Genomic DNA, 115,343 nt, shown 5'->3' on the forward strand with positions numbered 1-115,343 from the left:
ATTCCTGGAACCTCCTCGGAGGTTCGTGACCCCCCATGCAGAACACGTGGTCGATAGGCCGGACGTGGAAGCCGTGCGAGCGGTGGAGCCGACCGGTACTAACGGGGGAAAACGACACAACCAACTCCCAACCAGTTTGGGAGGGCATCAACCGACTGCGAATACACTCAAGTGACTCGGTGCAACCTCGACGGTCATCCGATCACAAAACAGAATCAACAAGCCAAGCGTCCACCATCCGGTCCCCGAACCACCAGCCACGGGGATCATCCCCGATAACAGAAGATTTGCGGCGACCATAGCCAAGGTGAGACGCCCGGTCCCATTCCGAACCCGGAAGCTAAGGCCTTGCACGGCGATGGTACTGCACCCGACAGGGCGTGGGAGAGTAGCACGTCGCCGCACCACACGATCAGGACCCCCGGTCGAGCACGAAGCTCCCGGGGGTCCTTCGCATACCACAGGCCCCGCCACGACTCCAGCGCTCCCGCATCATCACGACACAGGAACCAGGAACGGCCCCGGATCAACGCTCCAAGCGGAAGCCCTGCGCGGCGGCCTTGGGCAGCAGTTCCTTGCCGGCGACGCTCTGTACGCCGACCTTGGCGATCTGGTCGCTGAACGCGTCCACCGGACGATCCGTGTTACGCAGGTCGTAATACTCGTGCACGGTGGCGTCGAACGCCTCAAGCCCCTCAAGCGCGGCATCCGCATCGGACGGATACGTGTTCTCGAAGAACTGCATCGCACGCGGCATACGCGGCTTCAACGCCGGTTCCTGGTCCGGCTTGCCGATGGCGATGGCCAACACAGGGTACGTGTACTCAGGCAGATGGCAGACCTCGATCAGACCGGGGATGTCGTTGAGCACCGAGCCGAGGATCACGCAGCCCAGCCCCAGCGAGTAGGCGGCGGTTTCCATCGCGTGCAGGGCGAGCACGGCGTCGTTCTGCGCCTGCGTGAAACGGTAGCTGGATGTGAGGTTCCACGAGTCCGCGTGCGTGTCCACGCCCCTGCGTTCGGCGATGCGGGCATTACGCTGCTCGTCGATGATGAACAGGTAGAGCAGCGGCGCCTGCGCGATGTACGGCTGATGCCCGAACTCGGCGAACTTCGCCTTGATCGCCGGATCGGAGATGCGGATCGCCGACCAGTCGTTGAGATACTGACTGGAGGCGGCGTGCTGCGCGACGGTTTCGAGCGTCGCACGGGTGTCGTCGTCGATCGCCTCGTCCTTGAAGGCGCGGATCGAACGACGGTTCAACAGGGTTTCGATAGTGCTGTTAGTGACCATGCGATCATTGTCGCACCGGGAAACCATGTCGGGGAAACACGGGATATCACGTTCAGACGTGGGCGAACATGTCCAGCGGTCATGGACGAAGCGGCGTCGCGCCCCGACCATGTCGCCCACGACCGGTCGTCAGGGCCTACCGGCCGTCACGACGGCGGTGCCGACGGTCGACGATCGCCTTGGAGCCGCGGTCGGACAGCTGCGAGACGAGCGCGCCAAACGCGGCGGACAGCACCGAGAACGCGACGGACGCCAGCACGCCCTGCGGGGCGTCGGCGGCGAGTCCGCGTCGCACGTTGCGGCGTGACATGCCGTGGTTCCACACCAGCTGGAACAGTTTGCCGCCGATGAGGCCGGCCAGGGACGGGACGGCCCACTTGAGCAGCTTGTCGCCCAACGATTCGGGATCGTTCATCCGTTGCTCGCGCAATGCGTCGACCTTCTCGTCGACGCGGTGAAGCGCCTCGACGGCCCTGTCCGCGGAGGATACGGAGGCGGCGGCAGCGTGCTTGCGGTGCGTTTCGTCACTCATGCGGACCAGTCTAGTCGTCCGACGGGCGGGAAACAGCCACGTGCAACGGCAAGTCGGTGGAGTTGGGAGCGTTCACGGGCTACAGTGGGGCATATGAGCAATCATGATGAACACGGCACCGTGGCCGTTGACGCGTCCCGTGGCGGCACCGGATACCTGGTGCTCCTGCGTCACGGGCAGACCGCGTGGAGCCAATCGGGACAGCACACCGGACGTACGGACATCCCGCTGACCGAGGTCGGCCGGCAGCAGGCCAAGGACGCCGGCAAGCGTCTGAGGGCCGCATTCCCCGGAGGATTCGACGAGGGCTGCGTGTTCTCCAGCCCGCTGGTGCGCGCCCATGAGACGGCCGTGCTGGCCGGGTTCGAACATCCCGGCACGTTGGACGGCATCGCCGAATGGGATTACGGCTGCGCCGAAGGACGCACCCGCCAGCAGATCAGCGACATGGCCGGATTCCAGTGGGACGTGTGGCGTGACGGCCCGCGTTCGCTGCCGGAATCGATGCAGGGCGATTGGACGGAGACCCTGCCCGACGGCCGCCAGGTGCCGGTGCACGAAGGGCCGGGCGAAACCGTGGAGGAGGCGGCCGCGCGTGCGCGCGGCGCCATCGAGGCGGTGCTGCCGCTGCTGGAATCGGGGCATAACGTGCTGTTCGTCGCGCACGCGCACATCCTGCGCATTCTCACGTCCCAGTGGCTGGGGGTCGAGCCGCGGTTCGCGCGTCTGCTGCGCCTCGACACGGCGCACTACTGCGTGCTCAGCAAGTACAAGGGCGACAACGTCATCGAACGATGGAACTGCTAGCGCCGTCCACTGCTGGAACGGACCACCAGCTGCGCGGACAGCGTGCGGAACGGCCGTTCCAGCGGTTTGCGGTTGATGAGGCCGAGCGTCATGCGGGCGGCGATGCGCGCCGTTTCCACCGGATCCTGGCGGATCGTCGTCAGGCCGATGTCGTCGGCGTAGAAGCTGTCGTCGTAGCCGATGACGGACACGTCGCGGGGCACCGAGAATCCGTTGCGTTCCAGCTGGAACATCAATGGCAGGGCGATGCCGTCCTCCTGGCAGGCGATGGCGGTGGGCATCACGTCGAGACTCATCAGCTGCGTGACCACGTCGCCGATCTGGTAGTGGCCGGCGTCGTCGACCTTGCATTCGACGACCTGCGGTTCGATGCCCTCCTTGCGGCAGCAGTCCATGAACATGTCGAACCGGCCGCGCACGGAGAAGCTCAGCGACACGTCGCGGTTCGTGGTGATGTACGCGATGTCGCGGTGGCCGAGCGTGATGAGGTGGCGTGCGGCGAGCGTCGACCCCTGCGCGTCGTCGATGGTGACGGCGGCCGCGAACCCGTGTTGTTCGGAATCGGCGCAGTTGATGCCGATGATCGGCACGTCCATCGAGGCGAGCTGCGCGGTCTCGGCGGCGTCGATGTCGAAGGAGACGACGATGACGGCGTCGGCGTTGCGGCGCACCGGCAGCATCTCGAAGAACTCGCGGCGCTCCTCGATGCTGGAGATCTGGAAGATCGAGATGTCATAGCCTTCCGCGTGGAGCACCTCGTTGAGGCCTTCGATGACGGAGGCGGTGAACCACAGCCGGATGTGGCCGCTCATGAGCACGGCGATGCGCAACGAGCGGCCGGATTTGAGCGCGGCGGCCGAGCGTGACAGCGAGAAGTTGAGCTGGTCGGCTATCGCCAGCACTCGTTCCCTTGTCTTCGCGGACACCAGATCCGGTCGGGTGAACGATCTGGATACCGTCGAAATGGACACGCCGGCCGCCTTGGCCACATCCTGGATGCTGCTGCTCATGCGGACAACCTTACCGCAGCACCCATGCGCTGACGTCCTGCGGGAGCCTGCCGTCGTCGGTCAGTGCGGCGGAGGCGAGCACGACCTCGCCTTCCGGCAGCGCGACCGGTTCGGCGCCGAAGTTGGTGACGGAGGTGAGCGTGCGCCCGTCACCGCCATCGGCCGGGGTGGCCGGTCGGCGGTACGCGATCACGTCGGCGCCCATGTCCACCCAGTCGAAGGTGGACGTGTCGCCGGTGGCGGTGAGCAGCTCGGCGCGCAGCGCGAGGACCGTGCGGTACAGGGCGAGCATCGACGTGTCGTCATGCTCCTCCTTGTCCGCGGCGAAATCGCGGAACCACAGCGGCTGCGGCAGGTGCGGGGCCTCGGCGGGCGTGCCGTCGGCCTTGGCGCGCGGCGAGAAGCCGAACGACGTGCCGGCGGCGAAACGGTCGCTCCACTCGGCGTGCCCGACGGGCGCGTCCTCGCCGGATTCGTCCGCGACCCACGGCAGCGGCACGCGGCAGCCGTCGCGGCCCTTGTCGGTGGCGGCGCGGCGCGTGTTGAACGCGGTCGGATCCTCGAGACGGTCCCATGGGATGTCCGCGACCTCGAACAGGCCGAGTTCCTCGCCCTGGTAGACGTAGATGCCGCCGGGCAGCCCGAATTCCATGAGCGCGGCCGCGCGGGCGCGCTTCGTGCCGAGCGCGCGGTCCTCGACGTACGTGGATCCGTCGCGCACCAGCCAGTCGTGCGCGAGCTGGTGGTAGGGGGCGTGCGGCACCTGCGGCAGACCGTAGCGGGTGGGGCTGCGCGGCACGTCATGGTTGTTCATCACCCAGGTGGTGGTCGACCCATGCGTGGCCGCGGCCGCGCCCAGACCGCCCTCGATGGCGGTGCGGAACTCGTCGGGCAGCCAGGCGGCCTTCGCGAAATCGAAGTTGAAGCACTGGCCGAGCTCGTCGGTGGAGGCGTACAGGTGCTGGTGCTCGGGCACGACCCACGCCTCGGCGACGGCGAAGCGCGGCGGATCGTAGCGGTCGAACACCTCGCGGCGCCATTCGCGGTAGATCTCGTGCACTTCGTGACGGTCCCACAGCGGGCTGGTGAAGTCGTGGCACAGCTGGTTCTGCACGTCGTTCGCGGCCATGTCCTCCAGAGGCGTGGAGTCGAGGTCCTTGGCGAGGCCGTGGGCCACGTCGATGCGGAAGCCGTCGGTGCCGTGGTCGGCCCAGAAGCGCAGGGTCTTCAAAAATTCGGCGTGGATGTCCGGGTTGTTCCAGTTGACGTCCGGCTGCTGCTTGGCGAACAGGTGGAGGTACCACTGTCCGTCGGGCACGCGGGTCCACGCGGGGCCGCCGAACATGGACTGCCAGTCGTTCGGCGGCAGTTCGCCGTGTTCGCCGCGGCCTTCGCGGAAGATGTAGCGGTCGCGTGCGGGGGAGCCGGGTTCGGCGGCGAGGGCCTCTTGGAAGAAGACGTGCTTGTCGGCCGTGTGGTTCGGGACGATGTCGACCATCACCTTGATGCCGGCCTTGTGGGCGGCGGCGACCATCGCGTCGAAGTCGTCCATCGTGCCCAGGCGCGGGTCGACGTTGCGGTAGTCGATGACGTCGTAGCCGCCGTCGGCGAGGTCGGACGGGTAGAACGGGCTCAGCCAGATCGCGTCCACGCCGAGTTTCTCGAGATATCCCATCTTCTCGGTGACGCCGGCGATGTCGCCGAGGCCGTCGCCGTTCACGTCCTTGAAGCTGCGGGGATAGACCTGGTAGACGACTGCCTGCTTCCACCAGTCGTCGTGCATGTTGTTCGCGGTCATGTGGGTATGCCCTCCTTTGGGTGCTGTGTATGGGCGTGCCGCGGATGCCGGTGCCGTATGGCTGCACCCGCCTCGCGGACCCGTGCGTATATGCCGTGCATGGCGTCGGCCGTGGGCCGCCGCCGCGTGTATTCCCTCGCGCGGCCTACCGTCCGCCGCGTTGATGACAACGATAGCATCGTTGCCGCGGTGGGGATGGCAGGGTGTCGCACGGGCCGCGTTGCGATGGCCGTTGCAGCCGGCAAGAGCTATCCCCGGCCCCTGTTCGTCGACCGGCTCCCTCACCGGGAAAGCCGGTCGCGAAGCGGTGAAGCGCCGCTCAGCGCAGGATCGCGAACGACTGCGGCGGGAGGATGAGCGCGCCGGCGTCGAGCGACGGGCCGCCGATCGAGAGGGCGATCGTACGGGCGTCGTCATCGCGGACGCCGCGTGCGGGCACGTCGATCGTCACCGTGTCGCGGCCGGGGTTCATCGCGACGACCACGTCGCCGGCGGTCGCGCCGGGACGCGCGCCGGCTCCGTGCGCCATGCCGCCGTCGCGCGCGACGCGGCGAAAGGCGAACGCGCGTCCGCCGTCACGACCCGCGACCACCTCGAACCCGGCGGTTGCGGCGAGGGCGGGCGTCGCGTGGCGGAACGCGAGAACCTCACGGATCCAATGCCACAACGATTCCGGATCCGTCTGCGCGGCCGCGACGGTCGGCGCGTCCGGCGCGGGGTCGACGGGCAGATACGGATCGGCGACACCGGCGGCGGTATCGGCCGCGGCGCCGGAGAACCCGAGATTCGGCGCGTCCGGCGACCACTGCATCGGCGTGCGGCTGCCGGTGCGCACGTAGCCGCCCTCCTTCGTGGGCAACGGGCGGTAGCGCATACCGATTTCGTCGCCGTAGTAGACGAACGGGCAGCCGGGCATCGTCAGCAGCATGCCGTACGCGACCTTCAGTTCGCGTGCGGTCAAGCGTTGGCCGACGCGGATCGTGTCGTGGTTGCAGGTGATGAGGTCGAACAGGCCGCCCGCGCGCTCGCAGTCGGCGAGCTGCGGCAGGTACTGGTCGAGGAAGGGCTTGATCGCCGCGCCGGAATCGGCGTTGAAATAGCTGGCGTCGCCGTCGCGGGTCAATGGGGTGTCGGTGTTGCGCAGCAGCATGTTGTAGCCGTTCGGCCAGCCGCCCCACCGCCAATCGAGGTAGAAGTCCATGTCGAAGCCCGCCTGCATCGACTCGTACGGGCGGCCCCATTCGGCGACGAACGCGGCCTCGGGGAACTCGGGGCGGATTTGCGCGAACATGTGTCGCCACGTGCGGATCGTGAACGGTTTGCCGTCCTCGTCGTGCTTGACGAGGCTGTCGGACATGTCGACGCGGAAGCCGTCCGCGCCGCGGGAGAGCCAGAAGCGCATCACGTCGAGCATCGCGTCGCAGGTGGCGAGGGCGTCCGGGCCGAGCGCCGGCTTCTGCCACGGCTGGTTCGGGTGGGCGAACCCGTAGTTGAGCGCCGGCTGGCATTTGAAGAAGTTCAGGATGTACGTGCCGTCGCGTTCGGCCTCGCCGCCGACGAACGGCAGCCCGTCGCCGCCCGAGATCCAGCAGTCGGTCCAGATATAGCGTTCGGACACGTCGACGGGGGTTGCGGGGCTCGCGGTGGCGGGGACGGTACGGTCGGCGTGGTCGGCGCGTGCGCTGGCCCGGAACCAGGCGTGCTCCTCGCTGGTGTGGCCGGGCACGAGATCGAGCAGGACGTGCATGCCGCGCCTGTGGGCCTCTTCGAACAGTGCGACGAGGTCCCCGTTCGTGCCGTAGCGCGGCGCGACCTTCGTGTAGTCGCGCACGTCGTATCCGGCGTCCTTGAACGGCGAATCGTAGCAGGGGTTGATCCACAGGGCGTTGCAGCCGAGGTCCCGGATGTAGTCGAGTTTCGCGGTGATGCCCGGGATGTCGCCGATGCCGTCGCCGTTCGTGTCGTGGAACGACTGCGGGTAGACCTCGTAGAAGACCGCGTCGGCCAGCCATGAAGGGCGTCGGGCGGGGGCGCCGGGCTCGCCGGCGGGCGTCGCGAGCGTGGCGTGGCGCGTCTCGCCGGCGGTTGCCGATGGTTCTGCGTGTCGTGTTATTTCCACCATGAGGAACTCCGATGTTCAGGCGGTTTCCCGTTATTGACTAACGATTGCAATTTTAGCAGGAAAACGCGGAATGCGAACGTATTCAACAATAGTGCTACACTGTGGGGCAACGATGTTCCGCAGCGTTGCAAATACAAGACATCCCAGCGCCCCAAAGCCGCGGTGTTAACGTATTCACCGATAGTGTCAATAAGGCATTGCAAATGTGGTCATCGTGAAGTTGAAGAGCCGACTGAACAGGAAAGGAACGATCGAAGATGATCAGTTGGAAGAAGAAGCTTGTCGGACTCGTCGCCGCGACCGCCATGCTGGTGCCGCTCGCCGCATGCGGTTCCGATTCGGGGGATTCCGCGCAGAGCGCCGACGGCGGTGCCGTGACGCTGAGCGTCTGGGCCCCGCAGGAGGACCAGGACGGCGATAACTCGTGGCTGAGCCAGGTCGAGAAGGGCTTCGAAAAGGCCCACCCCGAATACCAGATCACGTGGAAGAACGACGTCGTCTCCGAAGGCGACGCCTCCAAGCAGGTGCAGACCGACCCGTCCGCCGCGGCCGACGTCTACATGTTCGCCTCCGACCAGCTCGGCACGCTCATCAAGCTGGGCGCGATCGGCGAGCTCGGCACCGACACCGCCAAGCAGATCAAGGAGCAGGACGGCAGCCTCGAAGTCGATTCCGTCACCGGCTCCGACGGCAAGTACTACGGCGTGCCGTACACCGACAACACGTGGTTCATGTACTACAACAAGGCGAAGTTCTCCGACGACGACGTCAAGAGCCTCGACACGATGCTCTCCAAGGGCGTCGTCTCCTTCCCGCTGGCCGACTCCTGGTACCTCGGCGGCTTCTACGACGGACTGACCCTCTTCGGCGAGAAGGGCAACGACGAGAAGGCCGGCATGGTCTTCCCGAAGGACTCCGCCGACATCACCACGTACTTGGTGAACATGGCCGCCAATCCGAACTTCCACAACAGCGCCGACAACTCCGGCCTGTCCGAGATCCAGGCCGGCACCGCCGACGCGTTCTTCTCCGGCTCCTGGTCCGCCGCCGACATCAAGAAGGCCCTCGGCGACGACATGGGCGTCGCCCAGCTGCCTACCTTCACCGTCAACGGCGAGACCAAGCAGATGAAGTCCTTCGCCGCCACCAAGGCCGCCGCCTACAACCCGAACGCCAAGAACCCGAAGGCCGCCGCGCAGTTCGCCGCCTACCTCGGCTCCACCGAGGCCCAGAAGCTGCACTACACGACCCGCGGCATCATCCCGACCGACAAGTCCCTCGCCTCCCTGACCACCGATGACGCGGTCGCCAAGCCCAGTCCGACACGATGGCCAACACCGCCATCCTGCAGTCCGGTCTGACCGGCATGAACGACTGGTGGACCCCGGCCGAGACCTTCGGCAAGGCCATCGTCAACAAGGAGGTCACGGCCGACAACGCCGCGGCCAAGACCGACGCCTGGGTCAAGTCCGTCGGCACCTACGCCGAGTGATCCGCACGGGGCCGGGCCCTCCCTCCTTCGGGGCCCGGCCCCGTTCCCTCGTCGGCCGACGACAATCGTCGAACAGTCGACCATCGATCATCGATTCACACGTATCAATTCCACACGTAACAACCATGTTGAGAGGCGGTAGGGTGCAATGACATCGGCAACCCTTTCCCCGCGCGAGATGAAACGCCGTCGCAGGCTGGGCGCGGACTACGTGGCGCCGTCGCCGTACTCGGTGCGCAACGCGCTGACCCGCGGCGACGTGTTCACCAGGCTGTCCGCCCTGGTCTTCGGCCTGGGCAACTTCGCGCGCCGGCAATTCGTCAAGGGCGCGGTCCTCCTCGCCCTGGAGATCGCGTTCATCGTGTTCATGGCCGTCAGCGGCGTCGACTACCTGTCGAAGCTGCCCGGTCTGGGCGACCAGAAGCAGGGCAAGACGCTCGTCGACGGCTTCTGGGTGTACACCAAGGGCGACAATTCGGTGGTCATCCTCCTGTACGGCGTGTGCACCGTCGTGCTCATCGCCGCGTTCGCCGTCCTGTGGGCGGTATCCGTGCGCAGCGCCTACCGGGCCGAATGCGAGGCCCGCGAGCACGGCCATGCGCCGACCTTCCGCGAGGACCTGCACGAGCTGACCGACGGGCGGGCGCACCAGCTGCTCATGTTCCTGCCGACGCTCGGCATCCTCGTGTTCACCGTCCTGCCGCTCATCTTCATGATCTCGATGGCGTTCACCAGCTACGACCACGACCATCTCGTCCTGTTCGACTGGGTGGGCTTCGAGAACTTCGGCAAGGTGTTCTCCAACAGCGGCGGCACCGTCAACGCGGGCCTGTTCGTGTCCGTGCTGGTCTGGACGCTCGTGTGGGCGTTCTTCGCCACGTTCCTCAACTTCTTCCTCGGCCTGTTCTTCGCGATGGTCATCAACCGCAGGACCACCCGGTTCAAGGGGTTCTGGCGCGCCTGCTTCTCGATGTCCATCGCCGTGCCGCAGTTCGTCTCGCTGCTCGTGATGCGCACGATGCTCCAGCCGACCGGCGCCGTCAACCGCCTGCTCATGGAATGGGGGTGGATCGACTCCGCGCTGCCGTTCTTCACGAACGCCACGTGGGCGCGCGTCACCGTCATCATCATCAACCTGTGGGTCGGCATCCCGTACACGATCATGCAGATCACCGGCATCCTGCAGAACATCCCCGCCGACCTGTACGAGGCGGCGAGGCTCGACGGCGCGAACTGGTGGCAGATCTTCACGCAGATCACGATGCCGTACATCATCTTCGTGCTCACCCCGTACCTCATCACCACGTTCACCGGCAACGTGAACAACTTCAACGTGATCTACCTGCTGTCCGGCGGCGACCCGACGCCGATCGGCTCGTCCGCAGGTAAGACCGACCTGCTCATCACGTGGCTGTACAAGCTGACCGTCGACAAGGGCGACTACAACCTCGGCGCGGTCATCGGCATCATGACGTTCATCGTCCTCGCGGTGGTGTCGCTCGTCACCTACCGCAATTCGGGTTCCTACAAGAACGAGGAGGCGTTCCGATGAGCAAGCACAGCGAAACCGCCGTCATGGAGGATGCGACCGGCGGCATGGTGAAGGCCGAATCCCACGGCCTCATGCACGATTCGCGCAAGCGCCGCATCCTCGGCGACGTGCTCGCGCACCTGTTCCTCGCCGTCATGGCGGTGATCTGGCTCGTGCCGATCGTGTGGGTGTTCGCGGAAAGCTTCAACAAGAACACCGCGCCGTACACGAAGACGTTCTTCCCGACCGAGTTCTCGCTGGACAACTACATCGCGCTGTTCACCGACAAATCGGTGCTCGATTTCCCGAAGATGTTCGCGAACACGTTCATCGTCGCGTGCTTCACGTGCGTGATCTCGATCGCGTTCGTGCTGTCCGTCGCGTACTGCATGAGCCGTCTGCGCTTCCGCACGCGCCGCACGTTCATGAACGTGGTGCTCATCCTCGGCATGTTCCCCGGCATCATGGCCGTCTCCGCGATCTACTTCATCCTCAAGGCGATGGGCCTGACCGGCGACGGCATGACGATCCTCGCGCTGATCCTCGTGTACTCGGCCGGCACCGGCGCGGGTTTCTACGTGATGAAGGGCTACATGGACACGATCCCCACCTCGCTCGACGAGGCGGCGCTGCTCGACGGCTGCACCCGCCTGCAGGTGTTCACGAAGATCATCGTCCCGATCTGCAAGCCGATGATCGTCTACCAGGCCATCATCGGGTTCCTCACCCCGTGGCTCGACTTCGTCATGGCGAAGGTGATCTGCCGCACGCAGTCGAACTACACGGTGGCGCTCGGACTGTGGCTCATGCTGCAGAAGGAGTACATTCAGAACTGGTACGCCCGCTTCGCCGCGGCCGCCGTCCTGATCTCCATCCCCATCGCCATCCTCTTCATCGTCATGCAGCGCTTCTACCAGGAGTCCATGGCGGGATCGGTGAAGGGCTGAGCCGTAAAGCGGACAGCCCAGTGGGCTGTCCGTAGGCTCAGCCTGAGTGAGGCGAAAGCCGAACGAAGGCAGAATTGAGTCCGGCCGCAGGCCGGTCCGTAATTGCAGGGCCGGAGGCGAGCCGTGAAGCGGTCCGAGTGTGAAAGGAACCACATGGCACAGTACGCAGGCACGCCCGCCGAACCGGCCCCGCCGTGCCCCGATCTGCCGGTGTACGCCGGCGACGATCTGGGCGCGCGCCCGGACCCCGCCGGCACCACGTTCCGCGTGTGGGCGCCGACCGCGTCCGGCGTGACGCTGCGGCTGTTCCGCTACGGTTCGGACGCGGAAGCCGCCGCCGAGGAGCCCGAGGCATCCGTCGACAACGACACGACGTCCGCAGGCGACCGTCCCGGCCCGTTCGCCTCGCACGAGCTCACGCCCGGCCCGGCCGGCACGTGGATGGCGCGCTGCGACGGCGTCGGCCACGGCGTCTACTACGACTATCTTGTGCGCTTCCCCGACGGCACGGCGCACCGCACCGCCGACCCGTGGGCGCGCGCGGCCGGCGTGAACGGCCGGCGCAGCATGGTCGTCGACCTCGCGCGCACCGACCCGGACGGCTGGGAGTCCGACCGCCGCCCGCACGTCGCCAGCCATGACCTCGTCATCTGGGAGACGCACGTCGGCGACTTCAGCGACGACATGCACAGCGGCGTCCCGTTCGAGCACCGCGGCACGTATCTCGCGTTCACCTACGATGACACGAGCGTCGACGGCGAAGGCGCGTTCCCCACCTGCGTCGCGTACCTCAAGCACCTTGGTGTGACCGCCGTCCAACTCATGCCGTTCTACGACTACGGCTCCATCGACGAATCCCTCGCGCGCGACGACCCGCGCCACGGCTTCAACTGGGGCTACGACCCGCTCAACGTCAACGTGCCCGAAGGCTCGTACTCGACCGACCCGTTCCACGGCGAAGTGCGCATCCGCGAATGCAAGCGCATGATCCAGGCGCTGCACGCCGCCGGCATCAAGGTGATCATGGACGTGGTCTACAACCACATGTTCTCCGCCGACAACTGGCTCGAGCGCATGGTCCCCGGCTACGCGCTGCGCCGCCGCGTCGACGGCGCGCTCGCCGACGGCTCCGGCTGCGGCAACGACGTCGCCACCGAACATCCGATGATGCGCCGGTACATCGTCGATTCCGTCGTCTACTGGGCGAGCGAATACCATATCGACGGATTCCGCTTCGACCTGATGGGCCTCATCGACGTGGACACGATGAACGCGATCCGTACCGCGCTCGACGAGCTGCCGGGCGGCGCGACGGTCCTCATGCACGGCGAACCGTGGGCGGCGCGCGAGACCGCGCTCGACCCGGCCGCCGGCGTCGTCCTCGCCGACAAACGCGGCCTGCCGTATCTGAGCCCGCGCATCGGCGCGTTCTGCGACACGACGCGCGACGCGGTGCGCGGCCACATCTTCTTCCACAAGGAACCCGGGTACCTGTCCGGCGCGGCCGCCGACTACGCGGACGACATCCGCCATGCGGCCGACGCTTGGCGCGGCACGCCGCACGAGACCGCGTCCGTCGCGCAGGTCATCCAATACGTCTCCGCCCACGACGACCTCACGTTGTGGGACAAGCTGTGCGCCGCGATGCGCCGCCTGCCTGCCGAGGCCGATTACGCGGCGGACGACGTTGACGCCGGCGGCCGGTGCGCGGACCTCATGGCCGCGAACCGTCTGGCCGCCGGCATCGTGTTCACCGCCGCCGGCGTGCCGTTCCTGCTGTCCGGCGAGGAGTTCGCCCGCACCAAGCACGGCGATTCCGATTCGTACCGCAGCCCCGCCTCGCTCAACCGGCTCGACTGGCGTCGCGCCCGTCGCCTCCACGCGTTGGTGGCCCATTACGCGGCGCTCATCCGGTTGCGTCGCGGCAACCCCGCGTACTTCGGCGGCGCGCGCACGATCGTGCCGCGCGATGACGAGACGGTGGTGTTCCGCGTCGGCGACGACTGTGTGGCCGTGAACCCGGTGGGGGAGACGCGCCTGCAGTCCACGGTGGCCCTGGAGACGCCCGCCCCGTACGACGAGGTCGCGAAGATCGCGCCCGACGACTGGCGGTGCCTCTATTGCGCCGCCGACGGATTCGCGTCCGGTCCGGCCGCCGCATCCGGTTGGGGCGTGCCGTCCGATGGCGCGTCCGGTTCCGATGCGTCGCCCGACGGCGACGCGGCCGCCCTGCCTCTGCCGTCCGTGGAGGATCGTGCGATGCCGTTGCCCCCGTACAGCATCACCGTATGGAGGAGAGGCCGTCATGGTTGAGTACGTCCCGGAACGCCGCTATGACACGGTGTTCTTCGACCTGTACGGCACGTTGGTGGACATCCGCACCGACGAGGAGTCGCCGGCCGCGTGGGAGGCGTTGCGCGAGGTGTTGGAGGACCATTCCGGCGTGACGTTCCGTGACGCGGCCGCGCTCAAGGTCCGGTTTGACGCGCTCGCCGCGCCGGTGCTGGCCCGGGCGTCCGGCGTGCGCGGCGGGAACGCCGAGCCCGACCTGCTGCCCGTCTATGCGGCGTTGGCGGCGGAGGATACCGTCGTCGACCCTGCCTCCAGGGATCCGCAGGCGATCGCGATGGCCGACGTGGGCGACCTGACCAACCTCGGGCCGATGGTGCTGCCCTGGGCCCTTCAGCTGGCCTGGACGTTCCGTCGCGCCAGCACCAGCCTGCTGCGTCTCTACCCGGGCGCCGAGGCCATGCTCACACGGCTGCGCGAAGCGGGCCTCACGGTGGTGCTCGTCAGCAACGCGCAATCGGGCTACACGCGGCCGGAACTGCGCGGGCTGGAACTGGAGTCGCTGTTCGACGGCATCGTCATCTCCAGTGAAGTGGGCGTGCGCAAGCCGTCGCCGCGCATCTACCGCATCGCGCTGGATGGGGTCCTGGCCGATCCGGGCCGCACGGTGATGGTCGGCAACGACGAGCGGGCGGACATCCTCGGCGCGAAGGTCGCAGGCATCGACGGCGTCTACCTGCGCACCGCGATCTCCCCGCAGGACGATCCGCGGTCGAGCGCGCACGCCGTCCTCTCCCTGGACGGGCCCGACTACGCCGGTCTCATGAAGTACCTGGGCGTCTGAGCGCCCGTGGGATGTGCGGCCGGGCGGGAATCCCGAACGCAACGGAGGAATGATGAACGACATCGAAATGGAACGACAGCGCAAGCAGGCCGTGGGCGGCAGACGTCGCAAGGGTCTGTCCGTATTCCGGCTCAAGACGATCGCCGCGGTGTTCATGGCGCTGTCCGTCGCCTCCACCACGGTCATGCCGCTGCTGTTCGGCGCGCCCACGGCGGACAACATGACCGCTCTGACGGCCGCGGTCGTCTGCGAGGCCGCATCCTGGTGCGCGGTGCCGATCTACGCGTGGCTGCTGTTCGACGGATGGCGGCACACGCATGACGTGAGACGGTACGCGCTGCGTCTGTGTGCGGTCGCGGCGCTCGCCGAACCCGCCTACGACCGGTTGACGACCGGGCGATGGCTCGACCTGCGCGTGCAGAATCCCGTGTGGGGGCTGCTGGTCGCGCTCATCGTGCTGGTCGTGCTCGACCGGCTCCGCGCGGGATGCGCGGGTGCGATGTGGCGGGCCGCGGCCGCGGCGGTGGTCGTGGCCGGTGTGCTGTGGGATCTGCTGCTGCACGTCGGGGTGCGGCAGAGGGTCATGCCCGTGGGCGTGCTCACGCTCATGTTCGTGCTGGTGTTCCGTTTCCTGTCGCCGCGCGAGAACACGATGATGTTCACCGCGGGCCTGCTGGGCGCGGTCATGTGCATCACGCCGGCCGTGGGCGTCGCCATCCTCCACTACCGCAACGGCGAACTCGGCTACCGCGGGCGCGATGGACGTGCGTGGGCGAAATGGGTGTTCGCCGCGCTATACCCGCTGATGCTGTGGGCGGGGTGTCTGCTGTAGGTGCGCCTGCTGTAGGCGCGGACCGGCGGGCGGCTGTGGCGGTTCGGTTCAGCCGTGATACGGGGCGTCGGTGCCGCGCAAGACGAGCTGCGCCTCGACCGTCTCATGCGGGGTCTCGAGCGTCTTCCCCTGCATGAGATCGAGCGCCTTGAGCGCCGCCTTGCGGCCCATCGCGTACGGGTCCTGCCGCATCGTGGTGAGATTGAGTGTGTCCGCGTACGGGCTGTCGTCGAAGCCGATGATCGAATAGTCGCGCGGCGTGCGGTGCCCGTAGCGTTCCAGCTTGACCATGAGCGGAATCGCCATCATGTCCATCTGGCAGCAGATCGCGTCCGGGAACTCGTCGAGCGCGAGCAGGGCCGCCAGCGCGGAATCCACGAATTCCGGCCCGCGCGGCACGGTGAGCACCCGCCAGTCGATGTCGTGCCGGTCTTCCGCCTCCTCGCATGCGCGGACGAACCCGCGCGTGCGGGCGTCGATCGAGGCGTCCAGGTTCTTCACCGCCTCGGAGCACGGGTAGACGATGCGGTGATGACCGAGTCCGATGAGATGCTGCGTCGCCTTGCGCATGCCCTCCTCGTCGTCGATGCTGACCGACGCGTCGAACCCCTCGTCGGATGGGATGTTGATACCGACGATCGGCACGTGGATGCGCCGGAGCTGCTCCACCTCGTGCGGGTCGATGGCGAACGAGGCGACGACCACCGCGTCCACGTTGCGCCGGATCGGCAGGTTGGTGAAGAAGTCCCGCCGGTTCTCCGCCGTGTCGATGTGCTGGAACAGGGAGATGTCGTAGCCGGCCGGGTGCATCGCCGATTCGAGACCCGCGAACACCTGCGTGTTGAACCAGCTGGTGATGCTTTCGTTCATCAGCAGCGCCACGCGGTTCGTGCGGCCGGACTTGAGCGCGGTGGCGGAACGGGAGATGTTGAAGTCGAGCTGGTCGGCCACGGCGAGCACCTTGGCGCGGGTCTTCGCGGAGACGAGCTCGGGGCGCGTGAACGCGCGCGAGACGGTGGAGATGGAGACGCCGGCCGCCTTGGCCACGTCGTGGATATCGGCCTTGCCCATGGTGTCCTCCTCCTCCTCGTTCGTGCGTTGCCGTGTGGCGTTCCATCTTACTGCGAACGTTGTCGTCGCGGCATCGGTGCCGGTGCCGCCGTGGATGCCGGCTCCGTTCGCGTTTTTGAACTTGAGTGCGACTCGCTCAAGATTCTGTGGCGAATGTGGGAATAAAACTTGCGGAGTGGAAGTTGAGTGGTGTAGGCTCAAGTTTTGGAACGGCAAAGGGCCGGGCGATCGGGCCGCACCGATCGCATCCGGAACCTGAGCGAAGAACGTAAGAACGAACAAGACAAAAGGAGCACACATTATGGCACGTGCAGTTGGTATCGATCTGGGCACCACGAATTCCTGCATCGCCACCCTCGAGGGCGGCGAACCCACCGTCATCGTCAACGCCGAAGGCGCGCGCACCACGCCGTCCGTGGTCGCGTTCTCCAAGTCCGGCGAGATCCTCGTCGGCGAGGTCGCCAAGCGTCAGGCCGTGACCAACGTCGACCGCACCATCTCCTCCGTCAAGCGTCACATGGGCACCGACTGGACCGTCGAGATCGACGGCAAGAAGTGGACCCCGCAGGAGATCTCCGCGCAGATCCTGATGAAGCTGAAGAGGGACGCCGAGGCCTACCTCGGCGAGCCGGTCACCGACGCCGTCATCACCTGCCCGGCGTACTTCAACGACGCCCAGCGTCAGGCCACCAAGGACGCCGGCAAGATCGCCGGCCTGAACGTCCTGCGCATCATCAACGAACCGACCGCGGCCGCGCTGGCCTACGGCCTCGAGAAGGGCAAGGAGGACGAGCGCATCCTGGTCTTCGACCTCGGCGGCGGCACCTTCGATGTCTCCCTGCTGGAGATCGGCAAGGACGAGGACGGCTTCTCCACCATCCAGGTGCAGGCCACCAACGGCGACAACCACCTCGGCGGCGACGATTGGGATCAGAAGATCATCGACTGGCTCGTCACCGAAGTCAAGAACAAGTACGGCATCGACCTGAGCAAGGACAAGATCGCCCTGCAGCGTCTGAAGGAAGCCGCGGAGCAGGCCAAGAAGGAACTCTCCTCCTCGACCTCCACCTCCATCTCCATGCAGTACCTGGCCATGACGCCCGACGGCACCCCGGTGCACCTGGACGAGACCCTGACCCGTGCGCACTTCGAGGAAATGACCTCCGACCTGCTCGGCCGCTGCCGCACGCCGTTCAACAACGTGCTGCGCGACGCGAACATCTCCGTGGGCGACATCGACCACGTGGTGCTCGTCGGCGGCTCCACCCGTATGCCGGCCGTCAAGGAGCTCGTCAAGGAGCTCACCGGCGGCAAGGAAGCGAACCAGTCCGTCAACCCGGATGAGGTCGTCGCCGTCGGCGCCGCCGTGCAGTCCGGCGTCATCAAGGGCGACCGCAAGGACGTCCTGCTCATCGACGTGACCCCGCTCTCCCTCGGCATCGAGACCAAGGGCGGCATCATGACCAAGCTCATCGACCGCAACACCGCCATCCCGACCAAGCGTTCCGAGGTGTTCTCCACCGCCGAGGACAACCAGCCGTCCGTGCTGATCCAGGTCTACCAGGGCGAGCGCGAGTTCGCGCGCGACAACAAGCCGCTGGGCACCTTCGAGCTGACCGGCATCGCTCCGGCCCCGCGTGGCGTCCCGCAGATCGAGGTCACCTTCGACATCGACGCCAACGGCATCGTGCACGTGTCCGCCAAGGACAAGGGCACCGGCAAGGAGCAGTCGATGACCATCACCGGCGGTTCCGGCCTGCCGAAGGACGAGATCGACCGCATGGTCAAGGAGGCCGAAGCCCACGAGGCCGAGGACAAGAAGCGCAAGGAGGACGCCGAGACCCGCAACCAGGCCGAGGCCTTCGCCTACCAGACCGAGAAGCTCGTCGCCGACAACAAGGACAAGCTGTCCGATGAGGTCGCCAACGAGGTCACCGAGAAGGTCAACGCCCTCAAGGAAGCCCTCAAGGGCGACGACATCGAGAAGGTCAAGACCGCCCAGACCGAGCTGATGACCTCCGCCCAGAAGATCGGCCAGGTCCTCTACGCCCAGCAGGGCGCGGCGGACGCGGCCGGTGCGGCCGGTGCCGCGGGCGCCGGTTCCGCCTCCAACGGCGGTGACGACGACGTGGTGGACGCCGAGGTCGTGGACGACGATGACAAGGACAACAAGTAAGGTCCCGTCCGATGGCTGAGTTCAACAAGGACGATTACCTGAACGACCTGCCCGACGCCGACGACGCGAAGAACACCGCGTCGTCGGCCCCGGCCGACACCCCGGCCGACGCGGCCGCCGCTTCGCAGAACGCGGCCGCTGGTTCCACCCCCTCCGCCGAGGGGACGGACGCGGCCGGTGCCGCGGACGCCGCGGGCGATGACAAGGCCCCGGAGGGCAAGGCCTCCGACGACAAGGCCGACTCCGACACCCTGACCCCTCTGGGCCAGGCCAAGAAGGAGGCCGCCGACTACCTCGAGGCGCTGCAGCGCGAGCGCGCGGAGTTCATCAACTTCCGCAACCGCGCGAAGAAGGAGCAGGAGCGCTTCCGCGAGCACGGCATCATCGACGTGCTCACCGCGCTGCTGCCCGCGCTCGACGATATCGACCGCATCCGCGCCAACAGCGAGATGGACGATTCGTTCAAGGCCGTCGCCGCGAAGATCGACAAGGCGTTCGAGAAGTTCGGCGTCGAGAAGTTCGGCGAGGCCGGCGAGGAGTTCGACCCGACCAAGCACGACGCGATCCTGCACAAGCCGGACGATACGGCCGAGAAGGAGACCGTCGACACGGTCGTGGAGGCCGGCTACCGCATCGGCGACCGCGTGATCCGCGCCGCCCGCGTCGTCGTCGCCTCCCCGCACAACTGATATTCCCGGCTCCCCTCCGATCGAGGGGAGCCGCTTGCTCACTATCACCAAGACTTACGAAAGGAGACATGAATGGCTGAGAACGAATGGCTGAGCAAAGACTTCTACAAGGTCCTTGGTGTCTCCAAGGACGCCTCCGACTCCGACATCACCAAGGCCTACCGCAAGCTGGCCCGCAAGTACCATCCCGACCTCAACAAGACGAAGGAGGCCGAGGAGAAGTTCAAGGACATCTCCGAGGCCTACGACGTGCTGAGCAACAAGGACTCGCGCCAGAAGTACGATGCGATCCGCCAGTTCGGCATGGGCGGCGCCCGCTTCGCCGGCGGCTCCGGCCAGGGCGGCTTCGACGCCTCCGGATTCTCCGACATCTTCGGTTCGATGTTCGGCGGCGCGTCCGGCATGGGCGGCAACGGCTCCCGCATCCGCTTCTCCACGTCCGGCGGCGGCAACCCGAACCTCAACGACATCTTCTCCATGTTCGGCGGCGCGGCCGGCGCCGGCGCGCAGGGCGGCTCGCCCTACGGTGCGTACGGCAACGCCGGTGCGTACGGCGGCTCCCCCTACGAGGAGGCCCCGCAGCCCAAGCGGGGCAAGGACCGCAACTCGAAGATCAGCCTGACGCTGCGCCAGGCCGCCAAGGGCGCGACCGTGTCGCTGTCCGTGGACGGCTCCAAGTTCAAGACGCACATCCCGGCCGGCGTGAAGGACGGGCAGAAGATCCGCCTGTCCGGCAAGGGCCACGCGGGCGTCAACGGCGGCAAGCACGGCGACCTGTACCTGCAGGTCAACGTGAAGCCCGACGCCACGTTCACGATGCGCGGCCACGACCTCGTCATGGACCTGCCCGTGAGCGTCGCCGAGGCCGTCGCCGGGGCGAAGGTCGAGGCTAAGGACATCGACGGCGAGACCGTCACGTTCAAGGTGCCCGCCGGCTCGTCCAGCGGCGCCGAGGTGCGGATTTCCGGCAAGGGCGTCCAGACGGGCAATGCGCCCGGCGACCTCGTCGGCCGTGTGATGATCCAGGTGCCGGCCAAGCCGGGTCTGGGCGTCAAGCACGCCGCCAAGGAGTTCGACAAGGCGGCCGGCGACTACGTCGAGCGGTGACCCGCCCAGCGTCGCCGGTCCGCCGCGGTCCATCGGGGCCGCGATCAGTGGTTTTCAGGAGGTGAATGATGGCGAGGATCGCACGTGAGGTGCGCCAGCTGTATGCGATGTGCGCGACGGCGATCGTGCTCGGACGCGCCGACCTCGACGGTGCCGACGACGCCGGCTTCGACCTCGAACTGCCGGTGTTCACCGTCGGCCAGGCGGCCGAAGTCGCCAACATCCACCCCCAGACCCTGCGCCAATACGACCGGGTCGGCCTCGTCACGCCGCAGCGCACGGAGGGCGGTGCCCGCCGGTACTGCCTGCGTGACATCGACCGTCTCGTGCAGGCGCAACGGCTGAGCCAATCCGAGGGCATCAATCTGGCGGGCGTGACCCGCATCCTCACCTTGCAGGAGGAGAACCGCCAGCTGCGCCGTCAGGTGCGCAGGCTGCAATCGGCCGGCGAGGAGAGCGTGTTCGCCGCCGGGCGCGATGGCGATATCATCGAGATGCAACGCTCCAACAGCGCGCGCATGTGGCGCCGCGCGATCCGCACGCAGACGCGTGAACTGCCCGGCCGTCCGCACAGGCATGCGGAGTCCGACCCGGACGCCAAATCCGTGGTGCTGTACGGGTTCGGCGCGTAGGCGTCCGGTAAGGGCTTGCAAAGGGCGTAAACGTCCAGGGCGGGGCGGTTCCGACGCGACGTGACCGTGACGGGATGGGCCCTGCTCATCCGTCGTTTCCCCGTCTTTTTCTTTACCGACCGCACAGCGGGATGCTGAATCCCGATGTGCGGTTTTGTTATTATCGCGCACGATTGTGTGATGATTCGTGTCGTGTCTGTCGGGTTGCTTTGGTGAGATTGATACGGAAAACGCAGGCCGGGTGTGTGGACCGTCCCGGCCGCTGATGACGGACGGAGGAATCATGCTGCTCAAAGCCGTGTTCTGGGATCTCGATGGCACGCTCATCGACTCGGAGCCGCTGTGGCACGACGGCGAGATCGAGCTCGCCGAGGCCAACGGAGGCCATTGGACGGAGGACCTCGGCTGGGAGTGCTCCGGCACCCCCGTGCCCGACGTGGCCCGCAAGATGATCGAACACGGGTGCACGCTGTCCGTGGAGGAGATCGACGTGCAGCTCAAGGCCTACGTGTTCGAACATGAGAAGATGCACATGCCGTGGATCGACGGCGTGCTCGACACGCTGCGTTCGCTCAAGGAGGCCGGCGTACCGACCATGCTGGTGAGCACCTCGCCGCGCCCGATCGTCGAGAACGTGCTCGCCGCCGCCCCCGGACTGTTCTCCGGGTACGTGTGCGGCGACGACGACGCCAAGCACAAGCCGTCCCCCGAACCGTACCTGCTGGCCGCCTCGAAGCTGGGCATCGCGCCCGAGGACATGGCCAGGTGCGCGGTGTTCGAGGACACCCCCGTCGGCCTCGCCGCCGGAGCCGCGTCCGGGGCAACCGTCATCGCGCAGACGTGCACGATCCGCACCGACACGTCGAACGGCCCGCAGTTCACCTCCATCGACGGCTATGAGGGCGTCGACGCGGCGGCGATCGACGCGATCGTGCGTCGCCGCCTCGAGGCGTAGTCCGCTTGCCGTCGCGGCGCTCTCGGTCCTGCGCGGTGGCGGGGCGCCGCCGTTTCTGAGTGATTTCTTATAGGGGCTGCTGGTATGGTGATTGACGGTTGATTCGCGGCCGTCAGTCCGACTGCCGGCGGCCCCTTTATGTCTGCAAGAGAACACATAGGAAACACGGAAATACATGGGTTTTGTACATTTCATCATCGAGCTGCTGAAGGATCCGCGCGCGGCCATCGCCGGGTGGATTGCCATGGGCGTCGCGCCCACCCTGGGCTTCATCTTCCTCATCGTCTTCATCGAGACCGGCGTCGTCTTCTTCCCGTTCCTGCCCGGTGACTCCCTGCTGTTCGCGGCCGGCGTGTTCGCCGCGCCCGACGCCGCCACCGGCAAGGTCGCGCTGCCGCTGCACTACCTGCTGCCCGTCGTGTGGTGCGCGCCGATCATCGGCGACCAGTGCAACTACTTCATCGGCCACTTCTTCGGCCGCCGCATCATCGCCTCCGGCAAGGTCAAGGCCATGACGCCGGAGCGCATCGCCAAGACCGAGGCGATGATCGAGAAGTGGGGTCCGCTCGCCGTGTTCCTCGGCCGCTTCTTCCCGTTCATCCGTACGTTCATGCCGTTCATCTCCGGCATCTCCGGCATGCGCTGGCGCCGCTTCACGCCGTTCTCCGTGCTCGGCGGCTTCATCTGGTCGTCCCTGTTCACGCTGCTCGGCTACTTCTTCGGTAACATCCCCGCCGTGCAGAAGCACTTCGAGCTCGTGATCGTGCTCATCCTCGCCGTCTCCCTGATCCCGACGATCGTCGGCTTGGTCAAAGCGAAGTTCGGCAAGAAGAAGGAGCCCGCCGCACATCACGCGGCCGCCGAGCGCGCCGAGGACTGAATTGCCGAGAACGCAAGCGACGGCTTCGGTTCCAATGGCCCCGAATCGGGCCCTGAATCCGGCGTCGAAGGCCTGAAACTTCGGTAACGGTTTGAATGGATGCCGAGCGGAGCCCGGCCCCACATGGGGCCGGGCTCCGTCGTATGCGGCCATGGTTGTGCTCGAGGCGGCCATGGGTGCGGCGTGTCGGGTTGCGAATTCGTGAACGGCGACTAAAGTAGGCTGAGTTGTCCTGCGAAGCAAGACAACAAACCACGGGGCTGTAGCTCAGTTGGTAGAGCGCTTCGTTCGCATCGAAGAGGTCGTGGTTTCGATTACCATCAGCTCCACAAACCCTCCGGATTCCACCCCGGAGGGTTTTTTTATTTTCCGCATCGCCGCGCTGCACGGGGCTATATCTGCGGAGTTTTGGATGTGCGTGTGGAGTTACGGACTGTACGTGCGGAGTGGGGTCTGGTAGACCGGCGGGTCTCGCTGATTGGCCTGTGTGCGGAATGGCGGAATTCCGCCATTCGCAGTCATTGCACGTGTCCGGATTCGTTGGCTCTTCAGAACCTCACTGCGCATGTACATGGCCCAACTGCACACGTTATCCAAAAACCGCGCACATAACCCACAAAACCGCGCGCGTATAAGCGGGGCAGTGGATTTCGGCACTTTGATGGGAAAGAGTGTCGGTGTATGCCGGGAAGAAACGTGGCCTCCGAGGGAAAGGAGGTTCATGTGTTTGAGCTGCATCTTGATCGTTGGATTAGATCGGCCGATTTGCTCATCGGCGGGGCGACATTTATGTCGTCCCGCCAGCGTTGTGATTATGCGGGCCGTGAGCGGGTGACGAACCGAGCAACTCGGCTCGTCACCCGATAGTGGTCATTGGGAGATCTGCATGATTTTCGCAATCACACTGGGAATGGTGATATTCCCGCCCATGGTGGATTGATATGTGATTGTTCCGGTGGAAGTGCCCCACAATTCGACGATGTCGTCTTTAAGAAGGCGGTTGTCATTGCCGGAACGTGAGTATACGACGTAGATCACCTTGTCGGAATCCCAAATGCCGTAATCGCCTTGTTGGACGCTTACGCGGTATTGCACCGCATTCCCGTCTTCGATCACCTGAATAATCTTGCCGCGGAAATGCACTCGTTTGCCCATATTGGCATCAGGATTACGCGCCAGATCGTCAAACGGAATATCCTGGGCCGAAGCCTTGAACTCATCATCCGTTTCCTCTACCTGGACGGTGAAACTCGCTTCATGCCCCTGGCATTCGACAGTGAATTCATGACTCTTGCCCGACTCCAACGTGCCGGGGTTCTTCACCGTGAATTCGGTAGCGGCCCTGCTGCTGCCGTCGCTATAGTGGACCGTCACGTCGATGCCATCCGCAGTGTCGTTGATTTCCGTGCCGGCGGTTGCGGGACCGGAATACTTGACCGTGATATAGCTGATGGTTTTCATCGCCGGCGTATTGGATTCCTTGGATTTATCCGACTGTGCACCATCGGTTGTCGAAGAAGTCTCCGATTGGGCCGGAGCTGAGGCGCTCTCACCGCTCGTCGCGGCCACTGAAATGATGATGAGGATGATCATTCCCGCCAATATCGCACCGATCGCCCCAACAATAAGTTGCCAAGGCTTGAGCGTTATGGTTTTGCCTTGTTGTGCGGCGCCCTGTTCCATGGGCTGTGTGTAGTAAGGGGCTGCTACTTGTTGTTGCTGATTGTACTCAGGGGGATTGGGGGGGGCGTATTGGCCGTATTCCGGTTGTGGCCGTCCCTCTTGGCTCGGGATCTCCGAGGGCATCTGTGGCGGCGTTCCTTGAGGCTGGTACTGCGGGTCGCCCATGGTCTTCTCCTTTGTGTCATTGGGTGATTTCAGTGTAAACCAGGCATGGCGGCGGGTCGGTCGAACCCGATCCTCGTGTTGGACGCGTGTTGGGTCGGTGGGTGTGTTCGGCTGTGGGGCCGGTGTGTTTCGGTTGTGGTTCATGGACGTTTCCGCATTCGCTTGACGGGGGTTTCGGAAGAAGTCCCCCCCCCACGACCGATGCTGGTTCCTGACCCGACAGTGTCAGTCAAAGGAGAGATTGCAATGGGGATGATCAGGAAGACGGCGGCGCTGGCTGCCGGAGCGTGTCTGCTTATCGGGCTTGCCGCCTGTGGCGGCCAGACGTCGGCCGGCGGTACGGGAAGCGGGCAGGGGACTTCATCGTCGTGCGAGAGCCCCAGCTCGGTGAGTTTCGGAGACGGCATGAGCTTCAAGGAAGCTTGGAAGACCATCGAACTGAAGTGCCTGTCCAACGGATCCGGCCGGCTCGATGACGGAGGCAAGGTGACGGTGACAATCACCGATACGGCCTTCAAGGGCAAGCAGGCCACCGCGGTGAAATTCACGATCAAGAACGATGGTGACAAAGCGTTGTCGGATTCCTCGCCGGAGTATCCGGTGCCCTACATGATGTTCGAAAGCTCCAATGCGAAGAATCTGAAGCAGCTGCAGGCGGCCGCTTTCTACCAGAGCGAATCGGCGGCCAAATCGTTTGCGGAGAATGGGGATTCCTCGGCCAACTCGGAGGGGAGCGGGGATAAGACAATCCCCGCTCACTCCGAAAAGGAGCTGTGGGCGGTGTATTCCAACCACTACATCGATCTGGGCGCCGATTCCGATGAGATCGATCCGGACCAGATCGCGGGCGTCGATATCGTGGTCGTCGGCGGAAGCACGAGCAACGGCGTGTATAGGACGATCAAGTTCTAGGTGTTCGAAGCGTCTTCGTCTTTGCGGTGTCCCTCGGCTTTCGGCGTCGGGGGACACCGCAAACCCGTATTCACACGAGCGGTGCCGTGCCGGAATCCTCGCGGGCGTTTCGCGAAGCCGCATGCGGGAAATCGCGCGGGGAAACCGCGTGCGACGATTTCCGGCGCACAGGCTCCGGCATGCGCCCCTTACATCACCTTGGTGCTTTCGAGGTTGCGGATGATCCAGTCGTTGAGGTGGATCACGGGTTTGCGCAGCACCAGGCCGAGCACGAGCGAGGGCATCAGGAACAGGGCGAGCTTGCCCATCGCCACCCAGTACTCCATGCCGTAGGCGCCGGCCATGGCCGAATGCATCGCGTCCACCGCGTACGGGAACAGCAGCCAGTGCGAGACCGCCTGGAAGAACGGCGGCAGCGTCTCGACGGGGAACGTGCCGCCCGATCCGGCCACCTGCATGACGAGCAGCACCACGGCGATCGCCTTGCCGATGTCGCCGAACGAGACGGTGAGCGTGTACACGATGTTCGAGAACACGAGCGCCGCAAGCCAGCCGACCATCATGAACCGGACCGGGTGCTCGCATTGCACGCCCAGATACAGCAGGTCGCCGAGGCATACGAGGGTGCCTTGCATGAGCGCGAGCGTGCCGAAGATCATGTACCGGCCGAAGTACTCCTGGTGCAGGCGCAGGCCGAACCGGCGCGCGTTGCCCGGCGATTCCGAATGGGGCTTGCGCAGCACGTCGAGCATCGCGCCCGGCCCGGCGGCCCGTCCGATGATCACCGCGTCGCGCAGCCCCACGTCCTCGCCCAGCGGCAGCACGTTGCCGAGTCCCAGGATCTTCGCCTTCTCATGGTCCGAGATCGCGACCTTGAGCATCGCGACGAGGATGATCGCGCCCACCCAGATCGCCAGGATCGTGTAGAACGGCGCCATCGCGGACCCGTAGTTCGCGATCGGGTAGATCGCCTCGCGGTCGACCGATACCGGTGCGGACAGCAGCGTGGCGATGGCGTCCGGGTCGGCGGACGTGATCGCGGACAGGTCGACGCCGCTTCCGGAGCCGTCCGCCCCGGAGCCGGAACCGCCGATGCCGCTCACCGCGGCGGTGAACTTCGCGTTGAGGTCGTCGAGCTTCGTGGCGGATTCGCCCAGCATCCTCGCCGTGTCGTCGAACGTGGAGCGCACGTCGGCCAGGGACGACAAGACGCCGCCGGACAGGCCCCGCACGCTCGCCGTGGTGGCGGTCAGCCCGTCGATGACGGTGCCGGCCTGCGAGACCATGTCGTTCATCGACGCGGTGAGCGCGTCGATCTGCGGGCGCAGCGTGGACCGGTAGGTGGAGGCGGCGTCGTCCAGCGACTTGCGCGCGGCCGCGATCTGCGTTTTGAGCTCCTGACGCGTCGACTCCATATCGGCTGTGCCGTCGGTCACGCGTTTCGCCGCGTCGCCGAGCGAGGCGGCCGCGTCGCTCAGCTGCCGTTGCACGGTCTGCGCCTGGTCGGCGGCGGTGTTGAGCGCGTCGCGCGCCGCCTGCGCGGCCGCCCCGTCGCCCGGCACCGAGCCGGCGAGCGAACGCAGCGCGTCGGCGTATTTGCCGTACGCCTCGGCCTGCGCGCCGACTTTCGACTGCAGGTCGGTGAGCGTGGCCGCGACCTGCCCGGATTGCGTGTTCACGTCGCCGAACGCCGCGTCGATGTGGCGGTCGACCTGGTCGTAGGCGTCGCCGGCCTGGCGCAGCGCCCCGTCGACGCCGTCGGCTGCGCCGGACATCGCCTTGGAGAGGCTTTTCGCCCCCTGCCGCCCCTGTTTCAGCGCCTTGCGCGCGGATGCCGCGCTGTCGCCGGCCGACCCGAGCAGCCGGTCGGTCGAGGCGATGACGCCGTCGGCCGCGCCGAGCAGGTCCGCGTACGCCGACGCCTGCGCCGACGCCCCCTTGAGCTGCGAGGACATCGCCGTGATGTGCTGCGTGGCGTTGTCCATGTACTGCTTCATCTGCAGGCTGTCCGCGTAGGTGGCCACGTTGGAGGCGAGTCCCAGCGCCACCTGCCCCAGCGTCTTGACGAACGTGCGGTCGATGGTGGTGGCGACCGTGCTCGCGCCCTGGTCGGTGATGTGCGGCGCGATCGGGTTGATCTTCTCGTTGAGGTAGTAGTCGAGCTTCGCGTGGCGGATCTTGGGGGAGAAGAGCGTCATCATGTCGGCGCTGAAGCTTTTGGGAATGACGAGCGCCGCGTAGTATGTGCCCGAATGCACGCCGTCGATGGCCTTCTCCTTGTCCACGAACTGCCAGTCGAGCTGGTGGTTGGCGCGCAGCGCGCTCGTCACCGTCTCGCCCACGTTGACCCTGACGGGCATGAGGTCGGACTTGTATCCGGCGTCCGTGTTGGCCACGGCGACCTTGAGCGCCTTGGTGTTGCCGTACGGGTTCCAGCTCGCCGCGATGTTGTACCACGCGTACAGGGCCGGCACGATGACCAGGCCCATCGCCACGATGATCGCGATCACGTTGCGCGTGGCCTGCTGCACGTCGCGTGCGAAGATGCGCCAGATGTTCCTCATCGCGTGCCTCCCTTCGTGCCCTTCGTATCGGCGGGCCGCGTCGCGTCGGAGACGCCGCGCAGCCGTTCGGTCAGGTCTTCGGTGTCCACGCTGTCCGTGGCGTCTTCGGTATCCGCGGTGCCCATACCGTCCGGAACCGGCTCCGGATTCGGTGCCGGAGCGGGTTCCGCAGTGGCGGGCGGGGCCGCGTGGGTGCCCGTGTGGGCGCCCACGTGCCGGCGCCGCCAGATGTAGCCGTTGAGCATCACGTCGCGGAACTGGTCGGCGTTCAGCGCGCTCACGCCGAGTTCTCGCGCGTAGTTCTCGCGCGTGTATTCGACGATGATGAGGAACGCGTCGATGACGATGATCGACGCGATCCACGCGGACAGCATCGCGATCTTCGCCTTCGTGAAGAACAGCAGCAGCAGGAACAGGAACGGCAGCACGGTGAGCAGCACCAGGCCGGAGACGATCATCTTCGGGTAGCGGTCGAAGAACCGGTGCGCGCGGCGCTTGACGAACTCGCGCAGTTCGGCGGAGTTCGCGGCCACGCGGAACGTGGAGGTGAGCCGCACCCGTTCGTTGACCATCGAATTGTGCTCGGTGATCATGAGGTCGGTGTCGCCGAGGCGGCGGTCGAACAGCGCGTTGAGGTTCATCGCGTAGCGGCGCACCACGAGCCCCACGAACAGCGCGACCGGCAGATAGCACAGCAGATGGCCCAGATCCAGCCAGTAGTGGTTCGCGTAGGTGCCGGCGATCGGGCCGCGCATCGCGTTGATGCCGTAGGTGAACGGCAGCCACGGGTGCAGTTCGCGGAAGAAATCGGGCATGAGCTCGATGGGGTAGAGGCCGGATGCGCCCGGGATCTGCACGATGACGAGGATCACGGCCACCGCCTTGCCGATGTGCCGGAACGCGACCGCCAGCGCGTAGATGATGTTCACGTAGACGAACGAGCATATGAGGCCGGCGAGCACGAACAGGACCGGGTGCTCGCACTGGATGCCGAGCACGAGGTCGCCGATCATCACGATGAGCGCCTGCAGCAGGCCGATCGAGACGAGCAGCATCCAGCGCCCCATGTACGCCTGCGTGGCGGTCAGGTGGCGCAGTTCGCCGCGCTCCTCGCGGTCCACTTCGAGCTTGTAGATGGCGATGAGCACGAATCCGCCCACCCACAGGGCGAGGTTCGTGTAGAACGGCGTGACCGCCGAACCGTAGTTGTCGGTCGGGTAGACGGTGCGCGTGTTCAGCGTGACCGGCGAGCCCATGAACTTGCCGAACTCCTTGTCGTCCAGATGCAGGCGGTCCTTGACGGCGCGGTAGGTCGCGGAGCTGTCGAGCGTGGCGATGTCGGTGCGCACGGTGTTCACGTCGCCGATGAGTCGGTCGAGCGAGTCGCGCGTACCCGACACCGTGGTCTTCGTCTGCGCGATGGTGCCGGACAGTTGGTCGAGCAGTCCGTCGGTCTGGTCGATGGTGCCGGACAGCGAGGTGAGGGTGCCGCCGAGCGTGCCGTTGAGCGCGGCGAAGTTGTTGAGCGAGGCGGTGAGGCTCGGCGCGATGGTGCCGGTGAGTGTGCCGCGCGCCGTGTTGAGGCCCGTGATGCCGCCGTTGACGGCCGAGCCGGCCGCGCCGGACAGGTTCGTCGTGGCGTCCTTGCCGGCGGTGATGAACCGCGTGGCGTTCGACTGGAAGTCGTCGACCTGCTTCCGCTGTGCGGCGACCGCGTCGGCCAGCGCGTTCACCTGCGCCCAGATGCGTTGGCCGGCCGGGTCGGTGGTGTTCTCGTCGATGCCGGCCCGCCGCAGCGCGTCCTTGAGGCTTTCGACCGCGGCGGCCGTGTCGTTGAGCGGCGTGGACAACGCGCCGTGGATCTGGTCCACGGATTCCTGTGTGCGATTGAGCGTGTCCGTCACGTTCCCGGCGGCGGTGTTGACCTTCACGCCGATGCCGGACAGGTCGGACGACCCCTGGTCGAGTGCGCCGACCATCGTCGTGGTGAGCTTCTGCGACGAGGCCTGCGCCCGTTCGAGCAGCGTGCCCGATTGCGCGGAAGTGCGCTGCGCGGCGGCGATCGCGGATTTCAGCGAGGCGGTGGTGCGTTTCGCGTCGGCGATGGTGCCGTCGGATCGGTCGAGCGTGGTCTGGACGTCGGCCAGCGCAGCGTTCGCCTTGCGGATGGACGCGGCGACGGCGTCGAGGTCGCCGATCACGTCGTCCTGCGTGCGCGTGGTCGCCTGGTCGAGGTCGTCGCCGGCGTCCGCCACCGCCTTGGCGACGGTGTTGCCGACGGTGGTGACGAACGCCTGGTTGATCTGCTCGTCGATGGCGGTGGCGCCGGTGTCGGTGATCTTCGGCGCGATCGCGTTCTTCTTCTCGTTGACGTAGTAGGTGATCTTCGGGCGTTTCGCCGGGTCGGTGACGGCGTCGACGAGACTGGCGCTGAAGTCCTTCGGCAGGACGATGGCCGCGTAGTAGGAGCCCGACTGCATGCCTTCGAGCGCGTCCGTCTCGTCGACGAAGCGCCAGCCGAGCTGGTGGTTGCGCCTGAGCTGCGTGACGACCTGCCTGCCGGCGTTCAGTCTGCCGACGAGCGGCGAGTCGACGCCGCGGTCGTTGTTCGCCACGGCGACCTGGATGTTGCCGGTGGCCGAATACGGGTCCCAGTTCGCGAGGATGTTGAACCATGCGTACAGCGACGGGATGATCGCCACGCCCAGCGTGACCACGACGGCGACCGGGTTGCGCAGGATGCGCGTCAGGTCGCGGGTGAATACGCGCCATATCGTTCGCACTTCGACGGCCTTCCTTCCTTCGGGCCGTGTCGCACGCGCGTCGCCGTGCGGCGCGGCGTTGCGTTCGCGTGCGTATGGTTCCCATGCGTACTGCGCAGCACAATACTCAGGGGCGCGGCGCGGCGTCCGCCGGCGGACTCCCGCGTCTAGCGATACGGACACGGTATGTCCATCATGTGGTCATCGTTCTGGAAGCGGGTTCGTGCGGAAGGCGGAGGGGGAGGCGTCGCCGCACGTTCGCGACGGCGCGTCCGAGGGGGTGGGGGATACTGGAGGCATGACCAATGCAGCGGATGTGAACGTGAACGACGTGAACGAACCGGCCGGGGCGAAGGCCGGCGCGGCGGCCGTGGGCGGTGGCGCGGCGACGCCCGTCGCCGTCCCGGCCGGCACCGTGGTGCTCGCCGCAACCCCGATCGGCAACGTGGGCGACGCGTCCGCACGACTGCGCGCGCTGCTCGAACGCGCCGACATCGTCGCCGCCGAGGACACGCGCCGCCTCTACGACCTCGCGAACCGTCTCGGCGTGCACGTGAACGGCCGCGTCGTCGCCTACCATGACCACAACGAGCGCGACAAGGCCGACGGCCTGCTCGACAACGTGGAGACCGGCGCGACCGTGCTCGTCGTCTCCGACGCGGGCATGCCCACCATCAACGACCCGGGCCTGGCGATCGTGCGCCGCGCCATCGAACGCGGCCTGCCGGTCACCTGCGCGCCCGGCCCCTCCGCCGTGCTCGACGCGCTCGCCCTGTCCGGACTGCCCACCGACCGCTTCTGCTACGAGGGATTCCTGCCGCGCAAGCATTCCGAACGCGTGCAGCACCTGCGCATGCTGCAGGGGGAGCGACGCACGATGGTGTTCTACGAGACGCTGCACCGCATCGAGGAGTCGATGGAGGACCTGCTCGACGCGTTCGGCCCGAACCGCCGTATGGCGCTGTGCCGCGAACTGACCAAGGACTACGAGCAGATCCGCCGCGGCACGATCGTCGAGATCCGCGACGGCGTGCGCGAGGATCCGCCGCGCGGCGAGATGGTGCTCGTCGTCGCGGGCGCCTCCGACGAGGAGGCCGCCGCTGTGGCGCCGAGCAGCCTGTCCGTCGAGGATCTGGCCGTGCTGGCCATCGACCGCGCGCTCGAGGACGGGCTGCGCATCAAGGAGGCGATCACCCAGGTCGTCGGCGAGCACCCGTTGCCCGACGGTTCGCTCGTCAACCGCAAGCAGGTCTACCAGGCCGTGCTCGCCATCAAGCAGTAGGCGTGCGGCCGCGCCGGCGCGCCTGCCGGGAATCCAACGAGTCCAGCAGCACGGTGAGCGCGCGCTTCACGCCCGGCCCGCCGGCCTGCGAGACGTATTCGAGCAGCGCCGCGTCCGCATTCGGGTTGGCGACGAGCCACCGCCGCAGTTCGGGCGCGGTGCGCGCGATATGCCACAGCACGTCCATGCCGGTCGCCGGGTCGGCGGCGACGAGCGGCGTGAGCTCCAGCGGGGGAGCGGGCGGCTCCAGCGCCTTGCGTCCGCGTGCGGCCGTGCCGGCGCCCGCCATGCCATGCGCCATGCGGCCGAGCCGACCGGCGCGCGCCAACGCCCGCAGCCGTCGCGTCGCGCGCCGTTGCCGCCTGTGCGTCCTGCGTGATGACCGATGCGCCGACCCCGATGCGCGTCGCCCGTTCCCGGCGCTCATGGGATGTCCTCCTCACGCGGCGTCCGGCCGATCGCCGTCGCCTGCCATACCGCCCCGTGACGGTGCCCGTAGCATCGGCCCACCTGGACGAGGAAGGCCCGCGCCTGCGGCGTCGCCGGCATGTTCGGGTTCTCGTCGAGCAGCGAGATGCAGTCGTCGGGGGAGAACCCATAGGCGTCCATGAGGTCGACGACGGCGCCGTCGAGTCCGCGGAACCCGCGTGCGGGCGCATCGTCGCGGAACAGCGAGGCGATGTCGCATGCGGTGCGCGTGGGGTCGGTGAGGCTGAGCGCGCCGAGGCTGGTCAGATGCCGCATCGTGACCTGCCGCGAGAACACGCGGATGCGGTGGCCGTGCTGGGCCGCGCGGAAGTGCGAGCGCGACAGCACGTCGAGTGTGTCCGGGAAGTCGCCGCCCATCCACACCCACAGCGCGGTGAGCGCGCACGCCGACGAGGCGAACGGGATGATGCGGTGGATGATCGTCGCGCGGCCGTACAGGGTGGCCGCGTGGTCGTGCCAATAGCCGCTGTCCGGGTCGAGCGTGTGCACCGTGCCGTTCGCGGCGAGACGGGAGAGGCTCAGCGGGCCCGGCAGGTCGTGCAGTCGCAGGATCGACGGCACCATCGGTTCGACCCGGAGGGGGCTTGAGCCGGGCGTCGGCGGCGACGTCATCGGCAGATAGGGCGGGTGGTTCGGGGGATGGCTCATGGCGCGCAACGGTACCCGCCCGCGGGGCCGGCCGCGAATCCGCGCGACGGGGCCTGCGGCGTTGTGCGCAATCCGGTGGATGGGCGGGGGTTTGTCCACGGTCGCGGACGCGTTCCGGTGTCCCCGCCGCGCCCGATAATTCGGTCTTATGAGTCATATTCTGGTGAATGTTGCATGGCCGTACGCGAACGGCCCCCGCCACATCGGCCACGTGGCCGGTTTCGGCGTGCCCTCCGACGTGTACGCGCGCTACGAGCGCATGAAGGGCAACGACGTGCTGATGGTCTCCGGTACCGACGAACACGGCACCCCGATCCTCGTCGAGGCGGAGAAGGAGGGGTTGAGCGCGCAGGAGCTCGCCAACCGCTACAACCGCGTGATCGCCAAGGACCTGTGCGACCTGGGCCTGAGCTACGACCTGTTCACGCGCACCACCACCGGCAACCACGAGCACGTGGTGCAGGAGATGTTCACGCAGTGCCTGAAGAACGGCTACATCTACAAGGGCACGCAGCAGGTGGCTATCTCCCCGTCCACCGGCCGCACCCTGCCGGACCGCTACATCGAGGGCGAGTGCCCGATCTGCCATGCCGAAGGCGCGCGCGGCGACCAGTGCGACGCCTGCGGCAACGAGCTCGACCCGGACGAGCTCATCAACCCCGTCTCCAAGATCAACGGCGAGACCCCGCGCTTCGAGGAGACCGAGCACTACTTCCTCGACCTGCCGGCGCTCGCCGAGGCGAACCTCGCCTGGCTGAACACCCGTGAGGGGTGGCGCACCAACGTCATCAACTTCTCCAAGGGCCTGTTCAAGGAGGTCAAGCCGCGCGCCATCACCCGCGACATCGACTGGGGCATCCCGGTGCCGGTGAAGGGCTGGATCGACAACCCGAACAAGAAGCTGTACGTGTGGTTCGACGCCGTGATCGGCTACCTGTCCGCCTCGATCGAATGGGCGCGCCGCCAGGGCGACCCGGAGCTGTGGCGCAAGTGGTGGAACGACCCGAAGTGCCCGGCCTACTACTTCATGGGCAAGGACAACATCACGTTCCACTCCCAGATCTGGCCCTCCGAGATGCTCGCCTACAACGGCCAGGGCTCCAAGGGCGGCGAGACCGGCAAGCTCGGCCCGCTGAACATGCCCGAGCAGGTCGTCGCCTCCGAGTTCATGACGATGGAGGGCAAGAAGTTCTCCTCCTCGCGCGGCATCGTCATCTACGTCAAGGACATCCTCTCCCGCTACCCGGTGGACGCGGTGCGCTACTACATCTCCATCGCCGGTCCGGAGAGCTCCGACTCCGACTTCACGTGGGCCGAGTTCGTGCGCCACAACAACGAGGAGCTCGCCTCCTCCTGGGGCAACCTGGTCAACCGCGTCGCCAACCTCATCGCCAAGAACTTCGGCGAGATCCCGGCGCTCGACGAGGATTCGATGACCGACGCGGACCGCGCCCTGCTCGCCGAGACCCGCGACGCGTTCGCCACGGTCGGCGGATTCATCGAGAACCACCACCAGAAGGCGGGCCTCATCGAGGCGATGCGCGTGGTCGGCGACATCAACAAGTACATCTCCGCCACCGAACCGTGGAAGATCAAGGACGACGAGAAGCGCCTCGGCACCGTGCTGCACGTGGCCGCGCAGGCCGTGGCCGACGCGAACCACCTGCTCGCCCCGTTCCTGCCGCACGCCTCGCAGAAGGTGTGGGAGGCCCTGGGCGGCAAGGGCGTGTTCTCGCCGCTGCCGCGCCTCGAGGAGGTCGAGGACCTCGACAAGCCGGGCTTCGAGTACCCGATCATCACCGGCGACTACAAGCTCGGCGAGACCGTGCACCCGTGGGAGAGCGAGCCGATCGAGGTGGGCGCGCCCGTCGCCAAGCCCACGCCGATCTTCGCGAAGATCCCGAAGGAGGCCGTCGAGGAGGAGCTGGCGCGCTTCGACGAGGCGCTCGCCGCCCGCCGCGCCGCCGAGGCCGAGCGTCTGGCCGCCGAGAAGGCCAAGCTCGCCGCCGAAGGCGCCGGGGCCAAGGCCGAGTGACGCCCGGACGCCGTGTGGTGGTCACAAAACCGTCACACGGCGTCAAGAGGTTTCTCAGGAACGCGCATCGTTCCTCCAAGGGACGGGCGGTTTACTGTTAATCGTCAGCGGTTGAAGTTGCACCGCGGGCGAGGTTCTTCCCGGACCCCATAACTGAACCCTTCTTCTCTCTTCTCTCTCACCCGGCGGTTTCTCCCCGCCGGGTTTCTTTTCTCCGTTTGCTCCGGCGTTCTCCGGCGGTTATCCGGCCGTTTGCTCCGGCCGTGGTTCGGCGGTTCTCCGGTGGCGTCGTGCCGCCTGCATCGCGCCGTCGCAACCCCTATATTCCCCGAAAACCACGATGCGGCGGTCTCGGGCGTGATAGGGGGTCGGTCCCTCCGGCGGTGCCGTGCCTTGCCTGCGGCACGGTTGGCGGATTGTGAACGCTTCGCGGCGATTGTCGGGGGGAGAGCGGAACGGGGGAATGATGCTATCTTGCCGGTGAAGCGAAGAAGTGACCGGTGGACCGGTGCCGCCCACCGGGGGGGGGGTGGATCATCATGGCGCATTCGACGTTCACGAAAGAGGAGGTCGCGTACCTGTATTCACTGCCCGCGGTCAGTCGCGTCATCGACGGGCGCATCACCTACGACAAGGCGTTCAAGCGCGAGTGCGTGCGGCAGTACCTCGCCGGCCGTTCGCCGTCCCGCATCTTCCGCGAGGCCGGGTTGGACCCGGAGCTCGTGGGCTACAAGCGCATCGAACGGTGCATGGCCCGGTGGAAGGAACGCTACGGCGACGAAGTGTCCGGCGCCGCGGGGCGCGACGGCGAGGACCTGGAGCCGTTGCCGGCCGGGCACGGCGCCGCGTACCTCAAGGAGATCGGCCAGCAGATCCACCGCATCGAGGAACTGGAAAACACGGTCTCCAGCATGCGCACGCGCATCATGCGGCTGACGAACCTGCTCCAACGCGACGCGCTGTCTTCCGCGGGCGTCGCCGACGATGTTTCCGTGGGTGACGCCGGGGATGGCGTCGGGGGCGGCGTCGGAACGGCCGGTCCCGAAAACGGCGACGCCGGTTTCCCGGGAGAGGGGCATGCGTCCGAGGCGCCCGTGCGGTCCGGCGCCGCGGCTCCGGCGGGCTCGCGCGGCGCCACCCATGTGGAGGTGTACGTCGTGGAGCGCGACGACTTCGGCAATGTCGTCGACATGCGCATGTTCGTCAACGGCGGCCGGCTGTCGCATGACGTTCCCGCGGACGTCGCCGACGCGCTCGCCGGCGGCGGGAAGTAGGCGCCGGGCCTTCCCGCGCGTTCAGGCCGCGGGGAAGACCTTCTGGCGGATCGAATCGATGACCATCGCCTCGGATTCGTCGAGGTACTGGCTCAGATAGGCGCAGGCCTCGGCGCGCTTGCCGGAGATGATGAGCCCGGCGATGTGCTGGTCGGGCTCCAGCCAGCGTTCCTGCAGTTCGCCCTGGTCGGCGAAGTTCGCGAAGACGAGTCGCGTCTGCGCGAGGATGTTCGCGAAATACTGGTCGAGCAGCGGCGAATCGATGAGTGCGACGATCTCGTGGTGGAACATGAGGCTCGCCGTGCCGTACTGGCGCCAGCGCTGGGCGTCGTGCAGGGAGCGCGAGGCGTCGACGCTGTCGCGCAAGCGGCGCAGCCGTTCCCGCGGGGCGTTGACGCTGGCTTCGATGCCCGCCTTCTCGAGCACGCGCCGCACCCGGTAGATGTCGTGCACCTTGTCCTCGTCCGGCATGGCGACGGTGGCGCTTTTGTTGGAGACGAGGGTGACCAGGCCCATGTACTGCAGCTGGCGCAGGGCGCCGCGCAACGTGTTGCGCGAGACGTCGAAGCGCTGGGCGAGCCGGATCTCCTTGAGGCTGGTGCCGGCGGTGAGCTCGCCGGTGGTGATCTCCTCGCGCAGGCGCATGGCCACGATCTCGGCGGTCGGCTTCGCGGTGTCACGCGGGGCCGGCGCCCCGGCGCCCGTCGCATCGGGGGCCTCCGTGCGTGCATCGGCCGCTTCCGTGCCTTCCCTACGTCGTGCGTCTCCCGTATGCCCCGCATCCACGGCCGACGGTTCCTCCGTCCACTTCGTCATGGAACACCTGCCCTCCGTCTGCGTTCCGGCGAATGCCGGAACCATTTTCGCACATCGGCCCTTGCCTTATCGACAACGTAGCCGAAGCGCTCTTGTTTGTTGAACAATATTATGCCAATGGATGTTTGTTGCGAGCCTGTTTCGCTGGAAACTCGATGTTTACCTGAGGAAAACAGTAGAAATTGTTCAACAATCATATGATGTGGGCATGTTCACTACAGCACACACCACGAAGATCGCCGCGGCGGCACTGGCCGCGGCCACACTGTTCTCCCTCGCGGCCTGCACCAGCGAGGACCCGGCGGCGTCCGAGACCACGTCGTCCAACTCGTCCGCATCCTCCAACGCCGACAGCTCCACCCTGCGCGTGGCGTCCGACCTCACCTACCCGCCGTACGCGTACACGGACAACAACAACCCCGCCGGCTTCGACGTGGACATGTCCAACGCGCTCGCCGAGAAGATGGGCAAGAAGGCCCAGTTCATCGACACCCGCTTCGAGCAGCTCATCCCGAGCATCAACTCCGGCCGCGCCGACATCATCGCCTCCGCGCTGTACATCACCAAGGAGCGCGCCAAGCAGGTCGACTACATCCCCTACTTCATGACCGGCAACTCCATCGTCGTCAAGGAGGGCGGCCCCGACCTCAAGACCGTCACCGACCTGTGCGGCCTCAAGGTCGGCGCCATCAAGGGCGGCGACATCGTCGACCAGCTGCGCAACGACGGCTCCGACCAGTGCAAGGCCGCCGGCAAGGACGCCATCGACGTCCAGGAGTTCCCGACCGACCCCGAGGCCACGCAGGCCCTCGTCTCCGGCCAGGTCGACGCCCAGGTCAACGACGCGGCCGTGGCCACCACGCTCGGCAAGAACGGCAGCGTCAAGATCAAGATCACCAGCGACGAACTGCTCTACCCGATCCCCGTGGGGCTCGCGGTGAAGAAGGGCAACACCGCGCTCGAGAAGAAGGTCGTCAAGGCGCTCGACGACATGAAGTCCGACGGCTCCTACGACAAGCTCCTCAAGCAGTACAACCTCAAGGAGCCGGACGACGCGGCCGTCAAGAAGGCGCTCGGCGAGTAGTCCGCCGCCGGGCCGCCCGGCCCCGCCGCGTGCGGGGCGCGCGGCCGTACGCTTCCGCAATCAACACATGAATCGAAGGGATGGGGAGACGACATGGATTGGGTATATGTCTGGAAACTCTTCTTCTACCTGCCGTTCTGGCAGGCCTCGCTGAACGTCATCGTGCTGTCGATCCTGTCGTGGTCCATCTCGGTGGTGCTCGGCATGTTCGTGGCCCTCGGCAAGCAGTCCCGGATCAGGCCCGTCAGCTGGCTGTGCGGCGTCTACGTATGGTTCTTCCGCAGCCTGCCGCTGCTGGTGCTGCTAATCTTCGTCTACAACGCGCCCACCGTGTTCCCCCAGCTCAAGACCGTGATCGGCACGCCGTTCCTCGCCGGCCTCGTCTCGCTCGTCCTCTCCGAGACCGCCTACATCAGCGAGATCCACCGCGGCGGCCTCAAATCGGTGGGCAAGGGGCAGATCGAGGCCGCGCAGGCGCTCGGCTTGGGATGGTTCCGCGTCGAATTCGGCGTGGTCGTGCCGCAGGCCATCCGCGTGGCGCTGCCCTCGCTCGCCAACGAACTCGTCGTCATCATCAAGATGACCTCGCTGGTCTCCTCCATCTCCATGACCGAGCTGCTGCTCGTCGGCCAGCGCCTCTACACCCGCAACTTCAAGGTGCTCGAGACGCTGCTCGTGGTCGCCATCTTCTACGTCATGCTCGTGACGATCTTCGACGGCGCGCTCAAACTGCTCGAACGCCACCTCGATGTGACCCGCAGGAAGCGCGAGGCCGTGCAGGTCTCCGACCAACCGGCGCCCGAGGACGCCGTGGCCGTGACCCGCCCGCACCAGCCGCACGAGGGCGAGCCGCTCATCGTGGCCAAGGATGTGCACAAGAAGTACGGCGAGACCGAGGTGCTCAAGGGTCTCGACCTGACCGTGCACCGCGGCGAGGTCGTGGCGATCATCGGCCCGTCCGGTTCCGGCAAGACCACGTTCATCCGCACGATGAACGGCCTCGAGCCGATCAGCGGCGGCGACCTGCTGTACCGCTCCGAACCGATCGGCTACCGCCTGGTCAACGGGCAGTACCGCGCGCCCGACGCGCACGAACTGTCCGAACAGCGCGAGGAGATCGGCATGGTCTTCCAGCAGTTCAACCTCTTCCCGCACATGACCGTGCTCGAGAACGTCGTCTACGCGCCGCTCAAACTCGGCAAGCTGCGCAAGGCCGACGCCCGCAAGGTGGGCCTCGACTACCTCGGCAAGGTCGGCCTCGCCGAACACGCCGACAAGTACCCGTACCAGCTGTCCGGCGGCCAGCAGCAGCGCGTCGCCATCGCCCGCGCCCTGGCCATGAGGCCGGAGATGGTGCTCTTCGACGAGCCGACCTCCGCGCTCGACCCCGAGCTCGTCGGCGAGGTGCTCGCCACCATGACCCAGCTGGCGCAGGAGGGCCTGACCATGGTCGTCGTCACGCACGAGATGCGCTTCGCCAGCAAGGTCGCCGACTGGGTCGTGTTCATGGAAGCCGGCCACATCGTCGAACAGGGGCCGAGCGAGCAGATCTTCAACGCCCCGAAGACCGAACGCCTGCAACACTTCCTGTCGCAGAACAGCAAGTGACCCCCTTCCCCGCACTACGTGTCACACCACCAACATCACACAGTCACACAAGTCACACAGAAAGGCACCAATCATGGGAAACCCCAACAAGGCATATCGTTGCCTGCCCGGCGGTCCGCTGGACGTCGACAAGGAGTTCTACGACAACATCGCCAAGGAGGAGGGACGCGTCAAGGAACAGGACTTCACCATCCCGATCCGCACCGGCAAGGCCTGGGTCGTCCCCGCCGGCCACGTCTGCCGCATCCTGTCGGTGGAGGGGCCGCAGGTCGGCGACTTCAACATGTGGAACCTGCACAACCCGCGCGAGCACTTCTGGGCGGCGCGCACCCGCCAGCTCGGCAGCGCGTCCATCACCACCTACGACCACCTGTGGTCCACGCTGCCGTACATGCGCCCGATGTGCACGTTCACCGCGGACACGCTCGCCGACTACCACGATCCCGACGGCGGCAACGTGCACGACCTGCTCGGCACCCGCTGCGACCCGTACATCAACCGCATGCTCGCCGGCTACGACTTCGACTACCACTGCCACTCCAACCTCACCCGCGCGGTGCAGCCCTACGGCCTGACCGAATTCGACGTGCACGACGTGCTCAACGTGTTCCAGCTCTCCGGCCTCAACCAGCAGCAGGAGTACTTCATGAAGGCCTGCCCGGCCCGCCCCGGCGACTACCTCGAGTTCTTCGCCGAGATCGACGTGCTGTGCGCGATGTCCGCCTGCCCGGGCGGCGACCTGTCCGTGGACATGTGGGGCCCGGAGGGCGCCAGCACCGCCGAGCAGCTCAAGCACTGCCACCCGCTCGGCGTGCAGGTGTTCAGCGTGCCCGAGGAGCGCCTCGAAGGCTGGCACCAGCCCGAATGCAGCCCGTACGTCGGCCAGAACGGGCGCCACGGCCTGCACTTCACCCCGTTCGTGGACCTGCCGAAGGAGCAGCAGGAGGCCCACGCCTGATCGATCCCTCAGGCCCGTCTCCCGTCATCGCGAGGACCCGACGGTCGCCGACCGCCGGGTCCTCGCTAGACTGGGGTCCCATGAGCAAGCATCATCATCGCGACCGCAGCTGGGCGCCGGCCCCCGAGGCATTGCCCGAGGACGCCCACGTCATCGACAACCACACGCACGTCGCCTCCGTCGTGCCGTTCGCACGCGCGATGAGTCACGAGGCGCAGGCCAAGGGACAGCCCGAGGTCCCCGTCTACGATGTCGACGAGCTGCTTGCGCAGGCGAAAACGGTCGGCGTGACCGGCATCATCGACTGCGGCTGCGAACTACCGAACCTCAAACGTGCGATCGACATGGCCGTCGCGCACCCGGGCCAGGTGCACGCGGCCATCGCCATCCACCCGAACGAGGCCGTGCGCCACGGGCACCGCGCCGTCGCCGGGCCCGACGGGCTGGCCGTCACCTACAAGCCGTACCACGACGTGCCGTTCGACGAGGCCATGGCCGAGGTCGAACGCCTCGCACGCGCGTACCCGGACCAGATTGTCGCGATCGGCGAGACCGGCATGGACCTGTTCCGCACCGGCGAAGGCGCGATGGAACTGCAGCGCGAGGCGTTCCGCGCGCACATCGCGCTCGCCAAGGAGCTGAATCTTCCGATGCAGATCCACGACCGCGACTCGCACCGCGAAGTGATCGAGACGCTGCTCGCCGACGGCGCCCCCGAACGCACCGTCTTCCACTCGTACTCCGGCGACGCCGAGATGGCCGAAATCGCGAAGAGCCACGGCTGGTACCTGAGCTTCTCCGGCACGGTGAGCTACAAGGGCAACGAGGGGATCCGCGAATCGCTGCGCATCGTCGGCCTCGACCACGCGATGGTGGAGACCGACGCGCCGTACCTCACGCCGATGCCGTACCGCGGGCGCACGAACGCGCCGTACATGATCCCGTACACGCTGCGCGCGATGGCCGATACGCTCGATATGCCGCTCCTTGAGGTGGCCCGCGGCACCCGCGCCACCACCCGCGCGGTCTACGGGGTGTGACGCCGGCCGGAGCCTGGTGTGACGCCGGCCGGAGCCTGTCGCATCCTCCGCACAGTCCGGGATTCTCGAAATCACCCCAGTCGTCGAGAATTCGGGACGCTGAGTGCCATTCAGTGTCCGTTTTTCTCGACCACCGTACGGTGAAAATGTGGAGAAATTGGGCTTGGTGGGGAGCGGATGACGAAATAGATACCGGAAGCCCCCATCGGTGGTGAAGTTGTGGTGATTCCGTTATGGGTCTACGATGTGTGTTTCGAAATAGGCGAGTGTGACGCAAGAGACGAGAAAGCATCGAGAACGGCAGGCAGTTGGGGCCGCTCCGCATGGAGGATTGAGCGTATGGCTGACCGGAATCAGCGAACCAAACGCGCCCGCACGGTGGTAGGTGGCGCCGCGACCGAAACAGGCAGACCGAACGAAGCGAATAAGGCAAAGGGCTCCGCCGTGGCCCCCGATTCGATCCGGGGCCCGAAGGAGAAGGCCAAAGCGGAGAAGGAGGCGCTGCTGAGGGCCGACACCTTCACCAACGCGCCGAAGGTCTCCCGCCGCACCCTCACCAAGGAGGAGCGCGAGGTCCTCGTCAAGCAGGCCGAGGCCGAGAACAAGGAGGCGGAGAAGCTCGCCACCACCGCCGCGAAGGGACGGTTCGGACGCTGGTGGGCGCGACTGCAGTCCGGCCCGAACAAGGTCAGCTGGGGCATGATGATCGTCGCGCTCGGCGTGGTCTACGGCGACATCGGCACCTCGCCGCTCTACACCGCGCAGACGTTCCTCGCCGGGCAGGGCGGCATCGGCAGCGTCGATCGCGAGGCCGTGCTCGGCATGCTCTCGCTGGTGTTCTGGTCGATCACGCTGATCACCACCGTCAAATATGTGCTCATCGCGATGAAGATCGACAATAACGGCGAAGGCGGCATCTTCGCGCTGTACTCGCTGATTCGCCGCCGCGGAGCGTGGCTCGCCATCCCCGCGATGGTCGGCGGCGCCGCGTTCCTCGCCGATTCGGTGCTCACACCGGCCGTGTCGATCAGCTCCGCCGTCGAGGGCCTGCAGACATTGCCCCCGCTTGAGAACCTGTTCGACGACAACCCGAGCCTGACGCTGATGATCACCGTGGTCATCATCGTCGTGCTGTTCATGGTGCAGTCGCGCGGCACCGAAAGCATCGGCCGCGTGTTCGGCTCGATCGTGCTCGTCTGGTTCAGCTTCCTCGCCGTGGTCGGCCTCGTGAACCTTTCGCGGGACTGGTCGGTGTTCGCCGCGCTCAACCCGGTGTACGGCGTGCGTTTCCTGTTCAGCCCGCACAACGACGCCGGCATCGCGCTCATGGGCACCGTGTTCCTCGCGACCACCGGCGCCGAGGCGCTCTACTCCGACATGGGCCATGTGGGCCGCGGCAACATCTACTTCACGTGGCCGTTCATCAAGGTCGCGCTCGTGTGCTGCTACTTCGGGCAGGGCGCGTGGATCCTCGCGCACAGCCGCGACCCGCACTACACCACGATGAAATCGTTGAACCCGTTCTTCCAGATGATGACCCCGGACGTGCGCTACGTGGCGGTCGTGCTGTCCGTCACCGCCGGCGTGATCGCGTCGCAGGCGCTCATCACCGGAGCGTTCACGATGGTCTCCGAGGCGACGCGCCTCAATTGGATGCCCCACCTGCAGGTGCGTTACCCGGCGCGCACGCGCGGCCAGCTGTACATCCCGGTGGTCAACGCGGTGCTGTGCGTCGCGACGCTGCTCGTGCTCGCGATGTTCAAGGATTCCGAGCACATCTCCGCCGCGTACGGGCTGGCGCTCACCATCACGATGATCACGACGACGGTGCTGCTCGCCGTATACATCTGGTACGACGGCAAGCGGTTCGGCGCGATCGTGTTCCTCGTGCTGTTCCTCGCCATCCAGATCATGTTCTTCATCGCCTCGATGGCGAAGTTCCTGCACGGCGGCTGGTTCACGATGCTGCTCACCATCGCGATCCTGTTCGTCATGTACACGTGGAACGAGGGCACCAAGCTGGAGCGCGCGCAACGCCGCCACATGCGGCCGAAGGACTTCCTGCCCACGCTGGAGAAGCTGCACGGCGACTTCCGCATCCCGTACTTCGCCGACAACATCGTGTATCTGACGTCCGACAGCGAGACGAAGCGCCTTGACACCGACATCTTCTTCTCCATCTTCGCCGACCATCCGAAGCGCGCCCGCGCCTGGTGGGCGGTGAGCGTGGAGACCACCGACCAGCCGTTCACGCGCGAATACGAGGTGCAGAACTTCGGCACCGACTTCCTGTTCCGCGTGCGCATCCGCCTGGGCTTCAAGGTGTCGCAGTCGATCCCGGCGTACCTGCACCAGATCATGCACGACCTGTCGAAGAGCGGCGAGCTGCCGCAGCAGAAGTCGCTCTACCCGAAGGTCGACGCCGACCCGAACATCGGCACGATCCGGTACGTGCTGATCCACAAGGCGCTCATGCCCGAATCGAAGGTCTCCGCGCGCGGCGCCCTGTCGCTGCAGACCAAGTACGCGATCCGCCACGCGGCCGGCTCGCCGGTCAAATGGTTCGGCCTCGCGCCGTACAACCCGCTCGTCGAGGTGCAGCCACTGTTCGTGTCCACGCGGCGCCCGCCCAGGCTCAAGCGCATCGAGCGGGCCGACGCGGCCGCCGACGCTCTATAACCAACGCTTATAGCGGCGGCCGCGCGTCGAAACGTGTGCGGGTTATCGTAGCCAACTATGTGCAGATTACTGGGTTACGCGACGGCAGGGTTCAACCTGAGCCTCAACGCGATCCTGGGGTCGGAGGGAGCTGACGCCTATCGCGAGATGAGCGAGATCCACAACGACGGCTGGGGTTGCGCGATGCTCTACGAGCCGATCGAACGACCCGGCACGCTCGACGGCGGCGCCCCCGCCCCCGAGACCGGCACCAAGCTGTACAAGACCACCGTGGCCGCGCGCCTCGACCCGGTCTTCCCCGAACTGGCCTCCGAACCGGCGCGAGGCGGCCTGTGGCACCTGCGCCTCGCCTCCTCGAACCTGCCGCTCATCCTCGAGAACCAGCAGCCGTTCTTCGCGAACGGCCTGAGCTTCATCCACAACGGCGACATCTCCGATTCGCACGGCCGCAACATCGTGACCAACAAGCAGTACCCGGTGAACCACAGCGTGTTCCTGTCCACCGGCGGCCGCTCCGATTCCGCGATCTTCTTCGCCGTGATCCTCGAATACATCGGCTTCGGCTACGAGCTCGACGAGGCCGTGGCGCAGGCCGTGCGCGAACTGCGCCAGGCCTACCCGCGCTCCAGCTACAACTGCATGATCCAGTCGCAGGACCAGTTCATCGCATTGAACGCGGCCGGCCGCGAACGCACGTCGTCGCGCATCGTCGAGATCTACGACCAGTACGGCCAGGGCGAGAAGGCGCACGACTACCGTGTGATGCGCTATCGTGCGCTCACCGACGAGGAGGGCGCGCCCGCGGGCATCGTCGTCGCCTCCTCCGGTTTCGACCAGCCCGAGGCCGACGGCTGGAAGGAGCTCGGCAACGACCAGATGATCGTCGCCTCCAACCGCACCGGCGAATGGTCGATGCGCTCCATCGACTGACGTTCCCGGTCCCTGCGGCCGGTGTCTCGGCGTCCGGCGACCCGAGGACGACGTTCCCGCGACCCACGGCCGGCATACAATGGCCGTATGGTTCCCACGCTTGAGCAGATCGAAGAGCTTCACCGCAGGATCGCGCCTTCCGAGGAGGCGTACAACCTCATCCATACGCATTGCGTGATCGTCGCGCGCATCGCGCGCATGCTCGCGCATCGCCAGAACATGCTGTTCACGCGCCGCTGCACGCTGCCGAAGGACGCGGCGGAACTGACCGCGCCGTCCGCCGCGGGCGCCGAGGCGGTGCTCGCCGGAATCGAGGCGGGGGAGGGCGCGGCCGTCGCCGGCGCGTCCGGTGCGCATAACCTGCTCGCCGTGCCGCCGTCCGACGGGGTGACCGGCGGGCATGTGCCGCCGCGGCTCATCGACGAGCATCTCGTCACCATCGGCGGGCTGCTGCACGACATCGGCACGTACAAGGTGCTCAAGCACGACGGCACCGACGGCGAACCGCTGAAGTTCGCCGGCAAGAAGTACATCAAGCACGGTCTGCTCGGCTACGAGTACCTGATGGAGAACGGCGTGGACGAGTCGATCGCGCAGTTCGCGCGCAACCACACCGGCGTGGGGCTCACGCGCGACGACGTGATCCGACAGGAGCTGCCGCTGCCGCCGGCCGACTACGTGCCGGTCAACCTCGAGCAGGAGACCGTGATGGTGGCGGACAAGTACAACAGCAAGTCCCTGCCCGCCAAGTTCGTCACCGCGGAAAGCTACACGAAGCGCGCCGAACGCTTCGGCGAGGAGAACAAGCGCCGCTGGCTCGAACTCCTCGACCAGTACGGCGTGGTGGACGTGCGCCCGCTCGCCAAGGAATACGGCATGGTCATCGTGTGATGCGGCCCGCGGCCCGTGTACGCGGGCCGTCCGTACGCGCGCATACGAACGGGCTCCCCTTCCGACGTATATCGGGAGGGGAGCCCGTTCGTTCGTGGGGTCGTGGCAGGCCCGCCGGTCAGTCCGCCAGGCGGAAGACCTGGTCGGCGGCGTCGGCGACCTCGTCGGACGCGGTCACGATGACGACGGCGCGCTTCGGGTCGCGGGCGTGCGCGATCGACGCGAGCAGGTCCAGGATGGCGGAGGCGTCCGCCGCGTCGAGGCCCTTCGTCGGCTCGTCGAGGATCACGGTCTCCGCCTCGCAGCTCAGCGCGCGGGCGATGGCCACGCGGCGCCGGTCCACCTCGGCCAGGTCGCGCATCGGCTTGCCGGAGGTCGCCTCGTTGAAGCCCACGCGTTCGAGGAGCTCGCGCGCGATGACCGGCTTCGGTTTGAGGTACGTGCGGCCGGAGGCGTCCATCGCATAGCGCACGTTCGCCTCGGCGTCGAGGTCGCCGCGCACCGCGTAGCGCTGCGGCACGAGGCCCAGACGGTGCCCGCGCAGCTCGTTGATCTCCAGCTCCGCGAGGTTCGAGCTCTTCGTCATCGCCGTGCCCGCGGTGGGGATCTGGAATCCGCCGAGCACCTCCATCAGCGTGACGCGCTGCTCGGGGTCGTCCTCGTCGCTCAGCACACGGATCGCGTAGAGGGATCCCGCGTAGCAGGCGATCGACACGTCGTCGAGCACGTGGCGCCCGGTCCTGCGGTTCGTGGTGGTGGCGTGGTTGAGCGAGAACGTCGGGTACGACTTGAGCAGCACGCGGTCGCCGACCTGGTTGTCGAGCGCGTGCTCGGAGCGGCGCACCGACGCCTTGATCTCGTTCGGGTCGGCATGCGCGCTCACGTCGCCGTCCTGCGCGGCCAGCGCGAGCGTTTCGTTCACGCGGCGCGCGTTCGCCGCCGTCGCCGCGGCGCTCGTCTCCGTGGGGTTCGCGTCGGCGGCCCTGTCCGCGGTGGTGTCGCCGGTCGCGTCCGCGGCCGGTTCCGTCTCGTCGCCGTCCGCGGTCCCGTCCGTCTCAGACGCGTCGTCGGCGTCGTCGGCATCGAACGGCACCTGGCCTTCGTCGTCGTCCGCATCGTCGACGTCGTCCACCGCGTACGGCACCTGCGCGACGCCGTCGTCCTCGTCGAACACGACGCTGAACTCGACCGGCTGCGCCTCCTTGGCCGCGTCGTCCGTGGTCTCCGTGGCGGTGGTCTCCGTGGCGGCGCCCACGGCCTCGTCCTTGTCGTCCGTCACGGTCTCGTCGACCTGATCGTGCTTCTCGCTCATGCCTTGACCTCCGATGCCTTGAACAGATTCGCGTTGCGGAACGTCGCCGGGCGCAGCAGCGCCACGACGGCGAGGGTGACGATGATGCCCGTCGTCTCCCACACCAGCGGCCAGACAAGGCCGGACGTCGCGGGCGTGGCATGGCCGCCGGCCAGCGCGGCGCCGATCGCGCCCGCGCCCAGGCCGCCGGCGACCAGGCCGATGACGGCCGGGACCACGGTGAGCATCAGCGTCTCGACGGCGAACTGCCAGCCGAGACGCGGCTTGGTGACGCCGGAGACCAGCGCCATGCCGATCTCGTCCGTGCGTCCGAACCAGCTGCGCGCGATGACGAGCGCGAGCAGCACCACGCAGCCGCCCACGGCCAGCGCCCACATCACCGGGCGCACGCGGTCCGCGGCCTCGCCCAGCGGTTTGATGGAGGCCTCGTAGCGGTCGAGCGACGGCGAGACGACCTCATAGCCCTTCGGCAGGTTCTTCTGCCTGACGATCTTGACGAACTTGCGGTAGGTGGACACGTCGGAGAACTGGAAGACGATGTTGAGGTCCGGCTTCGACCAGGTGTCCTTCGACTCGTCGCTTTCGGTGGTGACGCCGTACGTGTAGGTGGTGGCGTACGCCGCGTAGATCACGTTCTCGCGGTTCTCCTTGGCGTAGCCGTCGGTCTTCGCCGTGCCGCCGTCGGTGTACTCGTAGATGCCCTGCACGGTGAACTCGTAGGTCTTGTCCTTCTTGGTCGGGTCGCCGACCTTGAACTTGTCGCCCACCTTGAGGTTGTTCTTCTTCGCCACCGACTTGGAGATCAGCGCGCCGGTGAACGAGGTGTCGGTGTACTTGAGCTTCTTGCCCTGCACCACCTGGTACGTGCCGTAGTCGTTGGACTTCGCGGCGTTGCCGTCATAGAAGCTGCGCAGCTGGAACTCGCCGCCGGTCTTGTCCGAGGAGGCGTCCGAGGCGCCGGGGATCGCCTTGATCGACGAGGTCTGGCGCACCGGCACCGTGGAGACCAGCGAATACGTGAACGCGAGGTTCTGCTCCTGCACGGCGATCGCGTACGGCTCGTAGGCGGTGATGTCGAGATAGTGCGAGACGGTCGACTTCGCGTCGTCGGCCTTCATCTTCGCCTGCGTGGCCGCGGTCGGGCGCAGCATTGCGTTCGGGTTCTGCGCGTCGTAGTCGGTGCCGTGCGCGGCGTCGTTCTCCTGCAGCAGTGCGAGGGAGGCGATCGTGCCGAACGAGACGAGGAGCGCGACCACCACGGTCAGCGCCGAGATCACCCAGCGGCGCGTCACGGCGCGCCAGGCGTTGGTGAGAACGAACATGCGTACTTCTCCAGTCCTCTAGTTCCCTGTATATGCGAACGTTTCGGTTCAACAGTAAGACAGTACGTGGGCAATCGTGGGGGTTGTCTTGCCCGATGCTGGGAACTTTCTGGGAAACGATGCGGGGGTGGCGCGCGCGATAAGCTGGAACCCGTATAGAGAATAGGAGCGGGTTATGTTGCAGCCATATGTGAGGCCGGGCATCGACGACCGGCCGGACTACGAGAAGGCGCTGAGCCCCGAGGACAAGGCCTCGGTCGCCCGCCTCGCCTCGAACACGCGCCGACTGCCGCCGGAGGCGTCCGTCGAACAGCCGACCGCGCAGGCCGCGCGCCTCGCCGCGGAAGGTCCCGGGTCGGTCGTTGCCGCGGCCGGCGTGGACGCGGCCGTGCCCGACTACGCCTCGTCCTTCCTCGACATGCGCGACCCGATGGTCTCCGCCGACGGCCAGCGCCCGGACGCCGCGCAGGTCGCACGCCTCAAGTGGGCGTTCGCCGTCTGCTCGTTCCTCGCCGCCGCGCCATGGGCCGCCGTCAACCTCGTCGGGCTGCCGAACCAGGTCGCGCGCGGCGCCGGGTTCGACACGGCGCTCGCCGACCCGGCCGCCGCCCTGCGTGCGGTCTCACTCGCGCCCGTGCTGTCCGCCCTGATCATCCTCGGCGCCGCGTGGAGCCTCCTGTTCACGCCGCTCGTCGCCGCGCTGTCCGACCGCACGCGCGTGCCCGTGGGCCGGCGCACGCCGTGGCTCGTGGCCGGCGGCGTGCTGTCCGCGCTGGTCTCGCTCGCGCTCGGCGCGGTGACGGCCACGGCCTTCGTCGTGCTGCTGTGGACGATGCTGCAGTTCGCGTACGCGATGCTCGTCGCGCCGCTCGCGGCCGCCGTGGCCGAACGCGTGCCCGACAAGTTCCGCGACGAGGTCGAACGCTGGAACGCGATCGGCGTGATCGCCGGCCAGGCCGCCGGCGGCGTGGTCGGGGGCCTTGCCATCGGGTTCGGCGCGTTCAACCCGTTCCTGTGTGCGGCCGTGATGTTCGCCCTTTCCGGCGTGGCCACCGTGCTGGTGTGGCCGCGCGAGCCGTCCAGCGTCGCACAGCCGCACGTGCGGTTCAGCTGGCATGAGGTGCTCGGTGCGGCGTCGCTGCGTCTGCCGCGCGGCGCCGAGGCCGCGGACGCGACGCGGTTCCGCCGCCTGTTCTGGTCGCGCGTGTTCATGACCGCCGCCGTCGCGACGACCGGCGCGTACCTGTGGTACATCGTGCGGTTCGCCGTGTACGGCGACGATCCGGCGCTCACCGCCGCGCCGATGACGCTGCCTTCCGGCACGCTCGTCGCGTTGCTCGCGCTCGCCACGTTCGCCGGCGTGCTGCTGGCCACGACCTCCGCTGGCGCCGTCACCGAGAAGTTCGCCGAAGGGTTCGGCCCGTGGTGGCGTGGTTCGCACACGGCCGTGGCGTGCGCGTGCGCGCTGTATGCGATCGGCCTGCTCGCCGGGCTGATGATCATCCACATCGGCGGTGAACGCAGCCTCGTGGTCTTCTCGTTCGTGGCCGGGTATGCGAGCGGGCTCTACGACGTGCTCGTCCAGCCGTTGGTCGTCGCCGCGCTGCCCGATCCGCGCGAGTCCGGACGCTACCTGCGCGTGTACGCCAACGCCAGGCCGCTGGGCTTGGCGCTCGGCGCGGGCCTGGGCTCGGGCGCGGTGGCGGTGGCGCCGGCGTCGCTCGGGTACGTGGCCCTGTTCCCCGCGGCGATCGCGTGCGTGGCGCTGGCCGCGCTGTTCCTCAGGAAGTAGGGGCGAACCGGTCCGTCATGGCCCCGTCGTGGGCGGCGACCGGATAAACGGGGGCGGCCTCGTGGGTACGATGGTCGCCGTACATCGGCGTATATCGCCGTATACGGCGGAAGTCATAACGGAAAGGGAGTGTGGTGCATGGTCGGTATGCGTGATGTGGCCCGCAAGGCGGGGACCTCGGTGAGCACGGTGTCGCTCGTCGTGAACGGCTCCGGGTACGTGTCCGACGAGATGCGCAAACGCGTGCAGGACGCGATGGACGCGCTCGGCTACATCCCCAACGAGCTCGCACGCAACTTCTACCGCGACCGCACCAACATGGTCGGCGTGATCGTGCCGACCATCCGCCACCCGTTCTTCGCCACGCTCGTCGCCGCGCTGCAGCGCGGGTTCTCGGAACGCGGGCTGCGCGTCGTCCTGTGCTCGGTGGCGGACACCGGCAAGGACGAATCCGAATACATCGACATGCTGCGCCGGCACATGATGGACGGCATCGTCATGGCCGCGCACACCCGGCACCCCGCCGACTACTGGACGTCGATCGGCCGCCCGGTCGTCGCGTTCGACCGTTATCTCGGCGCGGGCGTGCCGTCGGTGAGGTCCGACCACGAGCAGGGCGGGCGCATCGTCGCGCGCGAACTCGTCGCGTCCGGCGCGCGTCACGTCGCATTGGTCGGCGGCCCGCGCGCCCAGTTCCACGATCTGTCGGACGGCGGCGGGACGGACGGCGAGGTGACGGCCGACGTTCCGTCGAGCAACGGGGACGCCGCCTCGCCCGCCGACGGATCCCGTCCGGAATCCACGTTCCCCACCGTGCGCTACTACCTCACGCTGGAACGCGAACTGGACGCGGCCGGCATCGCGCACGAGTACGTCGAGTCGGGCGGCGTCGACGATTTCGCCGGCTACGTCGCCGCCGTGCGCGGCCTGTTCGACCGGCGCGGTCGCGCGGCCGCCGGTGACGTCGCTGTCGACGCGGCGTCGGGCGGCGGCGTCGCGCCTGCCGTGACGGACGTCGCCGTGCCGCCCGTCGACGCGATCGTCGGCAACGACGTCGTCGCCGCGCTCGCCGTGCAGGAGGCGGCGCGCCGCGGCGTGCGCGTGCCCGACGACCTCCAGATCGTCGCGTACGACGGCACGTATCTCGTCGACGCGGCCGGCGTGCGGCTCACGACCGTCGCGCAGGATTTCGGCGCGATCGCCGAGCGGATCGTCGACCGGATGATCGCGCTGATCGGCGGCGGTGACGCGGCCGTCGCGGGTGACGGAGGTGCCGGTGACGGCGCGGTCGTCGGTGACGACGCGGCGGGGGAGCGTGACGTCACGCTCGTGCCGCTCGTCCTGCGCAAGGCCGACTCCACGCGGTGACATGGGCGGCGGGGCCTCGCGCCGGCCGCGCGTCTCGCCGTTCCCCTGCCGGTCGTTCCTTTGTCGGCTGTTCCCCCTGCCGCATCCGGGCCGGCCCGATGATGGCCGCGACCTGACCCGCACGTTACGGGAATGTGATGGGAAAACGCGACGAATTCGCATGGTTCACATAGTGAACATCGGTGGTCGACGGCGGACCGGCGCTCCTATGGTGTGGAACCAGTTCGAGCGATACCCGCTCGGAAGGAAAACTTCAAGACCGAAAGGAGGCCGCCGCGATGACTGGATACACTGCCGATACCACCGTTGATGAGTCCGTTATGACCCTTGTCAACGTCGCTCTGCTGTCCGCACGAATTATTATTCCGTCTTCGCTGGCGGCATGATTCGGCTTACAAGCTTGAGCCCCGTCAGCGAAGGCAGGGCGAGAGCGATTCCCAACGTTTCAAGCCCTGCATGAGATGCGGGGCTTTTTCATTGCCCGCCCACAAGGCACCACGGCGATGGAATTTCCTTGAGCAGAGAGAAACCACAAAAACCATTCAGGAGACATTCCCATGAGTGCAGTCGAGGCAACGACTGAAAACAAGCTGCAGGCGGCGGCCCGCGATTCCGTGAAGACCGTCATCGCAGCCTCCATGGTCGGCACGGCCATCGAGTTCTACGACTTCTACGCCTACGGCACCGCCGCGGCGAACTACTTCCCGCACATCTTCTTCTCCGCGAAGGACAACCCGACCGTCGCGCTGCTGATGAGCCTGCTGACCTTCGCGATCGCGTTCATCGCCCGCCCGCTCGGCTCCCTCGTGTTCGGCCACTTCGGCGACCGCATGGGCCGCAAGACCACGCTGGTCGTCTCCCTGATGACCATGGGCATCGGCACCTTCCTCATCGGCTGCCTGCCGACCTACGATCAGGCGGGCGTCTTCGCCGTCGCCATCCTGTGCCTGCTGCGCTTCATCCAGGGCATCGGCCTGGGTGGCGAATGGTCCGGCGCGGCCCTGGTCGCCACCGAGAACGCCCCCGAGAACAAGCGCGCCCTCTACGGCTCCTTCCCGGAGCTCGGCGCCCCGATCGGCTTCTTCCTGTCCAACGGCACCTACTTCCTGCTCGAGACCTTCAACGACTCCGACGCGATGCTCGCCTGGGGCTGGCGCGTGCCGTTCCTGCTCTCCGCGGTGCTCGTGATCATCGGCCTCGTCGTGCGAGTCCACATGGAGGAGACCCCGATCTTCCGCCTCGCCCAGGAGCAGAAGAAGGTCGTCAAGTCCCCGCTCACCGAGGTGTTCCGCAAGTCCTGGAAGCAGGTCCTGCAGGCCACGTTCCTCGTCGCCGTCACCTACACGCTGTTCTACACGCTCGCCACCTGGTCCCTCGCCTGGGGCACCAAGGAGCAGGGCGAGGGCGGTGGTGGCCTCGGCTTCACCAACCAGGAATACCTGCTCATGCTCATGATCGCCATCTGCGTGTTCGCCGCCTTCATCGTGATCTCCTGCGTGAACGCCGACAAGTGGGGCCGCAAGCGCGTGATCATCACGTCCTCCGTGCTGCTCGTCGTGTTCGCCGCGCTGTTCCCGTTCCTGCTGAACGGTGAGATCGTCGGCCAGCGCAACTTCTTCGCCAACATGGTCTTCCTGTGCGTCGGCTTCGCCCTCATGGGCACCGCGTTCGGCCCGATCGGCGCCTTCCTGCCCGAGCTGTTCGACGCCAACGTGCGCTACTCCGGCTCCGGCATCGGCTACAACCTCGCCGCCATCGTCGGCGCGGCCTTCGTGCCGACCATCGCCACCTGGCTGTCCTCCCACTGGGGCGTGCACTCCGTCGGCATCTACCTCGGCGTGATGGCCCTGTGCTGCCTCGTCGCCGTGCTCTCCTGCAAGGAGACAAAGGACGTTGATTTCACGAAGTGAAATCAACGGCAGGTTCCTGCCTCACCGCTGTCGCGGTTCGGCCGGGCCTACGAACAGTCCACAGGACTGTTCGCTTCACGGTCCGGCGCGGACGTCGATTTCACGAAGTGACCCAAACTTTCCAGCTATAATCGCGCTTGATTTCGGCTTGGTTCCATAACTGAAAATTCAACTCAATATTTGGACGCGGGCGACCGCGTCGACCACCGTGGGACTAGAAATAGTCCCCAGTGAACCGATGACTTTCCTCGCCAAAGGACACAATCCTTTCCCGCCGAAGGCCGTCAGCAATCTCACCGATTGTCGGACGTGCAGTTTTCGTTCGGCACCACAACATAAAGGAGTGCCAATCATGGCAGCAACTATCTGGTACGAGAAGGACGCCGACCTGTCCGTGTTCGATGGCAAGAAGGTCGCCATCCTCGGTTACGGCTCCCAGGGCCACGCCCACGCGCTGAACCTGCGCGACTCCGGCGTCGACGTCGTCGTCGGCCTGCGTCCGACCTCCAAGTCCGTCGAGTTCGCCAAGGAGCAGGGCCTCGAGGTCAAGCCGGTCGCCGAGGCCGTCGCCGAGGCCGACGTGGTCATGGTGCTGCTGCCTGACCAGTACCAGGCCGCCGTCTACAAGAAGGACATCGAGCCGAACCTGAAGCCGGGCGCCGCTCTGGCCTTCGCTCACGGCTTCAACATCCACTACGGCTACATCAAGCCGTCCGAGGATCACCCGGTGTTCATGGTCGCCCCGAAGGGCCCGGGCCACATCGTGCGTCGTGAGTACGCCGCCGGCCGTGGCGTCCCGGTCGTCGTGGCCGTCGAGCAGGATCCGGATGGCAAGACCTGGCCGCTGTGCCTCGCCTACGCCAAGGCCCTCGGCGCCCTGCGCGCCGGCGCCATCAAGACGACCTTCACCGAGGAGACCGAGACCGATCTGTTCGGTGAGCAGGACGTCCTCATGGGCGGCATCAACCACCTGTGCGACATGGGCTTCGACGTGCTGACCGAGGCCGGCTACCAGCCGGAGATCGCCTACTTCGAGGTCTTCCACGAGCTCAAGATGCTGGTCGACCTCGCCAACGAGGGTGGCCTGAACAAGGCCCGTTGGTCCTGCTCCGACACCGCCCAGTACGGCGACTACACCTCCACGGTCATCACCGAGGAGACCAAGAAGCGCATGCAGTACCAGCTCAAGCGCATCCAGGACGGCTCCTTCGCCAAGGAGTTCATGGACGACCAGGCCGCCGGCGCCCCGAAGTTCAAGAAGCTGCAGGAGGAGTACTCCCACCCGCACCTCGAGACCGTCGGCCCGAAGCTGCGCGCCATGTTCTCCTGGAACAACGGCCCGGCCAAGGATCAGGACGAGGCCGAGTCCTTCAACGGCAAGATCGCTCGTACCCAGGTTCAGTGATTGCGCCGCGACGCCGGTCGCGTTGATTGACTGACGAAACCGCCGCCCCCGTTCATTCGGGGGCGGCGGTTTTTTCGTCGTTGTCCACGATGCGGGGCGAAAGGGGTGGATAATGGCCCGAATCATGGACGTGGGCCGCTGTCCGACCGCGATGCCGATAGGATTGAGCGCAGTTCACGGGACACAATCCCGCACGCTTGAGGCCCTCCGGTCAACGCACAACGCACGCGTCGCCACGCACGCGCGACCGGCGGGCCGCCCCACCCGCGCAACATGCGCCAACGCATAACGCGCAACCACATAACGACACCGTGTGCCGTTCGCACGAACGGTCGAACCGGTTGGACGCGACCGACGGCGGCCCCGCAGGGGCGACGCCGGCGGGCGTCGTCGGACCGGCGCATCGACCGCCGCCGCGCGATGGCACGCAAGTAAAGGAGTGCCAATCATGGCTGCACAGATTTGGTATGAGAATGACGGCGATCTCTCCGTGCTCGAGGGCAAGAAGGTCGCGATCATCGGTTACGGCTCCCAGGGCCACGCCCACGCGCTGAACCTGCGCGATTCCGGCGTCGACGTCGTCGTCGGCCTGCGCCCCACCTCGAAGTCCGTGGACTTCGCCAAGGAGCAGGGCCTCGAGGTCAAGTCCGTGCCGGAGGCCGCCGCCGAGGCCGACGTCATCATGATCCTCGCGCCCGACCAGTACCAGCGCAACATCTGGAAGGACGACATCGAGCCGAACATCAAGCCGGGTGCGGCCGTCGCCTTCGCCCACGGCTTCAACATCCACTACGGCTACATCAAGCCGAGCGAGGACCATCCGGTGTTCATGGTCGCGCCGAAGGGTCCGGGCCACATCGTGCGTCGTGAGTACGCCGCCGGCCGTGGCGTCCCGGTGGTCGTGGCCGTCGAGCAGGACCCGCGCGGTGACGGCTGGGCGCTGACCCTGGCCTACGCGAAGGCCCTCGGCGCCCTGCGCGCCGGCGCCATCAAGACCACCTTCAAGGAGGAGACCGAGACCGATCTGTTCGGCGAGCAGAACGTCCTCATGGGCGGCGTGAACAAGCTCGTCGAGATGGGCTTCGAGGTCCTCACCGACGCCGGCTACCAGCCGGAGATCGCCTACTTCGAGGTCTGCCACGAGCTCAAGATGCTCGTCGACCTGATGAACGAGGGTGGCCTGAACAAGGCCCGTTGGTCCTGCTCCGACACCGCCCAGTACGGCGACTACACCAACACCGTCATCAACGAGGACTGCCGCAAGCGCATGGAGTACCACCTGGGCCGCATCCAGGACGGCTCCTTCGCCAAGGAGTTCATCGACGACCAGGACGCCGGCGCCCCGCACTTCAAGGAGCTGCAGGAGAAGTACTCCAACGAGCGCATCGAGACCGTCGGCCCGAAGCTGCGTGCCATGTTCTCCTGGAACAAGGACGGCGTGAAGGACGCCGACGAGGCCAACTCCTTCACCGGCAAGATCGCCCGCGCCCAGGTGCAGTGAGCCCCGGCCGCGTTGCGGCGAACCGTTCCCGATAACAACAGTGCGAGGCAACCGCACGGGAACGCACACAAGAACGATCCCCGGTGATCGGCGTGATGTCGCCGATCACCGGGGATCGTCATGTTCGATCGACGGGGCGCCAATCAAACATGAAAAGACCCCGCAACGTCGGTATGAAGCCGTCGCGGGGTCTTTTCTCATGTGGTGGAATGTGCGCGCCTGGCTCGCACATTCCACATGGAGGCCGGTTCGGTGCGCGTCGGCCGGCCGCTACCTGCGCGCCTGGGTGAGCTGGTAGGCGGCGAACAGGATCACCAGCCAGATCACGCCGGCGATGACCGCCACACGGTAGCTGGGGGAGAAGCACATGAGCACCACGACCAGCGCGAGGAACGCGAGCACGACCCACGGGGTCACCTTCGCGAACGGCAGCTTGAAGTGGATGGCGTCCAGCGCCTCATGGCCCGACTTGCCCGCCAGCTCGGTGTCGTCGGGCGCTCCGCCCGCGGCGACGACCTTGCGGAACTTCATCTCGGTGACCATGATCATCGTCCAGTTGATGATGCCGGCGATCGTGGCGATCGACATGAGATAGTTGAACGCGAACTCGGGCCACACGAACACGACCACCACGGCGATCGCGGTGATCACCGCGGAGGTGAGCACGCCGGCGACCGGCACGCCCTTCGCGTTCAGCCTGCCCAGATACGCGGGTGCGTTGCCCTGCTTCGCGAGCGAGTACAGCATGCGGGAGTTCGCGTACAGGCCGGAGTTGTAGACGCTCATCACGGCGGTGAGGCACACGAAGTTGAGGATGCCGGCGGCCGCGTGCACGCCCACCGAATCGAAGATCTGCACGAACGGGCTGGACTTGCCGTCGATCGTGTTCCACGGCACCACGGCCATGATCACGCCGAGCGCGCCGATGTAGAACACGAGGATGCGCCAGATGATGTCGTTCGTGGCGCGCGGGATCGTGGTCTTCGGGTTCTCCGTCTCGCCGGCGGTGATGCCGATGAGCTCGGTGCCGCCGAAGCTGAACATCACCACGACCAGCGCCATGAGCAGGCCGGTCCACGAGCCGTCCTTCGCCTGGCCCATCAGGCCGTTCGGGAAGAACCCGCCGCCCACGGTGAACCAGTTCGCGAAGCTCGCCTTCACGCCCGACTCGGTCGGCAGCGCGAACACGATCACCGCCAGGCCGCCCAGGATCATCGCGATCACGGCCACGATCTTGATGATCGCGAACCAGAACTCGAACTCGCCGAACTTGCTCACGCCGAGCAGGTTCGCCGCGCAGATCACCACGAGGAACACGGCGGCCGACACCCACGTCGGGATCGCCGGGAACCAGTAGTTCACGAAGCTGCCCACCACGGCCAGCTCCACCATCGACACGAGGATGTAGTTGAACCAGTAGTTCCAGCCGGAGATGAAGCCGGCGCGCTTCGACCAGTACCGGGTCGCGTAGTAGCTGAACGCGCCCGCCTTCGGGTCCTCGACCGACATCTCGCTCAGCGCGCGCACGATCATGAAGATCGCAAGACCGCCGATGAGGTAGGCGAGCAGGATGGACGGGCCGGCCAGCGCGATCGACTCGCTCGAGCCGTAGAACAGGCCCGTGCCGATGGCGCCGCCCAGTGCGATCAGCTGGATGTGGCGGTTCTTCAGCGACTTGCGCAGCGTCGCCGGCACCGGCACGTCGTCGGTCTCGCGCGGCTTCGCGGGCGTCGCGCCGCGATTCGTGTTTTCGGAAGCCATAGTTCGTCTCTTCTCTCTTGCTGCCGCGGCGCCCCGTCGGTCTCGCCGGCGGGCGTCACGCGGTGTGCGATGGTTCGCAACGTCGGTATTGTATGCCGTTCGCCACCGGCGTTTGCGGTTGCGTCCGCTGGTCGGCGCGATGACAATGGAAACCAGCGGCGGCATGGCCGCGGGCGTGAGGAGGTGCGTGATGTCGCGGGCGTTCGTGAAGGACATGCTGCGCTGCTGGCGGCGCTCATGGAGGCGGTTCGTCTCCATCGCGCTCATCACGCTGCTGGGCGTGGCGGTGCTCACCGGCATCTACGCCGGCTGCCGTGACGCGTTCCTCGCCGCCGGCCGGTTCTACGGCGCGCAGGAGCTGCGCGATGTGCAGATCGTCTCCACCGCCGGCCTCACCGACGGCGACGTGGCCGCGCTGCGCAAGGTGCATGGCGTGGAACGGGCGCGGGGCGAACGCACGCAAAGCATGACCGTGGCCGTGCATGGTTCGGACAAGACCGTCACGATGCGCGAGATCGACGCGGACGGCTTCGACCGCCCGTATCTCGAACGGGGCGCGATGCCGAAGAAGGCGGGCGAGGTGGCCGTCACGCGGCAATTCCTCAAGGACAGCGGGCTGCGGATCGGATCGAAGCTCACCGTCACACCGCACACGGACGACGGGTCGGGCGATGCCGGTGATTCGGACGGCGAGGCGTCGCAGGACGGTTCGCCGAGCTTCCCGACCGACCTCGTCATCACCGGTGTGGCCCTCGACCCACGCGACCTCTCCAATCCGGACGGGTACGCCTCCAAGAACGCCTTCCGGTCCACCGCCTCCGACGACTACACGTTCTTCGCGCCCTCCGACGGCGTGACCGGCGACATATACACGGCGGTGAACCTGCGCGTGACCGGAGCCGCCGACCTCGACACGTTCTCCGACGGGTACGACGCCGCGGTGAACACGGTCGCGCACCGCATCGAGAACGGCATACGCGTGGAACGGCAGAAGGCCCGGCGCCAACAGCTGCTCGACGAGGCGCGCAGGCGCATCGACCAGGCGCGCGCCGAGGCCGGACGACGCTTCGCGGACGCCCAGGCCCAACTCGACGGGCAACGTGCGGAGTTCAACACCCAAGTTGATGAGTTGGCGAGGCAAGCTGCGGGGTTTTCACCCTTAGCTGCGGACGGGGGTGGCGTAGCACGCCGATCCGTGATCGCACAAAGCCCGGAATTGCAACAAGCCCAGGACCGCCTGGACCGGGCGCAGGCGGACCTCACCGCGCAGCAACAGGCCGCGACTCAACAGCTTGATGAGCAAAGTGCGCAGCTGGCCTCCGAAATCCCGCAGGTACGCTGGTATGTCACCACAAGAGGCGAAATCGGCGGGTTCAGCTCGTTCAAATCCGACCTGAGCTCCATCGAATCCATCGGCCGCGCCTTCCCGGTGGTGTTCCTGCTCGTCGCCGTGCTCATGAGCCTGACCACGATGACCCGCATGGTCGAGGAGGACCGCGGTCTCATCGGCACCTACCTCGGCCTCGGGTACCGGGGCTTCGCCGTGGCCTCCCGCTACCTGCTGTTCGCGCTGCTCGCCTGCCTCATCGGCGGCGGACTGGGACTCGTCGCCGGGTTCCTCGGCATCCCTGCCTTCCTGCTCGTCGTGATCGAAGGCCTGTACACGCTGCCGGGCGCACGGCTCGAATACGACTGGCTGTACGGTTCCGCCGGCATCGCGCTGTTCGTGGTCGGCGTGCTCGCCGCCACCGCGTTCGCCTGCCGCCGCGACATCCGCCACATGCCGGCCGAACTCATGCGCCCGAAGGCGCCGAAGGCCGGCGCGCGCATCCTCTTGGAACGCATCCGCCCGGTCTGGCGCCGTATGGGGTTCCTCAATAAGGTGACCGCGCGCAACATCTTCCGCTTCAAGTCCCGTCTCGTCATGACGGTCGGCGGCGTGGCCGGCTGCACCGCGCTCATCCTGTGCGGCCTCGCCATCAACGATACGGTGGCCATGACCGGTCCGAAACAGTACGGCGGCATCTGCCGCTACGACCTCATGGCCGTCTCCGCCGACGCCGACGCGGACGCCCTGCACGCGCGGCTTGACAAGGACGGCAGGACCACGGCCACGCTGCGGATCCGCGTCGAAAGCGGCGAACTGTCGACCGTCGGCGCCTCCTCGTCCACGACATCCGCTTCCAGCGAGACGATCCAGCTCATCGTCGTCCCCGAACGCTCGCTGCGCAGGCTCAATACGATGATCGACCTGCGCGAGGCGAGCGACAACGATCTCTACCGCTACAGCGGCGGCATGTTCGGCCGCTCCGGCGGCGGCGAGGTCACGCTCGACGATTCGGGCGCGATCGTCAGCCAGTCCGCGGCGAACGCGCTCGGCGTGCACGCGGGCGACACGGTCACGCTGCGCGGCGGCGACATGACGCGCGCGAAGGCGCGGGTCGCCGCCGTGACGCGCAGTCTCGTCGGTTCGGACGTGTACGTGAGCGAGTCACTGTACCAGCGTCTGTTCGGCGATGCCGATGCCGGTAACCCCGGCGCGACGGACTCCGCCGCCCCCGTCTGGAACGCCGCCTACGCGAAGCTCAAGGGCGACGACGCCGACCGGGCCGCCTACATCGACAGGCTCGCCGACGACCCGGCCGTCGTCAGCACGGTCGACACCGCCGAGCTCGCCGACGGCTTCTCCTTCGACCTGATGGGCGCGGTCGTCGCCCTGATCGTCGGGCTTGCGGGCGCGTTGTGCCTCGTGGTGCTGTTCACGCTCGCGAACACGAACATCTCCGAGCGTGTGCGCGAGATGGCCACGCTCAAGGTGCTCGGATTCCGCAAACGCGAGATCCACCAGTACGTGAACCGCGAGATGCGCGTGCTCACATGGATGGGCGTGGCGGTCGGCCTGCCGCTCGGCCGATGGATCGGCGGCCTGCTCACCGCCGCGCTCGGCATGCCGTCCCTGTATTTCGAGGTGGATCTGCGCCCGACGAGCTACCTCGCGGCCGCGTTCGCGACGCTCGTCTTCGCCGAGTTCGTCGCCTGGCTCACCAAACCGGTGCTCGACCGCATCGACCCCGTCGGCGCCCTCAAGAGCGTGGAGTAGGAAGGCGGGGCGGGAACCGATCCGGGCGAACGGGGCCGACGCCGCCCCGAGCGCGCGTGCGGATGCGCGGAAACCCTCTTCCGCACGAAACAAACGCACGGTAAACTCGCCGACTATGTCTGACGAGAAGCGCGAAACCAGTAGTCTGCAGTCGGTCGAGAGCCTCGACGCAGGGAACGAGATGGACCGTGGCCTCAACAACCGCCACGTGCAGTTCATCGCCATCGGCGGCACCATCGGCACCGGCCTGTTCCTCGGATCCGGCAAGTCCATCGCCCTGACCGGGCCGAGCATCGTGTTCGTGTACATCGGCGTCGGCCTCGTGATGTTCATGCTCATGCGCGCGATCGGCGAGATGATGTACCGCGATCCGAGCCAGCACACGTTCATCAACTTCATCACCCGCTACCTCGGCAACGGCTGGGGCAAGTTCGCCGGATGGTCGTACTGGATCGTGCTCGTGCTCATCGGCATGACGGAGATCACCGCCGTGTCCACGTACTTCATCACGTTCTTCAACACGTTCGACATCGACCTGACGCCATGGAAATGGCTGATCGAGCTCGTGTTCCTCGTCGTGCTCGCCACCATCAACCTGGTGGCCGTGAAGGCGTTCGGCGAGGCCGAGTTCTGGTTCTCGATGATCAAGATCACGCTCATCTGCGCGATGATCGCCACCGCCGTGGTCATGGTGGTCATCGGCTACCACTACGACTCGGTGCGCATCCCAGGCCACGACGGCGTCTCGCCCGCCGGCTCGGCGAGCCTCGCGAACCTGTTCGACAACTTCCAGATCGCACCGAACGGCGGCCTCGCGTTCCTCATGAGCTTCCAGATGGTGTTCTTCGCCTATGAGGCCATCGAATTCGTGGGCGTCACCGTGTCCGAGACGCAGAACCCGCGCAAGGTGCTGCCGAAGGCCATCAACGAGATCATCATGCGCATCCTCATCTTCTACGTGGGCGCGCTCGTGGCGATCATGTGCATCGTGCCGTGGACCTCGTTCACGCCGAACAAGGACGGCTCCTTCGCCTCCCCGTTCATCATGGTGTTCCAGTACGCGGGCATCAACTGGGCGTCCGCGCTCGTGTTCTTCGTGGTGATCACCGCCGCCTCGTCGTCGCTCAACTCGCTGCTCTACTCGGCCGGCCGCCACCTCTACCAACTGGCGAGCGAATCGGATTCGCCGGCGTTCTCGAAGATTGGCGTGGTGTCGAAGCGCCACGTGCCGGCCCGCGCGATCCTCATCTCGGCGGGCTGCGTGCTCATGTCGCCGGTCATCAACGCGTTCCCCCAGGTGCACAGCGCGTTCGTGCTGTTCTCCTCCGCCTCCAGCGCGGTGATCATCTTCATCTACATCCTCACGATGGTCGCGCACCAGAAGTACCGCCGCTCCGCCGACTTCATCAGCGACGGGTTCATCATGCCCGCCTACAAGTTCACGAACACCTTCGCCATCGTGTTCTTCGTGTTCATCTACGTGACGTTGTTCCTCGCCTCCGACACCATCGGCTCCGGCATCGCCGGCCTGGTGTGGCTTGTGGCGTTCGGCGGCTACTGCCTGCTTCACGACCGCTTCCAGAACCGCGACCTCAAGGCCGCGCTGAGGAAGCGGTAGCGGCCGCCGGTCTTTCCGGGGCGGCGCCGCGGCAATCATCGAGAATCAGGGACGCTTACCGCAAATAAGCGTCCCTTATTCTCGAAATGGCGGTTTTCCTCGAGAATCGGGGACTCCGAGATAGGGGTGGGTGGACGATGCGCGTGTAAGAGACCGCTGCCTCGTCCGTCGTGTGCCATGATGGGGGTATGAGTGCATTGCAGCAGGATCGGAATGGCGGATCGTCGCGGGGGAACGGTGGTGCCGGTGCCGAAACGGGCCGTACGCCCGGTGGCGAATCATCGAACATCGTGAGGTTCGCGGGGAAGCCGCGGGTGCCGCGCCTCGGCATGGGCACGATGGCGCTCGCCATCGAGGGGCGACCCGACCGTGAGACCGCGATCGGGACGATCCACGCCGGACTGGACGCCGGCGTGCGCTACCTCGACACCGCGTGGTCGTACTATCTGCCCAGCGCGCCGGGAGTGGACGGCACGGGCGTGCCCGGCGACTTCGGGTACGGCGAGATGCTGGTGCGCGACGCGCTCGCCACGTGGGGCGGGCCGCGCGACGAGGTGCTCGTCGCCACGAAGACCGGGTACCGCCGCACGATCGAGGTCGCGGGGGCTTCGACGGGAGATGCTTCCGGCCGCCAGCGCCTGCAGGCGGAGGGGAGCCGCTACGGGTGGATGGCGGACTCCCGTCCGGAGACGATGATCCGCGACGCGAAGGAATCCGCGCGCCATCTCGGCGTGGACGCGCTCGACCTGCTGTATTCGCACGGACCCGACCCGGCCGTGCCGTATGAGGACCAGGTGGGTGCGCTCCGGACGCTGCTCGACGAAGGCGTGATCCGGTATGCGGGCGTCTCTCGCGTGGATAACGCGCAGATCGACGTGGCCCGCGGCATCCTCGGCGACGGGCTCGTCGCCGTGCAGAACCAGTTCTCGCCCTCGCACCCCGATCCGGAGCGCACGATGGAGCATTGCGCCGAGCTCGGCCTCGATTTCGTCTGCTGGTCGCCGCTTGGCGGGTTCCTCGACCCGTTCGATCAACGCGCCTATGACCCGTTCCGCGCGGTCGCGGCGGCGCGCGGCGTCTCGTACCAGCGGGTGGTGCTCGCATGGGAGCTCACCCGGTACGGCCGTCTGTTCACGATTCCCAGTGCCCGCAACCCGCATGAGATCCGCGATTCGTTCGCCGCCGTCGACATGCGTCTGACCGATGAGGAGCTGGCTGTACTGGGGTAAGGGCGGCCGTGGCCGTTCGTCGGTCTCGGCCCGGTCGGGCGTCGCGCCGCTGATCGGGCCGAGGGCATCGCATGGCGTGCGGTCGTCGCACGGTGTGGTTTCGGGCATGAAAAAACGGTGCGAATACGATTACGAGCTTTCACAACCACATCCATGCGTACCCCCATACGTCTGCCGTGGCGTGGGGCCCGTAATGCCGCTGTACCTCTTTGTGCGATTCGCACCGTTGCGTTGTTTCGTTATGTAATTATGTATTGGCGTCGTCGTGTCGCTGTCCGGCGGTCTTGCGCCGTCGGATGTTCCACGCGGTCAGTTGCTGTGCGCGCGGCTGACGGAGTTGTACTGGAACGCCCCGTGCACCAACGCGGCGGTGAAGTGCATGCCGCACATGCCCGCCTCCTCGGCCTCATGGGTGCATCCGGCTATGCTGCATAGGTTACGTGTGATGGACATGGTATGGTTCCCCTTCCTTGGGCCTTGAGCTTCGGTGCCGTGGGTGGCCGTCAGCCGCTGTGCCAACGCTTTCGCATCTCACTATACGCTTGCTGCGTTCCAAAAGTGAGATAACAAATTGATAATGTAAGCTAAGTCACACTATATTGAATTTTTTGAGCGTGTCGGGGGTTGTTTGTCTGCTCTTGCGATCAGGGCGTTTCGCGCCATTGGATTTTATTTATAGTGTGAGATATATTCGAAGATGATTCATGGGTGATTCGCGGGAAAGGGTGCGCCATGGGCTTTGAGGACGAGGCGGTGGAGGAGCTGTACTCCAAGGTGTGGAGCCATCGGTCCGCGATGCAGCGCGAACTCAACCGCGGCGCGCACGGCGAGGTCTTCGCCCTGCGCCAGCTCGCCTGCCACGGCGAGATGACGCCGTCCCAATTGGCCGAATCCCTGCGCGTGAGTTCGGGGCGCGTGTCCACGGTGCTGTCCTCGCTGGAAAGGAAGGGCTTCGTGACGCGTACGCCCGACCCCTCCGACCGTCGCGTGGTGCGCGTGGCCATCACCGAGGCCGGGCGCGGCCGCGTCGAAGAGGATCTGGAGGACATGCGTTCCGCGGTGCGGTGGATCTTCTCGCAGATGGGGGAGCGGCGCACGCGCGAGTTCGTGGAACTGACCCGCGAATTCATGACGTACATGTCGATCTGCCATCCGGGCCAGCCGCGTCCCACCGCCGAAGAGGTGCGCAAGGCGTTCGAAGGGAACGCGTAGGGCTTTCCCCATCCCCTCCCGTTTCTCCTCCTTCGCCGCCTGTCGTTGCCGTCCGGCTCGCCCGGCCGCCTTCCGTGCGTTGCGCTTGCGGGGAACACGCCGTTGGGCTTGGAAATATCTTATAGTGTAAGTAATTTAAGGGGCAAAGATAAATGGGTGGACGGCATCGCGCGATGCGCCACGGCCCGGCAGGGCCGGAGGGCGGCCTGACGGAAAGTCGGGAAACGCGAGGCGAAGGCCGGCGGCCCCTCCTCCGGCGGTCCCTCCTCCGGTGGAAGGGACGGACACGGCCCGCCGCCCGTCATCCATGTCATCAGACAGATAAGGGGAATCGCACACATCATGTTTCGCATCATGAAATACCTCTCCAAAGGGGAGGTCGCCCAGATGCTCATCGCACTGGTGACCATCGTGGGCCAGGTCTTCTTCGACCTCAAACTGCCCGACTACATGTCCGACATCACCACGCTCGTCGAGACGCCGGGCAGCGAGATGGCCGACATCTGGGTCGCCGGCGGCAAGATGCTGCTCGTCTCGCTCGGATCCGTCGCCTGCGCCGTCGTCACCGGCTTCATCGCCGCGCGCGTCGCCGCCAGCTTCGGCCAACGCCTGCGCTCGCTCGAATTCGCGAAGGTCGAATCGTTCGGCCCCGCCGAGATGAACCGCTTCTCGACCGCCAGCCTCATCACCCGCTCCACCAACGACATCACGCAGATCCAGATGTTCATCACGATGGGCCTGCAGCTCATCGTCAAATCGCCGATCATGGCCGTGTGGGCCATCATGAAGATCGCCGGCGACGGCTTCGAATGGACGCTCGCCACCGGCATCGCCGTGGTCGTCCTGCTCGCCGCCATCGTCGTCCTCATGGCGATGGTCATGCCGAAGTTCAAGGCCATGCAGGCCCTCACCGACGACATCAACCTCGTCGCCCGCGAGAACCTCACCGGCCTCAGGGTCGTGCGCGCCTACAACGCCGAGGACTACCAGGAGGCCAAGTTCACCAAGGCGAACAAGGCCCTCACCGACACGCAGCTGTTCACCAACCGCGCCATGGCCGTCATGATGCCGCTCATGAACACCGTGATGAACGGCCTCATGCTCGCCGTCTACTGGATCGGCGCGTACCTCATCGACGCCGCCGGCCTCACCGACAAGCTCACCGTGTTCTCCAACATGGTCGTCTTCTCCAGCTACTCCGTGCAGGTCATCATGAGCTTCCTGCTCATGAGCATGGTGTTCGTGCTCTGGCCGCGCGCCGACGTGTCCGCGCAGCGCGTGCTCGAGGTCATCGGCACCGAGCCCGCCGTCACGAACGGCGCCGACGGCGCGGCCGACGTGGAACGCCTCGGCCACGGCGCGCACGGCACCGTCGAGTTCCGCGACGTGAGCTTCACCTACCCCGACTCGCGCGAACCGATCCTCGAACACGTCACGTTCACCGCGAAGCAGGGCCAGACCGTCGCGTTCATCGGCTCCACTGGCGCCGGCAAGTCGTCCCTCATCAACCTCGTGCCGCGCTTCTACGACGTGTCCGCCGGCACGGTGCTCGTCGACGGCGTCGACGTGCGCGACTGGGACCTCACCGCGCTGCGCGACCGCATCGGCTACGTGCCGCAGAAATCCGTGCTGTTCAAGGGGACCGTCGCCGGCAACGTCGCGTACGGCGACGACGCGCGCGCGGCGACGGGCCGCGGCGACGCGACGCGCGCCGACGCCGCGGGCGCCGATATGACGCGCGTGCGCACGGCGGCCGACGTGGCGCAGGCCACCGAATTCGTGACGCGCATGGACGGCGGCTTCGACGCGCCTATCGCGCAGGGCGGCTCCAACGTGTCCGGCGGGCAGAAGCAGCGACTCTCCATCGCGCGCGCCGTCTACCGCGACCCGGAGATCCTCATCTTCGACGACTCGTTCAGCGCGCTCGACTTCAAAACCGACCGCGAGGTGCGCGACGCCCTCGCGACCCACGCGAAGGACGCGACCAAGCTCATCGTCGCCCAGCGCATCGGCACCATCATGAACGCGGACCTCATCGTCGTGCTCGACGACGGCAAGGTCGTCGGCCAGGGCACGCACCGGGAACTGCTCGACGACTGCGACGTGTACCGCCAGATCGCCGAATCGCAGCTCAGCCGGACCGAGCTCGGCGCCTAGGGCAAACCGCGTAGGACATACGGAAACAGGACTTTCGAAAGGACATCCAACATGCCAGGACCAATGGGACACGGCGGACCGGGACGCGGCGCCGTCGAAAAACCGCAGGACTTCGGCGAGGTCATGGGCAAGCTCGTGCGCTTCTGCAGGAGCTACATCCCCGTCATCATCATCGCGCTCGTGCTCGGCGCCACCGGCACGATCTTCCAGATCATCGGACCGGACAAGCTCAAGGACATGACCAACGAGATCGTCAAGGGCCTGCCCGCGATGGTCCACGGCCGCCCGGTCATGGGCGCCGTCGACTTCGACGCCGTCTCGCGCATCGGCTTCACGCTCGTCGCGCTCTACGTCGGGTACGCGGTGCTGAGCTACGTGCAAAGCTGGCTCATGGCGAACGTCACCCAGCGCACCGCCCAGCGTCTGCGTGAGGCGATCTCGCGGAAGATCAACAAGCTGCCGCTGAGCTACTTCGACAAGGTGAGCTACGGCGACGTGCTCAGCCGCATCACCAACGACGTCGACGCCATCGGCCAGACCCTCGGCCAGTCGCTCGGCTCGCTCATCACGTCCGTCACGCTGTTCGTCGGCGCGCTCGTCATGATGTTCTGGAACAACGTGATCATGACCCTGTGCGCGATCGGCGCGAGCCTCGTCGGACTCGTGCTCATGATGGCGATCATGAAGGCGTCGCAACGCTACTTCACCCGCCAGCAGGTCGCGCTCGGCCAGGTCAACGGCCACGTCGAGGAGATGTACTCCGGCCACCTCATCGTCAAGGCGTACAACGGCGAGGCCGCCGCGATCCGCGACTTCGAGAAGTACAACGCCGACCTGTACGACTCCGGCTGGAAGTCGCAGTTCCTCTCCGGCCTGATGATGCCGCTCATGCAGTTCATCGGCAACTTCGGCTACGTCGTCGTGTGCGTCGTCGGCGCCGCGCTCGCCATGAACGGCGACATCGAATTCGGCGTCATCGTCGCGTTCATGATGTACATCCGCCTGTTCACCCAGCCGCTCTCGCAGTTCGCGCAGGCCTTCCAGAACCTGCAACGCTGCGCCGCCGCCTCCGAGCGCGTGTTCGGCTTCCTCGAGGAGCCGGAGATGGCCGACGAAAGCGCCAAGCCCGCGCTGCTCGGCGAGCGGTACGCGGGCGGCCATGCCGTGCGCGGCGACGTGACGTTCGAGCACGTGCGCTTCGAATACGAACCCGGCAAGCCGATCATCAACGACTTCAGCGCCGACGTGAAGGCCGGCCAGAAGGTCGCCATCGTCGGCCCCACCGGCGCCGGCAAGACCACCATGGTCAACCTGCTCATGCGCTTCTACGACATCGCCGGCGGGCGCATCACAATCGACGGCGTCGACACGGCGTCCGTGCCCCGATGGAACGTGCACGACCAGTTCTCCATGGTCCTGCAAGACACCTGGGTGTTCCACGGCACCGTGCGCGAGAACATCGCGTACTCCAAGAAGGGCGTCACCGACGAACAGATCCGTTCGGCGTGCAAGGCCGTTGGACTCGACCACTACATCATGTCGCTGCCCGACGGCTACGACACCGTGCTCGACGAGAACACGTCCCTGTCCGCCGGCCAGAAGCAGCTCCTCACCATCGCCCGCGCCATGGTGCAGGACGCGCCCATCCTGATTTTGGACGAGGCCACCTCATCCGTCGACACGCGCACCGAGGAACTCATCCAGAAGGCCATGGACGCGCTCACCGTCGGACGCACGTCCTTCGTCATCGCGCACCGGCTCTCCACCATCCGCGACGCCGACATGATCCTCGTCATGAACCACGGCGACGTCATCGAACGCGGCACCCACGAGGAGCTGCTGGCGGCCGGCGGGTTCTACGCCGACCTCTACAACAGCCAGTTCACGCTCGGCAGCTGACGGCGCGTTTCCCGCGTTGCGGAGAACTCGACGTACCTTTGTACGCCTTCGTTCTCCGCGCCTTGGAACCGCGCGCGTCAGCTGCCTCGCTACGCAAATCGCATGATGGGGCGTCCGCCGCGTTGCAGCCCGCTGCGACGTACCTTCGTACGCCTTTGCGGGCGCGCCTTGCGGACGCACGCATCATGCGATTCGCTACGCTCGGCAGCTGACGGCGCGGCGGCGGTCAGTCGGTGAAGACGTGCTTGGCGAGGCGGTCCAACGCCTCGCGCACGCGGGCCGTGGGCAGGGCGAAGTTCATGCGGATCGTATGCGTGCCGGCGAACAGGCGGCCGTCCTGCCACGCGACGCCCACATCCCAGCCGCGGCGCAGCAGCTCGTCCGCCGACCAGCCATGGTCCGCGCACCAGCGCTCGCAATCGAGGAACAGCATGTACGTGCCTTGCGGCCGCGCCGCCTCCACGCCCGGCACGCCCGCGAAATACTCGCATCCCAGGCGCAGGTTCTCCGCCAGCACCGGCAGCAGCCCGTCGAGCCACGCCTCGCCGCCGCGCGAATACGCGCCGATGAGCGCGTGCATCCACAGCACGTTCATCTCGTTGTGGAACGACTTCGCCTCATAGGAATCGAGACGGTCGCGCAGGTAATCGTCGTAGACGATGCGGTAGCCGCCCACCAGGCCGGACAGGTTGAACGTCTTGCACGGCGCGTACATCGCGATCACGCGTCTGCGCGCGTCCTCGCTTACCGACTGCGTGGGGATGTGCGGCCGGTGCTCCCGGTCGAGGATGAGATCCGACCAGATCTCGTCGGAGACGACCACGCAGTCGTTCGCGCGGTACACCTCCATCGCGCGTTCGATCTCCCAGCGCTCCCACACGCGGCCGCACGGATTGTGCGGTGAACAGAACACGGCGACATGGATGCGCTTCTCCCTGATGCGCCGGTCCATGTCCTCGAAATCCATGCGCCACACGCCGTCCTCGTCGCGTTTGAGCGGGCTGTGCTCGATGCGGTATCCCGCGCCCTCGACGGCCATCGTGAAGCCGTTGTAGGTGGGGGAGTGCAGCAGGACCGAGTCGCCCGGCGTCGCGAACACGTGCAACGCCGACACCAGACCGCCCAGCACGCCGTTCTCGTAGCCGATATGCCGCGGCTCGAGACCCTTGACCCCGTTGCGGCGGCGCTGCCAGTCGATGACCGCGTCGAAATACGCCTGTTCCGGCTCGAAATAGCCGAACAGCGGATGCGCGAGGCGCGCGGCGACCGCCTCGGTCACCGCCGGCGCGGTCGCGAAGTTCATATCCGCGATCCACATCGGGATCGCGTCGAAGCCGGGTTTCGGGGCGCCGGGGGCGAACCCCCGCCCGGAGCCGATGTCGTCGACGGCGAGGGCGTCGCGGCCGTGACGGTCGGGGGTCGTGGTGAAGTCGAACATCGCGGCGCCCTTCCGCATCACGCGTAGATGTTGCGCGGGCGCATGTCGTCCGGCAGGCCCTCGAGCAGGGTCTGCACGGAACCCTCCTCGAACACGGAACGGATGCCGGCGGCCAGCAGCGGCGCGACGGACAGGACCGTCATGTTCGGCAGACGCTTCTCCTCGGGGATCGGCACGGTGTCCATGAGGACGATCTCGCGCGCGCCGCACTGCGACAGGCGCTCGACCGCCGGGCCGGACAGCAGGCCGTGCGTCGCCACCAGCGTGACGGAACGCGCGCCGGCGCCGCGCAGGGCGCGCACCGCCTCGCAGATCGTGCCGGCGGTGTCGATCATGTCGTCGACGACCACGCAGTCGCGGTCGACGACGTCGCCGATGATGCCGTGCGCGACAGCATGGTTCGGACGGGTCGTGTCACGGGTCTTGTGGATGAACGCGAGCGGCAGGTTGCCGAGCTTCGCGGCCCAACGCTCCGACACCTTGATGCGGCCGGCGTCCGGCGAGACGATCGTGGTGTTCTCCAGCGGCAGATGGTTGCGCACGTAGTCGATGAGCACCGGCGTGGCGGTGAGATGGTCGACCGGCGCGTTGAAGAAGCCCTGCTCCTGCGAGGCGTGCAGGTCGACCGTCATGATGCGGTCGGCGCCGGCGGTGCGGAACAGATCGTAGATGAGGCGCGCGGTGATCGGTTCGCGGCCCTGGTGCTTCTTGTCCTGGCGCGAGTAGCCCATGAACGGCGCGACCACGGTGATCGTGCGGGCGGAGGCGCGCTTGAGCGCGTCGATCATGATGAGCTGCTCCATGATCCACTTGTTGATCTTGCCGGAATGGCATTGCAGCACGAACATGTCCGCACCGCGCACCGGCTCGGTGAACCGCACGTACATCTCGCCATTGGCGAAATCGTAGGCGGTGGTCTCCAGGACCTTCGTGCCCAGGCATGCGGCGACCTGATCGGCGAGTTCGGGGTATGCGCGGCCGGTGACCACCGCCATGCGCTTGTCCGGAGTGCCTTCGAGCAGCGACGTCATGTTTCCGTATCCGTCCTTTGTATATAGAGAGGTGCGGCGCGCGCCATGCGGCGTGCGTGCCGTGTATGCGAAACCTCGTTCAAGTGTACTAGGGCCCGTGCGAAGACGGCGTGGACGCGGCGTGGGGCGGGGCGTGCGGGTGCGGGTGCACGGGTGCGTGGGTGCGCGGGTGGAGGGGCGCGTGGGTGCACGGGTGCACATGCGCCCGCCGCGTTCTCGCCGCTGTCTGGGCGCGGGGTTATCTTGGTGAGGTTGCGTCTGTGGGGGTGGTGCGTCCGCTCGCGGTCCCCGCCGCCATGCGCGCAGCGCGTATACACACTCCTGCCACGGAAGGTCCGTGGCCATATAGTCCGAAGGAGGTGGGTGATGTCTGCGCACAAGTACGAACTGATGTTCATCGCCGATCCTGAGCTCAACGAGCGCGATCTGAAGAAGCTGACCGAGCAGTATCTGGAGATCGTCACCAAGGAAGGCGGCTCCGTCGACGAGCCCGATTTCTGGGGCCGTCGCAAGCTCGCCTACGAGATCGCCGGCAAGACCGAAGGCAACTACGTCGTGGTGACCTACACCGCCGAGCCCGCTACCAGCGATGAGCTCGACCGTGTCCTCAACCTCAACGAATCCGTGATCCGTACGAAGATCCTTCGTAAGGACGTCAAGTAAGCGTCAGCCCAGCTTCGCGCTGGACGTTGGAATACGAGGCAGCATATGGCAGGCGAAACCACGATCACCATCATCGGCAATCTCACCGCGGATCCCGAACTGCGAACCATCGGTTCCGGAGCGACCGTGGCGAGCTTCACCATCGCGTCGACGCCGCGCACGTACAACCGCCAGTCCGGCCAGTTCGAGGACGGTCAGGCGCTGTTCATGCGTTGCTCCGCGTGGCGTGACCTCGCCGACCACTGCGCCCAGTCCCTGTCCAAGGGCATGCGCGTGATCGCGCAGGGCCGTCTGCAGCAGCGTTCCTACCAGGCCCAGGACGGTTCCAACCGCACCGTCGTCGAGATGACGGTCGACGAGATCGGCCCGTCGCTGCGCTACGCCACCGCACAGGTGACCCGCCAGTCGTCCGGTCAGGGCGGCTTCGCCGGTCGCAACCAGGGCGGCTACGGCCAGGGCGGCAACGGCGGTTTCGGCCAGAACAACGGCGGCAACGGCGGCTACTCCGGCGGATATTCCGGCGGCGCCAGCTACCAGGGCGGCGGCTCCAACTACGGCGGCGGCCAGCCCGGCGCCCCGTCCGCTCCGGCGGCCTCCCAGGCGCCCGCGGCGGATCCGTGGAGCAGCGACGCCGGTGCCGGCAACAGCTTCTCGACGTTCGGCGGCTCGTCCGATTTCGGTGGCGGGTCCGACGACGATCCGGAGTTCTGATCCGTCCGGTCCGGTTCCGACGCGTTCCGACGTGTTCCGACACGCATGGCGCGAACCCCGCGCGGAGGCCGTTCAGACGGCCCGCGCAAGAGCGAATAAGCATCAATCGTAAACAAGGAGAACATCATGTCACGCAAGAGGCCGCAACCGCCGGTCAAGCCGTTCAAGAAGAAGCCGAACCCGCTGAAGGCGGCGAAGATCACCGAGATCGATTACAAGGACGTCGCGCTGCTGCGCAAGTTCATCTCCGATCGCGGCAAGATCCGTTCCCGTCGTATCACCGGTGTGACCGTGCAGGAGCAGCGCAAGATCTCCAAGGCGATCAAGAACGCCCGCGAGATGGCCCTGCTGCCGTACGCCACTTCGGGTCGCTGAGTTAGGAGGCACTGAACATGGCTGAATCCAAGGTTATTCTTACCAAGACCGTTGCGAACCTCGGTCACTCCGGTGACGTCGTCGAGGTCAAGTCCGGCTACGCCCGCAACTACCTGATCCCGCAGGGCCTCGCCTTCGCGTGGAACAAGGGCGCCGAGGCCCAGATCGTCGCCATGAAGCGCGCCCGTCTGGCCAAGGCCGTCGCCACCCGCGAGGATGCCGTCGCCGCCAAGGAGGCCATCGAGGGCTCCGCCGTCGAAATCGCCGCCAAGGTTTCCGAGTCCGGCAAGCTGTTCGGTGGCATCTCCAAGGAAGCCATCGCCATGGCCCTGCTCGACAAGGCCCCGGTCGACCCGAAGGCCATCACGGTCGAGACCATCAAGACCACCGGCGAGTTCCCGGCCACGGTCCAGCTCCACCCGGAGATCGTCGCGAACTTCTTCGTGAAGGTCGTCGCCGAGTGAATGATTCCGGCGGTGTCCGCCGCCGGAACCCCATCAGACTGACAGATTGAAGTCTGGGCTTAAGCACTGAGAACCCCGTGCCGCACGTGACGCGAAGTCACGTCACGGCACGGGGTTCTCGTATATGCGCAATGTGCGGCGTGGCTGCCGCGGTGTATTCGCGGTGTATTGCGGTGTATTCCGGGGGGGGCACCCGAGGCGTGGATACCCGAGGCGTGGATACCCGAGGCGGCGATACCCAGGCGGTGGTGTGATGGTGTGGTGCCCCCATCCGGAGGCGGCGGATGGTGTGGTGATCCTTATCCGGAGGCGGATAGGACGACGGCACCTGTGTGTGCGGCGGTTCCTACGGAGATAAGCCCATTGCTCCGTAAGAACCGCCGCTGTCGATGACTCAGCGGCTGATTCTACGGACAATGCCGATTTTTTCCGTATAATCCGCCGCTGACAGTCGCTAGGCGGCGGAATCTACGGAGCGGTGGCCCTGTCTCCGTAAGAACCGCCGCTGGCGGTTGCCAAGCGGCGGAATCCACGGAGATGGCCGCCGTCCTCCGTATTTTCGGACGCTGAGCTGTTGCCAGCGGCGGATTTCACGGAGCAATGGGCTTATCTCCGTGGAAACCGCCGCCGGAAGCGTTGGTGGTGTTTCGGAGGTGGCGTATGGCGGCGACGTCCACGAGGGTGGCGCAAGAGACGAGGTCTCGGCGGCGGAATCTACGGAACAATGGGCTCATCTCCGTAGGAACCGCCGGGAAGGGTGTCGGCCTATCGCCCGGTGCCGTATCTGAACAAGGAGACCTGATGCCCTGGGTGGCCAGCGTCGGCCTATTGTCTGGTGTCCGTATCTCCTAGCGCATGATGTGGTGATGGTGACGTGATGTGGCGATGGTGACGTGTCGGATGGCGGTCGTCTCCCCGGCACATGGTGCGGTGATGCCTCCCCGGAGGTCGAGGCTGGTTCGGTCACCGCATCACCCCCGGGATTTATGTGATGATTATGTGAATAGCTGTTTTCGAGGTGGTCCAGAGGAGTCGCAAGTGGCGCCCGGAGGCCAAATCGGCGATTTTAAAAACGTTGGAATTCCAGGCGACACGCCGAGGGTTGCGTCAGAATCAGAAGTGAGTATATTTATCACTCGTTGCAAGGAACACTTCAACAACTAGCCAACGCCCCTGTAGCTCAGTTGGTTAGAGCAGCTGACTCTTAATCAGCGTGTCCAGGGTTCGAATCCCTGCGGGGGCACAGACAAGACCGGAATCGAAAGATTCCGGTCTTTTTGTATTCCACGGCCGGGAACCGCAGGGTTAATAGACAAACGTGGGTCTTAAATCTGGTGGGAGCCGTTCTCCTGTTTTGTGTGTCGGGGTGCGATTGGCGGTTCGGGTGTTAATCACACCCCGACATGCAAATCCGCAGTAAGCCTTACTCAGGATTTAAGACCCACGTTTTGTCTATTAACCCACATGCGGGGAGTGCAGGAAACCCCGGGGTGCAATGCCGGGGTTGCGCAAGGACCGACCGTGGCCCGGTCCGTGGAACGCCGACGTCGGCGTCCCATGCACGTTCAGCCCTCGGCGTATGCTTGTCTGGTTTGTTTGACTCCTGCCTTCCCGGCAGTCGCATCACCAATCCAGACAAGAAGAAAAGAAGAAGCAGTGGAATACTCCCTCTTTACCAAGCTGGCCGCCGAGTTCTTCGGCACCGCCATCCTGATGATCTTCGGCAACGGTTCCGTCGCCAACGTGGAGCTCAAGAACACCAAGGGCCATCACGCCGGCTGGCTGAACATCGCCATGGGCTATGGCTTCGGCGTCATGTTCCCGGTGCTCATGTTCGGCGCGGTCTCCGGCGCGCACATCAACCCGGCCATGACCATCGCGCAGGCCGTCAACGGCCTGTTCCCGTGGGACGAGGTGCTGCCGTACATCATCGCCCAGCTGCTCGGCGCCGCCCTGGGCCAGTTCATCGTGTACCTCACCTACTACCCGCACTACAAGGACACCGATGATCCGGAGGCCATCCTCGCCACCTTCTGCACCACCGATGCGGACAACAAGAAGCTCAACTACTTCCTCAACGAGATGTTCGGCACCCTCGTGCTCGTCTTCGGCGCGCTGTGCTGCCTGATGGACCCGTGGGGTGAGAAGGATCCGGCCGCCGCTGCGATCGTCGTCGGCTTCATCGTCTGGGGCCTCGTCACCTCCATGGGCGGTCCGACCGGCCCTGGCCTGAACCCGGCCCGCGATCTCATGCCGCGTCTGCTGCACGCCATCCTGCCGATCCCGTCCAAGGGCACCTCCCGTTGGAAGGAAGCGTGGATCCCGGTCGTCGCCCCGATCGTGGGCGCCATCATCGGCTGCTGGCTGTTCGTCGTCTTCTTCGGCTGATCGATCCGGCGGTGCGCCACGGTTCGACATCCGTGTCGTATCGTCGGTCATCCCGTCGCATGGCCCGTCGCCTCCCCGTACAAAACGGGAGGCGACGGGCCTTTCCTATACTGAGAGACGAGGCGCGGCCGACGCTGGCCGGCCGCGGAAGGGGGACGATATGGGAAGGCGTCCGGATGATCCGTTCTCGTCGATCATGACCACGTTGGGCACGGCATGGCGTGCGGCAGGGGCCAAGGCCGGTCCCGCGCTGCGTGCCGTGGGCCGCGCGCTGGCGGCGGGCGCACGCATGGCGGGGCGCGGCGCCGTCGCGGTGGTCCGTGCGATCGTGAAAGGGCTGCGGGCCGCCGTGCGCGTGGCGGGGCCCGCCCTCGGAAAGGCGGGTTCCGCAATCGCCGCGGTGGCCGGCCGCGGCTGGTCGGCGGTCCGAGGGGCGATGCGCCCCGATGCGGCACCGTCGAAACGCACGTTCCGCATCCGTCGCGCCTTGGTGTTCGGATGCGCCGCGGTGCTGGTAGTCGTGCTCGTGGTGGTCGGATGCGCGATAGGCGGGGTGTTCGGGCGTGGCGGCACGACGGGCGGTACCGGCGGCGCGTCCACTTCCTCCTCATCGAAAGGCATCGGCAAGACCGGCAAGACGGCAGGGGCGGCGGACGGCGCGAAATCCGATAAGAAACCCGAAGACCGGTCCGCAGATACGTCCAAGTCGGCGGCGCAATCGGGCGCGAAGGCCGGGAAGACCGGGAAACCCGACGCGGACAACGACGCCTCCGCGCTCGACAAGGCCGCCGGAACGCTCACGGACGCCAAACGCGCCGTCATCCTGAAGAAGGCCGAGGAGGCCGCTGCGGCGAGCGGCAAGGCGCGGGTCGACCTCACCTACTGCGTGGCCACGAAGGGCAAGGTCGGCGATCTGGACACATTCGCCACGCAGGCGTACGAGGCGCTGAACGATACGCGGGGATGGCCGCGCGCCGGCGTGACGTTCACCCAAGGCGACGCCGCCGACGGCAACTGCGATTTCACGCTCATCCTGTCCGAGGCACGATACCTGCCCGAATACGATGCGGGCTGCTCGGCGGAATACAGCTGTCGCGTGGGCGACGACGTGATCATCAACTGGGACCGGTGGCGCACCGGCACCGCCGGGTGGCTCAAGGCCGGCGGCACATTGCGGCGCTACCGCGAGATGGCCGTCAACCATGAGGTCGGCCACCGGCTCGGGCATATCGACAACGAGACGCCCTGCGCCGGCGACGGCAAGCCCGCGGCGCTGATGCAGCAGCAGTCCAAGGGGCTGAACGGCTGCACACCGAACGAATGGCCGTTGGATTCGGAGCTGTGGACGCAGTGAGCGCCGTGACCCCGGGCGGGTCGTGACCCACGGCGGAGCCCGGTGAGGTGCTGGGCGTTCCACATCCCGCATCCCGCCGGTGAAGATGGATACGACGTGAGATATGACGAACCGCACCTGCGGGATGCTGGGCCGGAACATCCGGTCCCGCGTCGCGCGGGCGCGGTTCGATGAAGCCGGAGTACGGGTCCGTGCGGTTCGATTGGAGTACGGGTCCGTACTCCGGCCGCGGGCGCGGCGTCGCCGTAGCGGCGGTCAGTGCTCGAGGAAAATCTGCGGCGCCTTGGAGAAGTTGGTCGCGCAGTGCTCGCCGCAGAAGTAATAGGTCTTGCCCTCGTATTCGCGGGTGATCGCGTCGGCGTTCACCGCCACGGTCATGCCGCACACCGGATCGGTGGCGGTCTCGCCCTCGGTGGGCGCGGCGTGGTGCATGTGGTGCATGTGGTTCATTTCCATGGTGTTCTCCTTCGTAGTGGTGGTTGGGGAAGTGCTGGTGGTGCGGATCTTGCCCGGGCCGGTCAGCGAGGTGCGCTCGTCGATGATGACGCGCGGTCCGTCGCCTTCGGCGGCATGGTCCTCGCTTTCGGCGGTCTTGCCTGCATCGGCCCGGACTCCGGAGGTCGTCTCGTCCCGTGCGGGGGAGCCGTCCGCGACGTCCCGCGCGGGACGGGCATGGCCGGCGACGGCGTCGGAACGCAGGGTGACGCGGTTGAGCCGGTTCGCGTTGAGCACCAGGCACACGGAGCTCAACGCCATCGCCAGGCCGGCGATCATCGGGCTGAGCAGCCATCCGGTGAACGGGTAGAGCACGCCGGCCGCGACCGGGATGCCGATCACGTTGTAGCCGAACGCCCAGCCGAGGTTCTGGCGGATGTTGCGCATCGTCGCCTGCGACAGGTTGATCGTACGGATCACACCGCGCAGATCGCCGCTCATCAGCGTCACATCCGCCGACTGCATCGCCACGTCCGTGCCGGTGCCGATCGCGAACCCCAGATCCGCCTGCGCGAGCGCCGGGGCGTCGTTGATGCCGTCGCCGACCATCGCGACGAGCCCCTCGTGCCGTTCGCGTTGGAGCCGCTCGATCCAGTAGGCCTTGCCGTCCGGCTTCACCTGCGCGATCACCGTGTCGATGCCGACCTCGCGTGCGATCTGCGCGGCGACCTCGGCCTTGTCCCCGGACAGCATCACCGTGCGGACGCCTGCGGCGCGGAGCGCGGCCACCGCCTCCTTCGACCCCGGCTTGACCGTGTCGCGTTCATAGCTGGGACGGTTCCAATCCTTGGAATCCGCGTCGGCCAGGCCGCGGGTGATCGTGCCGGTCTTGTCGAAGACGACGGTGCCGATCTCCCTGGCCCGTTCCAGCGCCTTGGCGCTCGTGACGAGGACGCCGTTGACGGCGCCCACGCCGGTGGCCGCCGTCACGGACAGCGGCGTGGCCAGGCCGAGCGCGCACGGGCAGGCGATGATGAGCACGCTCACCGCCGTCACCAGCGCGTGGGCGATCTTCGGCTGCGGGCCGAGTGCCAGCCAGATCGCGCACGTCCATACGGCGACGATGAACACGGCCGGCACGAACACGCGGGCGATGCGGTCGGCGAGCCGCTGCACGGGCGCCTTCGTCGCCTGGGCGCGGGCCACCATCGCGATGATCTGCGACAGCACGGTGTCGCCGCCCACCTGCGTGGCGCGCATGAGCAGGTTGCCGCGGCGCACGATGGTCGCCCCGGTGAGGGCGTTCGTGCGGGATTCCGGATGGGACGTGCGGGATTCGTCGGTCGACGTGCGGTGGTTGTCGGTCGACGTGCGGGATTCGTTCCCGTACGTGCGGACCGGGGTCCGCAAGCCGGGGGTTTTGCGCACCGGTTCGGACTCGCCGGTGATCATCGACTCGTCCACCTCGGCCTCGCCATCCACGACCACGCCATCGACCGGGATGCGTTCTCCCGCCTTGATTACGAGCAGGTCGCCGGGGCGCACTTCGTCGATGTCGACGTCGTGGAACGCTCCCGGGTTGAGCCAATCGCCGGCGGGCGGAAGCGAGGTCTTGACGGGGGCGGTCCGCACGTTCGTCTCCGAAGTCCACATGTTGCTTTCGGAAGTCGGCACGTCGCTCTTGGATCCGCGCACGTCGCTCTTGGATCCGCGCACGTCGCCCGATGGGTCCTGCATGACGGTCTCATCGAGCCGGTGCGCGGTGCGCGGACGCAGCCTGATGAGGCTCTGCACCGCCTTGCCGGTGCCCTCGCGCGCCTTCGTCTCCAACAGGCGGCCGACGAGCACGAGCGTGATGACCACGCCCACCGATTCGAAGTACGGTTCGCGCGACCCCTCGGGCAGCAGCCACGGCGCCACGCAGACGAGCAGGCTGTACAGGTAGGCCGCGCCGGTGCCGAGGGAGACCAGCGAGTTCATGTCCGGCGCATGGTGCCTGAGTGCGGGCAGGCCGACGCGGTGGATGGGCGCGCCGCAGTGGAACATCACCGGCGTGATGAGGATCGCCTGCAGCCAGGGGTTCGTCAGCCAGTCCGGCAGCAGCATATGGTTCGCCATATGGATCATCATTACGGTGAACACCGGCAGCGTCAGCACCGTGCCGATGACGACCAGTCTGGTCAGGTTCCGGATTTCGGCGCGACGCTCCTCGGCCTCGCGCGCCTCCCTTTCGGCGTAATCCTCGGCGGGCGCGGCGGGGGATGGGGATGATGCCGGCGCCGCGCCCGGTGACGTCGTGTCCGACGCCGGGGATTCCGTCGCGCCGTTCGTGGTGGGGGCCTTGTCGTCGCCTTCCACGCGCAGCAGACCGTGCACCATGTTCATGCCGCAGGCGAACGGGTAGTCGCCCGCCGGCAACGCGGGCAGGCGCACTTCGGTGGCGGTGTGGCCGGGGAGCATGGCGTCCAGCCCCAGGTCGCCGAAGACCACGTGCGAGGTGCATTCGCCGGTCTCCTGGCGGTCGAAGTCCAGGATGATCGGCGTGCCGGCGCGCATCGTCACCACGTCGGGGGAGTAGCCGCCCTTCACCGTGATGGTGGCGCGTTGCATGCCCTCGTGCATCTCGCCGGCCACTCCCGTGCGCTCGCCGAAGAAGAACCGCAGGATGAGCCATGTCGCCAGCGCCGCGACGACCAGCGCGGCGACGCAGACGAAGATGTTCAGTTCCATATCCGCTCCTTGTTCTCGTCTCCCGAACCATCGTATACCGCGTCACAGTGTATACCTAATACCCCTATGGGGTATATACTGGAGACGGTGTTCTCGGACGGTGAACGGTCCGGGCGGCGTCGGACGGCGGCTGCGGAAGCCGGGCGACGGGGACCCTGTCGGAGGGCGGGGCGGACGGTTGCGCCTGTCGGAGGGCAATACGGACGGGCGCGCCTGTCGGAGGGCGGACGGATGATGGCGAATGCCGCGAAAGGAGGCCATGCGATGCATGGATACGATGACGACAAGGCGAAGGTGCTGGCGCGTCTGCGGCGCATCGAGGGGCAGGTGCGCGCCATCGAGCAGATGGTGGACGACGACAGGTACTGCATCGACGTGCTTACGCAGATTTCCGCGGCGAATTCGGCGCTGAAATCCGTGGCGTTGCTGCTTCTGGACGACCATCTCAACCACTGCGTGCGACAGGCTTCGGCCGAAGGCGGCGCGGTGGCCGACGAGAAGCTGGCCGAGGCGTCGCGCGCCATCGCGCGTCTGGTGCGTTCGTAGCCGGGGTGCCGCGCCCCGATCGCGACGACGGGGGCGTCCTGGATCCGATGACCGGTGCGGGGATCTTGCATCGGAAGGGGCGTGTCGCGAAAAAGCGGTAGATATCTACCGCTTTTTCCACGCCGTGCTTTACTGGGGGCATGACAGGAAACACGGTGACATGGATCATGATGGTGCTCGTGCTGCTGGCCGGCGTGGCGATCGGCGCCGCGGCCGGTTTCGTGACGGGCAGGGCGAAGGCGCAGGATGCGGCGCGAGGCACCCGCAACGCCGAATTGGACGGCGCGAGGGCGCAAATCGAATCGGCGCGCGGCGATATCGCGCGCCTCCAGGCGGCCAACGCCGAGGCGCGCGCGCAGCTGGACGGGGCGAACCAGCAGCTGGCGTTCGTCAAATCGCAGCTTGCGCAATCGCAGCAGGCGGAGCAGGTGCGCATCCAACGCGAGCGCGAGCGTGCGGCGGCCGAGGCGGAGGAGCGTCGCCGCGCCGCCATGGAGGCCGCCGAGCAGCGTCGTCGCGTGGAGGCGCAGGCGGCCGAGGAACGTCGTCTGGCCGAGGCGAAGGCCGCGGAGGAGAAACGCCTCGAGCAGGAGGCCCGGCTCAAGGAACAGAGCCGGGTGATCGCTGCGCTCACCCCGGTGCAGAAGAACCTCGACTCCCTGCAGGCCAAGGTCGCGCAGATCGAGGAGGGGCGCAAACGCGAGATGGGCGCGCTCGGCGAACAGCTCAAGGGGCTGAACGAGCAACAGTCCAGGCTCGACCGGGAGACGAGCGCGCTGTCCGCCGCGTTGACCAACAACAAGGTGCGTGGCGCCTGGGGCGAGGCGCAGCTGAGGAACATCGTCGAGTCCGCGGGCCTGCTCGAACACGTCGACTTCGACACGCAGGTGGTGGTCAAGGGCGTCGACGGGCGCGACCAGCGCCCGGACATGGTGGTGCATCTGCCCGGCGGCAAGACCATCCCCATCGACGCGAAGGTGCCGTACTCCGACTACCAGCGCGCCTGCGCGATCCCCGATTCCGCCGGCCCGGAGGAGCTCGCCCGCCGCGGCGAACTGCTCAAGGCCCATGCGAAGGCGCTGCGCGAGCACGTGCGTGTGCTGGGGGACAAGGCGTACTGGGAGGCGTTCGAAACGGCGCCCGATTTCGTGGTCGCGTTCATCCCCAACGAGGCGCTGCTGCAGGCCGCGTTGGAGACCGACCCCACGCTGATGGACGACGCGTTCGCCCGCAAGGTGGCGCTCACCTCGCCGGTCACGCTGTGGGCGGTGCTCAAGTCGGTGGCCTACGCCTGGCAGCAGCAGAGCCTCACCGACGACGCGAAACAGCTGTTCGACCTGTCGCGCGAACTGTACTCGCGCTTCGCCACGCTGGGCGACCACGCCACCAAGCTCGGCACGCAGATCACCCGCACGGTGGCCGCGTACAACGCGTTCGCCTCGAGCCTTGAGCGCCGCGTGCTGCCCACCGCGCGCAAGCTGCAGAAGGTCGATCCCACGAAGATCATCGGCGAGGTGCCGCTGCTCGATCCGGACAAGACCAACGTCAGCGAGCTCACCGCGCCGGAGACCGGCGCCGGGGCGGATGAGTAGCCGAGCGGATGAGTAGCCGAGCGGATGAGTAGCCGAGCGGCCGCCACGGCCCGGCGTGACGGGGACGGACCTCCCGCCACGCCACCGACAATCGGCCTCCGGCGTGACGAGGGCGGGCCGTACCCTGTGAAGCATGAGTGATTCAGGATTCCGCGCCACCGGCCCCTCCGACCTGCGTGGGGGCGCGCAGGGCTCCGGCGCCGCCCGCACGTCGAACAACGACGCCCTCGACTTCGCTGCACTCGACCCGCGCGAACAGCTGCGTACGCTGCTGCGCGAGCGTGTGGCCGGCAAGCCGTTCTCCGAACTGTACGCGGTCACGCTCGACCATCACGGCGCGGCCGTGATGGGCCACGTCCTGCTCGACACGTTGGAGGACGCCGGCTACTCCGTCGACGACTTCGACGCGGTGGGCGCGCTCACCGCCGCCTCCGTGCCGCTCGTCGGCTCGATGATCCAGGCCGCCGCCTCCCGCGGCGAGGACCTCGACGGCTTCGTCATGGACTTCGTGTTCCCCTCGGTCAAGGGACCGTCCATCAAGGGCAAGCGCGTCGTGCTCGTCGACGCGTGGCTGTCGGAGAAATCCTATGTGCAGACCAGCTCGCTGGTCACCCTGCGCAACGGCAACGAACTGAGCCTCGACTTCTCGATCGTCGAGCATGAGGGCGCGTCCGTCGTAGCCGTCGCCTCGCTCGTCGGCGGTGTCGGCAAGGGCGCGGACGAGCGTGAGATCACCGTCGTCAGCCCGGTGGACGGCGCACGCCACGAGGTGCCGTTCGTCCAGGTCTTCCACGAGTCCGATCTGGCGGAGTAGGGGGACATCGCCCCGCCGTCGCCCCCGCCGTCGCCTTCGGTGACGGCTCCTGCGCGATCGCGGACGGACCGCGGCCGCATCATGCCGGCTCGCGGCCGTTCGTCTTCGACTGCCCGCCTCGCCGGCGTCCGTTCATACGTCGCCGACGCCTGCCGAACGGCCCGGCCCAGGCGGGCCAGGGCAATCATGCGAAATCGAAAGTAGATATGCATCCTCGTAATCCCATCGACATCGAGGCCGAACGCTCCGGCGAACCCGTGTTCCGCGAAGTGGGCGTCGGCCCGTGGGCCGAAGCCCGGCCCGGCGAGCCGCGGCCGGACGATCCGGCGTCGCCGCTGTACGCCGACCGCCTCCGCTACGACCCGGCGCTGCTCGACGAAGGCGACCGCCGCAACGTGCTCGACCGCTACCGGTACTGGACCGTCGCCGCCATCAAGGCGGACCTGGACGCTCGCCGTCGCCACGACTTCGAGGTCGCCATCGAGAACTGGACGCACGACTTCAACATCGGTTCGATGGTGCGCACCGCCAACGCGTTCCAGGCCCGGCGTGTGCACATCGTCGGCCCGCACAAGTGGAACCGCAACGGCGCGCTGATGACCGAGCTGTACCAGCACATGGAGCACCACGCGTCGATCGCGGCGATGGTGCGCTGCTGGCGTCTGCGCATCGCCGGCGAGATCGCGGCGGAACGCTCCCGCGCCGCCGCGGCCGCGTTCCACGCGCACGAGGCCGCGGCGCGCGCGACGGCCGGAGAGACCGGCGCACAGGCCGGCACGACGGGAAGCGCGCCGTCGCACGCGTCCGGCGCCCTGGCCGTGCAGGCGCCGTTCCTCGCCGAACTCGACGCCGCCCAGGCGCGCATCCGCGAACTCGAGGCGGCCCGCGTCGTCGCGATGGACATCGTGCCCGGCGCCGTGCCGATGGAACGGTACGCGTTCCCGAAACGATGCCTGCTCCTGTTCGGCGCGGAGGGCCCCGGGCTCACCCGCACCGCGCTCGACCTCGCCGACGACGTGGTCTACATCTCGCAGTTCGGCTCCGTGCGCTCGATCAACGCCGGTGCGGCGGCAGCCGTCGCCATGCACAGCTGGATCGCGCAGCACGCGGCGATCCGGTAAGGCGATCCGGTAAGGCGTCCCGTTGGAACGTCCCGTTGAAACGATCCGGTAAGGCGGCGGCCCGACGGGCACGGAACCGCCGGCCGCCGGTACGCGACGGCACGGCGGCGCGGCGATCCGAAGCGGGCGGTACATCCGTCCCGCGTGTCACAAATTGCTCGTATAGTTAGGCGCATGCCTACATTCACACGCGAAGAAATCGTGCATTTGGGCGATCTGGCCCGAATCGCGCTCACCGATGAGGAGATCACCCGTCTGCAGGGCGAGCTGAACGTCATCGCCGACTCCATCAACAAGGTCCAGGAGGTCGCCTCCGACGACGTCGCCCCGACCGCCAACCCGGTCCCGCTCGAGGCCTACCTGCGCCCCGACGAGCCGGTCACGCCGCTCACGCAGGCCGAGGCGCTCGCCGGCGGCCCGAAGACCGAGGCCGGCATGTTCGTCGCGCCGCGCATCCTGGGAAGCGAGGAGTGAGCCGATATGACTGAAGCAACCAACGAACTGGTCAAGCTGTCCGCCGCCGAGATGGCCGCGGCCGTGAAGAAGGGCGACGTCTCCAGCCGCGAGCTGGTCGACGCGCACCTCGCCGTCATCGAGGCCGCCGAGCCGAGCATCAAGGCCTTCCTCAAGGTCTCCGGCGACGTGGCCCGCGAGCAGGCCGACGCCTTCGACGCGAAGTCCGCGGACGAGAAGGCCGCCCTGCCGGAGCTGGCCGGCGTGCCGATCGCCATCAAGGACATGATCGTCACCAAGGGCATCGAGACGACCGCCGCCTCGAAGATCCTCGAAGGCTGGATCCCGCCGTACGACGCCACCGTCATCGAGAAGCTCAAGGCCGCCGGCATGCCGATCCTCGGCAAGACCAACCTGGACGAGTTCGCGCAGGGCTCCTCCACCGAGCATTCCGCCTACCAGACCACCCACAACCCGTGGGACACCGAGCGCGTGCCCGGCGGCTCCGGCGGCGGCTCCGCCTCCGCGGTGGCCGCGTTCGAGGCCCCGCTGGCCCTCGGCACCGACACCGGCGGCTCCATCCGCCAGCCGGGCGCCCTGACCGGCACCGTCGGCGTGAAGCCGACCTACGGCGGCGTCTCCCGCTTCGGCGCGATCGCCATGGCCTCCTCGCTCGACCAGATCGGCCCGGTCACCCGCACCGTGCTCGACTCCGCGCTGCTGCAGGAGATCATCGGCGGCAACGACCGCCGCGACTCCACCTCCATCCCCGAGGGCCCGCGCCCGATGGCCGCCGCCGCGCGCGAAGGCGCCAAGCGCGACCTCAAGGGCATGAAGGTCGGCCTGGTCAAGGAGCTCGGCGGCGACGGCTTCCAGCCCGGCGTCGAGGCCCGCTTCAACGAGGCCGTCAGGAAGCTGCAGGACATGGGTGCCGAGGTCGTCGAGGTCTCCTGCCCGCACTTCGAGTACGCGCTCGGCGCGTACTACATCATCATGCCGTCCGAGGTGAGCTCCAACCTGGCCCGCTACGACGGCATGCGCTACGGCCTGCGCGTCATGCCGCCGGCCGGCGTGCCGCAGACCGCCGCCAACATGATGGCCTACACGCGTGAGGCCGGCTTCGGCGACGAGGTCAAGCGCCGCATCATCCTCGGCACCTACGCGCTGTCCGCCGGCTACTACGACGCCTGGTACGGCTCCGCCCAGAAGGTGCGCACGCTCATCATCGAGGACTTCCGCAAGGCGTTCGAGCAGGTCGACGTGCTCGTCTCCCCGACCAGCCCGTCCACCGCGTTCAAGTTCGGCGAGAAGATGGACGACCCGCTGGCCATGTACATGAACGACATCGCGACCATCCCGGCGAACCTCGCCGGCGTGCCCGCCATGTCGATCCCGGCCGGCCTTTCGGACGACGGCCTGCCCGTCGGCTTCCAGTTCATCGCGCCGCAGCAGCGCGACGAGGTCATGTACAAGCCCGCCGCCGCGCTCGAGGCCGCGCTCGAGGAGGACTGGAACGGCCCGATCTGGCAGGACCTCAAGGCCCCGTGGCTCGACGGCCTCGCCAAGTGAGAAGCATCGGAAGGAACAGGAAAGCAACATCATGGCTGAAAAACTGATGAAGTACGCCGATGCCACCAAGAAGTACGATGTGGTGTTCGGCCTCGAGACGCACGTCGAGCTGTGCACGAAGACCAAGCTGTTCTGCCCGGCCGAGGTGAGCTTCGGCGGCGAGCCGAACACCCAGCTCACCCCGGTGAGCCTCGGCCTGCCCGGCTCCCTGCCGGTGGTCAACAAGACCGCCGTCGACTACGCGATCAAGCTGGGCCTCGCCCTGCACTGCGAGATCGCCGAGTGGAGCCAGTTCGCCCGCAAGAACTACTTCTACCCGGACATGCCGCGCGACTACCAGATCTCCCAGTACGACAAGCCGACCAACGGCAACGGCTACCTGGACGTCGAGCTGGAGGACGGCACCGTCTTCCGCGTGCCGATCGAGCGCGCCCACATCGAGGACGACGCCGGCAAGAACACCCACGTGGGCGGCGCCGACGGCCGCATCGAGGGCGCCGACCACTCGCTGGTCGACTACAACCGCGCCGGCGTGCCGCTCATCGAGATCGTGACCAAGCCGATCGAGGGCGCGGGCGACCGCGCCCCGGAGATCGCCGGCGCGTACATGCGCGCCATCCGCGACATCGTGCGCGCGCTGGGCATCTCCCACGCCCGCATGGAGCAGGGCAACATGCGCGCCGACGTGAACGTGTCGCTGCGCCCGTCCGCCGACGCCCCGTACGGCACCCGTTCCGAGACCAAGAACGTGAACTCGTTCCGCGGCATCGAGAAGACCATCCAGTACGAGATCCGCCGCCAGGCCGCGCGCCTCGACGAGGGCAAGGAGATCCTGCAGGAGACCCGCCACTGGGACGAGGCCTCGCAGACCACCGCCGGCGGCCGTCTCAAGTCCGACGCCGACGACTACCGCTACTTCCCGGATCCGGATCTGGTCATGCTCCACATCACCAAGGAGCACATCGCCGAGATGGAGGCGCAGATGCCGGAGATGCCGCGCGAGCGCCGCAACCGTCTCAAGGCCGAATGGGGCCTGACCGACCTGCAGCTGCGCGACATCCTCAATGCCGACGCCCTCGACCTGATCGAGGAGACCGTCAAGGCCGGCGCGACCGCCGGCGGCGCGCGCAAGTGGTGGCTGGGCGAGCTGTCCCGCGAGGCCAACGCGAAGGGCGTGTCCCTCGAGGAGCTGCCCGTCACCCCGGCCGACGTGGCCGAGGTCGAGAAGCTCATCGCCGACGGCAAGCTCAACGACAAGCTCGCCAAGCAGACCATCGCCGGTGTGCTCGCCGGTGAGGGCACCCCGGACGAGGTCGTCAAGAAGCACGGCTACAAGATCGTCGAGGACTCCGGCGCCATCGAGGCGGCGGTCGATGCGGCGTTCGAGGCCAACCCGGACGTCGTCGAGAAGCTCAAGAGCGGCAACATGAAGCCGATGGGCGTGATCATCGGCGCCGTGATGAAGGCGACGCGCGGCCAGGCCGACGCGAAGGCCGTCACCAAGATCGTGCGCGAGAAGCTCCAGTAGCCCCGCGCCGAGGGCCGGCCCGCTGTCGGCGGGCCGTCCTTGGCGACGCCGATCCGATCCGAGGGGGGTGTCCGCACGGTTTCCCGACCGTGCGGACACCCCCCCTCGCCGTTCGTGACGGTTCGTGACGGTTCGTGACATCGCCCACACCGTCAGCCCCTTTTCAGCGTTCATACAGGCGGGTAGGATAGGTTCGTCAAAGATCGAACCGCGGGATGAAGGTGGAGTGGTCCCGCGGCCCGCCAACGGCGTAAAGGGACGACGAGGATTATGACTGAATACACGGAAGCGGCCGCCGGTCAGGGGCCGCGCCGCGAGTTGCCGGCACGCATCGTGATTCCGCCCATCCGCGGTGAAATGGTGCATCTGCGCCCGGCCACCGTGGAGGACCTGCCCAAGCTGGACGAGCTCGAGGCCTGGCATGGCGCCACCAACATCACCGGCAAGGACGAGAGCGCCGAGCGCGCCGTCGTGCACGCGTGGGTGCGCCGTTCGGTGGCGTGGACGGAGGGCCAGGCGCCCACCGAATCGGGCGTGGGCGACCCGGAGTCCCGCCGCACGATGGCGTGGGCGCTGCTCACCGACGCCGACCACGACGCCGACCATGTCGTCGACGCCGCCTCCACCGGCAACGTCATCGGCATGATCTTCCTCATCGACATCGACGGGTGGTCGCGTTCCGCCCGCATCCAGGTCATCCTCGGCAAGGACTACCGCGGCCGCGGCTACTCGCGCGACGCGATGCCTCGCGTCATGACCTACGGCTTCGCGCCCGAGCCCGCCGGCCTGGGCATGCACCGCATCTGGGTGGCGGTGCCGGAGCAGAACTCGCGTTCCGTGTCCGTGTACCGTTCGCTCGGCTTCGAGCCGTCCGGCACGTCGCGCGACGCGCTGTGGGACGCGGCGACGAACAAGTACCAGGACCTCATCGTGATGGACACGCTCGTCGACGAATACGATCCGATCCGTTCCCTCGACGCGTTCGGCATGCACGTCATCGAGGACAACCCCGGCGTCAAGGAGGCGTTGAGCGCGCGCGAGCATTCCGTCGCGATCCGCCGGCGCGACGGGGCGGACGCGGCCCCGAACGCCGCCGCGGACGCGCGCGGCGACGGGACGGCGCACGACGGCGGCGCGCACGGCGACGCCGGCGAGCCCTCGCGCGAACGGTCGCACCGCATGACGCCCGACGAGGCGCGCGAACGGCTGGGACTGCCGCCGCAGCACGTCGACGGGCACGGTGGCTCGCATTCCTCCGGCGACGACGAGGAAAGCAACTGGCCGTACGGGCAGAACGAGCGCAAGACCTCGAAGGACGCGTGGTGGCGCACGCTCGGACGCGGGCGCAAACGCGAATCGGAGAAATAGCGCCGGGGCCCCGCGGGGCCGATAGGCACGGGCCATCGTAAGGTGGAGCCCGGCAGAACACATGCAGGCATGGGTGGCCGCATCGGCGACGGAAGCGTCGCGGTGCGGCCGCCGGTTTGAGAAGGACGGAACATGAGCGCCGAGGACCTCGACAACTACGAAACCGACGCCGAACTGGCGTTGTACAAGGAATACCGCGACGTCATCAAGCTGTTCACCTACGTGGTGGAGACCGAACGCCGCTTCTACCTGGCGAACAAGGTGGACTTCAACGTGCGTTCCGCCGGCCAGGACGTCTACTTCGACGTGCAGCTCACCGACGCGTGGGTGTGGGACGTGTACCGTCCGAGCCGGTTCGTCAAGAACGTGCGCATCGTGACGTTCAAGGACGTCAACGTGGAGGAAGTGCAGAAGTCCGACATCGACATCCCCGACGACATCCACTGATTTGATGTCGCGTCGGATCGTCGCCCGTCGCCCGCGACCGGTCCCGACTTCGCCCCGTCGGCCTGTCCCGTCGGTCCGTCGAACCGTCCCGTCGGTTCCGGTCCGACGGCGGCCTCGTCTCCGTCGGCTGCCCCGGCCGTTTCCCGCATAGTTGGGGCATATGTGAGGAAATGCACGCGCGCGGCGTGCGTTTCCGGCGCCTCCGGTAGGATATGCGTGATTTTGTTATAAGGAGATGAACGTGACCGACAAGCAATCCGTGGTGATTATCGGCGGCGGCCCCGCGGGCCTGACCGCGGCATGGGAGCTCATCAAGGACGGCGGCGCCGAGAAGTACGACGTCACCGTGTTGGAGGAGACGCACGAATTCGGCGGTATCTCGCGCACCGTGAAGCATAACGGCAACCGCATGGACATCGGCGGCCACCGTTTCTTCTCGAAGGACGACCGCATCATGGACTGGTGGAAGGAGACCCTGCCGCTGCAGGGCGCGCCCTCCTACGACGACAAGAAGCTCGGCCGCGAGCACGACATGGAGCCGGGCGGCCCGGATCCGGAGAAGGAAGACAAGGTGATGCTCAAGCGCCACCGCGTCTCCCGCATCTACTGGAACCGCCATTTCTTCGACTACCCGATCAGCCTGTCCGCCAACACGCTCAAGGCGATGGGCTTCAAGCTGACGATGGTCGCCGGCTTCTCCTACCTCAAGTCGATGATCCACAAGCTCCCCGAGGACAACCTCGAGAACTTCTACATCAACCGCTTCGGCCGCAAGCTCTACTCCATGTTCTTCGAGGGCTACACCGAGAAGCTGTGGGGCCGCCACCCCTCCCAGATCTCCGCAGACTGGGGTTCGCAGCGCGTCAAGGGCCTGTCCATCATGGGCGTGCTCAAGAACGCGTTCGCCAAGCTCATGCCGAAGAAGCGCTCCAACGCCGAGGTGGAGACCTCCCTCATCGAGGAGTTCTGGTACCCGAAGTACGGTCCCGGCCAGCTGTGGGAGACCGTCGAGCACAACTGCGAGCAGGCGGGCGTCAAGGTCGTCACCGGCGCCAAGGTCGTCGAGATCCGCCAGGAGTCCGGCCGCATCTCCGCCGTCGTGACCGAGGACGCCGAAGGCAACCGCACCGAGGTCGCCGCCGACCAGTTCATCTCCTCCATGCCGGTCAAGGACCTCGTCAACGCCATCGACGCCGGCGAGAAGGCCCCCGGCGACATGGTCGAGGTCGCCAACGGCCTGCCGTACCGCGACTTCGTGACCGTCGGCCTGCTGGTCAAGCACCTGCGCCTCAAGAACACCACCGACATCCCCACCCTCGGCAATCCGCCGATCGTGCCGGACTGCTGGATCTACGTGCAGGACCCGGGCTACAAGGTCGGCCGTCTCCAGATCTTCAACAACTGGAGCCCCTACCTGGTCAAGGACGTCGACGACACCGTGTGGATCGGCCTCGAATACTTCTGCGAGGAGGGCGACTCCTTCTGGAACATGACCGACGAGGAGGCCACCAAGTTCGCCATCGCCGAGCTCACCCGCATGCGCGTCATCAACGGCCCGGCCGACGTCCTCGACTCCCACCGCGAACGCGTCAAGAAGGCGTACCCCGCCTACTTCGACACCTACTCGCGCATGGACGAGCTCGTCGAATACCTCGACGGCTTCGGCAACCTGTACTGCGTCGGCCGCAACGGCCAGCACCGCTACAACAACATGGACCACTCCATGGCCACCGCCATCGAGGCCGTCGGCAACATCAAGTCCGGCAAGACCTCGAAGAAGAACGTGTGGTCCGTCAACACCGACAAGTCCTACCACGAGCAGAAGTGAGATGACGGAGCGTACGCCGCCTTTCCCCGGCGCCCGGCGCACCTTCGTACGCCTTCGGCCCCGGACGGCGGTCCCCGCACGCGTCGTCCCGCTTCCGCCGCGCGGAAGCGGCCGGTAGTCATCCCACATAGCCCCCTTCGCCATGGCGAGGGGGCTTTTGCGTTGGTCGGCTAGACGTTGTAGAGTAAGTGCAGCTCGCGGGCATGGCATTGCGGCGGGCATTCACAGACGGCTCGAAGCCGTAATCACATTTCAGGCAGGTGCCGGTGCGGTATGCCGCGTCGGCGGGTGCTGTGGAAAGGTATGAACAACCGTGGCCAATAGCCAGAATCTTGAGGATATGAAGCTGCCGGAGCTCAAGGAGCTCGCCAAGCAGATGGGCCTGCGCGGCACGTCCACCATGCGTAAGCCGGACCTGATCGCCACGCTTCAGGCCGCCCGCTCCGGTGGCGAGGCCCCCGAAGGCGTCACCGTGCGCGCGCCGAAGGCGGCCGCGAAGTCCGCCAAGCCGGCTGCGGCCAAGTCCGCCAAGGATGCCAAGAACACCGAGGCCGCCGGCGAGGAAGCCGTCGCGGAACAGCCTCAGGACACGCAGGCCGCCCCCGCCCCGGCGGCCGAAGCCGCCGAACGTCCGGCCGCCACCGCCTCCGCGGACGCCGTCGCCTCAGATGCCGAACAGCCGGCCCCCGCCGGGAACGAGGCCGCCGAGCCCGTCATCGACATCCCGGCCAAGTCCGCCCGCACCGTCCGTTCCCGCCGCGCCGCGCGCAAGGGCGACGACGCGGAGCGTCCGTCGCGCCGCGACCGTCGCGCCGCCGAACAGGCGCCGCTCGACGCCGCCAACCTGCTCGACACCCTCGACCTGGGCAAGAACGCCGAGGAATCGGACCGTCCGCGCGGCCGTCGTCACACCATCGACGAGAACGGCGACGAGATCATCGTCGCCAACGTGCGCCGTCGCCGCCGCCCGGCGGAGGAGCGCGAACCGCAGGAGGAGGTCGTGCGCGATCTCGACGACATCCTCGCCACCCTGCCCACGCAGAACAACGCGCCGCGCGACGAGGCCGAGGAGCCGCGCCGCGGCCGTGGCGATCGCGACTTCGGCCGCGGCACCCACGACGATCGCGCCGACGGCCGTTCCGAGCGTGGCGAACGTGCGGACCGCCGCGGGCGTCGCCTGCGCGGCCGCAACCGCGACTTCGAGGAGCGCGACGAGCGCCGCGGCGCCGACCACGACGTGCGCGAGACGCGCGCCGACGGCCGTGGCGAACGTGCGGACCGCCGCGAGGAGCAGAACGACCTCGTGCCGGTCGCCGGCATCGTCGACGTGCTCGACTCCTACGCGTTCGTGCGCACCTCCGGCTACCTGCCCGGGCCGAACGACGTCTACGTCTCCATGGGCCAGGTCAAGAAGTACGGCCTGAGGAAGGGCGACGCCGTACACGGCGCCATCCGCGCGCCGCGCGAGGGCGACCGCCGCAACCAGCGCCAGAAGTTCGTTCCGCTGCAGTCCATCGACTCCATCAACGGCATGAGCGTCGAGGAGGCCGCGAACCGTCCCCAGTTCAACAAGCTCACGCCGCTGTACCCGCAGGAGCGCCTCAAGCAGGAGACCGCGCCGAACAAGCTCACCGGCCGCATCATGGACATCGTCTCCCCGATCGGCAAGGGCCAGCGCGGCCTCATCGTCTCCCCGCCGAAGGCCGGCAAGACGATCACGCTGCAGAACATCGCCAACTCGATCACCACGAACAACCCGGAAGTGCATCTGATGGTCGTGCTCGTGGACGAGCGCCCCGAAGAGGTCACCGACATGGAGCGCACGGTGCAGGGCGAGGTCATCTCCTCGACCTTCGACCGCCCCGCCTCCGACCACACCACCGTCGCCGAACTCGCCATCGAGCGCGCCAAGCGCCTCGTGGAGCTCGGCCAGGACGTGGTCGTGCTGCTCGACTCGATGACCCGCCTCGCCCGCGCCTACAACATCGCCGCGCCGGCCTCCGGCCGCATCCTGTCCGGCGGCGTGGACGCGCAGGCCCTCTACCCGCCGAAGAAGTTCTTCGGCGCGGCCCGCAACATCGAGAACGGCGGCTCGCTGACCATCATCTCCTCCGCGCTGGTCGAGACCGGCTCCAAGATGGACGAGGTGATCTTCGAGGAGTTCAAGGGCACCGGCAACATGGAGCTGCGCCTGTCGCGCGAGCTCGCCGACAAGCGCCTCTTCCCGGCCATCGACATCAACGCGTCCGGCACCCGCCGCGAGGAGCTCATCACCGCGCCGCAGGAACTGCCGATCATCTACCGCCTGCGCCGACTGCTCGGCGGCATGGAGCCCGAGCAGGCGTACCAGACGCTGGTGCCGCGCCTCAAGAAGACCGCCACGAACCGCGACTTCCTCACCGCGCTCGTGCAGCAGTCCGGCGGCGGCGCCGTCAACGGCAACTGAGCCGATTGGGCCGACCGATTCGATTGATTCGATTGATTCGATCGATTCGGGAGCCTCTCGCTCCGGTCGCGCCCCGATCCATACGACGGGCCGAGCCCCGTCCGTGACGATGTGTTACGGACGGGGCTCGTTCGTTTCGGGACCGTTACCGGCAATCGCACCGCGTTTCCGCGGGTTTTCGTGCGTCACCGGGCGGTTACACGGGAACAATGCGGCCGAATCACGCGCCTCGTACCGTCGGGAACCAAGATTCAAGCACAACGAGCGAGAATCCCGACATCACCAGTCGTGGACGCCATCCGAAACCTCCGGCCACCCGGCCGGGGAATCCCATCGCGACGATCGCCGCAACCGCATCGGACCGTCGATGCGGATGCGGCGGATCGGCCGACGGCGTCACGGCGCATAGAGAGGAACGTGATGAGGTCATGAAACAGTCGAAGACACATACGAGGATCATGGCGTTGACGGCGCTGGTCGCCGCCGCATCGATGGCGCTGGCGGGCTGCGGGTCGGCCGGCGCGAGCGGGGATTCGGGGTCGAGCGGCGGTTCCGGCGCGTTCCTGGCCGCCGGACTGTTCCCGTCCACCGGTTCGATGGCGTACATCGGGCCGTCCAACGTGGCGACGCTGAAGCTCGCCGTCGACGACATCAACGCGGCCGGCGGCGTGCTCGGCAAGGATGCGTCGAGCACCACCGCCGACACGTCCGACGCGGACCACGCCGACCAGAACACGGCCGCCGCGCAATCCGTGCTGAGCAAGAACCCGTCCGTCGTGATCGGCCCGCCGTCCAGCTCCGTCGTCAAGAACAGCTACAAGCAGGTGACCGCGGCCGGCGTGCCGATGATTTCCAACGGCGCCACCTCCACCGCGTTCAGCGGCCTCGACAGCCTCTTCTTCCGCACGATCCCGCCGGACACCGTGCAGGGCGCCGTGCTCGGCCAGGTCATCGCCCAGGCGGGCGTGAAGAACCTCGCCATCACGGTGTTCAACGACGAATACGGCACGTCGCTGCGTGACGTCGTCGTCAAGACCGTCGAGAACGCGGGTGTGAACGTCGTCTACGGCGAAAAGGACACCTTCGACCCGACCGAGACGAATTTCTCCTCGATCGCCACCGCCGTGAAGGCCTCCAACCCGGACGCGGTGCTCGTCATCGCGTTCGATCAGACCGTCTCGCTCGTCAAGGCGCTCAAGACCGCCGGCGTCGACACCCACAAGCTGTACATGACCGACGGCAACACCGTCGACCATTCCGAGGACTTCGACGCGGGGCTCCTCGAAGGCACCGTCGGCACCATCCCGGGCGCCCACCCGACCGACGAGTTCCAAGCGCGCGTCAAGAAGATCGACCCGAAGGTCAAGGACTTCACCTACGCGGCCGAAACGTACGACGCCGTGGTGCTCGCCGCGCTCGCCGCGCAGAAGGGCGGCGCGACCGACGGCAAGACCGTGGCCAGGAACCTGCCGGCCGTATCCGGCGTGGACGGCGGCGAGAAGTGCGACTCCTACAAGGCGTGCCTCGCCCTGCTCAAGGACGGCAAGGACATCCAGTACAAGGGACAGGCCAGCATCGGACCGTTCAACGACGCGCACGACCCGTCCACCGCCTCCATCGGCATCTACAAGTTCGGCGCCGACAACAAGCCGGTGTTTGACCACGCGCAGGAGGGCTCCGTGCCCAAGGCGTGATATGCGGGGCCCGCGGCCGTTCGACCGGACGTCGGGCCCCGCCCGGACGTTGGTCTCACTTGGGTTGGTTGAATCCGGGTCAACCTAGGTCAACCTAGGTCAACCTAGGTTAGTCAATCCGGTTCAACCTGGGTCAACCTAGGTCAATCCGGGTCAACCTAGGTCAATCTGGGGCGATCTGGGTCGATTCGGGTCGAATCTGGGTTGATCTGGGTTGATCTGGTCACTGGGTTGGATTGACCCACTTGGGTTGGTCCGCCGGCCCGCCTATCCGACGTCGACTTTGTCCGTCTGACCGCCGGAGTGACCGTACACGGGTACGGTCACCCCGGCTTCTTCGTCTGGGACCGAGATAAACGTATGCGGAGACCATACCCGGGTTACGTTTACTCCGGTCTCAGACGGTCGGACCGGAGAGAACGTACTGTGAGCTGGTGCTCGTGTACGTTCCTTCCGGTCTGTCCGGTCTGAACCGGAGGAAACGTGCTCGGGAACCGGGTTCCGGGTGCGGAAGTTCCGGTTCAGTACGAAGAGACCGGAGGGACCGTACTGTGAGCTGGTGCTCGTGTACGTTCCCTCCGGTCCCTCCGGCTTCTCACGTCCTCAGCTCGCCAGGGCGGTCAGGGCGTCGATTTCGGCGTAGTAGCGCTCGGGCGGGAGTCCGTCGACGGTGGCGACGTTCGTCATGTGCACGCCGTCGAGGCCGCCGTGCGCGACGATCGTCGCCAGCGTCTTCCGGTGCCAGTCCGACTCGAGATACGGGTCGATCTCCGGCCGCCCCATCGCGCGCATCGCGCACGCCAGCGCATGCGCGCCCCAGTTCGACGTGCCGGAGACGATGAGTTCGTCGGTCGGTACGCGGCAGGCGATCTTCTCGCCGTGGTCGACGACGCCCTCGATGGCGTATTCGGCGACGCGCCCCATGCCGATCTCGTTGCCGCCGTCGCCCACGCCGATCGTGTGCAGCTGCATCTGCGTGAGCCGGCTCAGCGGCGCCGTCCATTCGGTGATGTCGATGCCGCGCATGTTGCGCGGATGCCCGTCGGCCGCGGGGCCGACGCGTTCGATGTAGATGAGCGTGTCGATGCCGTTCGCCTTCGCGAGGTCGATGACCCCGTTCATCCACCCGTCGAACCGGTCGCGCACGGGTGCGACGAGCACATGGTCGTCGGGCAGCAGCCCGGCCGCGCTGGGGCGGATCACCGGTTCGCAGCACTCGTCCGTGACGAGCCACGCGTCGCCGCCGATCGCGCGCAGCGCCATGCACACCTCCAACGCGCCCAGCGGGCCGTCGGTCTCGGCGGCCGGGACCTCGGCCTTCGGGATGTAGAAGCCGGTGACGACCAGCGCGCGCGCCGGGCGTCCCGTGACGAGCTGGCGCGCCGCGCGGAACAGGTCTCCGCGCGAGAACGTCATCAGCGTCTCCGAGCCGCGGCCCACGTCGCGGCCAGCCAGGTTCGCGATCTTCGCGATGCGCGGGTAGAACCTCCAACTCGCCAGGTTCGCGATCGATGATGCGTTGCCGTCCATGATGAATCCCCTTCCCTGTGATCGCCGCGTCGCCGTGACGGCGCCGCGTTACGCTTCCACGACCCCGAGCACGTCGTCGAAGGCGACGTTGTCGCCGGGGGCGGCCTTATGGCGCACGACGCCGCCGATGGGGGCGGCGATCTCCGTCTCCATCTTCATGGCCTCCACCACGACCACCGGGTTGCCCGCCGCGACGTTCGCGCCGTCGTCGGCCAGCCAACGGACCACGGTGCCCGTGATCGTCGAGGCGATCGCGCCGGCCGGCCGCTCGTCCGCGGCGGGACCGCCCGCGACGCCCGTCCCGGGACCGCCCGCGACCGCGAGGCCGCCGCCGACGCCCGCGAGCGAGGCGGCGAGCGTGGCCGGCAGGCCGAGCCGCATGCGTCTGCCGTCGAGCTCGATCCACGCCGTGACCTGCTTCGGCGTGGAACCGCGCCTGCCCGGCTCGCCGTTCGCCAACGTCGCCGCGTCCACGCCGGGCAGCAGCTTCTCCTCGATCCAACGCGTGTACACGCGGAACTGGCCGGAGCCGTCGGGGGCCGCGAAATCCGGGTTCGCGAGCACCGTCTCGTCGAACCGCTTCACCGTCGGCACGCCGTCGATCCTCAGCTCGGCCAGCGCGCGGCGGGCACGCACGAGGCATTCCTCGCGCGTCGGCGCCCACACGATGAGCTTGGCGAGCATCGAATCGAACTGGTCGGGCACCACGGATCCGGCCGCCACGCCCGTGTCGAACCGCACGCCCGGTCCGCTCGGCGCGCGCAGGGCGTCGATGAGGCCCGGGAACGGCACGAACCCGCGCGACGGGTCCTCCGCGTTGATGCGGAACTCGATGGCGTGGCCGACCACGCTCGCCCCGGCCGGCGCACCGGGCGCGTCGGCGCGGATGCGGGCGGCGATCCCGGCCACCGGCGCGCCCTCGGCCAACGCGAACTGCGCCTCGACCAGATCGATGCCGCTCGTCACCTCCGTGACCGGATGCTCGACCTGGATGCGCGTGTTCACCTCCATGAACGACATCGTGCCGTCCGGGTCCACCAGGAACTCGACCGTGCCCGCGCCGCAATAGCGCGCGCGCTCGCAGATCGCGACCGCGGCCGACTTGAGCCGCGCCTCGGTCGCGGGGGAGAGGAACGGCGCCGGCGCCTCCTCGATGAGCTTCTGGTTGCGCCGCTGCAGCGAGCAGTCGCGCGTGCCGACCGCGATCACATGGCCGTCCGTGTCGCCCAGCACCTGCACCTCGACGTGGCGCGGGCGGGCGAGGAACCGTTCGATGAAGCAGTCGCCGTTGCCGAACGCCACCTCGGCCTCATGCGTGGCCGAGACGAACGCCTCCTCGACGTCCTTGAGCTCGTGCACGACCTTGAGGCCGCGCCCGCCGCCGCCGTACACGGCCTTGATGGCGAGCGGCAGGCCATGTTCGCGGGCGAACGCGACGACGTCCTTCGGGTCGCGCACGGGCTCGGTGGTGCCGGGGGCCATCGGCGCGCCCACCTCGGCGGCGATGCGCCGGGCCTCCACCTTGGAGCCCAGCATGCGAATCGTCTCCGGGCTCGGGCCGATCCACGCCATCCCCGCGTCGATGACCGCCTGCGCGAAGTCGGCGTTCTCGGACAGGAACCCGTACCCAGGGTGCACGGCGTCCGCATGCGCCTTGCGTGCGGCGGCGATGATCGCGTCGATGTTCAGATACGTGTCCTTCGAGGTCTCGCCGTCCAGTGCGTACGCCTCGTCGGCCAGATGGACGAACAGGGCGTCCGCGTCCGGGTCCGCGTAGACGGCTATGGCCGTGCGGCTCGTGTCGTGGCACGCGTGGATGATGCGCACCGCGATCTCGCCGCGGTTCGCGATGAGGATGCGCTGGAGATGGGGTGTCCGTTGCTGCATCACGCAGTCCTTTCCTGGGGGTCGGAAGAAATGGTCGTATGGGGCCGTGGGGTTCCGCGGCGGGTCGCCGCGGCGTCGTCCGCGATGGTTCCATGGGCGCTTGGGGCGTTCGGGGCGTCCGGGGCGTCCAGGGCGTCCAGGGCGAGCGTGAACCGCACCTTCGCGCCCGGCGGCAGCTGCCCGGCCGTGACCAGCGCCGCCTTCGTGAGCACGGCGATCACCGGATAGCCGCCGGTCACCGGCTGGTCGCGCAGGAAGATGAGCGGCAGCCCGTTGCCGGGCACCTCGATGCTGCCGGGTACGGTCGCCTCGCTGTTGAGCTCCTCGCCCGGGTTCGCGCGTTCGAGCGTCGGGGCGACGACGGGTTCCCCGGGTTCCCCGGGTTCCCCGGCGGCCCCGGTCAGGCGCAGCCCCACGCGGTTCGACCGCGCGGTGACCGTCCATGCGGTGTCCAGGAACGTGGCGATGCCGCGGTCCGTGAACCAGTCGTCGCGCGGCCCGAGCGTGACGCCGAGTTCGGTGACCGCCCCCCGGCGGGGCAGGTCGTCGGGCCATGGACGCGGCAATCCGACGCCGGAATCGGCGGCCATGCCGGGGACGCCGGGAACATCCGCCACGGGCAGCAGGTCGCCGCGGCGCAACGGCGCGGGACCGATGCCGCTCATCGTGTCGGTGGAGGCGGAGCCGAGGATCGTGCGCACGGCGAACCCGCCGCGCACGGCCACGTAGTCGCGCAGTCCGGCGGCGGGCGCCCCGATGGCCACGGTCTCGCCGTCGCGCAGCAGGAACGCCTCCTGCCGGGTGACGGCGAACGGTTCGGCGCCCGGCGCGGTGATGGTGACGGCGGCGGGCGCGCCCGTCACCGCGATCGTCAGATCGCCGTGCGCGGTGAACGACGCATCGCCGCCGGTCAGTTCGACGGCCGGCGCGCCGGACGGGTTGCCGACGAGCTCGTTCGCCAGGTGGAAGGCGGCGGGATCGGCCGCGCCCGAACCGGTGACGCCCATGTCGGGCGCATTGCGGCCGTCGTCCTGGATGGTGGTCAGGATGCCGGGGTTGGCGACCTCAAGGGCGGGGGATCGATGGATGCCGCCGGCGACGTCCCGGCTGCGGGGCTGCGGGGCCCCGGATGCGCTCCGCGGCGCTTCGGGATCCTCGTCCGAACCGTGCGCGCCCCCGGCCTGGAGACCGTTGCATGAATCGTCGTGAACCGTCGCCCGGGCGCGCACGGGCGTGAACCGGACGGTGTCGCCCGGGCGCAGCAGCGCGGGCGGGTCCGCGGCGTCGTCCCACATCGGCGCGGTGGTGGTGCCGATGAGCTGCCAGCCGCCCGAACTGGCCCGCGGATATACGCCGGAGAACGTGCCGGCAAGCCCCACAGAGCCCGCGGGAACGGCCACGCGGGGCGTGCTCCGGCGGGGCACGTCGAAGATCGGGTCGCCGCCGGTCAGGTAGTCGAAGCCGGGGGCGAAGCCGCCGAAGGCCACCGTCCACGGATGCCCGCTGTGGCGTGCGACCACCTCGTCGGCGGAGACGCCGAGCAGTTCCGCCACGTCGTCGAGGTCCTCGCCGGCGTAGGTCACCGGGATCTCGACGATCCGTGCATCGCGGTCCTTCAGGGCGCCGGTGCGCAGGCCGGCTATCGCGTCGCGCAGGATGGCGCGGAAATCCCGCACGCCGGCAGTGAGGGCCCGTGTATTGTCGGCATCCGTGGCCGCGTTCGCAGCCTCCGTCATATCGGCCATGACGTTCACGGCCAGCAGCGGGTCGAACGCCACGTACACCGTGCGGGCCGCCGGCAGCAGCTGGGTGATCGCACGGAACGCCGGGTCGCCGGCGGGCCCGCCGGCGACGGTTGCGGCAGAGGATCCGGTCGCGCCGGCCCTCGCGGCGTCGATGGCCGTGTACAGGCGCAACGCGGCGTCGAGGTCGGCGCATTCGACGATCATCGCCGACTCGCCGCAGGTCAGGAAGCGCATGGGGTCACCGGTCCGATTCATAGGGTCATGGGGCATGATGCAGGGTCCGTCATATCCGTGGGGAACAAGGGAACAGGGAAATCGAGTGGGGGAGTGGGCGCCCGGCCTGCGCCGGGGCGGACGCTGCGGCTTACGCTTCGGGCGCCGCGAACGCGCGGATCGTCACGCCCTCGGCGGTCAGGCGCGCCCGGATGGCCTTCGCCATCTCGACGGCCGCCGGCGAATCGCCGTGCACGCACACCGAGTCGGCGTGGATCGGCACCACCGTGCCATCGACGGCGACCACCGTGCCGTCGGTCACCATGCGCAGCACACGCTCGGCGACGGCCGCCGGATCGCTGATGACCGCCCCCGGCAGCCTGCGCGAGACCAACGTGCCCTCGGGCGTGTACGCGCGGTCGGCGAACGCCTCGCGGAAGACGCGCAGTCCAGCGGCCTCCGCCACGCGCCCGACCGTGGACCCGGGCAGGGTGAGCAGGGCGAGACCGGGGTCGATGGCGGCGATCGCCTCGACCACGGCCTTCGCCTGCGCCTCGTCATGGACGATGTTGTTGTACAGCGCGCCGTGCGGCTTGACGTAACGCACCTGCGTGCCGGCCGCCTGCGCCATGCCCTTGATGGCGGCGAGCTGGTACATCACGTCGGCCGTGAGCTCGGCGGGCGCCGCGTCGATGTACCGGCGGCCGAAACCGGCCAGATCGCGGTAGGCGACGTGCGCGCCCACGGTGACGCCGTCGGCGGCGGCGTTGGCGAGCGTGCGGCGCATCACCGAAGGGTCTCCGGCGTGGAACCCGCATGCGATGTTCGCGCTGGAGACGACGGCGAGGAGCGCCTCGTCGTCGCCGAGCCTCCAACGTCCGAAGCTCTCTCCCATGTCGCTGTTGAGGTCGATGGCGGTCATATCGTTTCCGTCCTTTCGTGGGTGGGTTCGTGGGTGGGTTGTAAGGGGTCGTGTGATGGTGCGCCCTGGTCGCGCCATGTGGTCGGTCGCATGGGGGTCACACCATGTAGTCGAGGTCGCGCTTCGAGGTGATGAGCATGTGGCCGGGCGCGTGCGTGATCGCGAACGGCGGCTTCGAGGCCATCGCGGCGGCCTGCGGGGTCACGCCGCACGCCCAGAAGACCGGCACGTCGCCGTCCTCGAGGATCGGGGCGTCGCCGTAGTCGGGGTGCATGAGGTCCGTCACGCCGATCGCCGCCGGGTCGCCGACGCAGACGGGCGCGCCATGCACGGACGGGTAGTAGCCGGAGATGCGCACCGCGTCGGAGACCTGCGTGGACGGGATGCCGCGCATCGAGACGACCATGTTCGAGTGGAACGCGCCGGCCGGGCGGCAGGCGATGGACGTGTCGTACATCGGTACGTTGCGTCCGGCGGTGATGTGCCGCACCGGCACGCCCGCCTCCATGAGCGGGAACTCGAACGTGAAGCTGCATCCGATCACGAACGTGACCAGGTCGGAGCGCCAGTAATCGGTGATGTCGGGCACCTCGGCGACGAGCTCGCCATGCTCCCATACGCGGTACAGCGGCACGTCGGTGCGGATGTCCGCGCCGGGGCAGGTGGCCGGCTCGGTCTCGCCCGCCTCCATCACCTCGAGCAGCGGGCACGGCTTCGGGTTGCGCTGCGCGAACAGCAGGAAGTCGAAGGCGAGGTCCTTCGGCAGGATCATGAGATTCGCCTGCGCGTAGCCCTTGGCGATGCCGCAGGTCGGGCGGACCAACCCGTCGCGGAACGCGAGCCTCGCCTCCTCCGGCGTCGAATCCGCGCCGGGTGCGGCGGGTGTCGCCGATGTCGCGCTCGCCGGAGCGCCAACGGTCGATACGGTCATATCGTCCCCCTTCGTTGTGCTACCCGCACGATACGGCCGGGGCGCGTTACGAGTCATGTCCCTTTGTGACGGCCGCATTTCGGATATGCAACGTCGGATGTTTCACATGAAACAATGCGCGGTTAGGTTGGGCGCGAAAGCGGCCGGGGTGTGGCCGCGGGCGCGCGGCATAAGGGTGCGCGGACGCCGGGGGCATGCAAGGCCGTCGGCGGCAAGGACAAGAGAAGGGACGGTCCCCATGGGCTCGATCGTGTTGGGAATGGGCAACGGCAAGGCGATGTTCGGCGACGGCAAGGCGGGCGATACCGACCTCGTCACGCTGGTGGATCCGGAGGGGCTCAACATCAACGCCTTCGACCTGAGCGTGCTGCGCGGCGACGGCATCTTCGAGGCCACCACCGTGTGGAAGGGCTATCCGGTCTCGCTGGAGAACCACCTGCGCCGTCTCGCCCAGTCCGCGGCCATGGTCGACCTGCCCAAGCCGAACTTCGAGGCGATCACGCGCGGCGTCGAGCAGGTCATTGCCGCCTACGACGACCCCGAACCCGGCCCGCTGCTGCGCATCATCGTCTCGCGCGGCCTCGATCCCGACACCGGCGTGGGCAAGGCCTCCGACCGCACGCCCACCGTGTTCATCTTCCTTGACGCCAAAGGCACGCTGCACGAGACCGATCCGATCACGATGGCCTCGATGACCCGCGGATACCCGTCCGACATCACCGAACGCGCGCCGTGGCTGCTCAACGGCGCGAAGACGCTGAGCTACGCGTTCAACTGCGCCGTGCACCGCGAATGCGCGCGCCGCGGCGTCGGCGACGCCGTGCTCTACACCGAGGACGGCTACACGATGGAGTGCCCGAACTCCTCGATCGTGGCGCGCTACGGCGATACGTTCGTGACACCCGACCCGTCGATCGGCATCCTCAACGGCACCTCCCAGCGCGAGCTGTTCGCGTGGGCCCGCCAGGAGGGCAAGTCGATCGAATACCGCAAGCTGCCGATCGCCGAGCTGCGCGAGGCCGACCGCCTGTACATGACGCACGGCGGCTGGGTCATCCCGGTCAACGAGATCGACGGCCGTTCGCTCGACTATTCGGCCGACGAGATCGCCGCCGTCAACGACGCCATCCATTCCGGCCGCACCCACGACGACGCCCTCACCATCGGCCCGGACTACCGGTACTGACGTCACCGGCCGCGCCGGCCGGCTGATCGCCGATACCGGATCCGCGCCCGGAGACGTGCGTGGAGTAAGGTATCCCGTATGACCGAAACGACGAGCACGACCGCATCCGAAGACGGCGGCGACTGGCTGAGCGCCTCCGTGACCCGCAACCCCGGCGAACACGCCACCGTCATCGACTCCGAACAGGCGGCCAAGGACCCCGAGACCGCCGAGACCGTGGCGAAGATCAAGGCGCTGCGCCAGTCCATCGACAACGTGGACACGGCCATCGTCTCCCTGCTCGCCGAACGCTTCAAGTACACGTCGCAGGTGGGCGTGCTCAAGGCGCGCGCCGGCTTCGCCCCCGCCGACTACAAGCGCGAGGACTACCAGATCGAGCGTCTGCACCGCATCGCCGTCGCCGCCGGCCTCGACCCGGACATCGCCGAGATGTACCGCGAATTCGTCGTCACCGAGGCGAAGAAGCGCCATCAGCGCATCGCCGAAGCCGGCGGCGATCCGGGCGTGCTGGACGTCTTCGCCTGACATGCCGTCGCCTCGTGCCGCGTCGGGGGCGGCCGCGGCCGCGCTTGCCGCGTCGCTCGTGCTGGGCGGCGCGATCGTCTCGCAGTCCGTCGTCTCCCGCGCCGCCGTCCCCCCGTTGGACGGCCATGACGTATTCACCGTGACCGACACCGCCGGCGAGCCGGGCGAACTGTACCTGGTCCCCGGCGCCGCATCCGGAGGCGGTGGCGACGGCGCCTCGTCGTCGGGGGCGGCATCCGTCGACCGGGTGCGTGCCGGCGCGCGCGACCTGCCCATCGCGGCGCGCGTCTCCTATTCCCTTGACGGGCCGAACGTGAGCCGCGAACGGGTCGCCGGCGGCAGCGGGCTCGTCGGCGTGCACGTCGAGCTCAAGGCCGACTCGCTCGACGGCCTGCCGCCCGCCGCGCGTTCGCAGCGCATGCTCGTCATGTTCACCGTGCCCGCTCGGGTGGCGGACGACGTGAACGTGAGCCGTAAGGCCGTCGTCATCACGCAGGGCTCCGACACCGTGATCGCCGCGACGATGCGCATCGGCGAACGGCTCGACTGCTACATGAACGCGACGCGGTTCACGATGGGACGGATCGTCGTCGCGTCGGCGGACGGCGCGGACGCGCTCGCCGGTCAGGCCGTCGCGCTGGGCGACGGGTCGCTGGGGGAGTCCGCCGACGCTTCCGGCGCGAACCCGCATCAGGCCTTCATCGACAGGCTCACCGCGCTGCGCGACCTCGAACGTACGTTGGCGGCGAGCGACATCGCCGCAAAACAGGCCGACTACGACCGCGCGTTCCACGCGTACATGGCCGCCTACGTCGGCTCGTACACGAACCACCTGTCCGGTTCGATAGGCTCGTCCACCCAACTGACCGCCCTGATGGGCACGGCCGGCGAGCTGAGCGGCGACACCCCGCTCGCCGCCGCGGTCCTCGACGAGGCGAACGCCGTCGATGCGGTGAGCGCCGCCCACCAGCACACGGGCGCCGCCGATGCCATCGAACAGGTGATCCGCATGGTGCGCGCGCAGGGCGTGACGGGGCTTGCGGAAACGCTCCAACGCCGTGCCGGCGAGGAGGCGACCGAGGGCGAGAAGGGGTATGCGGCGGGGCAGTCGCAGCTTTCGCAGGCGATGATCCCGTATTCGATGGCGTACACGGACGCCTACACGAAGCATCTGAGCGCGCTGACCGGCGGCACGTCGGCCGGGGCCTCCGTCTACCGCGACCAGGCGATCGCCGCGACGGACCGCGAGTTCGCGGACGACGGAGGCGCCCATGCCGGCGACACCGCGAAGGTGAACGCCGCATTGGCCGCGCTCGCCTCGGCGCGTGAGCATACGGGCGCCGCGAGCGCCTACCGGCAGGTGCTGCTGCGTTTCGCCGACGAACTGAACGGTTCCGGCACCGCGGGTGCGGGTGGCTCCTCGGATGTCTCCGGTGCGGGCGGCGCCACGGATGGTGCCGCTGACGGTGCCGTGGGCGGTTCCGTCGCCGCCGCGCACTCCGCCGGGCGGTTCGTCGCGCGCGGCATGGCGGCCGACCGTTCGCTGGCCGCGCGCGCGGAGGTCTCGCGCGAACGCCGCCTGTCCGCGACCGAACGCAAGGCCGCGCGCACGTCCTCCGGCGACGTGACGACCACCGTGGTCGACGAGACCGTGGGGGCGTCCGATTCCGGCGATGTGATGAAATTCGCCGGCGGCATCCCCGGCATGGGCGGCGGATCCGGGTCGTCGGGCCGGGCGGGCGGTGACGGCGATGCGTCGGGCGGGACTTCCGGCAAGTCTTCCGGCAAGTCCGATGGTGCGGGGGACTCGTCCGCCACCGGTGCCGACGATTCCGGCGCGTCGTCCGTGCTCGCCGAGGTGTCGCCGTACGTCGGCATGGCGGGGCCGTCGGGTTCCGGCACGCGTCTCGCCGTCGACACGACGGATCTCATCAATGACGCCGCCGCCCTCGGCGACGCCGGCGCGCTCATCCGGGCCGTGCTCGCATCCCCGGACGCCCGCTCGTTGCCGCTCTCCGGACAGGGGCGCTCTGGGGAGGATTCCGCCGCGAACGGTTCCACCCGCTTCCTCATCGTCGAACCGGGGCTGTGATTCGTGCGCGCGAGCGCGTCCGCCGCACGCCCACGGACGTCCGTATACGGGAAAGGCCCCGGTCCGCATGATGCAGACCGGGGCCTTTCGGCCATCGGAGGGAGGGAAGGCTACTTCCTCGGCTTCTTGGCCGGCGGTTCGCCGAGCTCGGACTGCTCGACGATGATCTCGGCGGCGGCTTCGGTCTCGGCCTTGGCCTCCTTCGCGGCCTCGCGGGCGGCCTCGACGGTCTCCTTGGCGGCCTTGACGGCGGCGGCCGCGGCGGCGAAGTGGATCTTGCCCACCACGCGGCCGGCCTCGGCGATGTCGTCCAGCGCACCGGCCAGCGATTCGCGCACGTCGTCGGCCACGCCCAGCGTGACGGACAGGATCGGCGTCTTCATCGAGACCTTCGCCTTGGACTTGATGCCGCGCAGCGCGGCCAGCGCCTCGCCGGCGTGGTTGAGCAGCTCCGGGGCCACCTTGAACGCGGCCGCCTCGTACACGTCCGGGGTCGGCCATGCGGCGCGGTGCACCGAACCGGAACCGGCGTGCATCCAGCTCCACACCTCTTCGGTGGCGTACGGCAGGAACGGCGCGAGCAGGCGGGTGAACGCGTCGAGGCCCAGGCCCAGCGCGGTGCGCGCGGACTTGACGGCCGCCTCGGAAGGCACGTGGCCGGTCGCGTCGGCGGTGCCGTAGGCGCGGTTCTTCACCAGCTCGATGTAGTCGTCGCAGAACTGCCAGAAGTAGTTCTCGATGGCCTCGAGCGCCTTGGAGTGCTCGTAGTGGTCGAGCGCGGCGGTGGCCTCGCGCACCACGAGCGCCATGCGGGCCATGGCGGCGCGGTCGAGCGGCTCGGTCACGTCGGCCGGATCCCACGTCACGTCCGCCGGGGCGGAGACGTGGTGGTTCTCGTCCTCGCGGCCGATGGCCAGCGCGAACTTCGTCGCGTTGAGCAGCTTGATCGCCAGACGGCGGCCGATCTTCATCTGGCCCTCGTCGTAGGTGGCGTCCAGGCCCAGACGCGCGGCGGCGGCCCAGTAGCGCACCGCGTCGGCTCCGAACTGCTCGATCGGCTTGTTCGGCACGACGACGTTGCCCTTGGACTTCGACATCTTCTTGTGGTCCGGGTCGAGGATCCAGCCGGAGAGCGTGGTGTGCTTCCACGGCAGGCACTTGTTCTCGAGGTGGGCGCGGTCGATGGAGCTGAACAGCCAGGTGCGGATGATGTCCTGGCCCTGCGGGCGCAGATCCATCGGGAACGTGGCCTTGAACAGGGCCTGGTTCTCCTCGCCGGGCTCCTCCCAGCGGGTCACGATCTGCGGGGTGAGCGAGGAGGTCGCCCACGTGTCCATGATGTCCTTCTCGGCGGTGAAGCCGCCGGGCACGTCACGCTGCTCCTCGGTGTAGCCGGCCGGCACGTCGGTGGTCGGGTCGATCGGCAGGATGTCCTCGCTCGGCGTGATCGGGTGGTCGTAGTCGGCGGATCCGTCCTCCTTGACCGGGTACCACAGCGGGAACGGCACGCCGAAGAAGCGCTGGCGGGAGATCAGCCAGTCGCCGTTGAGGCCGTGCACCCAGTTCTCGTAGCGCACGCGCATGAAGTCCGGGTGGAACTCGAGCTCCTTGCCGCGCTCGATGAGCTCGGCGTTCAGCTTCTGGTCGGTGCCGCCGTTCTTGAGGTACCACTGGCGGGAGGTGACGATCTCGAGCGGCTTGTCGCCCTTCTCGTAGAAGTTCGTCATACGCTTCGTCGGCGTCGGCTCGCCGTCCAGGTCGCCGGACTCGCGCAGGTGGTCGACGATGATCTTGCGGGCGGAGAACGTGGTCTTGCCTTCGGTCTCCTCGAAGACCGCCTTGCCGCCCTCGTCGGTGATCCAGTCCGGCACGCTCATGATGATGCGGCCGTTGCGCTGGATGATCGGGCGGGTCGGCAGGTCGAGGTCACGCCACCATTCGACGTCGGTTACGTCGCCGAAGGTGCAGCACATGGCGATGCCGGCGCCCTTGTCCATCTCTGCGGCCGGGTGCGCGAGGATCGGCACCTTCACCTTGAACAGCGGGGAGTAGACGTACTGGCCGAAGTACGGCTTGTAGCGCTCGTCGTCCGGGTGCGCGATGAGCGCGCCGCAGGCGGCCAGCAGCTCGGGGCGGGTCGTCTCGATGTAGATCGGGGTGCCGTCCTCGAAGCGGAACGCGACCTTGTGGTAGAAGCCGGGGTATTCGCGCGATTCGAGCTCGGCCTGGGCCACGGCGGTCTGGAAGGTCACGTCCCACAGGCCGGGGGCGTCCTTCTGGTAGGCCTCGCCGCGGGCGAGGTTGCGCAGGAACGCCTTCTGGGCGACGCGGCGCGGGTGCTCGCCGATGGTGTGGTAGGTCTGCGACCAGTCGATCGACAGGCCCAGCTTGCGCCACAGCGCCTCGAACAGCTTCTCGTCCTCGGCGGTGAGCTTCTCGCACAGTTCGATGAAGTTCTGGCGGGAGCACGGCACCTGGTCCTTGGCGTCGATCTTCTTGCCGTCGGTGCCTTCGAACGGCGGCTTGAAGTCCGGGTCGTACTTGAGGGAGGTGTCGACGCGCACGCCGTAGTAGTTCTGCACGCGGCGCTCGGTCGGCAGGCCGTTGTCGTCCCAGCCCATCGGGTAGAACACGTCGAAGCCCTGCATGCGCTTGAAGCGGGCGATGACGTCCGTGTGCGTGTAGGAGAACACGTGGCCCACGTGCAGGTGGCCGGACACGGTGGGCGGCGGGGTGTCGATGGAGTACACGGCCTTGCGGTCGCGGGTGTCGTTGAACTTGTAGGTGCCCTGTTCGTCCCAGACGGCACGCCACTTGTCTTCGAGGCCGTCCACGCCCACGCGGTCGGGCAGCGGGGTGAGGTTGGCCGTGATGGATTTGGCTTCAGTCATACACGCGAGTCTATGCGGCTTAGGTGACAACGCCCCGCGCCCGTCCGGCCCGCGCTTTCGCCCGTCGTCCGGCGGTCCGGCCGGCGTCGCGCCGGCGGCGTTTCACCGCTTGGCGACGTTCGCGAGCGGCAGGAAGTCGTCGGTCATCTGCGTGGGGTAGCCGGACAGCGACTTCGAGGCGACCACCACGTTGCGCTTGGCGTACAGCCAGTCGCTGGCCGCGTCCTCGCTGACCGTGCGCGCGTACGTCCTGAGCCCGTCGGCGTAGGCGGCGTCGTTGGTCGCCGCGACCGCCGCCGCGTACTGGGACTGCGCATCCGCGTTCGTGTAGCGGGCGTCCGACTGCGCGTTCGCGAACATGGCCGTGCCGTCCGTGCCGTCCAGGTCGGTCAGCAGCAGCTGGAAGTCGCGGTTCTGGACGCGTTGCGCGAGCTGCGCGTCGTCCAGCGCCTCCACGGTGACGGTGAGGCCCTCCGCGTTGTACTGGTCGGCGATCGCCTGGGCGAGCTGCTGGTAGCGGGTCGGCGCGATGAGCTTGATCGTGCCGATGTAGCCGGAACCGAAGTAGGAGAGCATGGAATGGGCCTTCGCGCTGTCGTGCGCGAGCACGGAGGTGAGGTCCTCGTAGCCCGGTTCGAGCGGGCCGATGGGGCCTCCGAGCACCTGGGCGACGTCGGCGCGGCCGGCGGTCAGCGCCTGCTTGTCGAGCAGGAGGCGCAGCGACTGGCGCACCTGCACGTCGGAGAGGATCGAATCGGAGTCGCCGTTGTACAGCAGCGTGACCTTGCGCGTGCTCGCGCCCTGCGTGAGCGTGACCGACGCGTCGTCCTTGAGCGCGTCCGCGTCGCCCGCCTCGTCGGGCAGCGCGAGGTCCACGTCGCCCGACTTGGCGGCCTGGACGAGCGAGGCGTCGTCCGCGTAGTACTTCAGCGTCGCCGTGCCGACCTTCGCGTCGCCGCCCTGGCGCGCCGCGAGGACGATTGCCTTGCCGGCGTCGAACGACGAGACGGTGAACGGGCCCGAGCCGACCGCCTTCGTCGCGTAGTCGATGTTCGCCTCGGAGTCGTAGACGATGCCGAAGCGCCCGGAAAGCGTGCGCGTGAGCGTCGCGTCCGGCTGGCTGAGCGCGATCTTCACGGTGGTGGGGTTCGGGTTGGTCACGGCGGACAGCGCCTTGAGCTTCGTGTCGGCGCCGGGCCACTTGCCCTCCACCGCCTGCTGCAGGGAAGCGACCACGTCGGCGGAGTCGAGCGTATGCCCGTTGGAGAAGGTGAGTCCGGAGCGCAGCGTGAGCGTGAGGGTCTTCCCGTCCGCCGAGGTCGTCCACTTTGAGGCCAGGCCGGGCGTGAGCGCGTTCTTGTCGTCGCGCGAGATGAGCGTCTCGTACACGTTGCCGATGAGCGCTCGGTCGAGCGCGTCGGAGGTGGCGCCGGTGGCGGTGCGGATGTCGAGCGTGTCCGGCGCGCCGGTCAGGCCGACCGTCACGGCCGGGCCGGATTTCACGCCGTCGGCGCCCAGTCCGGGGACCACGTCGCGGTGTTGGATCAGCGCCCAGCCCGCCCACAGCAACGCCGTGAGCAGTGCGGCCACGCCGAGGAAGACGCCCCAGCGGGCCGCCTCGCTTCGTGCGCCGCGTCGCGCGGCGCGTACCGCCCGGCCGTCCCCGTTCGCGTCGCCGTGATTGCCGTACCCGTTACCGCCCCTGTGATTCCTGCGCATGCGCCCCAGTCAACCGCAATGGTCGGACGGGTGGGAGGGGGGTCGGTCGGGTCTTTCCCGGATACGCCGGTGATGTGTCTGCGCCGCGTCGCCGCCGTGCCGCCATGTCACGCCGCGCCGGCGGCCGGGCATGTGGCGGCCAGAGGGCATTCGACGCAATCGGGCCTGCGCGCGTGGCAGGTCGCGCGGCCGAACAGGATGAGTCGGTGGCTCAGGTCCGTCCATTCTCCGGGCGGGAAGCAGGCGGTGATCTCCCGTTCGACCGCCACCGGATCGGGGTGCGCGTCACGCCAGTCCGAACGCCAGCGCAGCCGGCCGGTCACGCGCATCACATGCGTGTCGACCGGGAAACCGGGGATGCCGAACGCGTTGCCCAGCACGACGTTCGCGGTCTTGCGGCCCACGCCGGGCAGCGAGGTAAGCTCCTTCATCGTGCGTGGCACCTCGCCGCCGAAACGTTCGTCGAGCGCGACGGCCAGTCCCAGCAGATGCTTCGTCTTCGAACGATAGAAGCCGAGCGGATGGATGATGTCCTCCACCTCCTGCGGGTTCGCCGCCGCCAGGTCGGCGGCTTCCGGGAAGCGCGCGAACAGTTCCGGCGTGACCGTGTTGACGCGCCTGTCGGTCGTCTGCGCGCTCAGGACGGTGGCGATGAGCAGCTGGAGGGGGTTGGAGAAATGCAGCGCGCATTCCGGCGCGGGGAAGACCTCGCGCAGAATCGCGTATTCGTCATGCATGCGGGCCTGACGCGCCCGCTTCGATTCACGAACCATATGCCGGTCCTGTCGGTCTCGCACGTCCGACGCGCATCCGCGCGACGATGTCAGTCGTCGGTCGGGGCCTGGCGTGCGGCGGATTTGGCGGCCGACTCCTCGGACTCGTCGTCCGGCGGGTCGAAGCGGTAGCCGACGTTGCGCACGGTGCCGATGAGATGCTCGTATTCGCCGCCGAGCTTGGCGCGCAGACGACGGATGTGCACGTCGACGGTGCGGGTGCCGCCGTAGTAGTCGTAGCCCCACACCTCCTGCAGCAGCTGCGCGCGCGTGAAGACGCGGCCCGGATGCTGCACCAGGTATTTGAGCAGCTCGAACTCCTTGTACGCCAGGTCGATGGGATGGCCGTGCAGGGAGGCGGTGTAGCCGTTCGTGTCCACGATGAGGTCGCCGGAACGGATCTGGCCGTCCTCGTTGGTCACGCCCTTGTCGCCGGCGGAGGCCGTGTTGGCGGCGGCCGGCGCGTTGCCGCGTTCGGAGACGAGCCTCAGACGGCCCTCGACCTCGGCCGGGGAGGCGGTCGAGACCACCACGTCGGCGATGCCCCACTGCGAGTTGACGACGGTGAAGCCGCCTTCGGTGAGGATCAGGACGATCGGCGTGGACAGCCCGGAGGCGTGGATGAGGTTGCACAGGGTCTTGGCCGTGGCCAGATCGTCACGGGCGTCAAGGAACAGGATGGTGTTCTCCGGCATCTTCACCAGGCTGGCCGCGTCCATCGGCAGGACGCGCACGCGGTGGGACAGCAGGGCGAGCGAAGGCAGTACGGAGGCGGGGTTGCTGGCGAACGTCATCAACGTCAGGTCAGTCACGTCATACCCCTCTCATGATGAGGACGCCGCAGGTGACGGCGGCACCCCTCGAAATGACGGCAACCATGCGGGAACGCGACCAAGCGGGCGGAACGTCCGGGTACAAGTCGGGATCCTGGTGATGGAAACCCTTGTGAATACTGAGCATGATTGTACGCGCACACATGGGACACATGGTGTTAACTTGCGTGACAACAACGTGCGGTCGACGGCCGCGAATCGTTGATTCCGCGCGGCTGCACGGTCGTCGGGGGCGCTCGTCGGCAAACGGCGTCCGGCATATGGAGGCGTCCATCATATGGTCGGTGCGGTGGTGCGGCGGTGGTGCGGCGGTGGTGCGGTGGCGGTGCGGTGACATACGGAAGGCCGTCATGCCAGAGCCCATCAGGCTATCGGCTCGGCGCACGGATGGGGCGCAGGCGGGGCGGGGCGGGCGCATCGTCATGCGGAAGGGCGCGGGAGGCGTCCGGCGCCCCGGGCGGCCGCATCCCCGCGCGCATCCGGCACGGCGGGTAGGATTGGTGCAGTTGTCCGGATCCTCGGATCCGCAAGGTACGGGAAGTGCGGGAGTGACTATGGCAGGTGGGACCGTCGGCAAGTGGGATGCGAAGCGCGGGGCGATGCTCGGCGCGCAGGCGCTCGCGTACGCGTTGTTCATCGTGGTCGGCGCCGTATGGGGCGTCGGCCTGTCCGGCGCGGGCATCGTCG

The 115,343-nt window shown here is 67.4% G+C and carries 84 protein-coding genes, 2 tRNA genes, 2 rRNA genes and 3 pseudogenes (1 of these 91 running past the window's edge); 62 read left to right on the forward strand and 29 right to left on the reverse strand.

Features of this window, described 5'->3' with window-relative positions:
* Positions 1–124, forward strand: a 23S ribosomal RNA gene (locus GFD21_RS05440); the annotation flags it as partial.
* Positions 125–288: 164 nt separating this feature from the next.
* A 5S ribosomal RNA gene (gene rrf, locus GFD21_RS05445) occupies positions 289–405 on the forward strand.
* 121 nt (positions 406–526) lie between these two features.
* Here the strand turns inward: rrf and GFD21_RS05450 are convergent.
* Together GFD21_RS05450 and GFD21_RS05455 are read right to left on the reverse strand one after the other, a co-directional pair.
* Entirely contained in the window at positions 527–1,294 is a 768-nt protein-coding gene (locus GFD21_RS05450) for a nitroreductase family protein (protein WP_163196934.1), read from the reverse strand.
* Positions 1,295–1,430: 136 nt separating this feature from the next.
* Positions 1,431–1,826, reverse strand: coding sequence for a DUF4235 domain-containing protein (locus GFD21_RS05455; RefSeq protein WP_163196935.1), 396 nt, complete (start codon positions 1,824–1,826; stop codon positions 1,431–1,433).
* Positions 1,827–1,919: 93 nt separating this feature from the next.
* Here GFD21_RS05455 and GFD21_RS05460 point away from each other — a divergent pair, with 93 nt between their 5' ends.
* Positions 1,920–2,633, forward strand: a complete 714-nt coding sequence (locus GFD21_RS05460; RefSeq protein WP_163196936.1) for a histidine phosphatase family protein — start codon at positions 1,920–1,922, stop codon at positions 2,631–2,633.
* Here the strand turns inward: GFD21_RS05460 and GFD21_RS05465 are convergent.
* The 3 genes from GFD21_RS05465 to GFD21_RS05475 form a co-directional block, all read right to left on the reverse strand.
* On the reverse strand, positions 2,630–3,643 hold the full coding sequence (locus GFD21_RS05465) for a LacI family DNA-binding transcriptional regulator (protein ID WP_163196937.1): 1,014 nt from the start codon (positions 3,641–3,643) through the stop codon (positions 2,630–2,632). The genes GFD21_RS05460 and GFD21_RS05465 overlap by 4 nt on opposite strands.
* 10 nt (positions 3,644–3,653) lie before the next feature.
* Positions 3,654–5,441 (reverse strand): glycoside hydrolase family 13 protein, encoded by a 1,788-nt coding sequence (locus tag GFD21_RS05470; RefSeq protein ID WP_163196938.1) that lies wholly within the window; start codon positions 5,439–5,441, stop codon positions 3,654–3,656.
* 319 nt (positions 5,442–5,760) lie between these two features.
* Complete coding sequence (locus GFD21_RS05475) at positions 5,761–7,563, reverse strand: alpha-amylase family glycosyl hydrolase (protein ID WP_163196939.1); 1,803 nt, start codon at positions 7,561–7,563, stop codon at positions 5,761–5,763.
* A gap of 257 nt (positions 7,564–7,820) precedes the next feature.
* On the opposite strand from GFD21_RS05475, the pseudogene GFD21_RS05480 reads away from it, so the two are divergent.
* The 6 genes and pseudogenes from GFD21_RS05480 (at position 7,821) to GFD21_RS05505 (ending at position 15,498) form a co-directional block, all read left to right on the forward strand.
* Positions 7,821–9,055 (forward strand): annotated as a pseudogene (locus GFD21_RS05480) (extracellular solute-binding protein).
* A 178-nt stretch (positions 9,056–9,233) separates the two neighbouring features.
* A complete protein-coding gene (locus GFD21_RS05485) occupies positions 9,234–10,607 on the forward strand; it encodes a carbohydrate ABC transporter permease (protein ID WP_225431705.1) in 1,374 nt (457 codons plus the stop codon).
* Positions 10,608–10,651: 44 nt separating this feature from the next.
* A complete protein-coding gene (locus tag GFD21_RS05490; protein WP_404801562.1) occupies positions 10,652–11,533 on the forward strand; it encodes a sugar ABC transporter permease in 882 nt (293 codons plus the stop codon).
* A 153-nt stretch (positions 11,534–11,686) separates the two neighbouring features.
* Complete coding sequence (pulA, locus tag GFD21_RS05495) at positions 11,687–13,846, forward strand: type I pullulanase (RefSeq protein ID WP_163196942.1); 2,160 nt, start codon at positions 11,687–11,689, stop codon at positions 13,844–13,846.
* Complete coding sequence (locus GFD21_RS05500; protein ID WP_163196943.1) at positions 13,839–14,666, forward strand: HAD family hydrolase; 828 nt, start codon at positions 13,839–13,841, stop codon at positions 14,664–14,666. Before pulA ends, GFD21_RS05500 begins: the two co-directional genes overlap by 8 nt.
* Positions 14,667–14,718: 52 nt before the next feature.
* Positions 14,719–15,498: a TraX family protein gene (locus tag GFD21_RS05505; RefSeq protein WP_163196944.1), complete on the forward strand. Its 780-nt coding sequence runs from the start codon at positions 14,719–14,721 to the stop codon at positions 15,496–15,498.
* A 48-nt stretch (positions 15,499–15,546) separates the two neighbouring features.
* Here the strand turns inward: GFD21_RS05505 and GFD21_RS05510 are convergent, their stop codons facing one another.
* Positions 15,547–16,569 carry a LacI family DNA-binding transcriptional regulator gene (locus tag GFD21_RS05510; protein WP_163196945.1) on the reverse strand — a complete coding sequence of 341 codons (1,023 nt, stop codon included), beginning with the start codon at positions 16,567–16,569 and terminating at the stop codon, positions 15,547–15,549.
* 301 nt (positions 16,570–16,870) lie between these two features.
* On the opposite strand from GFD21_RS05510, the gene dnaK reads away from it, so the two are divergent.
* The 7 genes from dnaK (at position 16,871) to GFD21_RS05545 (ending at position 23,337) form a co-directional block, all read left to right on the forward strand.
* Positions 16,871–18,745, forward strand: coding sequence for a molecular chaperone DnaK (dnaK, locus tag GFD21_RS05515; protein WP_163196946.1), 1,875 nt, complete (start codon positions 16,871–16,873; stop codon positions 18,743–18,745).
* 11 nt (positions 18,746–18,756) lie between these two features.
* Positions 18,757–19,434, forward strand: coding sequence for a nucleotide exchange factor GrpE (gene grpE, locus GFD21_RS05520; RefSeq protein ID WP_163196947.1), 678 nt, complete (start codon positions 18,757–18,759; stop codon positions 19,432–19,434).
* Between the two features lie 72 nt (positions 19,435–19,506).
* Complete coding sequence (locus GFD21_RS05525; RefSeq protein WP_163196948.1) at positions 19,507–20,541, forward strand: DnaJ C-terminal domain-containing protein; 1,035 nt, start codon at positions 19,507–19,509, stop codon at positions 20,539–20,541.
* A gap of 68 nt (positions 20,542–20,609) precedes the next feature.
* Positions 20,610–21,173 carry a heat shock protein transcriptional repressor HspR gene (locus tag GFD21_RS05530; RefSeq protein WP_163196949.1) on the forward strand — a complete coding sequence of 188 codons (564 nt, stop codon included), beginning with the start codon at positions 20,610–20,612 and terminating at the stop codon, positions 21,171–21,173.
* Positions 21,174–21,456: 283 nt separating this feature from the next.
* Positions 21,457–22,128, forward strand: coding sequence for an HAD family hydrolase (locus GFD21_RS05535; RefSeq protein ID WP_163196950.1), 672 nt, complete (start codon positions 21,457–21,459; stop codon positions 22,126–22,128).
* A 175-nt stretch (positions 22,129–22,303) separates the two neighbouring features.
* Positions 22,304–23,008, forward strand: coding sequence for a DedA family protein (locus GFD21_RS05540; RefSeq protein ID WP_163196951.1), 705 nt, complete (start codon positions 22,304–22,306; stop codon positions 23,006–23,008).
* Positions 23,009–23,264: 256 nt separating this feature from the next.
* Positions 23,265–23,337 (forward strand) — tRNA-Ala (locus GFD21_RS05545).
* A 541-nt stretch (positions 23,338–23,878) separates the two neighbouring features.
* Here the strand turns inward: GFD21_RS05545 and GFD21_RS05550 are convergent.
* Positions 23,879–24,856: a hypothetical protein gene (locus tag GFD21_RS05550; protein WP_163196952.1), complete on the reverse strand. Its 978-nt coding sequence runs from the start codon at positions 24,854–24,856 to the stop codon at positions 23,879–23,881.
* A gap of 246 nt (positions 24,857–25,102) precedes the next feature.
* Between GFD21_RS05550 and GFD21_RS05555 the strand changes: the two genes are divergently transcribed.
* Positions 25,103–25,768, forward strand: coding sequence for a hypothetical protein (locus GFD21_RS05555; protein WP_163196953.1), 666 nt, complete (start codon positions 25,103–25,105; stop codon positions 25,766–25,768).
* 188 nt (positions 25,769–25,956) lie between these two features.
* On the opposite strand, the gene GFD21_RS05560 is transcribed toward GFD21_RS05555, so the two are convergent.
* Both GFD21_RS05560 and GFD21_RS05565 read right to left on the reverse strand, forming a co-directional pair.
* Positions 25,957–28,332, reverse strand: a complete 2,376-nt coding sequence (locus tag GFD21_RS05560; protein ID WP_163196954.1) for a YhgE/Pip domain-containing protein — start codon at positions 28,330–28,332, stop codon at positions 25,957–25,959.
* A complete protein-coding gene (locus GFD21_RS05565) occupies positions 28,329–31,115 on the reverse strand; it encodes a YhgE/Pip family protein (protein ID WP_163196955.1) in 2,787 nt (928 codons plus the stop codon). The genes GFD21_RS05560 and GFD21_RS05565 overlap by 4 nt, the downstream gene beginning before the upstream one ends.
* 277 nt (positions 31,116–31,392) lie before the next feature.
* On the opposite strand from GFD21_RS05565, the gene rsmI reads away from it, so the two are divergent.
* Positions 31,393–32,376, forward strand: coding sequence for a 16S rRNA (cytidine(1402)-2'-O)-methyltransferase (rsmI, locus tag GFD21_RS05570; RefSeq protein ID WP_163196956.1), 984 nt, complete (start codon positions 31,393–31,395; stop codon positions 32,374–32,376).
* On the opposite strand, the gene GFD21_RS05575 is transcribed toward rsmI, so the two are convergent.
* Both GFD21_RS05575 and GFD21_RS05580 read right to left on the reverse strand, forming a co-directional pair.
* Entirely contained in the window at positions 32,366–32,803 is a 438-nt protein-coding gene (locus GFD21_RS05575) for a variant leucine-rich repeat-containing protein (RefSeq protein WP_191996872.1), read from the reverse strand. The genes rsmI and GFD21_RS05575 overlap by 11 nt on opposite strands.
* On the reverse strand, positions 32,800–33,429 hold the full coding sequence (locus GFD21_RS05580; RefSeq protein ID WP_163196957.1) for a hypothetical protein: 630 nt from the start codon (positions 33,427–33,429) through the stop codon (positions 32,800–32,802). Before GFD21_RS05580 ends, GFD21_RS05575 begins: the two co-directional genes overlap by 4 nt.
* Before the next feature lie 232 nt (positions 33,430–33,661).
* On the opposite strand from GFD21_RS05580, the gene metG reads away from it, so the two are divergent.
* Positions 33,662–35,548 carry a methionine--tRNA ligase gene (gene metG / locus GFD21_RS05585; RefSeq protein WP_163196958.1) on the forward strand — a complete coding sequence of 629 codons (1,887 nt, stop codon included), beginning with the start codon at positions 33,662–33,664 and terminating at the stop codon, positions 35,546–35,548.
* 539 nt (positions 35,549–36,087) lie between these two features.
* Positions 36,088–36,822, forward strand: a complete 735-nt coding sequence (locus GFD21_RS11430) for an HTH domain-containing protein (RefSeq protein ID WP_163196959.1) — start codon at positions 36,088–36,090, stop codon at positions 36,820–36,822.
* A gap of 21 nt (positions 36,823–36,843) precedes the next feature.
* Here GFD21_RS11430 and GFD21_RS05595 read toward each other — a convergent pair whose 3' ends face one another.
* Positions 36,844–37,638: a GntR family transcriptional regulator gene (locus GFD21_RS05595; protein WP_163196960.1), complete on the reverse strand. Its 795-nt coding sequence runs from the start codon at positions 37,636–37,638 to the stop codon at positions 36,844–36,846.
* A 208-nt stretch (positions 37,639–37,846) separates the two neighbouring features.
* Here GFD21_RS05595 and GFD21_RS05600 point away from each other — a divergent pair, with 208 nt between their 5' ends.
* The 8 genes and pseudogenes from GFD21_RS05600 to GFD21_RS05630 all read left to right on the forward strand — a co-directional run bounded on the left by GFD21_RS05600 (position 37,847) and on the right by GFD21_RS05630 (position 46,828).
* On the forward strand, positions 37,847–38,722 hold the full coding sequence (locus GFD21_RS05600) for an ABC transporter substrate-binding protein (protein ID WP_163196961.1): 876 nt from the start codon (positions 37,847–37,849) through the stop codon (positions 38,720–38,722).
* Positions 38,723–38,815: 93 nt separating this feature from the next.
* Positions 38,816–39,457 (forward strand): annotated as a pseudogene (locus GFD21_RS11100) (amino acid ABC transporter permease); the annotation flags it as partial.
* 75 nt (positions 39,458–39,532) lie between these two features.
* Positions 39,533–40,330, forward strand: coding sequence for an amino acid ABC transporter ATP-binding protein (locus GFD21_RS11105; protein WP_404801563.1), 798 nt, complete (start codon positions 39,533–39,535; stop codon positions 40,328–40,330).
* Positions 40,331–40,403: 73 nt separating this feature from the next.
* Complete coding sequence (locus GFD21_RS05610) at positions 40,404–41,288, forward strand: urea carboxylase-associated family protein (protein WP_163196963.1); 885 nt, start codon at positions 40,404–40,406, stop codon at positions 41,286–41,288.
* Between the two features lie 80 nt (positions 41,289–41,368).
* Entirely contained in the window at positions 41,369–42,328 is a 960-nt protein-coding gene (locus GFD21_RS05615) for a TatD family hydrolase (protein WP_163196964.1), read from the forward strand.
* Positions 42,329–42,667: 339 nt separating this feature from the next.
* Positions 42,668–45,007: a KUP/HAK/KT family potassium transporter gene (locus tag GFD21_RS05620; RefSeq protein WP_163196965.1), complete on the forward strand. Its 2,340-nt coding sequence runs from the start codon at positions 42,668–42,670 to the stop codon at positions 45,005–45,007.
* A 57-nt stretch (positions 45,008–45,064) separates the two neighbouring features.
* Positions 45,065–45,937: a class II glutamine amidotransferase gene (locus tag GFD21_RS05625; RefSeq protein ID WP_163196966.1), complete on the forward strand. Its 873-nt coding sequence runs from the start codon at positions 45,065–45,067 to the stop codon at positions 45,935–45,937.
* A gap of 87 nt (positions 45,938–46,024) precedes the next feature.
* The gene (locus tag GFD21_RS05630; RefSeq protein WP_163196967.1) at positions 46,025–46,828 is read left to right on the forward strand and encodes an HD domain-containing protein; all 804 of its coding nucleotides are present in this window, start codon (positions 46,025–46,027) and stop codon (positions 46,826–46,828) included.
* 118 nt (positions 46,829–46,946) lie between these two features.
* On the opposite strand, the gene GFD21_RS05635 is transcribed toward GFD21_RS05630, so the two are convergent.
* Both GFD21_RS05635 and GFD21_RS05640 read right to left on the reverse strand, forming a co-directional pair.
* Positions 46,947–48,140: an ATP-binding cassette domain-containing protein gene (locus tag GFD21_RS05635; RefSeq protein WP_163196968.1), complete on the reverse strand. Its 1,194-nt coding sequence runs from the start codon at positions 48,138–48,140 to the stop codon at positions 46,947–46,949.
* A complete protein-coding gene (locus tag GFD21_RS05640) occupies positions 48,137–49,462 on the reverse strand; it encodes an FtsX-like permease family protein (RefSeq protein ID WP_163196969.1) in 1,326 nt (441 codons plus the stop codon). The genes GFD21_RS05635 and GFD21_RS05640 overlap by 4 nt, the downstream gene beginning before the upstream one ends.
* A 175-nt stretch (positions 49,463–49,637) precedes the next feature.
* On the opposite strand from GFD21_RS05640, the gene GFD21_RS05645 reads away from it, so the two are divergent.
* From GFD21_RS05645 to ilvC (GFD21_RS05665), 5 genes are all read left to right on the forward strand, one after another.
* Positions 49,638–51,254, forward strand: a complete 1,617-nt coding sequence (locus GFD21_RS05645; RefSeq protein ID WP_163196970.1) for an MFS transporter — start codon at positions 49,638–49,640, stop codon at positions 51,252–51,254.
* A gap of 138 nt (positions 51,255–51,392) precedes the next feature.
* A complete protein-coding gene (locus GFD21_RS05650; RefSeq protein WP_163196971.1) occupies positions 51,393–52,622 on the forward strand; it encodes a LacI family DNA-binding transcriptional regulator in 1,230 nt (409 codons plus the stop codon).
* A gap of 557 nt (positions 52,623–53,179) precedes the next feature.
* Entirely contained in the window at positions 53,180–54,532 is a 1,353-nt protein-coding gene (locus tag GFD21_RS05655) for an MFS transporter (protein ID WP_163196972.1), read from the forward strand.
* Positions 54,533–54,884: 352 nt separating this feature from the next.
* A complete protein-coding gene (gene ilvC / locus GFD21_RS05660) occupies positions 54,885–55,937 on the forward strand; it encodes a ketol-acid reductoisomerase (RefSeq protein WP_163196973.1) in 1,053 nt (350 codons plus the stop codon).
* 448 nt (positions 55,938–56,385) lie between these two features.
* The gene (gene ilvC, locus GFD21_RS05665) at positions 56,386–57,438 is read left to right on the forward strand and encodes a ketol-acid reductoisomerase (protein ID WP_034529598.1); all 1,053 of its coding nucleotides are present in this window, start codon (positions 56,386–56,388) and stop codon (positions 57,436–57,438) included.
* Positions 57,439–57,708: 270 nt separating this feature from the next.
* Here ilvC (GFD21_RS05665) and GFD21_RS05670 read toward each other — a convergent pair whose 3' ends face one another.
* Complete coding sequence (locus GFD21_RS05670; RefSeq protein WP_163196974.1) at positions 57,709–59,199, reverse strand: amino acid permease; 1,491 nt, start codon at positions 59,197–59,199, stop codon at positions 57,709–57,711.
* A 190-nt stretch (positions 59,200–59,389) separates the two neighbouring features.
* On the opposite strand from GFD21_RS05670, the gene GFD21_RS05675 reads away from it, so the two are divergent.
* From GFD21_RS05675 to GFD21_RS05685, 3 genes are all read left to right on the forward strand, one after another.
* Positions 59,390–62,299, forward strand: coding sequence for an ABC transporter permease (locus GFD21_RS05675; protein WP_163196975.1), 2,910 nt, complete (start codon positions 59,390–59,392; stop codon positions 62,297–62,299).
* Positions 62,300–62,414: 115 nt separating this feature from the next.
* Entirely contained in the window at positions 62,415–63,917 is a 1,503-nt protein-coding gene (locus tag GFD21_RS05680) for an amino acid permease (protein ID WP_163196976.1), read from the forward strand.
* Positions 63,918–64,246: 329 nt separating this feature from the next.
* Positions 64,247–65,146, forward strand: a complete 900-nt coding sequence (locus GFD21_RS05685) for an aldo/keto reductase (protein ID WP_225431707.1) — start codon at positions 64,247–64,249, stop codon at positions 65,144–65,146.
* Positions 65,147–65,455: 309 nt separating this feature from the next.
* On the opposite strand, the gene GFD21_RS10970 is transcribed toward GFD21_RS05685, so the two are convergent.
* Positions 65,456–65,599 carry a hypothetical protein gene (locus tag GFD21_RS10970; protein ID WP_191996873.1) on the reverse strand — a complete coding sequence of 48 codons (144 nt, stop codon included), beginning with the start codon at positions 65,597–65,599 and terminating at the stop codon, positions 65,456–65,458.
* A 279-nt stretch (positions 65,600–65,878) separates the two neighbouring features.
* On the opposite strand from GFD21_RS10970, the gene GFD21_RS05690 reads away from it, so the two are divergent.
* From GFD21_RS05690 to GFD21_RS05700, 3 genes are all read left to right on the forward strand, one after another.
* Positions 65,879–66,358: a MarR family winged helix-turn-helix transcriptional regulator gene (locus tag GFD21_RS05690; RefSeq protein ID WP_163196978.1), complete on the forward strand. Its 480-nt coding sequence runs from the start codon at positions 65,879–65,881 to the stop codon at positions 66,356–66,358.
* 342 nt (positions 66,359–66,700) lie between these two features.
* Positions 66,701–68,515 carry an ABC transporter ATP-binding protein gene (locus GFD21_RS05695; RefSeq protein ID WP_163196979.1) on the forward strand — a complete coding sequence of 605 codons (1,815 nt, stop codon included), beginning with the start codon at positions 66,701–66,703 and terminating at the stop codon, positions 68,513–68,515.
* Positions 68,516–68,566: 51 nt separating this feature from the next.
* On the forward strand, positions 68,567–70,414 hold the full coding sequence (locus GFD21_RS05700; protein WP_163196980.1) for an ABC transporter ATP-binding protein: 1,848 nt from the start codon (positions 68,567–68,569) through the stop codon (positions 70,412–70,414).
* Between the two features lie 226 nt (positions 70,415–70,640).
* On the opposite strand, the gene GFD21_RS05705 is transcribed toward GFD21_RS05700, so the two are convergent.
* Together GFD21_RS05705 and GFD21_RS05710 are read right to left on the reverse strand one after the other, a co-directional pair.
* Positions 70,641–71,852, reverse strand: coding sequence for a MalY/PatB family protein (locus GFD21_RS05705; protein WP_163196981.1), 1,212 nt, complete (start codon positions 71,850–71,852; stop codon positions 70,641–70,643).
* Positions 71,853–71,869: 17 nt separating this feature from the next.
* Positions 71,870–72,883 carry a ribose-phosphate diphosphokinase gene (locus GFD21_RS05710; protein WP_163196982.1) on the reverse strand — a complete coding sequence of 338 codons (1,014 nt, stop codon included), beginning with the start codon at positions 72,881–72,883 and terminating at the stop codon, positions 71,870–71,872.
* 366 nt (positions 72,884–73,249) lie between these two features.
* On the opposite strand from GFD21_RS05710, the gene rpsF reads away from it, so the two are divergent.
* From rpsF to GFD21_RS05745, 7 genes are all read left to right on the forward strand, one after another.
* On the forward strand, positions 73,250–73,546 hold the full coding sequence (rpsF, locus tag GFD21_RS05715; RefSeq protein ID WP_163196983.1) for a 30S ribosomal protein S6: 297 nt from the start codon (positions 73,250–73,252) through the stop codon (positions 73,544–73,546).
* A 45-nt stretch (positions 73,547–73,591) separates the two neighbouring features.
* Positions 73,592–74,257 carry a single-stranded DNA-binding protein gene (locus GFD21_RS05720; protein ID WP_163196984.1) on the forward strand — a complete coding sequence of 222 codons (666 nt, stop codon included), beginning with the start codon at positions 73,592–73,594 and terminating at the stop codon, positions 74,255–74,257.
* A 126-nt stretch (positions 74,258–74,383) separates the two neighbouring features.
* Positions 74,384–74,632, forward strand: a complete 249-nt coding sequence (gene rpsR, locus GFD21_RS05725) for a 30S ribosomal protein S18 (RefSeq protein WP_003838589.1) — start codon at positions 74,384–74,386, stop codon at positions 74,630–74,632.
* Between the two features lie 17 nt (positions 74,633–74,649).
* On the forward strand, positions 74,650–75,096 hold the full coding sequence (rplI, locus tag GFD21_RS05730; RefSeq protein ID WP_163196985.1) for a 50S ribosomal protein L9: 447 nt from the start codon (positions 74,650–74,652) through the stop codon (positions 75,094–75,096).
* 1,169 nt (positions 75,097–76,265) lie between these two features.
* Positions 76,266–76,339, forward strand: a tRNA-Lys gene (locus GFD21_RS05735).
* 413 nt (positions 76,340–76,752) lie between these two features.
* Positions 76,753–77,484 carry an MIP/aquaporin family protein gene (locus GFD21_RS05740; RefSeq protein WP_163196986.1) on the forward strand — a complete coding sequence of 244 codons (732 nt, stop codon included), beginning with the start codon at positions 76,753–76,755 and terminating at the stop codon, positions 77,482–77,484.
* 160 nt (positions 77,485–77,644) lie between these two features.
* A complete protein-coding gene (locus GFD21_RS05745) occupies positions 77,645–78,838 on the forward strand; it encodes a DUF3152 domain-containing protein (RefSeq protein ID WP_225431700.1) in 1,194 nt (397 codons plus the stop codon).
* A 255-nt stretch (positions 78,839–79,093) separates the two neighbouring features.
* Here the strand turns inward: GFD21_RS05745 and GFD21_RS05750 are convergent, their stop codons facing one another.
* On the reverse strand, positions 79,094–81,430 hold the full coding sequence (locus tag GFD21_RS05750; RefSeq protein WP_404801564.1) for an HAD-IC family P-type ATPase: 2,337 nt from the start codon (positions 81,428–81,430) through the stop codon (positions 79,094–79,096).
* Positions 81,431–81,694: 264 nt separating this feature from the next.
* Positions 81,695–82,003: pseudogene (locus GFD21_RS11435) on the reverse strand (cupredoxin domain-containing protein); the annotation flags it as partial.
* A gap of 264 nt (positions 82,004–82,267) precedes the next feature.
* On the opposite strand from GFD21_RS11435, the gene GFD21_RS05755 reads away from it, so the two are divergent.
* From GFD21_RS05755 to GFD21_RS05810, 12 genes are all read left to right on the forward strand, one after another.
* On the forward strand, positions 82,268–82,549 hold the full coding sequence (locus GFD21_RS05755; protein WP_163196988.1) for a metal-sensitive transcriptional regulator: 282 nt from the start codon (positions 82,268–82,270) through the stop codon (positions 82,547–82,549).
* Positions 82,550–82,689: 140 nt separating this feature from the next.
* Positions 82,690–84,141 (forward strand): DNA recombination protein RmuC, encoded by a 1,452-nt coding sequence (gene rmuC / locus GFD21_RS05760; RefSeq protein ID WP_163196989.1) that lies wholly within the window; start codon positions 82,690–82,692, stop codon positions 84,139–84,141.
* 133 nt (positions 84,142–84,274) lie between these two features.
* Positions 84,275–84,955: a type I phosphoribosyltransferase gene (locus GFD21_RS05765; protein ID WP_163196990.1), complete on the forward strand. Its 681-nt coding sequence runs from the start codon at positions 84,275–84,277 to the stop codon at positions 84,953–84,955.
* A gap of 206 nt (positions 84,956–85,161) precedes the next feature.
* Positions 85,162–86,076 carry a TrmH family RNA methyltransferase gene (locus GFD21_RS05770; protein WP_163196991.1) on the forward strand — a complete coding sequence of 305 codons (915 nt, stop codon included), beginning with the start codon at positions 85,162–85,164 and terminating at the stop codon, positions 86,074–86,076.
* Positions 86,077–86,250: 174 nt separating this feature from the next.
* Positions 86,251–86,550, forward strand: coding sequence for an Asp-tRNA(Asn)/Glu-tRNA(Gln) amidotransferase subunit GatC (gene gatC, locus GFD21_RS05775; RefSeq protein ID WP_163196992.1), 300 nt, complete (start codon positions 86,251–86,253; stop codon positions 86,548–86,550).
* A gap of 6 nt (positions 86,551–86,556) precedes the next feature.
* Positions 86,557–88,098 (forward strand): Asp-tRNA(Asn)/Glu-tRNA(Gln) amidotransferase subunit GatA, encoded by a 1,542-nt coding sequence (gene gatA, locus GFD21_RS05780; protein WP_163196993.1) that lies wholly within the window; start codon positions 86,557–86,559, stop codon positions 88,096–88,098.
* Positions 88,099–88,129: 31 nt separating this feature from the next.
* The gene (gene gatB / locus GFD21_RS05785) at positions 88,130–89,626 is read left to right on the forward strand and encodes an Asp-tRNA(Asn)/Glu-tRNA(Gln) amidotransferase subunit GatB (protein ID WP_163196994.1); all 1,497 of its coding nucleotides are present in this window, start codon (positions 88,130–88,132) and stop codon (positions 89,624–89,626) included.
* Between the two features lie 270 nt (positions 89,627–89,896).
* Positions 89,897–90,994 (forward strand): GNAT family N-acetyltransferase, encoded by a 1,098-nt coding sequence (locus GFD21_RS05790; RefSeq protein WP_163196995.1) that lies wholly within the window; start codon positions 89,897–89,899, stop codon positions 90,992–90,994.
* A gap of 132 nt (positions 90,995–91,126) precedes the next feature.
* Positions 91,127–91,441 carry a DUF2469 domain-containing protein gene (locus tag GFD21_RS05795; RefSeq protein ID WP_163196996.1) on the forward strand — a complete coding sequence of 105 codons (315 nt, stop codon included), beginning with the start codon at positions 91,127–91,129 and terminating at the stop codon, positions 91,439–91,441.
* Between the two features lie 241 nt (positions 91,442–91,682).
* Positions 91,683–93,269 (forward strand): NAD(P)/FAD-dependent oxidoreductase, encoded by a 1,587-nt coding sequence (locus GFD21_RS05800; protein WP_163196997.1) that lies wholly within the window; start codon positions 91,683–91,685, stop codon positions 93,267–93,269.
* A 313-nt stretch (positions 93,270–93,582) separates the two neighbouring features.
* Entirely contained in the window at positions 93,583–95,715 is a 2,133-nt protein-coding gene (gene rho / locus GFD21_RS05805; RefSeq protein WP_163196998.1) for a transcription termination factor Rho, read from the forward strand.
* A 428-nt stretch (positions 95,716–96,143) separates the two neighbouring features.
* Positions 96,144–97,409, forward strand: coding sequence for an ABC transporter substrate-binding protein (locus GFD21_RS05810; protein WP_163196999.1), 1,266 nt, complete (start codon positions 96,144–96,146; stop codon positions 97,407–97,409).
* 603 nt (positions 97,410–98,012) lie between these two features.
* Here GFD21_RS05810 and GFD21_RS05815 read toward each other — a convergent pair.
* The 5 genes from GFD21_RS05815 to GFD21_RS05835 form a co-directional block, all read right to left on the reverse strand.
* Positions 98,013–98,939, reverse strand: coding sequence for a DUF4392 domain-containing protein (locus GFD21_RS05815; RefSeq protein ID WP_163197000.1), 927 nt, complete (start codon positions 98,937–98,939; stop codon positions 98,013–98,015).
* A gap of 48 nt (positions 98,940–98,987) precedes the next feature.
* Positions 98,988–100,826, reverse strand: a complete 1,839-nt coding sequence (locus tag GFD21_RS05820) for an acetyl/propionyl/methylcrotonyl-CoA carboxylase subunit alpha (protein ID WP_163197001.1) — start codon at positions 100,824–100,826, stop codon at positions 98,988–98,990.
* Positions 100,826–102,805 (reverse strand): 5-oxoprolinase subunit B/C family protein, encoded by a 1,980-nt coding sequence (locus GFD21_RS05825; protein ID WP_163197002.1) that lies wholly within the window; start codon positions 102,803–102,805, stop codon positions 100,826–100,828. Before GFD21_RS05825 ends, GFD21_RS05820 begins: the two co-directional genes overlap by 1 nt.
* A gap of 130 nt (positions 102,806–102,935) precedes the next feature.
* Positions 102,936–103,706: a LamB/YcsF family protein gene (locus tag GFD21_RS05830; protein WP_163197003.1), complete on the reverse strand. Its 771-nt coding sequence runs from the start codon at positions 103,704–103,706 to the stop codon at positions 102,936–102,938.
* A 97-nt stretch (positions 103,707–103,803) separates the two neighbouring features.
* The gene (locus GFD21_RS05835) at positions 103,804–104,637 is read right to left on the reverse strand and encodes a putative hydro-lyase (protein ID WP_163197004.1); all 834 of its coding nucleotides are present in this window, start codon (positions 104,635–104,637) and stop codon (positions 103,804–103,806) included.
* 238 nt (positions 104,638–104,875) lie between these two features.
* On the opposite strand from GFD21_RS05835, the gene GFD21_RS05840 reads away from it, so the two are divergent.
* The 3 genes from GFD21_RS05840 (at position 104,876) to GFD21_RS05850 (ending at position 108,440) form a co-directional block, all read left to right on the forward strand.
* On the forward strand, positions 104,876–105,823 hold the full coding sequence (locus GFD21_RS05840; protein WP_163197005.1) for an aminodeoxychorismate lyase: 948 nt from the start codon (positions 104,876–104,878) through the stop codon (positions 105,821–105,823).
* A gap of 78 nt (positions 105,824–105,901) precedes the next feature.
* Positions 105,902–106,348, forward strand: a complete 447-nt coding sequence (locus GFD21_RS05845; RefSeq protein ID WP_163197006.1) for a chorismate mutase — start codon at positions 105,902–105,904, stop codon at positions 106,346–106,348.
* 1 nt (position 106,349) lies between these two features.
* Positions 106,350–108,440 (forward strand): hypothetical protein, encoded by a 2,091-nt coding sequence (locus tag GFD21_RS05850; protein ID WP_163197007.1) that lies wholly within the window; start codon positions 106,350–106,352, stop codon positions 108,438–108,440.
* A 110-nt stretch (positions 108,441–108,550) separates the two neighbouring features.
* On the opposite strand, the gene valS is transcribed toward GFD21_RS05850, so the two are convergent.
* The 4 genes from valS to GFD21_RS05870 all read right to left on the reverse strand — a co-directional run bounded on the left by valS (position 108,551) and on the right by GFD21_RS05870 (position 114,617).
* The gene (gene valS, locus GFD21_RS05855; protein WP_163197008.1) at positions 108,551–111,331 is read right to left on the reverse strand and encodes a valine--tRNA ligase; all 2,781 of its coding nucleotides are present in this window, start codon (positions 111,329–111,331) and stop codon (positions 108,551–108,553) included.
* A gap of 102 nt (positions 111,332–111,433) precedes the next feature.
* Complete coding sequence (locus GFD21_RS05860; RefSeq protein WP_163197009.1) at positions 111,434–113,050, reverse strand: ABC transporter substrate-binding protein; 1,617 nt, start codon at positions 113,048–113,050, stop codon at positions 111,434–111,436.
* Positions 113,051–113,157: 107 nt separating this feature from the next.
* Positions 113,158–113,823 (reverse strand): endonuclease III, encoded by a 666-nt coding sequence (nth, locus tag GFD21_RS05865; RefSeq protein WP_163197010.1) that lies wholly within the window; start codon positions 113,821–113,823, stop codon positions 113,158–113,160.
* Positions 113,824–113,873: 50 nt separating this feature from the next.
* Positions 113,874–114,617: a winged helix-turn-helix transcriptional regulator gene (locus GFD21_RS05870; protein WP_163197089.1), complete on the reverse strand. Its 744-nt coding sequence runs from the start codon at positions 114,615–114,617 to the stop codon at positions 113,874–113,876.
* A 593-nt stretch (positions 114,618–115,210) separates the two neighbouring features.
* Between GFD21_RS05870 and GFD21_RS05875 the strand changes: the two genes are divergently transcribed.
* Positions 115,211–115,343, forward strand: the beginning of a protein-coding gene (locus GFD21_RS05875) for a hypothetical protein (RefSeq protein WP_163197011.1). The gene runs 605 nt beyond the window's last position; only the first 133 of its 738 coding nucleotides appear in the window; the start codon lies at positions 115,211–115,213; its stop codon lies off the right edge, out of view.

Source organism: Bifidobacterium platyrrhinorum (genome assembly GCF_010667645.1).
GTDB classification, from domain to species: Bacteria; Actinomycetota; Actinomycetes; order Actinomycetales; family Bifidobacteriaceae; genus Bifidobacterium; species Bifidobacterium platyrrhinorum.

Bases quoted from the DNA above. Each gene is read 5' to 3' on its own strand.
- GFD21_RS05490 (WP_404801562.1), top strand. From the start codon at position 10,652: ATGGTGAAGGCCGAATCCCACGGCCTCATGCACGATTCGCGCAAGCGC.
- GFD21_RS05635 (WP_163196968.1), bottom strand. From the start codon at position 48,140: ATGAGCGAGAAGCACGATCAGGTCGACGAGACCGTGACGGACGACAAG.
- GFD21_RS05820 (WP_163197001.1), bottom strand. From the start codon at position 100,826: ATGCAGCAACGGACACCCCATCTCCAGCGCATCCTCATCGCGAACCGC.
- GFD21_RS05680 (WP_163196976.1), top strand. From the start codon at position 62,415: ATGTCTGACGAGAAGCGCGAAACCAGTAGTCTGCAGTCGGTCGAGAGC.
- gatB (WP_163196994.1), top strand. From the start codon at position 88,130: ATGGCTGAAAAACTGATGAAGTACGCCGATGCCACCAAGAAGTACGAT.
- metG (WP_163196958.1), top strand. From the start codon at position 33,662: ATGAGTCATATTCTGGTGAATGTTGCATGGCCGTACGCGAACGGCCCC.
- GFD21_RS10970 (WP_191996873.1), bottom strand. From the start codon at position 65,599: ATGTCCATCACACGTAACCTATGCAGCATAGCCGGATGCACCCATGAG.
- GFD21_RS05840 (WP_163197005.1), top strand. From the start codon at position 104,876: ATGGGCTCGATCGTGTTGGGAATGGGCAACGGCAAGGCGATGTTCGGC.
- GFD21_RS05625 (WP_163196966.1), top strand. From the start codon at position 45,065: ATGTGCAGATTACTGGGTTACGCGACGGCAGGGTTCAACCTGAGCCTC.
- GFD21_RS05705 (WP_163196981.1), bottom strand. From the start codon at position 71,852: ATGTTCGACTTCACCACGACCCCCGACCGTCACGGCCGCGACGCCCTC.
- GFD21_RS05550 (WP_163196952.1), bottom strand. From the start codon at position 24,856: ATGGGCGACCCGCAGTACCAGCCTCAAGGAACGCCGCCACAGATGCCC.
- GFD21_RS05685 (WP_225431707.1), top strand. From the start codon at position 64,247: ATGGGCACGATGGCGCTCGCCATCGAGGGGCGACCCGACCGTGAGACC.
- GFD21_RS05530 (WP_163196949.1), top strand. From the start codon at position 20,610: ATGGCGAGGATCGCACGTGAGGTGCGCCAGCTGTATGCGATGTGCGCG.
- GFD21_RS05830 (WP_163197003.1), bottom strand. From the start codon at position 103,706: ATGACCGCCATCGACCTCAACAGCGACATGGGAGAGAGCTTCGGACGT.
- GFD21_RS05755 (WP_163196988.1), top strand. From the start codon at position 82,268: ATGCATGGATACGATGACGACAAGGCGAAGGTGCTGGCGCGTCTGCGG.
- GFD21_RS05790 (WP_163196995.1), top strand. From the start codon at position 89,897: ATGACTGAATACACGGAAGCGGCCGCCGGTCAGGGGCCGCGCCGCGAG.
- rsmI (WP_163196956.1), top strand. From the start codon at position 31,393: ATGACCAATGCAGCGGATGTGAACGTGAACGACGTGAACGAACCGGCC.
- nth (WP_163197010.1), bottom strand. From the start codon at position 113,823: ATGGTTCGTGAATCGAAGCGGGCGCGTCAGGCCCGCATGCATGACGAA.
- GFD21_RS05510 (WP_163196945.1), bottom strand. From the start codon at position 16,569: ATGGGCAAGGCCGATATCCACGACGTGGCCAAGGCGGCCGGCGTCTCC.
- GFD21_RS05700 (WP_163196980.1), top strand. From the start codon at position 68,567: ATGCCAGGACCAATGGGACACGGCGGACCGGGACGCGGCGCCGTCGAA.
- GFD21_RS05645 (WP_163196970.1), top strand. From the start codon at position 49,638: ATGTTGCAGCCATATGTGAGGCCGGGCATCGACGACCGGCCGGACTAC.
- GFD21_RS05540 (WP_163196951.1), top strand. From the start codon at position 22,304: ATGGGTTTTGTACATTTCATCATCGAGCTGCTGAAGGATCCGCGCGCG.
- GFD21_RS05600 (WP_163196961.1), top strand. From the start codon at position 37,847: ATGTTCACTACAGCACACACCACGAAGATCGCCGCGGCGGCACTGGCC.
- GFD21_RS05525 (WP_163196948.1), top strand. From the start codon at position 19,507: ATGGCTGAGAACGAATGGCTGAGCAAAGACTTCTACAAGGTCCTTGGT.
- dnaK (WP_163196946.1), top strand. From the start codon at position 16,871: ATGGCACGTGCAGTTGGTATCGATCTGGGCACCACGAATTCCTGCATC.
- GFD21_RS05595 (WP_163196960.1), bottom strand. From the start codon at position 37,638: ATGACGAAGTGGACGGAGGAACCGTCGGCCGTGGATGCGGGGCATACG.
- pulA (WP_163196942.1), top strand. From the start codon at position 11,687: ATGGCACAGTACGCAGGCACGCCCGCCGAACCGGCCCCGCCGTGCCCC.
- GFD21_RS05710 (WP_163196982.1), bottom strand. From the start codon at position 72,883: ATGACGTCGCTGCTCGAAGGCACTCCGGACAAGCGCATGGCGGTGGTC.
- rpsR (WP_003838589.1), top strand. From the start codon at position 74,384: ATGTCACGCAAGAGGCCGCAACCGCCGGTCAAGCCGTTCAAGAAGAAG.
- GFD21_RS05670 (WP_163196974.1), bottom strand. From the start codon at position 59,199: ATGGCTTCCGAAAACACGAATCGCGGCGCGACGCCCGCGAAGCCGCGC.
- GFD21_RS05470 (WP_163196938.1), bottom strand. From the start codon at position 5,441: ATGACCGCGAACAACATGCACGACGACTGGTGGAAGCAGGCAGTCGTC.
- ilvC (WP_034529598.1), top strand. From the start codon at position 56,386: ATGGCTGCACAGATTTGGTATGAGAATGACGGCGATCTCTCCGTGCTC.
- GFD21_RS05580 (WP_163196957.1), bottom strand. From the start codon at position 33,429: ATGGTGCCGTCGATCCTGCGACTGCACGACCTGCCGGGCCCGCTGAGC.
- GFD21_RS05765 (WP_163196990.1), top strand. From the start codon at position 84,275: ATGAGTGATTCAGGATTCCGCGCCACCGGCCCCTCCGACCTGCGTGGG.
- GFD21_RS05465 (WP_163196937.1), bottom strand. From the start codon at position 3,643: ATGAGCAGCAGCATCCAGGATGTGGCCAAGGCGGCCGGCGTGTCCATT.
- GFD21_RS05825 (WP_163197002.1), bottom strand. From the start codon at position 102,805: ATGCGCTTCCTGACCTGCGGCGAGTCGGCGATGATCGTCGAATGCGCC.
- ilvC (WP_163196973.1), top strand. From the start codon at position 54,885: ATGGCAGCAACTATCTGGTACGAGAAGGACGCCGACCTGTCCGTGTTC.
- GFD21_RS05630 (WP_163196967.1), top strand. From the start codon at position 46,025: ATGGTTCCCACGCTTGAGCAGATCGAAGAGCTTCACCGCAGGATCGCG.
- GFD21_RS05845 (WP_163197006.1), top strand. From the start codon at position 105,902: ATGACCGAAACGACGAGCACGACCGCATCCGAAGACGGCGGCGACTGG.
- GFD21_RS05810 (WP_163196999.1), top strand. From the start codon at position 96,144: ATGAAACAGTCGAAGACACATACGAGGATCATGGCGTTGACGGCGCTG.
- GFD21_RS05460 (WP_163196936.1), top strand. From the start codon at position 1,920: ATGAGCAATCATGATGAACACGGCACCGTGGCCGTTGACGCGTCCCGT.
- GFD21_RS11430 (WP_163196959.1), top strand. From the start codon at position 36,088: ATGGCGCATTCGACGTTCACGAAAGAGGAGGTCGCGTACCTGTATTCA.
- GFD21_RS05450 (WP_163196934.1), bottom strand. From the start codon at position 1,294: ATGGTCACTAACAGCACTATCGAAACCCTGTTGAACCGTCGTTCGATC.
- GFD21_RS05770 (WP_163196991.1), top strand. From the start codon at position 85,162: ATGCATCCTCGTAATCCCATCGACATCGAGGCCGAACGCTCCGGCGAA.
- GFD21_RS05475 (WP_163196939.1), bottom strand. From the start codon at position 7,563: ATGGTGGAAATAACACGACACGCAGAACCATCGGCAACCGCCGGCGAG.
- gatC (WP_163196992.1), top strand. From the start codon at position 86,251: ATGCCTACATTCACACGCGAAGAAATCGTGCATTTGGGCGATCTGGCC.
- GFD21_RS05555 (WP_163196953.1), top strand. From the start codon at position 25,103: ATGGGGATGATCAGGAAGACGGCGGCGCTGGCTGCCGGAGCGTGTCTG.
- GFD21_RS05575 (WP_191996872.1), bottom strand. From the start codon at position 32,803: ATGAGCGCCGGGAACGGGCGACGCGCATCGGGGTCGGCGCATCGGTCA.
- gatA (WP_163196993.1), top strand. From the start codon at position 86,557: ATGACTGAAGCAACCAACGAACTGGTCAAGCTGTCCGCCGCCGAGATG.
- GFD21_RS05455 (WP_163196935.1), bottom strand. From the start codon at position 1,826: ATGAGTGACGAAACGCACCGCAAGCACGCTGCCGCCGCCTCCGTATCC.
- GFD21_RS05615 (WP_163196964.1), top strand. From the start codon at position 41,369: ATGAGCAAGCATCATCATCGCGACCGCAGCTGGGCGCCGGCCCCCGAG.
- GFD21_RS05690 (WP_163196978.1), top strand. From the start codon at position 65,879: ATGGGCTTTGAGGACGAGGCGGTGGAGGAGCTGTACTCCAAGGTGTGG.
- GFD21_RS05870 (WP_163197089.1), bottom strand. From the start codon at position 114,617: ATGACGTTCGCCAGCAACCCCGCCTCCGTACTGCCTTCGCTCGCCCTG.
- GFD21_RS05795 (WP_163196996.1), top strand. From the start codon at position 91,127: ATGAGCGCCGAGGACCTCGACAACTACGAAACCGACGCCGAACTGGCG.
- GFD21_RS05535 (WP_163196950.1), top strand. From the start codon at position 21,457: ATGCTGCTCAAAGCCGTGTTCTGGGATCTCGATGGCACGCTCATCGAC.
- GFD21_RS05860 (WP_163197009.1), bottom strand. From the start codon at position 113,050: ATGCGCAGGAATCACAGGGGCGGTAACGGGTACGGCAATCACGGCGAC.
- GFD21_RS05745 (WP_225431700.1), top strand. From the start codon at position 77,645: ATGGGAAGGCGTCCGGATGATCCGTTCTCGTCGATCATGACCACGTTG.
- GFD21_RS05695 (WP_163196979.1), top strand. From the start codon at position 66,701: ATGTTTCGCATCATGAAATACCTCTCCAAAGGGGAGGTCGCCCAGATG.
- GFD21_RS05815 (WP_163197000.1), bottom strand. From the start codon at position 98,939: ATGGACGGCAACGCATCATCGATCGCGAACCTGGCGAGTTGGAGGTTC.
- GFD21_RS05500 (WP_163196943.1), top strand. From the start codon at position 13,839: ATGGTTGAGTACGTCCCGGAACGCCGCTATGACACGGTGTTCTTCGAC.
- GFD21_RS05850 (WP_163197007.1), top strand. From the start codon at position 106,350: ATGCCGTCGCCTCGTGCCGCGTCGGGGGCGGCCGCGGCCGCGCTTGCC.
- rmuC (WP_163196989.1), top strand. From the start codon at position 82,690: ATGACAGGAAACACGGTGACATGGATCATGATGGTGCTCGTGCTGCTG.
- GFD21_RS05720 (WP_163196984.1), top strand. From the start codon at position 73,592: ATGGCAGGCGAAACCACGATCACCATCATCGGCAATCTCACCGCGGAT.
- GFD21_RS05640 (WP_163196969.1), bottom strand. From the start codon at position 49,462: ATGTTCGTTCTCACCAACGCCTGGCGCGCCGTGACGCGCCGCTGGGTG.
- rpsF (WP_163196983.1), top strand. From the start codon at position 73,250: ATGTCTGCGCACAAGTACGAACTGATGTTCATCGCCGATCCTGAGCTC.
- GFD21_RS05835 (WP_163197004.1), bottom strand. From the start codon at position 104,637: ATGACCGTATCGACCGTTGGCGCTCCGGCGAGCGCGACATCGGCGACA.
- GFD21_RS05655 (WP_163196972.1), top strand. From the start codon at position 53,180: ATGAGTGCAGTCGAGGCAACGACTGAAAACAAGCTGCAGGCGGCGGCC.
- rplI (WP_163196985.1), top strand. From the start codon at position 74,650: ATGGCTGAATCCAAGGTTATTCTTACCAAGACCGTTGCGAACCTCGGT.
- valS (WP_163197008.1), bottom strand. From the start codon at position 111,331: ATGACTGAAGCCAAATCCATCACGGCCAACCTCACCCCGCTGCCCGAC.
- GFD21_RS05620 (WP_163196965.1), top strand. From the start codon at position 42,668: ATGGCTGACCGGAATCAGCGAACCAAACGCGCCCGCACGGTGGTAGGT.
- grpE (WP_163196947.1), top strand. From the start codon at position 18,757: ATGGCTGAGTTCAACAAGGACGATTACCTGAACGACCTGCCCGACGCC.
- GFD21_RS05505 (WP_163196944.1), top strand. From the start codon at position 14,719: ATGAACGACATCGAAATGGAACGACAGCGCAAGCAGGCCGTGGGCGGC.
- GFD21_RS05610 (WP_163196963.1), top strand. From the start codon at position 40,404: ATGGGAAACCCCAACAAGGCATATCGTTGCCTGCCCGGCGGTCCGCTG.
- GFD21_RS05560 (WP_163196954.1), bottom strand. From the start codon at position 28,332: ATGAGGAACATCTGGCGCATCTTCGCACGCGACGTGCAGCAGGCCACG.
- GFD21_RS05675 (WP_163196975.1), top strand. From the start codon at position 59,390: ATGTCGCGGGCGTTCGTGAAGGACATGCTGCGCTGCTGGCGGCGCTCA.
- GFD21_RS05650 (WP_163196971.1), top strand. From the start codon at position 51,393: ATGGTCGGTATGCGTGATGTGGCCCGCAAGGCGGGGACCTCGGTGAGC.
- GFD21_RS05485 (WP_225431705.1), top strand. From the start codon at position 9,234: ATGAAACGCCGTCGCAGGCTGGGCGCGGACTACGTGGCGCCGTCGCCG.